Here is a 115343-nt window from a genome sequence, read left to right as displayed (position 1 = left end):
GTTTTGGTCCGTTTCCAACTTTTTCAGCCATTTTAAAGGCTTCAGCTATTTCTAAAACTGCAATTGTTCCCGAGCCATCATCATCTGCTCCATTGTTGATTTCGCCATTTTTTGAAATACCAATATGATCTAAATGTGCAGAAATTATAATAATTTCATCTGGTTTCTCTGAGCCTTTTATATAGGCTAAAACATTTTCAGAAGCATTTATATCTCCTTTAAAATATGAAGCAGGAATTTCTTGAAAATAATCACCTTCTGATATTGGAGACTGAATTCCTGTTGCCAAGTAATAATCTCTTAAATAATTGACCGCTTTTTTTTGTCCGGGCTCACCTGTTTTTCTGCCTTCAAATTCATCTGAGGCATAAGCATAAAGCATTTCTTTAAGCTCTTCTGCAGTTATGGTATTTGAATAAGTTTCAGGGTTGGATGGTATTTCAGACTTTTTCTCCTTTTGAAATGATTTACACGATGTTACTGAACATGTTATACAAAAAATAATTAATAATTTCTTCAAGTTTATAAGTTTTAGTGTTTAGTACGATATTACAAAATCTAATTATGTATAGTTGTTTTTCTTATTTTAAAAATTCATTATCTGCATCAGAAACTAAACGTTTTTCTTGATTTGCTATTTGCCAAGTGGTAGCGAAAATGAGTTTAGTACGTTTTTCTAATAATGGATAATCTATTTTATCTGGTGTATCTGAGGGTTTATGGTAATCATTATGTTCACCGTTAAAATAAAAAATAACAGGAACCCCTTTAAGCGCAAAATTATAGTGGTCTGAGCGCGTATAATAGCGGTTGCTATCGTTTTCAGAATTAAATTTGTAATCTAAATTTATATTGAAGTAAGCATTATTCACTTTTTCAGAAACATAATGAAGCTCTTTACTTAATCTATCAGAACCTATTAAGTAAATATAATCTTTATTGTTTTTATGGGCATCATCAACTCGTCCAATCATATCAATATTTAAATTGCAAACCGTATTTTTAAGAGGGAAAACAGGGTGTCTTGTATAGAAGTCTGATCCTTGTTTTCCGGTTTCTTCAGCAGTTAAGTGCAGAAACAAAATGCTTCTTCTTGGTCCATGCCCATTTTCTTTAGCTTTTTTAAATGCTTGAGCCATTTCCATTAAAGCTACAGTACCAGAGCCATCATCATCAGCACCTCTATTTATTTCACCTTTGTTATTAATTCCTAAATGATCTAAATGCGCAGAAATAATAATAATTTCATTCTTTTTATCCGAACCTTCTATATATGCTAATACATTTTCAGTACTTTTAATCCCATTTGAAAAAAAACTTTGTGGGATCTCTTGATAATAATTAACCCCTCCAAATGGCGATTTTATATTTTCATTTTGGTAGTATGATTTTAAAAAATTTGAAGCTAATTTTTGTCCTGGTTCTCCAACTTTTCGTCCTTCAAATTCCTCAGAAGCAAATTCGTATAAGTGTATTTTTAATTCTTGAGATGTAATAGTGTTTGCGTATTTAATTACTAATAAGCTGTCTTTTAGAGTGATACTATCTTTAATATTTTGAATTTTAGTAGTATATTTAGGTGTTGAGCAAGTACCAATTAGGATAAAGAGAGATAGAATTAAAAAACTTTTCATGAATATATTAAATAGGTAATGATCATTAGAAAAAATAAACACATTCTCTGAGGCTAGAATATTTTTATTTTATAAAATCAATAGTTAAATAAAAACAAATATAAACATAACGAAGAAAATACTTACTCTTCAAAAGTAATATTTTCAATATCACTATCATCAATCTCTATGTCAGCTTCATCAATTTCAATGTCTTCAATATCTAAATCTTCCAATTCTTCAATTGCTTCTTCTTCTAGTTTAATTTCAGTGGCATCCAAAGCTTCTGTACTAGCTACTTTTGTTTCTGTAAAAATAGCTTTGTATGTAGTTATTGACATTGCCATAATTGTTAAAAGAAAAATGAATTGAATAACTTTTTTAACCTCTCCTGTTTTTTTGGATAAGTAGTAAGCCACTGCACCAAAAATAATAGAAACAATTGCAGGAAAAAAGGCTAAATTAGATATTGGTAAAACTGATAAGATGATAGCTAATATTGCAGCTATTAATGCTAAAATGGTAAACAGTTTTTTCATAGTGAGACTTTTAATTTTTTAAACCTGAGGCTGATTTTATTTTTAATTCGCCATTTCCTACAGGAATTTTAAACTTTCCATAAACAGGTATTTTGTTTTCATCTGCAGAAAGCCATAAAAAGTTACTATTTTTCCCTTGTAAAACGTCAGTTTCACTGGAGGCAATTGCTAATTTGTAACATTCTTTTTTTCCAATTGCTGTAGTTATAGTTTCTTTTCCTAAATAAGTAATTTGTCCTTTAATTTCCTCTCGGTCAAAAATAATAGGAAGTGTTTTTTTTGTTCCAACTGGCATATTTGAAAAATCGTATAATCTAATTGAATACAAAGTAGCAACAATATCTATAGAATTCGAATTTATAGGAAGTGTTATGTTTTTAATTAAATTATTCTTTTTTTTCTCTACAGTTTTAACCGTTTTTGTTTTATGATTGTAGGTGTATTTCATGTTTTTGTAGTAACTACCCTCATTAATATCCCTATTGTAAAGATAGGGTGTTAAGCTTTTTGGATTTACATAACTTTCATACAAATCTCGTATTTTAAAAAAGTTATCCCATTTGCTATATGTTGTTGCTGTACATTTTAATCTTAAAAGTGTTGCTTTAGATGTTTTCACCTCGTTAGTTTCCATGGTAACCGCGGCTATATCTGTTAAAATACCAGACATATTGTAAGAGGCCGTATAAACAAGTTTTTCTGTGTTTGAAATCGCATTATTTTGCGAGTTTATTGTTATAGAAAATAAGAGTATTAATAATAATGAAATTCGTAACATATAAAATTTATTTTAGCTTATAACGTGCTAATCAGCATTTATTGTGCCGAAAATACAATGCTTTAAACAATTATGCTAATTTTTCCTTTACCTTAAAGATGAATATTTTTTTTAAATGACTTTTGTCATAGTTTAAGCTTTTAACCAAAAGTATCTTTACTAAAGATTCACTAATTCTTATCAAGATGAGAGCAATTCTATTACCGACAGATTTTTCGAAAAACTCAATAAATGCCATTCACTATGCAGTAAAATTATTTGAGTTAGATGAGTGTGATTTTTACATACTTAATGTGCAAAAGGCATCCCAGTTTATTTCTGATGATTTAATGTCTGTATCAACCTCTGCAACTATATATAATACTTTAGTTGATGCTGCTAAAAAATCAATAATTAATATTATTTCTCAAATTGAGAAAAGCTATAATAATGAAAATCATACATTTCATTCCCTAGTAGATTATGATAATTTTATAGATTCCATTAATCAAAATTCTAAGCTTTATGGGATTGACTTAATTGTTATGGGTACTAAGGGCGCAACCGGATTCGAGAAAGTACTTTTTGGAAGTAATACGGTCCATGTGATGCAACGTTGTGATTTACCAGTTTTAGCCATACCAGAAGGGTGTAAATTTAAAAAACTAGATGTTATTGCATTTACAACTAGTTTTTCTTCAACTTATGCTATGGAGAATTTGGAAACATTAAATTATTTGATAAATGTATATAAAGCAAAATTAAATTTGGTTCATGTTATAACCGAACCAGATTTTGAAGAAGAACTTTATAGTAATCTGGTGTTTTTTCAATCAAATTTTATAAATATGGCTTTTGATAGAATTATCTTAAAAGAAAATGATATTTATAAAACCATCCATAAATATATTATTAAGAATGATATAAAAATGATTTCTATGTTTAGAAAAAAACATTCTTTTGTAGAAAGACTATTTACAAGGCATACTTTAGAGACGTTTGGTTTTAACATAGATGTACCATTTTTGGTAATGTAGTGTTCGTAAAAATCCAAATTAATTAGGTATAACTCCAGAGGTAGATTAATTTTACTTTTTATCTAAATTACTACTTATTAAACTAATTATTTCTGTAATATCGTAGCATAATTATATTGATATGATGCCTCACACACAAAATCATAACCCTCTTACATTAAAAATTAGTAAAAGAATTATATCAAAATCTTTAATAATTCTCTGGGGAATCATTATTTTATTTTTAGCATTAGCTGATATTTTTATTAATCATTTTGAATGGATTTCTAGTGGAGCAATACAAAGATTGGTTAATATCACGCGGGATGATGGTTTACCAAATTGGTTTTCTAGTATTCAGTTACTTGCTGTAAGCATTGTTGTTTGGTGTATTTTTCTAGCTTTAAAATACGCAAAACCTAACTTAATGAAAAAGGGTATAAATAGTTGGGGTTGGTTTATAATCGCTTTATTTTTTACTTATTTAGCAGTAGATGATGGTTCTAAAATGCACGAACGAGTTGGTACTTATTTTAGCGATAAAATGGAGTTTTTACAAACGTACAACCCTGGGTTTTTATCTGGAATTTATGATGCATTTCCTAGTTACGGATGGCAATTTGTATTTATACCTATTTTTGGTGCTGTAGCTCTTTTTATACTATACTTTTTATTCAAAAATCTAGGGTCTAAAACTCAGATTATATATATAATTGTTGCTTTTGGATGCTATGTAGCTTCAGTTGTGTTAGATTTTTTTGAAGGTATGGATGAAAGTGTTTACGATCCTTTGGTGTCATTTTTTAATACAGACTTACATTCTATACAGCATTTTTCTAAATTAATTGAAGAGATATTTGAAATGGTAGGAAATACCTTTTTCATGTTTGTTTTTACTAAACATTTATTAAAAATTTCTGAAAGATGGGAGATTGAAATAGTTGATTAAGTTTTTTTAAATATTTAGAATTTATTTTTCATTCAGTTAAATATCTAAAACTCAAATATTACTTAGTTTCAATTATAATGGTCAGTTTCTGTAACTTTTTTTGATTTTATTCGTCTTATTAGTATCGATCAAAAAACATCATCATGAGACAAGACAATCAACTTTTAGTAATTACACATTTAAGCCAGTTATTAACTTTTATTACTGGATTTGGCGGTCTTATAGTCCCATTAATATTATGGGTAACAAAAAAGAATGATGTTTATAAAATGGATGAACAAGGTAAACGCATTATAAATTTTCAATTGAGTATTATTGTTTATAGTATCATTTGTATTCCGCTAATTTTTATCCTAATTGGTATCCCAGGGCTTATATTATTGGGTGTTATATCTTTTATTTTTCCCATTATTAATGCCATAAAAGCCAGTAATGGAGAAACACCAATATATCCTTTATCTCTTAATTTTATTAGTTAGTTTGTTAGTACGAGATAAACAAAAAGCTCACCATTATTGGTGAGCTTTTTTTATTATAGCTTAAGCATTAAATCTTAGTTTTGGTTTAGTTGGTATTTATTGGTAGTAAGATTTTGCTAAAGCCGAAAAAATTAATTGTTAAGCATAACTGGCATTACTAACATAGTAACTTGTTCACCTTCATCTAATCCATCCACCGGTGTTAAAATTCCAGCTCTATTTGGCATACTCATTTCTAGTTGTACTTCTTCTGAACTTAAGTTATTTAACATTTCAGTTAAAAAACGAGAATTAAATCCAATTTGAATGTCATCTCCTTGATAATCACAGGTTAAACGTTCTTCAGCTTTGTTTGAGTAATCAATATCCTCAGCTGAAATATTTAACTCGGCTCCAGCAATTTTTAAACGTATTTGATGAGTTGTTTTGTTTGAGAAAATACTAACTCGACGCACAGAATTTAAAAACTGGTTTCTTCCAATTACTAATTTGTTAGGGTTTTCTTTAGGAATAACCGCTTCGTAATTTGGGTATTTTCCATCAATTAAACGACAAATTAATTCAGAGTTTTCAAAAGTGAACTTAGCATTACTTTCATTGTATTCAATAATAACATTTTCATCACTTGCAACTAAAATACCTTTTAAAAGATTTAAAGGTTTTTTTGGCATGATAAATTCTGCCGACTGATTAGCTTTTACATCCTCACGAGTATATTTTACCAATTTGTGTGCATCAGTTGCTACAAATGTTAAACCTTCAGTTGAAAATTGAAAAAACACACCACTCATCACGGGTCTTAAATCATCATTTCCTGCTGCAAAAATGGTTTTACTAATCGCTGTAGCCAATATATCGCCAGAAACAATGGTTTTACTTGGATCTTCTAACGAAACTGCTTTAGGAAATTCGTTTCCATTTGCATATGCTAAGGCGTATTTACCATGGTTTGAGCTAATTTCTACCGTATTATTGTCCTCAACAACAAAAGTTAATGGTTGCTCAGGAAATGTTTTCAAGGTATCAAGTAAAAGTCTAGCAGGTAAAGCTATACTTCCTTTACTATCGCTCTCAACATCTAAAGTTGATGCCATAGTAGTCTCTAAATCACTTGCAGAAACTGTTAATTTATTTTTATCTAATTCAAATAAAAAATTATCTAAAATAGGTAAGGTGTTTGAGTTATTTATAACGCCACCTAAAACTTGTAATTGTTTTAATAAATAAGTACTTGATACAATAAATTTCATGTGTTAGAATATATTTTTTTTAAGTCAAATGCCCCATTTAATTTATAAATACAAGCAAAAAAATATGCTTAGGTATAAATGTTTCATCTGTAAACCTTTATTTTGGTTGTAGTTTTACTACTTACAAATATATTCCATAGAGTCTATATTTGGAAACAAACTTATTAACATTTAAGAGGCGTATTTTTTCTTTCTAAAGTAATTAAACACGATTCCAAAAACACCAAGTAATACTAATGGTAATGTAATGTTTATAAGTTGCCACTTGGTTTTTTCTGCTGCTATTTTTTGTTGATTTAAGAAGGTAACAGCTATTTCTTTTGAACGAATGTTTATAAGTCCGTTATCATCTAAAAGGTAATTAACCGTGTTTAGTAAAAATTCCTTGTTACCATAAGTTTGCCCAGTCCATCTATCAAAACCTAACTCTTCTGGTCCATTTCTACCCACTTCATTTTTTATAATATCGCCATCTGCGATAACCACCATTTTTGTTGATACACTTTTATTTTTTTCGTTAGAAAGTTTAAAGGGTTTAATTCTGTTGGTATATACCGAATTAAACTCACCTTCTAATAAAACAGCCAGAGCTTGTTTTCCTTTGTTAAAACTTACAGGATTTTGCTCTTGAGTTACTAAATTTAAACTAATTTCTCGTGGCGTGCCTTCCAGTTTTGTTAACTCGGCAGTTTCTAAAAGAATGGTTTTTTTAATACTATTTTTTAAGGTGTCAATTTGATTAGCAAAATCGAATTTCACCAAATTTAAATTATTAACAATAGGATGTTTGTTGTTGGATATTGCTAATGGCGAATATGGCCATCTAAGGTTTTGAAATTGTGATTCACTGCCACTTCCCATAGCTAAAGTAATGGGAGCAGAGTATAGTGTACTTGTTATAACAGGATTAATTCTAACACCGTATTTAAAGAAAAAATCTGTTAAATTTAATTCTCTAGCAATTGCAAAATTTTTCCCAGCATCGTTGTAAAGACTGTCCTTTTCAATCGCTACAGCATCTATAAGCCATAAGCTTTTTCCACCATTTATGGTAAATTGATCTAAAACCAACTTTTCTTCCTCTGTAAAGGCTTCAGTTGGTTTTGCAGATATAATTAAATCAAATTTCTCTAAATCGTTTAACGTTTTTTGTGGGGTGGCAGAAACACTATCTAATGTAAAAGGTGCTATAAGGTAATATTCGCCAATTTTCTTTAAAAAGTTTGCAATGTATTTATCTTCAAGTTGTTTATTACCTTTTAAAATGGCAATTTTTTTATTTTTAGGTTTTGTAAGTTTACTAAAACCATCAGCAAAAGCATACTCTAGGTGTTGTACAGAATTTGAAACTAATTCTTGCTGAGTCGCACCAATTTTGTTTTTAACTAAAGGGATAATAACCGTTTTCTCATTAAAACTGGCCAATGCCCAAGGAAAAATAATGGCTTGAGATGATTTGCCATTTTCTTGAACACTTAATTGCATCGGTGTTAATCCGCGTTGTGTTAATTGTTGTATGTTTCGATCTCGAGTTGTTTCATCCTGCAACGGATTAATAAAATTGAAACTGATTTGATTGTTTACCGCTGAAAATTCTTCTAATAATTGTTTAGTTTCATTTTGAAGACGTCTAAATTCAGAAGGAAAATCATCACCATCTAAAAAAATATCTATCACAACGGGCGATTCAATATCTTTTATAATATTGATAGCAGATTCGCTTAAAGTATAACGTTTATCTGTAGTTAAATCAAAACGTTTGTAGAGTTTACTGCTAATAAAATTTAAAGCTATTACCGCAATGATTATTAATGATATGTATTTTAAATTTTTACTCAAATTTTTGTTCTAATTGATATTGTTTAACGGTTTTAACTTTATTGTCATTAAATTCAAATTCAATACATTCCTGTAAATTATTTAGAGCACCTGGTTTAAAGCCTAAATTATAGTTCCATTTATCAGAAGAATTTGCTTTAATGGAATCATCCCAACCATACCATTCGCTTTTACCTAAAGCACTTTCAACATCCTTTTTTGTTTTCCCAATAAAAAGGCTGTCGCTTATTATATGTCCACTCATTTCATATCTAAAAGCTGGCTTTTTATTCCAAACTTTAGACTCAAAATATTTTTCATGGTGGTAACTACTAAAAATATTTAATAGCGGGTAAAATACAAAGTAATAAATTATGGGTGTTAACAAAACACTAATTAAAAAACTAAGCCATTTGCGTTTGTCAATAGTGTTGGTAAATAGCCAAACCAAAACAAAAACGATAACCAAAAAAACGGTAAATAGAGGCGTTAAAATCATCTTTTTTCTTTATTGATATTTAGTTTAGTTAGCATCAAAAATAAAACAGTAACACTTAAAAAGTATACAATATCTCGCGTATCCAATACCCCACGACTCATACTTTTATAGTGCAAACTCATACCCAATTGTTCTATGGTATTGCTTGATATAAAATCTGCAACACCTTCAAAACCAATATAAAATATAAAACAAATAAAAACAGCTGATATAAATCCAACAATTTGATTGTCTGAAAACGTAGAGGCATAAACACCAATAGCAGTATAAGCAAATATTAAAAATAATAAACCAAAATAGGAGCCAAGGGTGCTACCCATGTCTAAATTACCAGGGGGATTTCCTAATTTGTATACAGAATAAACATACAACAGAGTTGGCAATAAGGCAATAAGTATTAATATAATAGCACCAAAATATTTGCCTAAAACAATATTAAAATGCGAAATGGGTTTGGTAAGTAAAAGTTCTAAAGTTCCTTGTTTTTTTTCATCTGAAAAACTCCGCATGGTAACCGCTGGAATCAAGAAAATTAAAATCCATGGGGCTAATAAAAAGAAGGATGATAAATCGGCAAACCCGTAATCAAGAATATTAAATTCTCCTTTAAAAAGCCATAAAAACAAACCATTTAAAACTAAAAAAATAGCAATAACTAAATAGCCAATAGGAGAGGCAAAAAATGAGTTTATTTCTTTTTTTAAAATTGCTAACATATTTTTATTCTAACAACAAATGTATCAATTTGTTTGGCATTACCTAAATTATAATTATTTCAAGCTTTCTAGTTTTTCAACACTCCACGCCTTTGCAGGTTTGCTAAAAAGTGGTTTTGTTTTAGACCACACTTGGTTGAATAACTCAGATTTCCGGTAGCCTTCTAAAGCATCTTCATTTTCCCAATGGCTGTAAGTAAAAAAAACGCTGGTATCGTTTTTATCTCTATATAATTCTAAAAACTGGCAGCCTTCAAAATTTCTAATCTGCTGTTTGGTATCATTAAAATTAGTAAGAAATGCTTCTATATTTTGTTTATAAAAACCCATTTTAACTATTCTAACTATCATAAATTAGTTTTATTTTAATATTAAAAATCAGTTGCTTTTGAAATATTTTGCTGAATCTCCAATCCTTTAGGCACGATAGGAGACGCAATAAAATTAACACTTACAGCATCCATCAAACCTAAACCTAAAAGAGTAGAAGCACTTCCTACAGTTGCACTATTACTTTTATAAACAGCAATTTCTAAAAAATTACCAGAATTAAAAACCAACAACTTTCGGCCTTCATCATATCGTTTGTTCTCTGGTATATCAAAATTTACAATGTCGCTGTACTTTTGATGTATTTTTTTAAATGTATAATTTCTCGCTGAAATTTCAAAGGCCCTACCTTTTTGAATACTTTCAAAAAAACTACGTTTAATATTGGTTACCACATTGCCGTAATTATCAATATAAACAACACTACCTATTATTTGTGTTTTATCATCGTTTACAAATGGCACAATGTTTTTAATAGGCTTAATTTCATCAATAGTTTTTCCAATAACCTCCAAAGTACCACCTCTAGCAATGTGGCAAGCTACTTTTACAAATACATCTAAAACAGGAAAGCTAGTTTGTATTTTATCGTGGATGTTAATTTCAACAATTTTTTCTGGAGCAATTTCAGAGCAAATCATACTCATAATACCATTATTGGCACAAATAAAATAATGATCGTCTAGCTTAATAGCTATGTGTTTATTTTCAGGATTTATTTCAGAATCAATCCCAATGATGTGAATGGTTCCCTTGGGGAAACTGGTATACGCATTTTGAATAATATAAGCCGCTTCTGGAATATTAAAAGGCGATACAGAATGCGAGATATCAACAATTTTTATATCAGATAACTCACTATAAATAGCGCCTTTTGTTGCGCCAGCAAAGTAATCTTTTTCACCAAAATCGGTAGTTAATGTTATGATCGCCATTGGCAAAATTGTTGATATGTTTTTTTGAGAGTATCTCTCAAATTTATGTATTTTTGGTCTTGACGCAAAACTAATAAATCATTTTGTCTGATTATGCATAAATTTCAATTAATCAAACGAAAATTTTAAATTAAAATTACGCCTTTGAACGAAATCATTATCGAACTTGAAGAGATATCTCCAAAAGAATTTTTTGGAGCACAAAATGCCAACATTGAACTCCTTAAAAAATATTTTCCTAAACTTAAAATCGTAGCACGCGGTAATAAAGTTAAAGCCTTTGGCGACGAAGAGTTGCTTGAAGAGTTTGATAGACGCATCACTATGCTTTTAAAGCATTTTACAAAATACAACAAGTTAGATGAAAATGCCATTGAGCGTGTTTTAACAAGCCAAACCAGTGATGATTACAACACCTCTAAAGAGAGTGGCGAAGTTATCGTACACGGTGTAGGCGGTAAGCTCATAAAAGCGCAAACAGCAAACCAGCGTAAAATGGTAGAGTTAATGCGTAAAAACGATATGGTTTTTGCCATTGGTCCAGCAGGTACAGGTAAAACATACACAGGCGTTGCGTTGGCAGTACAAGCCCTAAAAAATAAAGAAGTAAAGCGTATTATCTTAACACGTCCGGCAGTAGAAGCAGGCGAGAATTTAGGGTTTTTACCAGGCGATTTAAAAGAAAAACTAGACCCCTACATGCAACCACTCTATGATGCCTTGCGCGATATGATTGCGCCCGAAAAGTTGGCCATGTACATAGAAAATGGTACCATACAAATAGCACCCTTAGCGTTTATGCGTGGTCGTACACTCGATAATGCTTTTGTGATTTTAGACGAAGGCCAAAACACAACCCACGCGCAAATGAAAATGTTTTTAACCCGTATGGGAAAAAATGCTAAGTTTTTATTAACCGGAGATCCGGGGCAAATAGATTTACCACGTCGTACCATTTCTGGTTTAAAAGAAGCCTTACTAATTTTAAAAAATGTAGAAGGCGTAGGGATGATATTTTTAGACGATAAAGACGTTATTCGCCACAAACTCGTTAAAAAAGTAATAGAAGCCTATAAAAGTATAGAAAACAGAGATTAATTTTTTTTGAAGCAATCTCCCGCTTTCCGCTATATCTTTTTGCTTTTAGCAGCAAAAAGGATGCCGCTTCAATCGGGGCTAAGGCTTTCAAACTAAAAAGAAACTCATAAAACAAATAAACAAACCAACTCATAAACAACATTTAAAATGAGTAAAACCATCATCGATACCAATTTTAATTTTCCGGGACAAAAAAATGTTTACAAAGGAAAAGTAAGAGAAGTTTATAATATTAACAATGAGCAATTAGTAATGATTGCTACCGATAGATTATCCGCTTTTGATGTAGTTATGCCAAAAGGTATCCCATACAAAGGGCAAATACTAAACCAAATAGCAACCAAAATGATGGCAGCTACCCAAGATTTAGTACCTAATTGGTTAACCGCCACACCAGACCCCAACGTAGCCATAGGGCATTTATGCGAACCCTTTAAGGTAGAAATGGTAATACGAGGGTACATGAGTGGCCATGCAGCACGCGAGTATAAAGCAGGCAAGCGTATGCTATGTGGGGTTACCATGCCAGAAGGCATGAAAGAAAACGACAAGTTTCCAGAGCCTATAATTACGCCAGCAACCAAAGCAGAAATGGGCAATCATGATGAAGATATCTCGAGAGCAGATATTTTAAAGCGTGGTATTGTTTCTGAGGCTGATTATGTAGTACTAGAAGATTATACCCATAAATTATTTAAACGTGGCTCTGAAATTGCTGCATCACGAGGTTTAATTTTAGTAGATACCAAATATGAGTTTGGTAAAACTAAAGACGGACAGATAGTTTTAATTGACGAGATACACACCCCAGACTCATCACGTTATTTTTATGCCGATGGGTACCAAGCGAGACAAGAAAGTGGTGAGGCACAAAAACAACTCTCTAAAGAGTTTGTACGCCAATGGCTTATTGCTAATAATTTTCAAGGTTTAGAAGGGCAAACCGTACCATTTATGAGCGACGCTTACATAGAAACCGTAAGCGAGCGTTACATCGAGCTTTACGAAAACATTACAGGCGAAACTTTTGTAAAAGGCGATGTAAGTAACATACAAGCACGTATTGAAGCCCATGTTTTAGCCTATTTAAAATAGCTAAAAAAAACAAATAACTCTAAAAAAAAGATCTTGTATTGAGGTTTTTTTTTTAGAGTTATTTTAGTTGCGCTTATCGTCAAGATTTGAAATCGTTTTAATGTTTTATATCTAGTGATAAGCTAAGTTAGAATTTTCGTACTAAAAAATCAATACGTAGTTATACGTATTTTTAATAAGTTATCAGTTCTAGTGTCCAGATTATTATGTTAGGATGTCTTGGAGAACTCATCTTATAAAAACTTCTCTAATTCAAGTTTATTTAGTTTCACTTAACAAATCCAATAGAAGTAACATAAACTGGAAGTAAATTAAAAAGGTATTTGCTGGCTTAAGCAATGTAGCGTGCCAAAACCCCAAATAAAATCAGTGGCACTCATGCCAATTATGTGTCTATCAGGAAAACAGTTCGCAATAATATTTAGTGCCTCTCTATCATTTACATCATTAAAAGTAGGTACTAACACGGTTTTGTTAATTATTAAAAAGTTAGCGTAACTTGCAGGTAGCCTAATACCATCAAAATCTAATCGTTTAGGCATTGGTAACGTGATGATTTTTGGTTTTTTACCGTTTTCTAAAATAGCATTTTGGAGGCGATTTAGGTTGTCTTGTAATGGTTTGTAATTACTGTCTTTTTTGTCAGTTTCAACTACTGTAATGATGGTGTCTTCATTTACAAAACGAGCTAAATCATCAATATGCCCATGGGTATCGTCGCCTTCAATACCATTACCTAACCAAATAACATTAGTTACGCCTAAGTATTTTTTAAAAACGGCTTCATAATCGGTTTTTGTAAAACCTATATTTCTAATTTGAACAGTCGGGTGAAGCAAACATTCCTCTGAAGTTATAAGCGTTCCTTTACCATTAACATCAATAGCACCACCTTCTAAAACAAAAGGGTTGTTATTATAAACAGCTTGCTCTAAGGGTATGTTTAAAAAGTGAGATATTTTTTCAGGAACGTGTTTGTCTAGCTTATAATTTGAGTATTTAGCCCAACCATTAAAATTAAAGTTGATGGCTTTTCGTTGTGTACCGTTTTTTACAATAATTGGACCCGAATCTCGCATCCAACTTCTGTTAGTTTTATGAATAATAAAAGACACCTGTTTTAAATTAACATGAGCCTTTTCAAGCATATTTTGAACTTTGTTTTTTAGTTTTTCGTTTGCTACTACTAAAAAAACAGTTTCAACGGACGCTACTTTTTTAATAAACTCTATAAAAGCCCATTGTACAGCTTCATATTTCCCTGGCCAATCGTTACCGTTATGAGGAAAGCATAATAACACACCTTGTTGTTGTTCCCACTCTGCTGGAAATATCCAATTTTTAGTATTCATTAATCAATAACTCTTTTAGTGATGTCACCATATTTATCAATACGTCTGTCACGTAAAAAAGGCCAGTTTTGACGAACGTTTTCTTGTAACTTTAAATCTACTTCAGCTATTAAAATTTCTTCTTTATCAACAGAAGCTTGCGCTAAAATTTCACCTAGTGGTCCTGCAATAAATGAAGAACCCCAAAATTCGATACCATGTGTATCTGGTAGGTATTTTTCTAAACCAATGCGATTAGCTGCGGCAACATAAATACCATTAGCTACGGCATGACCCCGCATAACATTCATCCAAGCACCTTGTTGGTTTTGGCCAAATTCAGCTTTTTCTTGAGGATGCCAACCAATAGCGGTTGGGTAAAATAAAACTTCAGCACCTTGTAAAGCTGTTAATCTGGCTGCTTCGGGGTACCACTGATCCCAACAAATTAAAGTACCAATATTTCCTTTTTTGGTAGGGAAAGATTTGAAACCAATATCGCCAGGTGTGAAATAGAATTTCTCGTAAAAATGTGGGTCATCCGGAATATGCATTTTTCTGTATAAACCGGCTTCAGAACCATCCGTATCAATAATATAAGCGCTGTTATGATAAACCCCAGCCATTCTTTTTTCAAAAAACGGGACAATAATAACAACTCCTAACTCTTTTGCTAAAGCACTAAAAGCATTAAAAGAAGTGCTGTATAAAGGTTCTGCAAAAGCGAAATTATCAACATCTTCACTCTGGCAAAAATAATGGCTACTATAGAGTTCCGGCAATGATATAACTTCAGCTCCTTTTTTAGCAGCATCTTTTACCCAATGTATACATTTTATAAGATTATTTTCAGGAGTATTATTTAGGTTTAGTTGAATAACGGCAATTTTGTAAGTGTTTTTTTGCATTACTAAAAATTGAATAATTATTGTAAAGATATTATTTTATACGAACTATTTTGTTTTCTGATACAAAGGGATTCTATATGATAGAAAATAACTGTAGCCTGTGCCGATGTTGCTGCTATCGTAGGTTTTACCAAAACCAGGAATATAAACGGTTTCAAAATTATTAGGTTCGCTCTCTGCAACTAGCATTTTTAATTGCACATTTACGCCCATATACAAATTATTAAATAGTTCTACTTTTAAACCCAATATGATTTCTGCCCAAAAAGCTGTTAAACCATTAAATTCTTGTGTGGTATTTGAAGATAATTGTGGTGCCCAGTATTGATTAGTGCTGTATATACTATAGCTATTTAAATCATGACTAAACGAACTGGCTCCAACACGGAAACCAAAATAAATCATATTATCCATATCAAGCCAATTTTGATACGAATTGTAATCGATACCACCTTTTATGTAGCTTCCTTTTGTAGTGATATCGAGATAATCGTTGATGGTATTTTTATTTTCAAAACCTATTTCACTGGCAATGTAAAGTTTCTTTTTTAAGCGAAAATCGGCCATAAGTTCGAAACCGCTATAATCATCATCAAAAAAGGAACGGGCCAATTTACTTAAATCGCCACCAATACGAAGTCCGTATTTTTCTTTTATGATTAAGGAGTCTTTTGGTGTGCTCATAATGCTGTCATTTTGTGCATTAACAAACACACAAAAAACTAACATTAAACCGCTAATGAAATATGTTAAAGTGGGCTGTTGTTTCATCTTCTACAGATTGGTTGGGATTTAATGGTTGTTGTGAAAGTATCCAATTATCACCATCATCTTCAATGGTTAAAGTAACGTTTTCAAAAATTGTTTTATAACCACATGCACGCGATACATAAACTTCTCTACGACTATAACTAAGTGTAATTACATCTGCATTGCCATTATAAAAATCGTCTGTTGTATCATCTGGTGTCCCGTTATCGTTTAAAGAAGCATCTTGAATAAGCACATATTGTGTAGAGTTTTCATCGGTTTTTAATGGTAAAACAAGCTCATTAGTAGTTACTATGTTATATCCAGTTAAAATGAAATCGTTATCAATTCCAGCAGCAAGTAATCCGAATACATTTTTACTGCTTTCTTGATTTTCAAAATCAAACATATCTATAATAACACGAGGTGTCGTAGGTGTGCTATCCGGACAAATATCATCACGTTCGCAACTGCTTGATATAACAGCTATTAATATTATTGGAATTATTAGAATTTTAAAGTATTTCATTTTTATTTTTAATATCAATTAACGACGCTCCAAAAGCACTACATTTTCTACATGAAACGTTTGAGGAAACATATCAACTGCTTGTGTTTTTATAACTTTATATTGCGCATCCATTAAGGCTAAATCTCTAGCCTGTGTTGCACTGTTACAACTTACATAAACCACTTTTCTTGGCGTGATATTTAATATTTGTTGTACCACATCTTTATGCATTCCATCGCGAGGTGGATCTGTGATAATGACATCTGGGTCTCCATGCGTTTTAATAAATTCTGCGTTGAAAATATTTTTCATGTCTCCTACAAAGAATTCAACGTTATTTATATGGTTTAATTGTGCGTTTTCTTTTGCAGCAGTTATAGCATCTGGAACCGCTTCAACACCAATAACCTTTTTAGCTTGTTTAGCAACAAATTGTGCAATAGTACCAGTACCTGTATATAAATCGTAAACCAACTCATTCCCTGTTAATTCTGCAAAATCTCGTGTTATTTTATACAATTCAAAAGCTTGTGCTGAATTGGTTTGATAAAAGGACTTGGCGTTTATTTTGAATTTCAAACCTTCCATTTCTTCAAAAATATGGTCATTTCCTTTATAACAAATCACTTCTTGGTCGTAAATCGTATCATTGGCTTTTCCATTAATAACATATTGTAAAGAGGTAATCTCTGGAAAAGTTTCAGAAAGAAAATCGAGTATTAATTCGCGTTTTGCTTTATCTTCTTTAAAAAATTGAATCATTACCATAATATCTCCAGTACTAGACGTGCGAATCATCATTGTACGCAATAAGCCAGTTTGGTTTCGGGTATTAAAAAACTCTAATTCATTTTCAATGGCAAATTGTTTTACACTATTTCTTATCGCATTTGATGGGGCTGCTTGAAGATGGCATGTGTTTAAGTCTAAAATTTTATCCCACATACCAGGGATATGAAACCCTAGAGCATTTTTGTCTCCTAAATCTCCTTCTGATTGAATTTCTTCCAAAGTTAACCAACGGCTATCACTAAATGAAAACTCCATTTTATTGCGATAATAATATTGGTTTTCACAACCTAAAATTGGCGTTACTTCGGGTAGTTTTAAATGTCCAATCCTAGTTAAGTTATTAGTTACTTCCTTTTGTTTATAGTACAATTGATGCTCATAGGCCATGTCTTGCCATTTGCAGCCGCCACAAACACCAAAATGCTCGCATAGGGGTTGTGTTCTTTTGTCAGAAAGTTTATGAAAAACGGTTGCTTTTCCTTCGTAATATGCCGTTCGTTTTTTAAAAGTTTGCACATCTACCACATCACCTGGTACTGCATTTGGTAGAAAAATAACTTTCCCATCAGGTGCTTTTGCTATAGTTTTTCCTTTAGCGCCAGCATCTAAAACCTCAATATTTTCAAAAACTTGTTTTTTTGCTCTTCTTTTAGACATGCTGCAAAAGTAATGAAAGGATTGACTATTATTGAAATATGATTTATGATTTTTTTTTGATGCTTTAATTTAAAACAATACACTTTTTTAATATTTTATATAGCAAAGAATATTTAGTAACTTGCAAGCCCTAGGGATGATTTCTCTCCCACGCTGCTTTTTCGGATACTTCGAAAGAATAAAGGTACAGTAGGAATGGTTATTTTATAAATTTAATTTAAATTAAAATGGCTGTTTTAGACCAATTAACTTCGCAACAAGCGATCGATTTAGAAAACAAGTATGGTGCGCACAATTATCACCCACTGCCAGTTGTGTTAAATAGAGGAGAAGGTGTGTATGTTTGGGATTTAGAAGGTAAAAAATATTATGATTTTTTATCTGCTTACTCCGCAGTAAATCAAGGGCATTCTCACCCAAAAATTGTTAATGCAATGGTGCATCAAGCACAAACATTAGCCTTAACATCTCGAGCGTTTCATAATGATATGCTTGGGAAATACGAAAAATTTGCCTGCGAGTTTTTTGGATTTGATAAATTGTTACCAATGAATACAGGTGCTGAAGCTGTTGAAACTGCTTTGAAACTTTGTAGAAAATGGGCTTATGAAGTAAAAGGTATTCATGAAAATGAAGCCGAAATTATTGTTTGCGATAATAATTTCCACGGGCGTACTACCACTATTATTTCATTCTCAAACGACCCAGTAGCACGAGAAAATTTTGGTCCATATACTAAAGGCTTTATAAAAATTGAATACGATAATATAATTGCTTTAGAAGATGCTTTAAAAAGCAACCCAAATGTAGCAGGTTTTTTAGTAGAACCTATACAAGGTGAAGCTGGTGTTTATGTTCCAAGTGATGATTATCTCATTAAAGCTAAGGCCTTATGCGAGCAATACAATGTATTATTGATAGCTGATGAAGTGCAAACTGGTATTGCGCGTACCGGACGCTTATTAGCAACCTGTGGTAATTGTTCTTGTGAAAATAAAAACTGTTCGAACTCTCCTGATGTAAAGCCAGATGTTTTAATTTTAGGTAAAGCCATTAGTGGAGGTGTTTATCCAGTATCAGCTGTTTTAGCAAATGATTCTGTTATGAAGGTTATTAAACCAGGAAATCACGGCAGTACTTTTGGTGGTAACCCAGTTGCTGCTGCAGTTGCTATGGCTGCTTTAGAGGTTGTTAGAGATGAAAAACTTGCTGAAAATGCGTTTATTTTAGGCAATTTATTTAGAAGTGAGTTGAATAAATATATAGCTACCAGTAAAATAGTTAAACTAGTAAGAGGAAAAGGTTTGTTAAATGCGATAGTTGTTAACGATGATGAAGCAAGTGATACAGCGTGGAAAATTTGTTTAGCATTGCGAGATAATGGCTTATTAGCTAAACCTACCCACGGTAATATTATTCGTTTTGCTCCACCTTTGGTTATGTCAGAAGATCAATTACTCGATTGTGTAAGCATTATAACTAAAACACTAAAAGCGTTTGAGAAATAATAATTAATAATAAAGAAGGCGACCATTTGTCGCCTTCTTTATTTGAAAAATATTAAAATTATTGATTTTGATATTGCTCCATTATTTGTCTAGATTGTTCCATCATTTCGTCCCAACCAACAGTTGAAATTGAATAGATTACTTTTGCTAAGTACAAAATATTAATTATTAAAATCACTAATGCTACAATTTTAGCAGTATTCATTGATTTGACACTTACAGGTTCATAATTTTCAGGGTTTTGTTTAACTACATTTAATTTGTTGTAAGCAATAATAAAAGCTATTCCTGCAAGTATAAAACCAAGGCCACCAAAGCAGCAGCATAAAAGACCTAAAATAGCTAAAACGTAGACAAGTGTTGGGTTGAGTTTTTGTTGTTCCATGTGTAATTTTTAAATGATTGTTTTAATAATATAACTAATAATGATTGTAGCCACTGAAATAATTGCCAGAGAGCTAATAACTAAATTTGATTTTTTAAACTTAAAGAAAAAATTTATTCCTATGAAAATAAATAGAGCAATCAAGCTATAAATAGCAGGATACATGTAAAAAGCTTCTGTAAATTCTCCTTGAAAAATTAAATGAATAGATCTCTGAATGCCACAACCCATACAATCAAAACCAAATAATTTTTTGGTTAAACAGGGTAGCATATAATTTTCCATAAAATATAACAATAGAAATCGTATTTGCTAAAATACTAAAAGCACCCTGAGAAATAAAAAAAAGGTTAATTATTTTTATTATTTACTACTATTTTTTTAGTGAAAATTTGGTTGTTTGAAGATTCAATTTTCACAATATAAACACCATCACTAAATTGCTGAGTAGAAAAAATATATTTCTTACTATCTGAATTGATATTTTGCGTTAATACTTGTTTTCCAGAAATATCAAATACCTCAATAGATTTAATACTGATTCTATTAGGGTTTGCTATTTTTAGTTTTGATAAGTTGTTGTTTTGAAATATTTTATATTCTAAAATAGATTTATTTTCAATATTTAAAATGTTTTTTTGGAAAGTGATTTCAAAACGATTATCATAAGTGCCTTTGTTTAATATCACTTCAAAACTACCATTTTTTAAATCTGTAAATGTGTTATTTTCATTATCAAAAAGATAAACGTTTACATTTTCAGGGATGTTAATAAGTTCACTTATTTTTATACTGAATTGTGTATTGTTATTTTCAGCCTTTAACCCTAAAGATAATCTTTCAGTCTCATCATAATTAATAGATTTAATAACTAGCTCTTTTTCTTCAGAAATAAAATAAGCGTCATCTTTTAAATTATTTATATTTCTCCCGTCGTAAAAGCGATTATAAGTGTTATTATTAGGAGTACTCTTTCTAAAAGCAATTACATTTACCTTGTAGAAGGTATTATTAATATGTGTATGCAATCTTATCTCGGGAATGATAGTTGGGTTTTCAAAAATAGCTTTATAGTTAACCCCATTGTGTGACATAACTTTAAAATCATTACTTTGAGTAACTGTTTTTGAAGTTTTATTTTTTGCAAAAACAGAACCATTTCCAATTGGGCTAGAATCTTCAGGTAAGTATAGCCTCATTGAATTATTAAATTCTGCGTTTCCTCCAGCACCATTACTTGTAATTACAAACCCTTGGCCTATAGCAGCATATCTTCTCTGGTTATTTGAGCTAAAATCTGTTGTATTTCCAGAAGTATTAGCGTTATTGCTACCATTATCATTATAATTTACAAAAGCTGCTGGTGCATAAGTTCCATTATCAAATAAATCGCCCAAAGGACCAGGAGTATAAACACCATATCCACCTTCGTAATCCTCCAGATAATGAGAGTTTTTTTGTTTTTGTTCCCAAAAATAAATTTCGCCATTCAATACTGTTTGATTATTAACTGAATTTGCGAAAAATAATTTCAAATCTAAAGCTGAAGGGTAAGGATTTCCTGTTAAAGTTTGGGCAGTATTGGGTATCCCAGATGGTTGATTATCTACACCATCAAAAATACAACTAACTGAAATATTGCCATTGTTTGGTCTGCCTCTAAAATCTAAAATATTATTAACGTTCGGACTTCCTTTAAGCGTAAAACCATAACCGGTTTCAATATTTCCTGTATCAAATTCTTGTTTCCAACTCCAATAACCTTCACCATTTTTATAACTATATATCCAGTAGTTGGAGAGTTCTGTAGCTGTGCCGTTATAGGCTGAGGTAAATAAATATGGAGATGAATTAACATTTGAAAAATCTGTTTCATCCTGTGGATCATGAATGTTAGAACCATCAAAGTCTACATTGGCTTGAGTAATCCCATTAATACTAACGCCTACCGGTGAGCACCAATAATTGTACTCGTAAACATTTGTTGTTTGATTTTGGTAGATTGATAATTCTCCAGCATCAGAATTTTTAGAGTCTATATTTTGCAAAAGCTGCGCATTATCTCTAAAATAAAGATTAGAAGTTGAAGTCTCAAGTCGAATATCATCATTAACAAAAACAACAACATTTTTGGCGTATAGATAACTATTGTCAGCAACATATAAGTCTTGACTAATAACAATATTCAATGAGAATAATAAAATTGTGAGAGCAATTTTCTTAAGCATGAGATTTGAGAGTGTTGGAACTTAGGTGCGAAAATATAAAATTTTCTTAATAAACCATGAAAAAAATACATTTAATCGTTATTTAATGTATTTTAACGATAAAATATTTAAATAAACTATTATTTTTAAGCAAAAAAAATAACGTAATTTCGTCTTTAAATAATAGTTTATGAATTATTTAAATTATGCTTTAATAATAGTAGGAGGATTTGTTGCTATGTTTGCTAAAACAGGAACTTCTCAAAACCAATACATTTTAATGAGTGGTATCGTTTTATTGATGATAGGTGTTTACAGAATTTCTAAAACCATACCTAGTAAAACTGAAAATGAAAAAGATGATTCTAATTCTATGGACTTTAAAAAGTAATAATTATGACTTTTAAGAAAGGTGATTATGTTTTGGTTTTGGATGATGATTTATCTGGTGTTGTAAAAAAATCGCTTAATAATACCATTACTATCGAAACTGATGATGGTTTTTTGATTGATTTTAAAAGTAACGAGTTGGTTTTAAGACAAGGGAAACAAACCTTAAAAACAGATATTTTTTCTCATGATAGTTTAAGTAGTGTTGTTTTAGAAAAAGAATCAAATCAAAAAAGAAAACAGCCAAAAACTAAAATTAAAGAGAGGTTTGAGGCTACTATGGAAGTAGACTTGCATATCAATCAGTTAGTTAAATCTTCAAAAGGCATGACTAATCATGACATGTTAACTCTCCAAATTGAAACGGCTAGAAAACAACTTGATTTTGCAATCAATAAACGAATTCCTAAAATAGTATTTATACACGGTGTGGGAGAAGGAGTTCTTAAACTAGAATTAGAGTATCTTTTTGGTCGTTATGGTAATGTGAAATTTTATGAAGCCAATTACCAAAAATATGGTTTAGGAGCTACTGAAGTTTATATTTATCAAAATGCCACTACAAGTTAGTTAAAAACTGGTGTTATTGATCTCGAACTGGACGTTAAACTATTTTGTAAAACACCAAATTCAAGTGGGTCTTGAGATAGAAAAGTAAGGCTTACTCCACTAAGTTGAATTACAACCGAGTATGTTTGTAATATTGTATGTTGTCTGTAAGAGGTTGCAGGTACTGTATTTGCTACATCTGGGTTTAAAAAATCAGCTCCAATTTCGGGGTTGGTGATATCATTAGCCGGATTATTGTCTTGTGATGCATTTTCTTCATCACGTGTTAAAATACCATCCCCATCATCATCACTATCAAGATAGTCTGGTATACCGTCCAAATCAGAATCTTGAGCATCACTATAATCACCGTCTCCATTAGGATCTGGGTTTTCATTAGCTGTAAAAATATTGTCACCATCGTCATCTACATCAATGTAATTTGGCAAACCATCACCATCCGTATCATCGTCTTCTAAATTACCATTCCCATTTATATCCTCAGAAATTGCTAAAACGCCATCATTATCATCCTCCATAAGTGTTGTTGTAATATTAGCAGTACAGGTATCACTTTCATCTAATGTAATATTTACTTGAGGTGGTATGGCACTACAAAATAAATCGTTTGGTAAAGAGGCATCACTATAGGTTCTATAGTAAAGTGTTGCAGATTTTTGATCTGTAAACGTTTTGTTATCTCCAACAGCAAACATCTCTTCTAAAGTATAGTCGCTTATTAAAATTGATAATGTTTCAGAAGGATCTTCTTTTATTTTATAAAGTACAAGATCTGATTCTCCACAAGCTAAAAAAGTTTCACCAAATTCTAAATCAATCGTAATAATATCACCATCATCACAAGAATTATTAGTTATTAGACTAATTGATAAAACGATAAATAAGAGCTTTCGCATAGTACTTGGGTTTTAGGCAAAAATAATGGAATTGTTAATTATAACGTACCTTATTGGTAATAATTTTATTTCAAGTATTTTTGTTTCTTAGATTATTTATATGCAAAACGTTTATTTTGATAATGCGGCAACAACACCAATGCGAGATAATGTGATTGAGGTTATTATTGAAGTTATGAAAAATAATTTCGGAAACCCTTCATCTTCACATAGTTTTGGTAGAACATCTAAGGCTTTAATTGAAAAATGTAGAAAAACCATTGCTAGCTATTTAAATGTTTCTGCAAGTGAAATTATATTTACTTCTGGTGGAACAGAAGCTGATAATTTAGTTTTAAAAAGTGCTGTAAATGATTTAGGTGTTAAACATATAATTACATCTAAAATTGAGCATCATGCTGTTTTACATACTGTTGAAGAGCTTCAAAAACAGCAAAATATATTGGTAAGTTTTGTGAATATAGATACTAATGGATCTATTGATTTTAATCACTTAGAAATCTTATTGCAAACCGAACATAAAACTTTGGTTAGTTTAATGCACATCAATAATGAAATTGGAAATATTTTAGATTTAAAACGTGTAGCGCTTTTGTGTAAAACTAATAAATCCTTGTTTCATAGTGATGCTGTTCAATCGATTGGTCACTATAAGATGGACTTACAAGATATTCCAATTGATTTTTTAGCAGCAGCAGCACATAAGTTTCATGGACCAAAAGGTGTAGGTTTTGTATTTATTAGAAAAAACTCTGGCTTAAAACCTTCAATCTTAGGAGGTGAGCAGGAGCGTGGTCTTAGGGCTGGGACTGAAAGCGTTCATAACATAGCTGGTATAGAAGTCGCTATAAAAAATGCTTATGATAATTTGGATGAGGAATCAAATTACGTAAAAGCTTTAAAACAATATTTTATTGAAAGACTATTAAAAGATATTCCTAACATAACGTTTAATGGTTGTTCAAACGATTTTGATAAAAGCACTTATACGCTTATAAATGTTTGCTTACCTGTTTCTCCTGAAAAAGCTAATATGTTATTGTTTCAATTAGATTTAAAAGGAATAGCTTGTTCTAAAGGAAGTGCTTGCCAAAGTGGAAGTTCCCAAAAATCGCATGTTTTAGCAGCAATATTAAGTGATGAAGATTTACAAAAACCATCCATTCGTTTTTCATTTAGTATTTACAATACAAGAGAAGAAGTAGATTATGTTGTGAGTGTTTTGAAGGAATTTATTTAAAACTTCATGGTAGTTCTCACATTAAATACACGCGGAGTTAAGTAATTAGGGATAGCATACTGACGCTTGCTATATACATCTCTTACCCATGTGTTTGTAATAGAGTTTTGCACATCAAAAATATTGAAGATTTCAAACCCAAAAGAAAGTTCTTTAAAAGGTTTTTTCCAACCATTTTTAAATTGTCTTTTACCATCAACCATAACAAATTGCAAACCTAAATCAGCTCTATTGTAAGCTGGTAATCTGTTTTGATATTCATATGGGTCTGCATAACTTGGAGATCCACCTGGTAAACCTGAATTATAAACTAAGTTTAAATAAATCTTAAGGTTGGGTACATTAGGAACATAATCTTGAAATAATGCCGCAAATTTTAAACGTTGGTCTGTTGGTCTAGCTATAAAGCCTCTATTATCAATATTTTCTTCTGTTTTTAGATATCCAAAACTAAACCAAGATTCGGTTCCGGGTACAAATTCGCCATTAAGTCGCATATCTAAACCATAAGCGTATGCCTCAGCGTTATTTGAAGCTCTATATCTAATTCTAACATTTTCTAAAGTGTACGGATTAACATCGCTCAAGTTTTTATAATAAACCTCAGAGGTAAGTTTAAATGGTCTGTCCCACATTTTAAAACTATAATCATTTCCTAGTACCACATGAAACGATTTTTGTGCTTTTACATTAGGTTGTACTGTTCCACTGGCATCCCGTAATTCTCTGTAAAAGGGTGGTTGATAATATAAACCTGTAGCCACTCTAAAAAGCATATCTTTTTTCCAATTAGGCTTAATAGCAAATTGCGTTCTTGGACTAAAAACAGTTTGATTTGAACGGGTAATATTGGTACCATTTACAGACCAATTATGAACTCTTAAACCCGCATTATACCAAACATCAGCAGAGCCTAACGAGCTTCTTTTGCTCCATTGCGCATAAGCTTGTAGTCTATTAATTTGTGTGTAATTTGTAGCTCTTACATTTTGAAAAGGTTCTAACGGACCCGTAAAAGGAATATATGGTTGCTCGTTAGTTGGTATAGTTCTTGGCGGCCTAATCGAAAAACCTGCCGAGTCTATAACTTCCCACTCAACTAATCGATCGCGAATATCTTCGTTGGTATATTTAACAGACCATTCAATTCTATTGTCATTAATTAAATAATCACCTTTGTGTTCAACATTAGTAATAAGCGCATCTAAATCATTTCTACCATGATTTAATTGGCTTCCAACGCCTTCACTAAATTCAACTTCACCTAAATTTTCATCTCCAATATTGGTGTTCACTTCACCTAATCTATATTGTGCTAAAATATCAAAATACTCTTCCTCTGTTGTGTGATAAGTTGATGCTATTAAATGCATTGTTAAGTTATCATTCGCAAAATAAGTACCTTTAAAAGCACCAAATAAAGTTTGGTATCTATCTTTTTCTTGGCCTTGATAAAACACTAAAAGTGCAATAGGCTCAGCGAGTGTTCCAAAATTAGTTTGACGAGTTAAGGGTTCGTAATCATAAGTATTTAAAGAAGCATTGCCTAAAAAACTTAAATTAAATTTATTGGAAAACTTATAAGTAAAGTACCCTTGAGCATCTCCAAAAGAGGGGTTAAAATTTGTTTCGGTTTCTTTGGCGTTAACTAATAAACTGTTATCGCGATAACGCACACCTATAATACCCGAGAACTTATTGTCTTTACTTACATTTTCAATTGATAAACTACCACCTAATAGGCTTAAATCAGCATTTACTTCAAAATCATAAGGGTTTTTATAAGTAATATCTAAAACAGAGGATAATTTATCGCCATACTTAGCTTGAAATCCACCTGCTGAAAAATCAACATTCTGAACCAAATCAGTATTTACAAAACTTAATCCTTCTTGCTGCCCGGACCTAACTAAAAATGGACGATACACCTCAATACCATTTACATAAACTAAATTTTCATCGTAATTACCACCTCTAACAGAATATTGTGTACTTAACTCATTATTATTACTAACACCAGGAAGTGTTAAAAGTAAGTTTTCTACGCCTGCATTAGCTCCGGGAATTTTTCTGATAGTTTCTGGCTTTAAGGTAATAATCCCTTCGACTTCTTTTCTTCTATTATTTGTAATAATTACTGTTGCAATTTGTTCAATAGCCTGACTCATAACAGGATTAAATTCGTAAGATTCACCATTTTTTAAATTGAAAGTGCTTACTATTTTCTTATGAGATATATGAGTAAACTCTAAAACAATTTCCTGATTTGCGGGAATAGTTAATAGGTAAAAACCGTTTGAGTTAGTTTGAGTTCCGCTATTTAAAAACTTGATATTAACATTTTCAATAGGTTTATTATTTTCATCTAGAATAATACCTTTAATCTCAGCAGTTTGAGAAAAACTGATATTGAAAATGGTTAATAACAGAAAAGTGATTAAGAGAAATTTTGTTTTCAAAAGGCTTTATGGTTTATTTACGATAAAACAACGCTTCAAAAGTAGAATTATTTCCAACATTATCTGTAACAATTACTTTTAAATTATTTTTAGTATCGGTTACAACGCCATCGTTAAAATCGTAAGTTAAAGTTTTTGTCTTATAATCATATTCCATTAAAATCCATTTCTCGTTTACAGTTGCTCTAAAATTTGAAATACCAGAATCTCTGTCATCAATTTTAACTTTTAAGAAACGGTAGTTACTTAACCATTGGTTGTTTTTAAAATTTATAGGAGAAATAGTTGGTTCTGAGTTATCAGTTGCAAGCGCATATTTACCTAATGTTTTGGTGCTTGCAACTAAGCTATTTTTATTTCTTTTTGTAAAAATATATAATGGATTATTTTTATAACCAACTAGTCTAGCTATATAAAGTTTGTTAATATCCTCATTGTTGTAATTACTAACATCATAACTAATATTAAAGCTTTTCATAGCAGGTATATTATCTTTATGAAGCAAAAGCGTGTCATTTTTAACATCAAAATCTATATAAAAATCTTCATAAAAAGTATCTCTGTAAAAATCAACCGTTACGGATTCTTTTTTTAAAGTAGTTGTTTGATCAGTTTTTACCAAATAAGGAGTTGTTTTAATTGGTTTAGGTTCAGCAATACTATTTTTTGAGCCTTTGATGTTTATTGTTACCCATGACTCATTGTTTTTGTAATCGGCAATTCTTATTTTATAAACAGAGTTGGTGCTGTCTTCAACAGATAAAAAACCATTATTAAAATCTGAATTTAAAATTGTTAGAGGATTATTTTTTTTGAATAATTTCTGGATACGCTCTTTTTTTTCTATGTAATGTTTGTAATCAATTAATTGGTTAATATGTTGTGTTTCATCAAATGAGAAGCTTTTAAGGTCTATTTCAAAAATTCTATTCCCATTTACAAAGCTCTCAATATTATAAACACCATTCGAATTTGCTGCTAAATCCTGTCTATCAAAAGTTTCAATACCAAATCCAATAGTACCTATGGCTTCAATACTTTCGGTAGTATAATCTCCATTTTTAAGAGGAATTAATCTTAGTTTTTGTTTTTTATTTGAATTATTAACAAATGAATTTTGATCTAAAGGGTATGCGTAAATAGCATCTACAATGGGGTTAGTAGTATCTTTTATATCAATTCCAAAAAGCATGGGGTTAATAGGACGCTCTTGTTTATCTCTTATTTCAAAATGCAGATGTGGTCCACCAGAACCACCCGTATTTCCACTATAAGCTATTAGACTTTCTTTTGTAACAGGAAGCACATCTGGAGTTGGAAATACTTCAATTTCATAAGATTCCTTTTCGTACTGAAGTTTTTTAACATAAGCTTCAATATTTGGAGCAAAATTTTGTAAATGTGCGTAAACCGTCGTGTATCCATTTGGATGCGAAATGTATAAAGCTTTGCCATAGCCAAAATGAGACACTTTAATTCTACTTACAAAACCATCAGCCGAAGCTAAAACCCTTAAGCCAGTGCGCTGTTGCGTTTTAATATCTAGTCCAGAATGAAAGTGATTAGAACGAATTTCTGCAAAAGTACCGGCTAATATAACGGGAATTTCAAGGGGGTTACCAAAATAATCTTGAGGGTAATTATTTTGAGCATTTGTAAATAAGGTTACTAAAAGAAATAGAGACAGTATAAATTTCATATAAGAATATTGAGCTAAAATATTAATTTGAAGTGAATATGCCAACAATAAAACAAAAATCAATCCATTGTATTGAGAATTCGTCTATCGAAATGATTTTAAAATTTTATGAAAAAACAATTGTAATTTAAAAGCAGGTATGTTAACTTTGTGAGATAAGTATTGAAAATCATAAATGAGTAATATTGAAGATATTGTAGATTCTTTAGAAAACAAGATTAGTAAAGTATTACACAAATTAGAGCTTTTAAAACTTGCTAATGTGAAATTGAATGAAGAATTAGAAGTTTCCAAGCAAGAAATTTTGTCTCAAAGAAAGCACATAGCAAATTGGGAAGAAAAATATGAAGCTTTAAAAATGGCAAATACAATACTTGGCAGTGACGATAATAAAAGAGAAACTAAGCTTAAAATAAACGCATTAATAAGAGATATAGATCATTGTATTGGTCAACTTTCAGATTAAAGCAAAAAAAAATCAATGTCAGAAAAGCTTAAAATAAAGCTATCAATAGCTAATAGAGTATATCCTTTAACAATTGAAGCACATCAAGAGGAAGGATTGCGGAAAGCAGCTAAAAACATTGAATTAATGATTAAACAGTTTGAGCAAAGTTATTCTGTTCGGGATAAACAAGATGTATTAGCTATGTGTGCTTTACAATTTGCATCTCAAGTGGAACAGAAATCTATAGATAAAGCGAATGTTAATGAGCATGTTCAAGATAAGCTAAAAGCTTTAAATGATTTATTGCATTCACATTTAATCTCTTAAAAAACGTTCTTTAAAATAAATTAAAAGTTACTGCCTGCATTGGTTATTTTTTTTGATAAACTCAACGTTAATTCTTTAAAAAGGGTGAGTTTAAGTTGTAAAAGCATGCTGCCTTGAGCAGATACTTGATCAGCTTGTTAGCCCTAAACTTGTTTTTAAGGAGTTTATACAAAAATGTTATACTGGTGCAGGCTTTTTTATATACATAAATCAACTAATTAAACGATGGATAACTCAATTATATTTGTACTAGGAGGTGTTGTTTTAGGGCTAATAATTGGCTTTATAATAGCAAAGACCTTAGAAAAAAATAATGCTTCAAAACTTGTAAAAGAAGCCAAAAAGAATGCGACTTTAATTTTGAAAGAAGCTAATAGTGAAGGAGAGAGCTTAAAAAAAGATAAAATACTTCAAGCTAAAGAAAAGTTTTTAGAACTTAAAGCGGAGCATGAAAAAGTTATTTTATCCCGAGATAAGAAAATGGCTGAAACGGAGAAGAGAATTCGCGATAAAGAGTCTCAAATATCAAGTGAACTTTCAAAAACCACCAAATTAAATCAAAGTTTAGAAGATAAAGTTAAAGACTATAATCATAGACTTGATGTTCTTGAAAAGAAACAAGAAGAAATAGATAAACTTCATAAGAATCAAGTACAGCAACTTGAAGTAATTTCTAGCTTATCTGCCGAAGAAGCTAAAGAGCAATTAGTAGAATCACTAAAAGGTGAAGCTAAAAACGATGCTATGGCCTTTATTCAAAGCTCTATGGAAGAGGCAAAATTAACTGCAGAACAAGATGCTAAAAAAATCATTATTAATACCATACAACGTATTGGCACAGAAGAAGCAGTAGACAACTGTGTATCTGTTTTTAATATAGAGTCTGATGATGTAAAAGGAAGAATCATTGGTAGAGAAGGTAGAAATATTCGCGCTATTGAAGCCGCAACTGGTGTGGAAATCATTGTAGATGATACGCCTGAAGCTATTATTCTTTCTTGTTTTGATTCTGTGAGAAGAGAGATAGCACGTTTGTCGTTACATAAATTAGTAACAGATGGTAGAATTCACCCTGCAAGAATTGAAGAGGTAGTAGAGAAAACTAAAAAACAAATAGAACAGGAAATTATTGAAGTTGGTAAGCGTACCGTAATAGATTTAGGAATTCATAACTTACATCCAGAACTTATTAAAATGGTAGGGAGAATGAAATACCGTTCTTCATATGGGCAAAATTTATTACAACACTCGCGTGAAGTTGCTAAACTTTGTGGCGTAATGGCAGCAGAATTAGGCTTAAATCCTAAAATGGCTAAACGTGCTGGATTATTACACGATATTGGTAAAGTCCCAGATGCAGAAGCAGATATGGAAACTCCACATGCCATTTTAGGGATGCAATGGGCTGAAAAATTTGGTGAAAAAGATGAAGTTTGTAATGCCATAGGTGCTCACCATGATGAAATCGAAATGAAATCTTTATTAGCACCAATTATTCAGGTTTGTGATGCTATATCGGGAGCTCGTCCTGGAGCACGCCGTCAAGTTTTAGATAGTTACATCCAAAGATTAAAGGATTTAGAAGATATTGCTTTTGGTTTTACAGGTGTTAAAAAAGCATATGCAATTCAAGCAGGTAGAGAGTTAAGAGTTATTGTTGAAAGCGAAAAAGTTGATGATCAAAAAGCTGCCGAGTTATCATTTAGTATTTCTCAAAAAGTACAAACAGATATGACTTATCCAGGTCAAGTTAAAGTAACAGTAATTAGAGAAACGAGAGCTGTTAATATAGCTAAATAGAACTTAATATGTTTTATAATAAAAAGCCTCAAATTTTTGAGGCTTTTCTATTTTCTGGGATGATATTTTTCTACAACTTTAGTTAAATGGCTTTTATCTAAATGCACATATACTTCTGTAGTTGTAATGCTTTCATGCCCTAACATAAGTTGAATAGAACGCAAATCTGCATCATTTTGCAAAAGATGAGTTGCAAATGAATGTCTAAATGTATGCGGAGAGATGCTTTTTTTTAATCCTATTTTTTCTGCTAATTGTTTTATGATTGTAAAAACCATAGCACGAGTTAATTGTTTTCCTCTTCGATTTAAAAAAAGGGTGTCTTCAAAACCCGATTGAATTTTCAAATGATTGCGAATTTTTGTTTTGTAAATGGTGATGTATTTTTGGGTTACCTCAACTATAGGAACAAAACGTTGTTTATCCCCCTTACCAGTTACTTTAAGAAAACCCTCTTCAAAAAATAAATCAGAAATTTTTAAAGTAATTAACTCACTTACACGTAAACCACATCCGTAAAGTGTTTCAAGCATCGCTCGATTACGTTCGCCTTCAGGAGTGCTTAAATCTATCGCATTTATAAGTTGATCAATTTCAATTTCAGATAGTGTGTCTGGTAATTTTCTCCCTATTTTGGGTGATTCAATTAATTCCAAAGGATTGTCTTTGCGGTAATCTTCAAAAACTAAATAATTAAAAAAACTGCGTAAACCAGATATTATTCGAGACTGTGAGCGTGCATTTACATGTTTTGCAATTTCGTAAACAAATTGTTGAATGGTATCTGAGGTAATTTCAACTGGAGATACACTTATCTTATTGTGCTCTAAATAATTTATAAGTTTTCTTATATCTAAAGCGTAATTATCTATCGAGTTTATAGATAATCCTCTCTCAATTTTTAAATATAGTTGATAATCTTTTAGAGCGTTTTCCCATTTCATAAGTGTAAAAATAGAAATTTAGTGTCATATGTCACATGTCTATTTTTTATATCTTTGAGATATGAAAAAACTAATTATTATAAACGGTCCAAATTTGAATTTATTAGGTAAGCGTGAGCCAGCTATTTATGGTAGTTTATCTTTCACTGATTTTTTAGAAGAAATAAAGCAAAAATATTCAAGTATCGAGATTGATTATTTTCAATCAAATATTGAAGGAGAACTTATAGATAAACTTCACGAAGTTGGTTTTAGCTTCGATGGTATTGTTTTAAATGCAGCGGCATATACGCATACATCGATTGGTATTGGTGATGCTGTTAAAGCAATTGAAACTCCAGTAGTGGAAGTTCATATATCTAATACCTTTAATAGAGAAGAGTTTAGACATCATTCTTACATTTCGCCAAATGCAAGAGGCGTAATATTAGGGTTTGGATTACAAAGTTATGAATTAGCTATTCAGAGCTTTTAGAGACTATAATAAGTTTATTAGAAGTTGATTATTTTAAAAACATTGAAAATGAAAAAGGTTCTTTTTATTTTATTGTTAAGCCTCTTTTGTAGTATAGTTTCTATAGCACAATCAAAAAGTTATTTTGGTGTAAAAGGAGGATTAAATTTTACTTTTTTCAAAGTTCAAGAATCTACTTTTGGCTTTACTCAAAATACAGAAACTGGTTTTTATGGCGGTTTTTTGTTGATTTTGAGGTAGATGAAACATTGTCTCTACAAACAGAAATTTTATATATAGGACTTAATGATTTTCAATTTTTAAATGCACCTATTTATGTAAAATATCAAATGGCTGATAATTTAGATGTCATGGTAGGGCCGAGTATAAATTATTTTTTCGATTTTTTACCAGTAAAATTAAGATAAGAGCAGATTTAAGTACTGCTTATAATATCAGTTCTAATTTAGATTTACATTTAAAATACACCATTGGATTTCAGGAAATCACACCAAATGGTTTATTTATCGGGCTTGGTTTAAAACTATAAAAAAAGGCGATTCAAAATTTGAATCGCCTTTTAGAAATTTCAACTTTTTACAAATGTATCACCTCACCATAAGCATCAGCTACCGCTTCCATAACCGCCTCACTCATAGTAGGGTGTGGATGTACCGCTTTTAAAACCTCATGCCCTGTAGTTTCTAATTTTCTTCCTAGAACAGCTTCTGCAATCATATCGGTCACTCCAGCACCAATCATATGGCAACCTAACCATTCTCCATATTTGGCATCAAAAATAACTTTAACAAAACCATCTTTATTTCCACCCGCACTCGCTTTACCAGATGCTGAAAAAGGAAATTTTCCAATTTTCACTTCGATACCTTTTTCTTTAGCTTGTTTTTCAGTTAAACCAACTGATGCAATTTCTGGTGAACAATACGTACAACCAGGAATATTTCCGTAATCTAAAGCTTCCACATGCATACCAGCTAGTTTCTCAACACATAATATACCTTCAGCTGAAGCTACGTGAGCTAAAGCTTGACCTGGAGTAACATCTCCAATTGCATAATATCCAGGAATATTTGTTTGGTAAAAATCATTTACTATAATTTTATCTCTATCTACAACAATACCAACATCTTCTAAACCGATATTTTCAATATTTGTTTTTATCCCAACAGCACTTAAAATAATATCAGCTTCTAAAACTTCTTCGCCTTTTGCTGTTTTTACTGTTGCTTTCACACCTTTTCCTGAAGCATCAACTTTAGTAACTTCTGCAGAAGTCATGATATTAATACCAGATTTTTTGAAAGAACGTTCTAATTGTTTTGATACATCTTCATCTTCGACAGGCACAATGTTTGGTAAATATTCCACTACAGTGACCTCAGTTCCCATAGAATTATAAAAATATGCAAATTCAACACCAATAGCTCCAGAACCAACAACAATCATCTTTTTTGGTTGTTCGGGTAAAGTCATGGCTTCCCTATAACCAATAACTTTTTTACCATCTTGAGGTAAACTTGGTAACTCACGAGAACGAGCTCCAGTTGCTATGATAATATTACTTGCGCTATATTCAACACCATCAACCTCTACTTTTTTACCAGGTTTTAGTTTCCCAAAACCATTAATAACGTCTATTTTGTTTTTTTTCAGTAAGAATTGAACACCTTTACTCATGCCATCTGCAACACCACGACTTCGTTTAACAACGGCATTAAAATCTTTATCATATTCTTTAACTGATAATCCATAATCACTTGCATGTTTTAGGTATTCAAATACTTGAGCAGATTTTAATAAGGCTTTTGTTGGTATACATCCCCAATTTAAACAAACACCACCAAGGCTTTCTTTTTCAACAATAGCAGTTTTAAACCCTAATTGAGATGCTCTAATAGCTGTAACATAACCTCCAGGACCACTTCCAAGAACTATAATATCATATTTACTCATGTGTTAAATTTTAGGTTACGAATTTACGAAATCGATTTTTAAAAAAGAATTAAGAAGTCTTTAAATTTTACTTCTTTACATTACCTTTGAAAAGTAAGTGTAAATTTATGAATATACCAAGAACAAGTTTTCCCAGAGTCGTTATTATTGGTGGTGGTTTTGCGGGCATCGCTTTGGCTAAAAAGTTATCAAAACAAGAAGTGCAAGTTGTGCTTTTAGATAAACATAATTATCATACATTTCAGCCTTTGTTGTATCAGGTTTCTACCGGCGGTTTAGAGCCAGATTCTATTGCATACCCCATACGTAAAATATTAAAAGACTTTCCTAATTTTTATTTTAGGTTAGCTAACGTTAATGAAATTGATTGTAAAATCAACAAAGTTATAACAGATATTGGAGATTTAAGTTTTGATTATTTAGTAGTTGCATCTGGTTCTGAAACTAACTTTTTTGGTAACTCTGAAATTGAAAAACATAGTATGGCTATGAAAACCATACCGCAATCATTAAACTTGAGAAGTCTTATTCTTGAAAATTTTGAAGAAGCTTTATTAACTTCAGATTTAAACGAGCGTAATGCATTAATGAATTTTGTAATAGTGGGCGGTGGACCAACGGGTGTAGAACTTGCAGGTGCTTTGGCTGAAATTAAAAAAGGAATTTTACCTAAAGATTATCCAGATTTAGATACCCGTTTAGCTCAGATACATATTATACAGTCTAGTGATTGTATTTTGAAAGGGATGAGCGAAAATGCCTCAAAAAAGGCTGAAGATTTTTTAGAAAAATTAGGTGTTAATATTTGGAAAAATGTTAGGGTAACAAATTATGATGGAAAAACGGTAACTACAAATACCGATTTAACTTTTGAAACTGCCACACTAGTATGGGCTGCAGGAGTAAAAGGCTCGACTATAAAAGGGTTAGAAGCTGATGAATTTATAACAAGAGGTAATCGTCTTTTGGTTAATGAGTTTAATCAAGTAATAGGGTTTGAAAATATTTTTGCAATTGGAGATATTGCTTGTTCAATTAGTGAAGAATTTCCAGATGGATTTCCTATGATGGCCCAACCTGCCATACAACAAGGTCAACAACTTGGAAATAATTTGTTAAAATTAATTGAAGATAAACCAATGAGTCCTTTTGTTTATAAAGATAAAGGTGCTATGGCTACCATAGGCAGGAATAAAGCTGTGGTAGATTTAAATAACTTTAAATTTCAAGGTGTTTTTGCCTGGTATGTTTGGATGTTTGTGCATCTATTTTTTTTAATTGGTTTTAGAAACCGCATGGTGGTTTTTATTAACTGGGTTTATAATTATATACGTTTTGATAGAGAAGCACGATTAATTATTAGGCCCTTTAAAAAGAAAAAAACTTAAAAGATTACAAATCATTTGTAAAATGTCGTTTGATTTTTTCTTTGCTAAATTTTTCTTGATTATGCTTTAGAGAATCTCCTACAGGAATAGAAAGAGAATGCCAGTTTTTACCTTTTATAAGTTTTCCAATAAAAACTATTTGTCCAACGTGATAAGGATAATGGGCTAATTGTCTATTAATCGCTTCTAAAATTGTATGTCCTTCATTTCTAATGTAGATAATGCTTTCTAAATCATTTTGATTCAGCGGTTTTATAGCTTTAAAAAAACAATGCCAACCACTTTCCCAAGTTGCAATTATTTCTTCTTTAGAATTAAAATTATTTAAAAATTCAATATCTCTATTTCTCCAATCTTTTTCACCATCTTCAATTAAAAAATTGGTCCATCTGCTCAGCATATTACCAGCCAAATGTTTAACAATTATGGAAATACTGTTAGATTCTGAATCACTTTGCCATTGCATTTCGTCAAAGCTAAGTTGCTCAAAAGTTTTATCACCTAAAATTTTATAGTATTCAAATTGTTTAAGCACACTTCTAATAAAACTTTCCATTAAAAAACTAATTTTTTGGAATAAAGGTTAAGGAAACACCATTTATGCAGTGTCTTTTCCCAGTAGTATCTCTTGGACCATCATTAAAAACATGTCCTAAATGGCCACCACATGTTGCACAGTGCTCTTCAGTTCTGGCATATCCTAAATCATAATCTGTAGAAAAAGCAACATTGCCTTTAATTTCTCTATCAAAACTTGGCCATCCAGTACCAGAATCAAATTTATGTTCACTTTTAAATAAAGGAGTTTCGCAAGCTTTACAAACGTAAGTTCCTTCTTTATATTTTTTATTTAAAGGACTTGTAAAAGCACGTTCTGTACCAGCTTTTCTTAATACATAGAATTCTGATTCGGTTAATTGTGCTTTCCATTCTGTTTCAGTTTTTGAAACTTTATAAATTTTCTTATCTTTTTTTTGAGCATTTCCTTCACAACTGCTTACTATAAAAAATAAACAAATTATTATTAAGTTTTTCATAATATATATTTTCTACTAAAATAAGTCGTAAATAATTAAAAACATAACACTTTAACTTCACTAAATTATTTTCAATTTATTAGTGACTAATAAAAATAATTTGAGTCTAATTTTAAGAAACGATTTTTGTAATTTTATAATCATAATAAAACATTAAAAATGAAATCAAAAAAAATAACCTTAGCATTTGTAATCACATTAATAATTTTTTCTTGTGCAACAAATCCTTTTACAGGAAAAAAAACGATGGCTTTTGTTTCTAACGATCAGTTGTTTCCATCTGCATTTGCTCAATATAACCAAGTACTTACTGATAATAAAGTAGTTAAAGGAACTGCTAATGCTGAAATGATTACAAGAGTAGGCCAAAGAATTGCTGTAGCCGCTGAGCGCTATTTAAACGCCAATGATTTTGCAGGTTACTTAAAAGATTATAAATGGGAATATACCCTTATAGAATCTGAACAAGTAAATGCTTGGTGTATGCCAGGTGGAAAAATTGCATTTTATACAGGTATTTTGCCAATTGCATTAAATGAAACTGGTATTGCTGCCATTATGGGACATGAGGTAGCACATGCTTTAGCAAATCACGGACAACAGCGTATGAGTGCAGCATACATACAACAAGGATTGGCTGTTGCAGGTAATGTTGCTTTGTCTAATGATCAACAAGCTTTAGGTATTTTTAATCAATCTTATGGAATAGTTTCTAATGTTGCAGGTATGTTGCCATTTAGTAGAAGTCATGAAACTGAAGCTGATAAAATTGGAATCTATTTAATGGCAATAGCAGGATACAACCCAGATGAAGCATCTGTATTGTGGGAACGCATGAAAGCTAATAGTGGAGGGCAGGCTCCACCAGAATTTTTAAGTACACATCCATCTAATGATTCTCGTATTGCTAACTTAAAGTCTTTAGCATCACAAGCAAAATCAGAAGCTAATAAATTTGGTGTTACAAGTTTTAGACCATTAGGAAAATTCTAGTAATAAAAAATATTTGTTTACTTTAGGAGCCGCCATTTATAGGCGGCTTTTTTTGAAATCAAATTAAATAAAATTAGTTTAAAGAATATTTGTAATTCACCTTTAAGTTTTTTAAATCAAAATAAATGGAGCAATTAGAAAAAGGAAGTAAAAAATTACTAAATGCTTGGGCATTTTACGATTGGGCTAATTCAGTTTATGTGTTAACGATAGTTTCCACAATTTTTCCTTTGTTTTATGGGACATTAAATTTTACTAATGAAAATCAAGTTCAGATTTTTGGAGGAGAAGTAAAAAATACAGCTTTAATTACTTTTCTTACTGCATTTGCTTTTTTGATAGTAGCATTCACTTCCCCAATTCTTTCTGGTATAGCAGATTATGTAGGTAATAAAAAGTCTTTTATGAGATTTTTTTGCTATTTAGGATCTTTTGGTAGCATAGGTTTATATTGGTTTAGTTTAGAAAATATATACATTAGTTTACTATTTTATTTATTTGGTTTGTTAGGTTTTTGGGGTAGTTTAGTTTTCTATAATTCTTATCTACCCGATATTGCTCATAAAGAACAACAAGACCAGTTAAGTGCCAAAGGATTTAGCCTTGGATATATTGGAAGTGTAACATTGTTACTATTTAATCTAGCTATGGTGATGTATCCAGAATGGTTTTGTTTTGATATTGGCGAAACTGAGGCTGATAAAAACGCAGCATCCATTGAAGCCATGCGAACAAGTTTTATTACCGTAGGAATTTGGTGGATAGTGTTTAGTCAATATTCATTTTATTACTTACCAAAAGGAGTCCCAACAGGGAATAAAGTTAAAAGACATATTATTTTTAATGGATTAAAAGAATTAAAAAAGGTATGGGGAAATTTAACGGCTAATTTAGCTTTAAAAAGATTTTTAAACGCCTTTTTCGTTTACAGTATGGCTGTTCAAACAATTATGTTGGTAGCGGCATTTTATGGTGAACAAGAAATTAATTGGGATAATGATGATCAAAAAACTCAAGGACTTATCGTAAGTATTTTATTGATTCAAATTGTTGCGGTTTTTGGAGCTATACTTACTTCAAAATCTTCTTCTAAATTTGGAAATATTAAAACATTAATAATTATTAATGTTATTTGGATGTTTATTTGTTTTTATGGCTATTTTGTTGAAACACCTACCGAATTTTATATTACTGCAGGTGTGGTTGGTTTTGTTATGGGAGGTATACAATCTTTATCTCGATCTACGTATTCAAAATATTTGCCTAAAACAAATGATACAACATCTTATTTTAGTTTTTATGATGTTACCGAAAAAGTAGGTATTGTTTTAGGAATGCTTATTTTTGGCACCATTGATCAAATTACCGGTAGCATGCGAAATTCTATATTATTTCTTTTTGTATTCTTTTTAGCTGGTGTTATTTTATTGTTTAGGGTGCCAAAACAAAAGATATAAAAAAAGAGCAGTACAACTAATATGCTGCTCTTTTTTTAGTTTTTTATTAGTTATTAGTAATACTTCCACTTCCTGCAACTTTAGTATCAGTTTTTGGATTACCTCTATAAACAATATCTCCAGATCCAGCTACTCTTGCTTTTAGATTATCTTTACTATTAACTTTAGCCTCTCCAGATCCGGCAAGTGAAATGTCAGTGTTATTTGATTTTAAATCAAACCCATGTAAATCTCCAGATCCAGCTACTTTAGCATCTAAATTAGTAGTGTTTCCCTTTAAAGTTAAATCACCAGAACCTGCAATTGAAGCTTTTAAATAGTTAGTGTTAATATCTAAAATCACATCTCCAGAACCAGATAGGGAAACTTCAAAATTTTCAGAGTTTATTCGGTCTATATTCCATAAATCACCAGAACCAGCTAACGACATTTCACTGATATCTTTAAATGGAATTGTTATTTTAATTCCTTTATTAAAACTTGTTTTTAAATCGATTCCTTTTTGAGTTTTTATTATGAGATTATTGTCCTTTACTTCGGTTATAATGTATTCTAATAAGTTTTCTTCTCCTTCAATAGATATTTTACCTTCTTCACTATATATTAAGATGAAATCAAAAGAACCAGCACATTTTATACCATCATATTCAGAGGTTGTTCTTGTAATTTTAGTTTTATTACCATTACCTTTTATTTTTTTCCATTGGGCATGAGAGGTTGTTACAAATAGCAGAGTAACTAAAAATAGGACTGTTTGTTTTTTGATTGATGTTTTCATAATTAATTGATTTTAGTTTTATTATTTAATTTTCAAAAAGAGTAACGCTACCATAATCTGATGTTAATGAAATCTTATTTCCTGATGATGAACTACCACGGTAACCAATGTAATGTTTATCAAAAGATTTTACAGTTTTTTTTGTAAACTCTAGGTCGCTATCATTATTCAAGGAAGCAAATTGAAGATTGATATCAAAATCAAATTGATATCTTGAAACATAACCTATTTTAATACCTACATAATTAGATTGTATGGTAATGTTTCCTGCATTTTCATTCATCCTATTTATTCTTATTGAACCATAATCTGCTTTTAATGATACGTTTTTATATACATCACCAATTTTAGTAGTTAAATAATCACCATTACCATTGATGTTATTAGCTTTCCCAATATTTAAACTTCCGTAATCACAGTTATAGTTTAGGTCTTCAACTATTTCAATTTCAGAATTAGAATAATCTGCATTAATATCTAAGTTTTTACTTTTTGAAACGGTAAACCCACTATAATCCGCATTAATTTTACCACTTTTTATGTATTCAAAATAGCAGCCTTTTGTGTAATCAAAATTTAAAATATTATTATCAGCCATAAGTTCTTTTGTAGTTATTTTTCCATAATCACAATTTATTTCGGCGCTTCCTTCTAGTTTAGCTAAATTAATATTGCCGTAATCATTGCTTAATTTTACTTTTCCTGTAATTGGCATTTTAACAACGTAATTAATTTTCATATTAACATTGTTTTTGTTGTTCCAATTCCACCATGATTTTGAACTATTTTTATTGAACTGCGTTTCAGCTGCAACTAAATCAACGGAATTAGAGAATTTAACATCAATATCGTTTAATTTATCTTCAACTTTTTCTTCGTCGTTGCCAGATGTTGTAATTATAATTTCAAATACAATTCTATTTTCATTCCAAGTAATAACGTCAATATTTCCGTAACTGTTATTTACTTTTAGAGTAGCATTTGAGTTTACTGAAAACTCTTTTTTAATAGTTTTGGTTTTTGTGTGTTTGTCTTTTATTTCTGTGGAAGCAGAAATAAATAAGGGCATCATTAATAATGCTAAAAAGATTCTAAATTGTAGTGCTCGTTTCATGATTTGATGAATTTTTTAATTGTTTTACTTTATTAATTTCATTTATAGTATTTTTTAAAATCTCAATTCTATTTTGAAAATTTGAAATCATTGCGTAGATAACTCTGTTGTCGTCTCCACTTTCAATCAAATCTATTTTTAAAGAATTATAATCTTCTTCTAGTTTTTTAATTTGAGATAAAGCATCTTTTATTAAACCTTGAACTTCGGGTAAAAATTCTTGGTTAATGTTATTTAATTCCTCGTTAATTGTTAGTGTGAAAAAATCTTGTGTTTCAGCCATTTTAGGAGAAACACTTGATAAATCTCCTGAGTTATCTTCTTGTTGCACGTAATTAAATATTGATAAAATTAAGGCTACAGATGCTGCTATGCCTATAAAAGGTTTCCATAAATTATATTTATTACTCAGAGTAATTACTTTGGCTTTATGGTTGTTTTGTAACTTGTTTAAAAACCTATTTTCATGGCCATTATCTGGCATTTCAAAATCAAAATCGTGTTTCAATTTTTTAAATAAATCATCAATTTGTTTACTCATAATCTAATTTTTATACAATGATGGATTGTAACTTTTGTTTTAAACTATCTTTTGCTCTCGAGATTGTAGTTCTGCAATTGGCGTAACTTATATTCATAATCTCGCTTATTTCTTCATAATCATAACCTTCAATGAGGTTTAATGTTAAAGCAATTCTATAATTATCTTTTAAGGTTTTTAAAGCGATTAAAGCTTGTTGCGCCTTTAAATTTGTAAATTCATAATCGCTTTCAATACCATCAGCACTATTATCAATTTTATATATCAACTCATCTATCGAAACCTCTTGATGTTTACTGTTTTTTTTATAATGATGAATACTGTTGTTTATAACAATTCGTTTTAACCAAGGACCAAACATGTTAGCCTCTTTTAATGTTTCTATTTTTGTAAAAGCCATTAAAAATGAATCTTGCATGATATCTTCCGCTTCAAAATTGTTTTTCACAATTCTAAATGACGTGTTATACATGGCTTTGTAATATCTGTTATAAATTTCCAATTGTGCAGATTGGTTACCAGACTTACAAAGCGGTATTAGTTGTTCATTATTTAATGTGGTTGGTGTCAAATAATCAAATTCTTATAATATAGATTAACGTTATTTTTATTTGTTACAGTTTTTTAAAAAAAAAATCCTACTAATAAATTTTTAGTAGGATTTTAAAATAATTAAGATTTATAAATAATTAAGATTCTGTGGGTTTCTCAGCCTTTTCAATTGAAATCTTTAATTCTTCACTTTTTTTATCAAGGTCAATTTTAATACTATCGCCTTCTTGTAAATGAGATGCTACAATTTCTTCAGCTAAGGCATCTTCAACATATTTCTGAATCGCTCTTTTTAAGGGTCTTGCTCCATATTGTTTGTCAAATCCTTTTTCAGCTATAAAATCTTTAGCTTCATTTGTTAGTGTTAAATTATAACCTAAATCTTTAATTCTAATAAGAAGTTTGTTTAGTTCAATATCAATAATTTTGTTGATATCTTCTTTTTCTAAGGCATTAAATACAACGACATCATCAATTCTATTTAAAAATTCAGGAGCAAATGATTTTTTAAGGGCATTTTCGATAACGCTTCTGGCGTTAGCATCTTCTTGTGCTTTTTGCGAAGCAGTACCAAAACCTATTCCTGTTCCAAAATCTTTAAGTTTACGAGCGCCAATATTAGAAGTCATGATGATAATAGTGTTTCTAAAATCTATTTTTCTTCCTAAACTATCAGTTAAGTAACCATCATCTAAAACTTGTAATAGCATGTTAAATACATCAGGATGCGCTTTTTCAATCTCATCCAAAAGAATTACTGCATAAGGTTTACGTCTCACTTTTTCAGTTAATTGACCGCCTTCTTCATAACCAACATATCCCGGAGGTGCTCCAACTAATCTAGAAATTGCAAATTTCTCCATGTATTCACTCATGTCAATACGAACAAGCGAATCTTCACTATCAAACAACTCTCTCGATAACACTTTGGCTAACTGAGTTTTACCTACGCCTGTTTGCCCTAAAAATATAAACGACCCAATGGGCTTGTTAGGATCTTTAAGTCCAGCACGGTTGCGCTGAATAGCTTTAACTACTTTAGAAACTGCTTCATCTTGCCCAATTACTTTACCTTTTATTAAATTTGGTAATTCTGCTAATTTATTGATTTCAGTTTGAGCTATTCGGTTTACGGGAACTCCTGTAATCATGGAAACGACATCTGCAACATTATCTTCTGTTACAATTTCACGATGCTGTTTGGTATCTTCTTCCCATTTTTCTTGAGCGATAGCTAATTCTTTTTCAATGCGTTTTTCATCATCTCTAAGTTTTGCTGCTTCTTCATATTTTTGTTTTCTAACAACAGCATTTTTAGTTTCTTTAATGGCTTCTAACTCTTTTTCAAGCTCAATTATTTGTTTTGGAACTTCAATATTGGTAATATGAACACGAGAACCAGCTTCATCTAAAGCATCAATAGCTTTATCTGGTAAAAAACGTTCAGTCATATACCTGTTAGTTAATTTCACACAAGCCTCAATAGCTTCAGGAGTATAATCAACGTTATGATGTTCTTCGTATTTACCTTTAATATTGTTAAGAATTTCAATAGTTTCCTCAACTGTTGTTGGTTCAACTATAACTTTTTGAAAACGACGTTCTAAGGCGCCATCTTTTTCAATATATTGTCTATATTCATCAAGCGTCGTAGCGCCAATACATTGGATTTCACCTCTAGCTAAAGCAGGTTTAAACATATTTGAAGCATCTAAACTTCCTGTAGCACCACCTGCACCAACTATGGTGTGAATTTCATCTATAAAAAGAATGACATCATCATTTTTTTCAAGTTCATTCATCACGGCTTTCATGCGCTCTTCAAACTGTCCTCTGTATTTAGTTCCTGCAACTAAACTTGCTAAATCTAAAGTTACTACACGTTTATTAAAAAGAATACGAGATACTTTTCTTTTAACAATTCTAAGCGCCAAACCTTCTGCTATGGCAGATTTACCAACCCCAGGTTCTCCTATCAAAAGTGGATTATTTTTCTTTCTTCTACTTAAAACTTGTGAAACGCGTTCTATTTCTTTTTCACGTCCAACAACAGGATCTAACTTGCCTTCTTCGGCCATGGCTGTTAAATCCCGCCCAAAATTATCTAAGACTGGAGTTTTAGATTTCTTATTAGTTTTTCCTGTAGGGGTATTAAAAATATTGTCTTTGGAAGCATCATCATCAGAGTTTGAATCGTCATCTTGAAATTCTGCTTTGGGTTCGATATAATTGTTGTCGTTTGTAATCATAAATTTAAATTGTTCTTTAACATTATCATAGTCAACTTTTAGCTTATTTAAAAGCTTAGTAGTGGGGTCGTTTTCATTTCTCAAAATACATAGTAATAAATGTGCTGTATTTATGGAAGAGCTCTGAAAGAGTTTAGCTTCTAGAAAAGTTGTTTTTAAAGCACGTTCTGCTTGCCTAGTAAGATGTAAGTTCTTTTTTTGATTAGAAGTTACAGATATATTTGGGTTAGCAGGACTTAATATTTCTACTTTTCGTCTTAAATGATTTAAATCAACATCTAAGGCATTTAATATGTTAATTGCTTTGCCATTACCATCACGTAAAAGCCCAAGCATTAGGTGCTCGGTACCAATAAAATCATGACCTAAGCGCAATGCTTCTTCTTTACTAAAAGCTATAACATCTTTTACTCTTGGGGAAAAATTATCATCCATAAATAGTGTCCTTTCTGCATTAAAAATAGTAAAACATTTTACCAACGGCAAAAACTATACCTAAAAAACGCGGCATGATGCTAATTGACGAAAAAAACTTTATTAAATCAAAACTTTTTAAATGATATTTATTAACTAAAAAAGACCTGTAAATTGTTAATAAAAAACAGGAAAAAAGCTTCATAAACTCATATCAAAACTATTGAAATACTTATATTAGCATGTTTTGAAATAGACATAAAACTAAATTAAATTTTATATGGCAGAAGGAGAAAAATTGATCCCTATTAACATTGAGGATGAGATGAAATCGGCTTACATTGATTATTCAATGTCAGTCATTGTGTCACGTGCTTTACCAGATGTAAGAGATGGTTTAAAACCGGTTCATAGACGTGTGCTTTATGGCATGCATGAACTAGGTGTTAGAGCAAATACTGCACATAAAAAATCCGCGAGAATAGTTGGAGAAGTTTTAGGAAAATATCACCCACATGGTGATACATCTGTTTATGATGCTATGGTGCGTATGGCTCAAGAATGGAGTTTACGTTATATGCTTGTAGATGGCCAAGGAAACTTTGGCTCTATTGATGGCGATAGTCCAGCAGCAATGCGTTATACTGAGGCGCGCATGCGAAAAATATCTGAAGACATGTTGGCAGATATTGAAAAAGAAACTGTAGATCATAAATTAAATTTTGATGACACCCTACAAGAACCAACAGTTTTACCAACAAGAGTTCCTGGTTTATTAGTAAATGGAGCTTCTGGTATTGCTGTAGGTATGGCTACCAATATGCCGCCTCACAATTTAACTGAAGTTGTAAATGGCACGATTGCTTATATCGAGAATACTGAAATCGAAATTGATGAGCTAATCAAGCATGTAAAAGCACCAGATTTCCCAACAGGAGGCACCATTTACGGTTATGATGGTGTTAAAGAGGCATTTCATACAGGTCGTGGACGTGTTATGATGCGTGGTAAAGCAAATATTGAAGAGGTTGCAGGTAGAGAATGTATCATAGTTACTGAGATACCTTACCAAGTGAATAAAGCAGATATGATTAAGAAAACTGCTGATTTGGTAAATGAAAAAAAATTAGAAGGTATTTCAACAATACGCGATGAATCTGATAGAAACGGTATGCGTATTGTTTACGTTTTAAAACGTGATGCTATACCAAATATAGTATTAAATAAATTGTTTAAGTACACCGCGTTACAGTCCTCATTTAGTGTTAATAATATCGCTTTAGTAAACGGTCGTCCACAGCTTTTAAATCTTAAAGAATTAATTCATTATTTCGTAGAACACAGACATGAAGTAGTTGTTAGACGAACTAAATATGAATTGCGTAAAGCTGAAGAACGTGCTCATATTTTAGAAGGTTTAATTATTGCATCGGATAATATTGATGAGGTTATTGCTTTAATTAGAGCATCGGCGAATGCTGATGAAGCACGCGAAAAATTAATTGAACGTTTTAAACTTACAGAAATTCAAGCCAAAGCTATTGTTGAAATGCGTTTACGCCAACTTACAGGCTTAGAGCAAGACAAACTTCGTGCTGAGTATGAAGAATTGATGAAAACTATTGAAGATTTAAAAGATATTCTAGACAAGAAAGAGCGAAGAATGGAAATTATTAAATCTGAATTAGAAGTAATCAGAGATAAATATGGTGATGAGCGTCGCTCAGTTATTGAATATGCAGGAGGTGATTTAAGTATAGAAGATATGATTCCAGATGAGCAAGTAGTCATTACTATTTCTCATGCGGGTTATATCAAACGAACGTCTTTAACTGAATATAAAACTCAAAACAGAGGAGGTGTAGGTCAAAAAGCTTCAACCACCAGAAATGAAGATTTCTTAGAGCATTTATTTGTTGGAACTAACCATCAATATATGTTGTTCTTTACTCTTAAAGGAAAATGTTTCTGGATGCGTGTTTATGAAATACCAGAAGGCAGTAAAACATCTAAAGGAAGAGCAATTCAAAATCTCATAAATATTGAACAAGATGATAAAGTTATGGCTTTCATTTGTACTCAAGATTTAAAAGATGAAGATTACATAAATAGTCATTATGTTATTATGGCTACTAAGAATGGTCAGGTTAAGAAGACTTCTTTAGAGCAATATTCACGTCCTAGAACCAATGGCATAAATGCTATAACTATTAAGGAAGATGATGAATTGTTAGAAGCTAAGTTAACAACAGGAAACAGTCAAGTAATGTTAGCCTTAAAATCTGGCAAAGCTATTCGTTTCGAAGAAGGAAAAACTAGACCTATGGGTAGAAGTGCTTCTGGGGTAAGAGGTATTACTTTGGCTAATAGTAAAGATGAAGTTATTGGTATGGTTACTATAGAGAATCCACAAGAAGAAACTGTTCTAGTAGTCTCTGAGAACGGTTATGGTAAACGAACTTTTATTGATGATCCAGAAGATGGTGAGGAAGTTTATAGGATAACTAACCGTGGAGGTAAAGGTGTGAAAACAATTTCTATTACTGAAAAAACAGGTGATTTAGTAGCCATAAAAAGTGTAACAGATAATGATGATTTAATGATAATTAATAAATCAGGTATTGCTATTAGACTTGCAGTTGAAAACTTACGTACTATGGGGAGAGCTACTCAGGGGGTGAAATTGATTAACTTAAAAGGCAATGATTCTATCGCAGCTGTTGCAAAAGTAATGCGAGAAGAGGAAGTTGAAGCTGATGAAATCTTAGATGAAAGTAACGATTTACAAGATGGCACAACTCTTGATAATTCCATAGAAGAAAATAACACAGAAGATTAAACTAAATTTTATTAAAAATGAAAAAACAAATTATCATTGCTTTAGCGTTTTCAATAAGTGCATTTTCATTTGCACAAAAAAAAGAATTGAAAGCCGCTGAAAAAGCAATTAAAAGTTCTAGTTTTTCAGAAGCTAAAGAATCATTAAAACTTGTACAACCAATGTTGTCATCACTTGATGATAAATTAAAATCTCAATACTATTATTTAAACGCTTTATCCCTTTTTGCAAATGGAACTGCAAACAACCAAGATATTGATAAAGCAATTGAAAGTATTGAAAACGTAAATTCTGGCTTCACAGCAGAGATTGAACAATTAAAAACAGATATGCTTAATAATTTCTTATCAAAAGGAAATGACGCATATGAGAAAAAAGATTACAAAATAGCATCCACTTATTTTGAGTCTGCTTATAATGTTAAAGTATCAGATACAGTTTTTTTATATTATGCAGCAGCAACATCTGTTAGTGTTCAAGACTATGATAGGGCTTTAATTTTGTATCAAAAACTTAAAGATTTAGGTTATACTGGTATTGAAAAAGAGTATTTTGCTACTGAAGTTGAATCTGGAAAAGAAGTAGTATTAGATAAAAATACTAGAGATTTATATGTGAAAGCGAAAAGTCACATAAATCCAGGAGCCCGTAACACAGAATCGAAAAAACCTGAAATAGTAAAAAATATTGCTCTAATTTATGTTAGTAAAGGTGATGATGAAAAAGCTTTAACAGCAATGAAAGATGCAAGAGTAGAATCTCCTAACGATATCAATTTATTGTTGTCTGAAGCTAATGTTTACTATAAAATGGGTAATACTGAGAAGTTTAAAGGTTTGCTTCAAGAGGCTACACGAATGGACCCTACTAATCCAGAATTACAATATAACTTAGGAGTAATTGCTTCTGAATCTGGTGAAGTTGATGAGTCTAGATCATACTATTTAAAAGCCATAGAATTAGATCCTACCTATGTAAATGCTTATATTAATTTATCAGCATTAGTATTAGGACAAGAAGAGCCAATTATTAAAGAGATGAATGGTTTGGGTAGTTCAAAAAAGGATGATTTACGCTATGATGAATTAAGAGAAAAAAGAAAAAATTTGTATAAAGAAGCAGTTCCTTATTTGACAAAAGCATTAGATTACGATGCTAAAAATTTAAGTGCAGCTAAAACTTTAATGAATATTTATAGTATCCTTGGTGAAACTGATAAATATAAAAAAATCAAAGAGTTAGTTGATTCTATTGAAGCGGAGTAAATTAATTATTATAATATAAAAAAGCCACTTTTTAAAAGTGGCTTTTTTATATTATTTTTTTAATAACCCGTAATTTATGGGTATGTATTTTTTTATCTACATTATAGATTCCTGAATGATCTAGACGATCAATTCTAACTTTGCCATGAGCGTGAATGATATAATTATCCTTCATAATAATACCAACATGGGTAATAATGCCTTCATTATTATCAAAAAAAGCTAAATCACCAGGCTCACTTTCTTCAATAAAACTTAAAGCATCTCCTTGGGTTGCTTGTTGAGAAGCATCTCTTAGTAATTTATAACCATTTAATTTATAAGCCATTTGTGTAAAACCAGAACAGTCAATTCCAAAAGATGTTTTTCCACCCCATAAATAAGGCGCATTTAAATACATAAAAGCTGTTTTTAGAATATGCTCTTTTGGTTCTTTTTTGGATGTTAAATTACCTTCGTATTTGTGATTTAAAATATGTAATCCGTTAAGAGTAGAGCCCAAAAGGATAGGATGTAATTGCGCGTTGCTATCTTCGATAAACTCAACTAAATCTAGAGAAAGTTTAAGATTTTCTTTATTTAAAATATGGTATTGTTCATCCGTTAATTCAAAATATTGCTTGTTATCAACCCAACCTTCATATTTATCAAATGTAAGTCTGATTTTACTCCAATTTTTACGTTGTTCTAATACTTTAAAAATTTCACCATACAGAACTTGTGAAACTAACTCACTAGTATCTGCAGGTTCATTTCTTAAAGGAACAATGCTTAAATTACAAATTCCGTATTGCATTAAAATAACTTAATTTCGTTCAATAATAACTGCAGAAGCACCACCACCGCCATTACAAATGGCTGCAGCTCCAATTTTAGCGTTATTTTGTTCTAAAACATTCATAAGGGTTATTAAAATTCTAACTCCCGAACATCCTAGAGGATGGCCTAATGATACAGCACCACCATTTACATTAACGTTTTTATCATCTAAACCTAAAATTTTCATATTGGCTAATCCTACAACAGAAAATGCTTCATTAAATTCAAAATAATCAACATCATTTAATTTAATTCCAGCTTTATCTAATGCTTTTGGCAAAGCTTTAGCAGGAGCAGTAGTGAACCATTCAGGTTCGTGAGCCGCATCGGCGTACCCTTTTATAATTGCAAGAACTTTTAAACCCAATTCATCGGCTTTAGCTTTACTCATTAAAATCATTGCACCTGCACCATCATTAATAGTTGAAGCATTAGCAGCAGTAACAGTGCCATCTTTTGAAAATGCAGGTCTTAATTGTGGTATTTTATCTAAAATTACATTTGTAAATTCTTCATCTTTGGATATTTTTAGAGGTTCTCCACGACGTTGAGGTACTTCAACAGGTACAATTTCGTTGTTGAATTTACCAGCCTCCCAAGCACTTGCAGATCTTTTGTAAGATTGAATAGCAAAAGCATCTTGATCTTCACGCGAAAATTTATATTCAGTTGCACAAGCATCAGCACAAACTCCCATGGCATTTTGGTCATAAGCATCAACTAATCCATCTTTTTGCATACCATCTATAAGAGTAGTTGGTCCAAATTTAGTTCCAGTTCGAGCATATAAATAGTGTGGTATCATACTCATATTTTCCATACCACCAGCAATAACAATCTGGGTGTCTCCAATTGCAATGGATTGCGCAGCCTGCATTACAGCTTTCATTCCTGAGGCACATACTTTATTTACAGTTGTGCAAGGCACGGTGTTAGGTATCCCTGCATAAATGGCAGCTTGTCTAGCAGGTGCCTGTCCTGTACCAGCTTGAACCACATTACCCATTATAACTTCTTCAACTAATTCTGGCTTTAAATTAATTTTATCTAAAGCACCTTTTATAGCTATGGCACCTAATTTTGGTGCAGGAATAGTTGATAATGATCCTAAAAAACTCCCTATTGGTGTTCTAACTGCTGAAACTATAACAACTTCGTTAAGCATTTAAATTATGATTTAGTTTAGTACTTGCGAAAATAACGATTTTAATAGAAATTTGAAGGATTCCAACCTTATAAAAAATGGTAATAGCTTATAATTTTATTACATTTGATTTCCTTAATTTTTTAAATGAAAGATTCTATAAATAAACTTTACAGAAACCATTCCTTGATTTATAAAGGCTTATTGTTTATTGCTACCACCTTTTTAATTGTGTATTTGTTTCCTAAAAGCGGAAAGTTTAAGTATAATTTTGAAAGAGGAAAGCCTTGGCAATCTGAAAACTTATATGCCCCTTTTGATTTTGCTATAAAAAAAACAGAATCAGAAATAGCTTCTAATAAAAAAGAAATAACGGATAATTCTCAGTTATATTTTACTATTGATACTAAAGTTAAAGGTAAAGTTGAACGCGACTTTGACTTGCAATTCAAAAATATTTTTTCAGATTCAATTACAAGAAAATTATCTGATAATTTATATGATGTTGGTAAAAATATCATTTCACAATTATATGAATTTGGGATTTTAAACGAAAATCATGACTTTGATGACGAAAGAAGCGTTTCTATTTTAGATGGTAGAGAAAAAATTAACACCTGTTTTTTTTCTAATTTAGTTCAGCAAGATGACATTTCACCATTAATCAATAAAGCACTTCTAGAAACTAGTTTTTCTAGATACAATACAGAATTTATTGCTTTGTTTTTTGATATAATACAGCCAAATATGCTGTTAAATAAATCTTTTACAGATAAAGCTTTAGAGGATGAAATTTCAAAAATTGCTTTTACTCGTGGTAGTATTGCAAGAGAAACTTTAATTATTTCAAAAGGAGAAGTGATTGATAATGAGAAATATCAAATTCTAAAATCATTACAATTCGAATATGAATCTCAAGTTTGGAATAAATCAAATTATTTATTAGTGCTATTTGCTTACACGGTATTGGTAGCTTTAGCTTTATTGATGCTACTATTGTTTTTGAGAAAATACCGTATGGAAGTTTTTGAAAATAATACCAAAGTAACTTTTATCTTTTTCAATATTTCTTTGATGATTTTTATTACAACTTTGGTAGTAAATTACGATTCAAAATATATTTATATAGTTCCTATTTCAATTTTACCACTGGTTTTTAAGGCATTTTTTGATGCTAGATTAGGTCTTTTTGCCCATGTACTAACAGTATTATTATTAGGATTTATTGTACCGAATAGTTATGAGTATATGTTTCTTCAAATTATTGCAGGTATTGTAACTATATTAACAGTTTCAGAATTGTACAAACGAGCTAATTTATTTATTTCCGTTGGTCAAATTACTGGTATTTACATATTAGCTTATTTTGCTTTTTTTGTTATTCATGAAGGTACCATAGAAACCCTCAAATGGGAAACTTTTATTTGGTTCATTTTATGTGGATTGGCTACTTTATTCGTTCAACCCTTAATTTACGCGTACGAAAAATTATTTGGTTTAGTATCCGACGTTTCTCTTTTAGAATTGTCTGATACAAATTCTAAGTTACTTAAAGAGCTTTCTAATAAAGCTCCAGGAACTTTTCATCATTCTCTTAATGTTGCCAATTTAGCTGAAGCAAGTGCTAATGAAATAGGCGCAAACGCTATGCTAGTTAGGGTAGGAGCTTTATACCACGATATTGGTAAAATGAAAAACCCTACTTATTTTACTGAAAATCAATCTACAGGTATAAATCCACATGATGAAATGTCTTACAAGGAAAGTGCAAGAATAATTATTGATCATGTGATTGCTGGTATTGAAATAGCTAGAAAAAATAATTTACCAGATAGAGTTATAGATTTTATTCGTACACATCATGGAACAAGCCTTGTTTATTATTTTTATGCACAAGAGGTAAAACAATTTTCAGAAGCTGAAAGAGAAGATTTTGCTTATCTGGGTCCGAAACCATTTAGTAAAGAAACAGCTATTTTAATGATGTGCGATAGTGTTGAAGCTGCATCTAAAAGTTTAAAAGAGCCAACAACTGCTAAAATTGAAGCTTTTGTTGAAAATATTATAAATAAACAAATTGAAGATAATCAATTTTTGAATGCCAATATAACTTTTAAAGAAATTGAGTCTATTAAAAAAGTGCTAAAGTACAAGCTAGCAAATATTTATCATTTAAGAATAGAATACCCGGAATAATATTTTAAAAAAACAAATAAAATAGTTGCGTTCTTGTTGTGGATGAATTACATTTGCAACCGCAATTTTATTGCAAGAGTTCTTATAAAAAATTAGGAGAGGTGCCAGAGTGGTAATGGAGCAGATTGCTAATCTGTCGACGGGTAACTGTCGCCAGGGTTCGAGTCCCTGTCTCTCCGCAAAACAGATAACCAAAAATCGGGGTGTAGCGTAGCCCGGTTATCGCGCCGCGTTTGGGACGCGGAGGTCGCAGGTTCGAATCCTGCCACCCCGACGAACCTAGAAATAGGAAGTATCAAAACACTGTTAATTGTATGATTATCAGTGTTTTTTGTTTTACATCATATTATTTGAATTCAAACGAATCTATAAAAGAGCTTTCCAATTTTGGAAACAAGTCCTAAATGTAAAAATAAAGTAACCAAATACATTGATTTAACTTTTGTTTTTAATGCAGTTCTAGAGCTTCTATACTTGTGTATTCTTTTCCTCTAATTTGTTCAAATTCGGTAATCATACTTTTTAGTTTATCTGGTTTTTTTGTTGCTAAATTATATTGTTGAGATGGATCTTCCTTTAAATTAAAAAGCATAAACTCACCTGAATTACCTAATTCAATATTTACTTGAGTCTCAATTTTTGGCCCATTGTAAGGTGGTATTAATACCCAATCACCTTTTATTAAGGCAGTTCTTGAAGTTGCTTCTATAATTATTCCATCTCAAACATTTCAACAACATTATCACCATTAGATTTTTTATAACCTCTAAACATTCCACTAGAATTGAAGTCCCAATAAACATTCCCACCTTTATCAAGCAAAATCATACCACCCTCGCCACCTAGTTTTCCTATTTGATTAAATAGTACCTCGTGTAAAGCTTCCTGAGGATTCAAGCCTTTATATTGAATTAAATTTGATACCTCGTGAGCAGCTACTGTTTTCATAAAATATTCTCCTGTACCAGTGGCTGAAATTCCACAAGTTAGGTTGTTGGCATAAGTTCCTGAACCTATAATAGGTGAATCTCCAATTCTTCCATATTTTTTATTGGTCATTCCACCTGTAGAAGTTCCAGCTGCTATATTGCCATTCTTATCTATAGCAACGGCTCCAACAGTTCCAAATTTATGATCATCAATCAGATGGTTATTTTCTAAATAAGCAGTACTATGTTCTAACTTTAATAGTTCTTTTCCTTGTATTTTTTTTAATTGATTGAATCGTTTTTCAGTAAAAAAGTATGTACTATCAACCATTTCTAAGCCATAATTCGCCATCAAAATTTCAGCACCTTTGCCTGTTAGTAAAACATGATTTGTGCTATCCATAACAAAACGAGCTGCTAAAATTGGATTTTTAATGTGGTTAACACCAGCAACCGCTCCACAATTTAAATTACTTCCATCCATAATAGCTGCATCCATTTCTTGATTACCTTCACTGTTATAAACAGCGCCTTTTCCAGCATTAAAAAGAGGAGAATCTTCCATGATATTTATGGCAGCTTGAATAGCATCTAGTGAAACTCCACCATTTTCTAAAACAGTATAACCTGCATCTAAAGCTTCTTGTAATTTTTTTGTGTAAGCTTCCTGTTGCTCTTGACTATGATTTTCTCTGGTTACACCACCTGCACCACCATGTATAACTATGGCTAAAGAGTTAGCTTCTCTTGTAATAAGTTTTTCAGTTTGTTTAGTATTTTCATTACATGATGATATCATGCTTACTAAAACAAATAACAATATTGTGTTTTTCATGATTCAAATATTTAGTTTACATTGTTTTGGAAAAAAATATAGCGTTCATTAATAATTTATTGGTACCATACCAAAACCCTCTAAAATTAGTATTGTCAGTAAATACAATAATTTTACCACTACCTGATCTTTTTACCTGAAATGGGACTGTACCTTCTAAATCTTCTAATTTTTCCTTAGAAATATATCCACTTAATAGCGGAGATTTTGAATATTTTATAGGGTTGTTATAGCTTAAGCTATCAGGTTTAATAAATATTTCAGTATCCCTAAATACTGCTAATTTGTCATTTTTGTATCCAAAGTTTATAGGGTGAGATCTATCAATATCTGTTTGAAAAATAGCACCACTTATGCTTTGAGCACCTCTAAAATCTTCTTTTTGCTCGAAACTTATATTTTTTGCTTTAACTTTAGTTTCAATAAAATCTAGTTTTAAAAACTCATTGGAAGTAAGCCATTTTACTGCGTTTTTGTACCCTATCAGTGTTCCGCCATCTTTTACCCAAGTTTTTAATTTAGTAATGGTTCCTTTATCTAAATTCATTCTATTGCTAGGTAAAATTATAGATGTATACTTTGACAAATCTAAGCTACCTAAATTAGTTACATCTAATTTGGTAATATGCATGTGGTATCTCTGATCAAATAAGTGCCAAATTTCTCCAGCATCAGTGGAAGTTACACCATCTCCAACCAATAATGCTACTTTTTGTTTTTCTATGGTTTTAAATGAAGTACTCCCTAGATCGATACCTATAGTTAATCCAGTTTTTACAGCAGTTATTTTAACATAACTTTCAGAAGCAATTTTATTTAAAATCTCAAATAATTCATTTTCATTTAAGTTTTGGTTTTTAACAGGAATTAAAATGGTCCCGTAATCAAAGGTTTCATTGTTTAAAGTAAACGGCTGTAAGCCTACTTTTGCTCTAATGCCATTCTCTAGTATTTTATTTAAGGCTTTAGGCGCATAATACTCATGCCATGGCATTAAATAAGCATAATCGCTTTTGTTGGTAGCTACACCATTTTTTAACTGTATATTTTCTGCTAAGTCTCCAAAGTTGGAAGTAGATTTTAATTCTGCATAATCTAAATTGAATGCCATAGGGTAGGTCCAGGCAGAAATATCATAAAAAAGACTATCTGTAAACGTTGTTCTTTTATCAAACATGGCTTTAATGACAGTACTTCTTTTTTGATTCAAAGAAACAATATAACTGCTTTCCTTCTTAAACAGTTTGCCATTTAAACTAATATCGCTATTGGGTTTATTCAATTTGATGTTATGCCTTTTTAATATTTCAGCGAAATGAAATGTTCTGGCTTCATCTTCATTATTACCAAAAACAAATCCCTTGGTTGTATTCTTTGAGTTTTCTTTATTTTCATTACTAAAAAATTCTCTTTGATAATCTAAAAGTTTTAGCCGCATTTGGTTTGCTGCTTCGAGAGTTGATAAAGCTGTTGTAAATTGATTTCTTATGGTAAATGGAAAGGTTAACAGTCCGTTATCACTTTCTTGTACATGACCTCTAGAACTCGCTTGCTCAAATAAAATACCAATAGCACCATTGATATCAGGGAAAGTTGACCCCTTACCATAATAAAAATCATCATATCGTTCTTCAGTAAAATAAAGAGAACCTATACTATTTAAGGCTTTTGCATGAAAATTTCCTATTTCTTTTGTTAATTCTTGATTAGCTTTAGGGGTTAAAGGATGGACTCTTGATTGAACACCAGGTTGAAAAAAAAATGTAGAATTAGTTCCCATTTCGTGATGATCTGTTAAAATATTAGGCATCCAATTATTATAAGTTAGAATTCTTGCTTGAGATTCTGGTAATTGAGCTGGTAACCAATCTCTATTTAAATCAAACCAATAATGATTACTTCTGCCTCTAGGCCAAACCTCGTTATATTCTCTATCGTTAGGGTCTGGATTCAACATCTCACTTTTATTTACATTTACCCATGATGCAAATCGTTGTAACCCGTCTGGATTAAATGATGGGTCTAATAAAATTATAGTATTTTTAAGTAATTTGTCTATTTCTGGGCCTTTAGCAGCAGCTAAATAATATGCTAATATTAGACTAGCGTTTGAGCCACTTGGCTCGTTTCCATGTATTGAAAAACCTTGGTAAACAACAATTGGCATAGACTCTAAACTCAAATCATTACTACCTGGTTCAGTTAATTTTAAATGATTTAACCTAATAGATTCTATATTTTTTTGATTTTCTGGTGAAGTAACGGTTAGTAAAATCATTGGTCTACCTTCAAAAGTTTTGCCTCTGTTTTCAATAGAAATTCTATCTGAAATAGTGGCTAGTGTTTTCATGTATTCGACTAATTTGTCATGGGTTACATGCCATTCTCCAACTTTAAAACCAAGGACACTTTCAGGAGTTGGTATTTTTTGATTATAGGTTACATTTTGAGGTAAATGATAAGATAATTCAAATTGGTTTTGAGATTGTAACCCTAGAGATAATAATAAGATTAGAACAAAATAATAGTTTTTCATAGTGCTTTAAATTTTGAAACTAAAAATACGATTATACTTTTATTTTTGATGTATTTATTTCTTAATTACTATCGTCATCTGTAGTATGACGATATTTTCATTGATCGCAATACTATGAATCAACTAAAATATATTCATAAAAAAAACCACTAAAAAGCTAAATATGTTTTTAGTAGTTTTCTCCTGTAAAATAATTAATCTTAATAATCTTTTGCAGATTGAACTAATTAATCTTGAATTTTTGAAGACAAATTAATGCGGTAATCTATCTTTTAATAAACCATAAACGTAAGTTCCTATAACAGCAAAAAGGATTACTATTAAAATTGGGAAAAATCCAGCACCTAGAAGTGTAAACATGGGTCCGGGACAAGCGCCTGCTAATGCCCAACCTAAGCCAAAAATAATACCTCCTATTAAATAGCGCGCAATACCTTTATCCTTTGGAGTAAAAATGATTTCTTCTTTATAAAACGATTTCAGTTTTTTACGTTTAATAATTTGTACAAAAATAATACCCACTGCTAAGGCAGAACCAATAATACCATACATATGGAATGATTCAAACTTAAACATTTCATAAATACGAAACCATGAAGAAGCTTCGGATTTAAACATGGTAATACCAAATACAATCCCTATTAATAAATAAATTAGTGTTCTTATCATAGCTTAAAAAATTAATGGAAATAAAAAATGAATCATAACCAATCCGCCTATAAAAAAACCAATCACAGCTATTAAAGAGGGGAGTTGTAAATTACTTAAACCAGATATTGCGTGCCCAGAAGTACAACCTCCAGCATATCTAGCACCAAAGCCAACAAGTAAACCGCCTAGAGCTAATAATGTAATTCCTTTTAAGTTGCTAAATACAGAATTATCAAAAAGTTCGGTAGGTAGATATGCTTTACCTGCGCTATTAAAACCTAGCACCTTTAAATCAGATATAGTTTCTGGATTTATATTAACGGCAAAATCATTTGTTAATAAATGAGATCCAATAAAACCACCAATAATAGCACCTAAAACAACTACTAAGTTCCATTTTTGAGATTTCCAATCGAATTTAAAAAAGTCTGTATTTTTTCCTGCACCACAAATAGTGCACATGGTTCGTAAATTTGAAGACATTCCAAAATTTTTACCAACCATAATTAATAAAAGCATTATAAATGCTATCATAGGGCCAGAAATATACCAAGGCCAAGGTTCAAAAATCCAATTCATTCGTTATAATTTTTTACAAAATAAGAGTTTTTTTTTAAGTTTCGTTGTAACATATGTTACTTAAAAATTCTTAAACATCTTTACCTTTCATCATTTTATTCCAATACAAAAACGGTAACATATATTTTTTAAGAATCCATAGTCTCCAATGCTCTTTCGAAGAATCAAAAATTAGCATTTTTTTTAATTGTGGATCTGGAGTAAAATTACTTTTATAATCAAATTCTGCTAACACCATTTTACCATAATCTGTAATTAACGGACAAGAAGAATAGCCATTATATGATTTGGTTCCTAGTTTATTCTGACTCATTAGAAGTGAAATATTATCAACTACAATAGGCACTTGCTTTCTAATAGCAGCACCAGTTTTTGCAGTAGGTAAAGCAGCCACATCACCTAAACCAAAGATATTTACATATTTATTATGTTGTAAAGTATGATGATCTACATCTAGCCATTTAGCATCGTTTACTAAAGGAGAATCTTGTATAAATTTTGGAGCTACTGATGGAGGAGCTGTGTGAAGCATATCGTAGTGTATACCTACTAAATCACCTTCTTCAGAAATTTTAATATCTTTATGATTTATTTCTGATTTATTATCACCCAGGGCATACCATGCAATTTGTTTTTCAGCATCTATTTTTTTCAAGAGGTACCCAAAACGAAGATTAATATCTTTTCTTGCATTAACTTTCAAGAGTGTTTCAGCAACTGATTTTACTCCAAATATGACACCGCCATTAGTTGCAAAAACAATATTGGTTTTATTTTTAACACCATTTTTTCTAAAATAATGTTCAGCTAAATACATTATTTTTTGAGGTGCACCACCACATTTTATAGGAGTTGTAGGTTGCGTGAATAATGCGGTCCCTCCTTTAAAGTTTTTAAGCACTTCCCAAGTATTTTTTGGATCAGTATAATTACTACAAACTACACCTTTATCCATGGCATCTCCTAAACCTGGTACTAATGAGAAATCATAAACCAAACCGGGAGCTACAACTAAATAATCATAGGTAATATCACCACCCGATTTTGTTGAAACCGAATTTTTTTCAGGATTAAATCCTGAAGCATAATCTTTAATCCAATCTGTACCTTTAGGAATAATATCACCCATGGGTCGTGCTGTTTTATCATAATCGTAGGTGCCTGCACCAACTAATGTCCATGCTGGTTGATAATAATGCGTATCAGCGGGTTCAATAATACCTATTTTGAGATTTCTATCTTTATGAAGTAGTTGAGCTGCTACCATAATACCAGCGGTTCCTCCTCCTATAATTAATACTTGATAATGCTTATCCATGATTTTAGTTTAGTTTTTGTTGAAATTAACTAGTTAAAGTTAATACATAAAATTTTTAACCGAAGTAACTTTTGTTACAAAGGGTTTAATTTTATTTATAATATTTTTAAAAGGTTTTACTTTTTTACTTTACAAGTATTTAAACCAACAAGTGTATAAAGCGGGCAAAAACTCACTAAACTTGTTATTACAAATATGGCTGATAATGCAAGTAAAACATAAGCTAAAGTGCCTTCAATAAATCCTTTCCAATATAAAATCACTACAATTAATGCTACAATTAATCTTATTAAGCGGTCTGAACCTCCCATGTTTTTTTTCATAATATTTAAATTATTTAATTAATAAAACTATCAATATGCAAATAATTATACACATAAAGCATACAATTACTAATTTCATAAACTTATTTATTCGGTTCATAAATTATTATACTTCAAACAAGTAATACTAATTTACTTATTATTCATCTATGTTTCTGAGTTTAATCTAAAGGATTTGAAATTATTTTAAAGATCTAAATAAGTTATTTTAATTTTTGTAACATTTGTTACAAAAATTATCTTTTAAAAATCATACCTTGTTTCTTATATTTTCCAACTAATTAAACTAAAGCATTTTGAAAAGAAGAAATTTTATAAAAAAAGCAACCTTAAGCAGTTTTGCAACCTTAATTGGCACTGAGATTGTTTTTGGTTCAAACTTATTTCAGGGTTATCAGCCATTAGCTTTACAAGACCCAGATCCTTTTAAAATGTTTAATAAAAATAAAGAAATGGTTGTGCTGAATGATAAACCATGGAATATTGAGGCACAAGCACATTTATTAGATGATAAAATTACTCCAAATCCATTCATGTTTATTAGAAATAATGGACTGATTCCAGAAACTATAGATGTGAAAACATGGACACTAACTATTGATGGAGAATCTGTTAAAAAACAAAAAACATATACTTTGCAAGAATTAAAATCAAAATTTAAACATCATACGTACCAATTAACTATTGAATGTGGAGGTAATGGAAGAAGTGAATTTAGTCCGCCCGCAAAAGGTAATCAATGGACTGTTGGCGCTGTTCATTGTGCTAATTGGACAGGAGTTAGATTACGTGATGTTTTGGAAGATGTTGGTATAAAAAATGATGCCGTTTACATTGGTTATCATGCCGCAGATGTTCATTTAAGTAGAGATCCTGAAAAAGAACCAATTTCAAGAGGAGCTCCAATGATAAAATCACTTCAAGATGAAACACTTTTGGCTTTTAAGATGAATGGTGAAGATATTCCTGTAGGACATGGTTATCCATTACGTCTGGTAGCTGGTGGATGGCCAGCTTCAGTTTCTGGCAAATGGTTACAGAGAATTAGTGTGAGAAATAAAATCCATGATGGAGAAAAAATGGAAGGATCTTCATACAGAGTACCTTGTGAACCTGTTGCTCCTGGAGAAAAGGTAAATGATGAGGCTATGTGTATTATCGAATCCATGCCTGTAAAGTCCTTAATTACATATCCTAAAACTGGCGCAACAATTAATGAGGGTAAATCTCTAAATATAAGAGGGCATGCTTGGGCTGGTGAATTGGAGGTCTCTAAAATGGAATATTCTATTGATTTTGGTGCTACATGGCAATTTTGTAAACTAGAATCTCCTATAAATCGATTAGCATGGCAACACTTTAGTGCGAATATTAATTTTCCTAAAAAAGGATACTATGAAGTTTGGGCTAGAGCAACTGACACCCAAGGAACTTCTCAACCTATGTTATTACCTGGTTGGAATCCTAAAGGATATTTAAATAATGCATGTCACCGAATTGCAATTAAAGTTAAATAGATGTCTCAAAATGAAGATTTTAGGAAAGGAATAAAAAAAGTTTATCATCAGTTGATGTTACTTTTTAGCCTTTTTATAATTGCAGGTGCCTTATTAGTTTTTTACATGATAGACCCTAGTTTCTCAACTTTTAGATTTACTGAAGGAGATACTTACATTGCAGCTCCAATAGAGGTATTAGACGATAATAGAATTGAAAATGGTATACATGTTAGAACTGGACTTATAGATGCCGAAGGTTTAATGGCGGTAGTAAATAATTGTACAAATTGCCATTCATCAAAATTAGTAACTCAAAACAGAATGAGTAAAGAACGATGGAATGCAACGATTAGATGGATGCAAGAAACTCAAAATTTATGGGATTTAGGTAAAAACCAAGAAATTATAGTAACGTATTTAGTTGATAACTATCCAGTTGAGGAAGTAGGAAGAAGAGCTAATTTAGAAAATTTTGATTGGTATGACCTTGAGGATTAACATATTAATTTTATTATTTTTCAATTTTGGATGTAAAAAGCAAGCCAATCAAAATCTTAATATAGAAAATGATGAAACTGTATTAGTAACTTCTGAATACTTAATTGAAGTTGAGGATTTTATAAACATAGCTAATAATCCAACCATCAAAATAGTAGACTTTAGAAAGCCTGAATTCTTTTTAAAAGAACATATAAAAGGAGCTGTCAATATTTGGAGAAATGACATTGAAAACAATTCGTATCCTTATAAAGGTATGATGGCTAATAAATTCCAAATTGAAGAATTATTTAGTAATTTAGGTATTAATAATGATGATACAATTATCATTTATGATGATAATGGATTGTGTGATTCTTCAAGATTATGGTGGATATTGCAGAATTATGATTTTACAAATGTAAAACTGTTTCATGGTGGTATAAATTCTTGGAAATTAAATAATGGTGATGTGTCATCACAAATTGGTGAAATTGAAAAATCAACATTTAAATTACCTAAAACAACATCAATGAAATATTATATTTCTAAAGAAGAAATGATGGAAGCTGTAAATAGAGGTAGAGTTATTTTGGATACCAGATCGCAAGAAGAGTTTTCTGGAAAACGACAGAAAAATGGTGCTTTTAGAGGTGGTCATATTCCTAACAGCCAATTAACTGATTGGTCTGGAGCTATCAATTTTCATGGTGATATGAAATTAAAATCTAAAGAAGAGCTTCTAGAAATTTATAAAAATTTTGCTTCTAATAATGATACTATAATTGCTTATTGTCATAGTGGTGTTCGTTCAGCACATACCACCTTTGTTTTAACTCAATTATTAGGTTATAAAAATGTAAAAAATTATGATGGTTCTTGGATAGAATGGAGTTATTTTAACGACTTACCAATAGAACAGGATACTATAACTACAATATTTAATTAATTATGAAAAAATATATAAATGCATTTGTAAGCGCTTTTAATGGGACTATTGATTGGACTTGGAAGTCTATAATTTTTGAAGTGCCTTGGTATACTAACTATTTTTGGGGATTAATTTTGATTTCTTTGTTTGTTTGGTTTTTAGAAATGGCTTTTCCATGGCGAAAAGAGCAATCAATATTCAGAAAAGATTTTTGGTTGGATGGATTTTATATGTTTTTTAATTTTTTCATTTTTTCAATAGCAATAAGTGGTTTTTATAAATTATTACAAGTAGCTTTTCTTGATATTGGTATAACAAACAAAACATTAGCCATTTTTGATCCCTCTGATTGGCCTATGTGGATACAGTTATTAATATTTTTTGTTGTCCTTGATTTTGTTCAGTGGTTTACTCATACGTTATTACATAAATATCCTGTTTTATGGCGTTTTCATAAAGTTCATCATAGCGTCAAAGAAATGGGCTTTGCAGCTCATTTGAGATATCATTGGATGGAGAATATACTTTATAAACCTTTAAAAACTTTTGGGGTAATGATATTGTTTGGTTTTGAGCCAGAACAAGCTTATATAGTACATTTTTTAGCAATTACTATTGGACATTTTAACCATTCTAATATTAAAATTACTTGGGGTCCACTCAAGTACATTATTAATAATCCAGTTATGCATTTATACCATCATGCCTACGATTTACCTGAAGGAAAATATGGAGTAAATTTTGGTATTAGTTTAAGTTTATGGGATTATATTTTTAATACAAATTATATTCCTGAAGATAGCGGAACTATTCAACTCGGTTTTCCTGGTGATGAAAAATTCCCTAAAGATTTTATAGGACAAAATACTTATGGTTTTTCTGAGAAAAAACCATAAGTGCTAAACAAATTTTAAATTATTTTTTGATTAGTTTTATAAATAACTCTTTGTCTTTTCTACTGGGTACAGAGTTGTAACAAGCATTCATAATTTCAATATCGAAATAAGGTTTAAAGTACCCAGTATAATCATCTTTATTACCACCAAAAGGTGGCTGGTTTGTGTTTAATTGTTTATTAAAAAGTAAACCAACTATTTTACCACTTCTATTTAAAATCTCATGCATTTTTCTTGAATAATTAACCCGTAAATTTGGATGTATAGCACAGAAAAAAGTTTGTTCAATAACCAAATCAAAAGAGGTATTTAAGTCAAAAAAATCTTGATGAATTAAATTTGGATTCGGAAAAGACGGAACACGCTTTTTAAGATTTGATAAAGCAGTTTTTGAAAGATCTATAACATAAACATTTTTAAAGCCTTGTTTATGCAAATATTCAGCTTCATATGAATTTCCGCAACCCGGAAACAGTATTTTGAGGTCTTTGTTTTTAAGTTGGTCAAAATAAGTTTTTAGAGGTGTTGAAATTTCTCCTAAATCCCAACCTACATCATTATTTAAATACCTATTGTCCCAAAATGCGTCGTTAAGTTCTAAATTCATAAAACTATTTATATTTTATAAGTTAAAGTTGTTTCCCAGATTTTATTGTTAACGAATAATTCATTTCTTTTAACATAAACATCTTGATATCCAGTTCGAATATTTACATGATTATTTGGTTGAATTACAAAACCAATAAACATCCAATTTTGATCTAATTTTTCTAGACTTAAACTATTCCCAAAATCTAAAAAGGCTTCATCATAAACAACAAAACTCAACGATTTTTCTTTTTCAATATTTATTACAGGTAAACTCACTTGAAATTTATATCTAAATCTATTTCTATATTTTGTTCCAGAAATTAAAAAAGTCTGATTTTCATTTTGAATAATATTATCTATGTAACGTTCTTCAAATCGTAATCTATGATTTAAGATAAAGTTAATAAACTTATGTTTTAATATTAATTGCTGAAAAATATTTTTTTCAATAGCATCAACAGGAATGCTAAATTCTGAATAACTATAATTTTGGATATAACTATAGCCAAAAGCTATATCTAAATCTTTTTCAAATTTATAGTGAATTGAGGGTCTGATAATAAATTGTTCCCAATCAGAAAAAAAAGAGGTGCGTCTAAAATGAAACTCTGTATTTACAGACCACTTTTTACTGAAATTTTTTAAAATAGTTAGAGAGTTCCAACTACTATAATGTGTGGCTTTATTTTCTTGTGAATGTGAAATATGAGTGATTAAAAGTATTGATAATAAAATAAAAGTATAGTTAATTATTTTGTTCATTGAAATATTTCATTTTCAATTATTTTCATTTTTTAAATGCGTTTTAAACCAATCTGGTTCATCAATTTTATAATCGTATAAATAATCTGAAATAAGATTTATATCTTTTTTTGAAAATTCTTGATAAGGCATTAAACCAAATCTTTTAACAGCACCATGCATTTTACTTTTATTTTCAGTTGGAAGCTTAACAAAATTCCAAATGTTTTTTTAAAATCTTCTTTAGTAATATTATTATTAAGGTAGTGTATTTTTACGGCTACCATTGGAGGTGCTAATCTATTTTTATGAGTCTCTGAAGGATTATCATACATAACAATTTTTTTCCAACAAAACTCTTCCTGGATGATTATACGTTGCCTCGTTTATTTTTAATTTAGTTTTATAGTTCTTATTTTTTGACTCTTTGCAACCTGAAAACAAAAGTGTTGATAAAAAAACGACTAGTAATGCAAGGTAATGGGATTTCATTTTCACGAATATTTGAATTAATTATTCAATTTTCCAGAAGCGCAACTAACGAAAGATTTTGCTTTTGAAATTATAGAGTTTTTAGTATCAATTTCAGGATAACCAAGTTCTATTAATTTGTTTTTAACTGAAACTAAATTTTCTTTGTTTTTTGAAATAAAGCTTACGCTTGACTCTGCTATATTGACTGTAATATTTGAAATATTTTCTAATAAAGATAATTTTGATAAAATGGTTTTAGCACAACCATCACATTTTAAATTTTGTATTTGGATTGTAGTTTTCATGATTTTAAATATTTTATAAATGTATGTATTGTAGTTTAGTTTAACAGTAACTTTGGTTACACTTACAAATAAAAAAAGACAACCAAACGGTTGTCTTTTTTTATTTGTAAATTTGTTATAATTATTTCTTAATCCAAGTACTCCACCCTCCAGAAAAATCATAAATTTCAGTAAATCCTAGACCCTCCATTATTTTACTAGCTTTATTACTTCTACCTCCAGCATGACAGTAAATATAGACTGGGTTGTGTTTATCTAATTCCTGTATTTTTTGTTTAAAATTATCTTCATTGGCTATATTGATATTTATAGCATCATCAATGTGACCCGAATTATATTCATTTTCAGTTCTAACATCAATTAACTGAACATCTTTACCTATCACTTCATTTTTTAAAGTAGGTAAATCAATAATATTTATTTTTTTACTTACTTGACTGTTACAAGAAGTGAAAATGATCAATAAAATTAAAATTAGAAGGTTTTTCATCATATTTATAAATTAAAAAAAGGAGTAATAAAATAATTATTACTCCCAAAGTTACTATTAATCAATTCTTAATTAAAATTTTAATTAATTTTTATAATGTTGAAGGGCAAACGTAATCAGAAACTTCAACACCAGCTTCTTTTATTTCTTTAAAACCACCCTGAATATCAATTAGATTATGAATTCCTCTGCTTTTTAAAATAGAAGTAGCTATCATACTTCTGTAGCCTCCAGCACAGTGTATATAAAAAGTTTCTGTTTCTGGATATTCAGCTAAATGTTCGTTAATATAATCAAGTGGGGTATTATTGGCATCAATCACATGTTCTGATAAATATTCGCCATTTTTTCTTACATCAAAAACAGGAACTAATTTGTTTTTCTTGATGTCATTAAATTTATTTGCAGTTATTGAACTAACAGAATCATATTCTTTAGCTGCCTTTTTCCAAGCTTCAAATCCGCCTTCCAAATAACCAATAGTAGCATCAAAACCAACTCTAGATAAACGAGTTATGGCCTCTTCTTCACGACCTTCAGGACAAACCAATAAAATTGGTTGTTTAACATCTGCAATTAAAGACCCTACCCAAGGTGCAAAACTTCCATCTAAACCTATGAAAATAGAGCGAGGAATATGACCTTTTGCAAAATCATCTTGATGGCGAACATCTAAAACAACAGCTTCAGTTTCGTTAGCAGCAGCTTCAAAAGCATCTGCACTTAAAACCTGTGCGCTTCTTTTTAAAACATCTTGAAAATCATCGTAACCCTCTTTATTCATTTTTACGTTTAAAGGGAAATATTGAGGTGGTGGTAATAAACCATGAGTTACTTCATCTATAAATTCTTTTTTAGTCATATCAGCACGTAGTGCGTAATTAGTTTTTTTTTGGTTGCCTAAAGTATCTACGGTTTCTTTACTTAAATTTTTACCACAAGAAGAACCTGCTCCATGCGCTGGATATACAATAACTTCGTCTGATAAAGGCATTATTTTGGTTCGTAGGCTATCATATAAAAAACCTGCTAAATCCCTCTCAGTAATTTCTCCCATTTTTTGTGCTAAATCAGGACGACCAACATCGCCTAAAAATAAAGTATCTCCACTAAAAATAGCATGATCTTTTCCGTTTTCGTCTTTTAATAAAAAGACAGAACTTTCCATAGTGTGACCTGGTGTATGTAATACGGTGATATTAACATCACCTAATTTAAATACTTCACCATCTTTAGCAATAATTGCATCAAAGCTAGTTTCAGCATTTGGACCGAAAATAATAGGTGCTCCTGTTTTTTTGGATAGCGTCACATGACCACTAACAAAATCAGCATGAAAATGAGTTTCAAAAATGTACTTTATTTTTGCTCCATCTGATTTTGCTCTGTTTATATATGGTTTAACTTCTCGTAATGGATCTATTATAGCAACTTCTCCTTTACTTTCAATATAATAAGCACCTTGTGCTAAACATCCTGTATATATTTGTTCAATTTTCATTTTTGTATTTTTTTCAAAGTGTAAAGTTAAGAATAGTGAATTAATTGTACAGTAACTTATGTTACAAAAACTTATATGTGTAAAAAAGCACCTATTTACATTACAAATAGGTGCTTTTTTAAAAATTCATATAATCACAAAAGTGTTGTAGGGCAAACGTATTCGGATTTTTTGATAGTTGTATTTTCTTTAATAGCGTCAAAACCTCCAATAACATCAACAAAATCTTTCCAACCGCGTTGTTTTAAAATAGAAGCTGCTATCATACTTCTATAACCACCAGCACAATGTAAAACAAAAGGTTTGTCTTTAGGGAACTGAGATAAATGTTGATTTATTTGATTTAAAGGCACATTTATAGCATCGATAATATGCTCAGATTGAAACTCACTATTTTTACGAACATCAATTATCAATGGTTTTTTAGAGGGTATTTGTTTTTCGAGTTCTTTTGATGTAATTCTGGTTACAGTTTCAAAATCTTTACCACTCTTTTTCCATGTTTTGAAACCATTTTTCAAATAACCAACCGTAAAATCATAACCAACACGAGATAATCTAGTGATAGCTTCTTCCTCTTTATCAGGATAAGTGATTAATAAAATTTCTTGTTTCACATCAGGAATCATTTCTCCTACCCATTGTGCAAAATTACCATTTAAAGCAATGTTAATACTGTTAGGTATAAAACCTTTTGCAAAGTCTTCAGCATCTCGAGTATCTAACATTAAAGCACCTGTTTCGTTTGCAACAAGCTCAAAAGCATCTGGAGTTAAGGCTTGAGTAGCTCTATCCATAATAGTATCTAAACTTTCATAACCTTTAATATTCATTAACACATTTTGAGGAAAATATCCTGGTGGTGCTGTTAATCCTGCTAAAAGCGTTTTAATAAATGCCTCTTTAGTCATATTCTGTAAAGCATAATTATATTTTTTTTGATTACCCAAAGTATCAGTAGTTTCTTTACTCATCATTTTACCGCAAGCAGAACCAGCGCCATGATTTGGATATACTATTAAATCATCACTTAATGGCATTATTTTATTCCGTAATGAATCGTATAAATATCCTGCTAATTTCTCCTCAGTTAAATCTGCTACTACATGTTGTGCTAAATCTGGGCGACCAACATCGCCTATAAATAAGGTGTCTCCAGTAATGATACCATGTTCGTTTCCATTTTCATCTATTAGTAAATAGGTAGTGCTTTCCATTGTGTGTCCTGGAGTATGAATAGTTTTTACTTTATAATCACCTACTTCAAAAATTTCACCGTCTTTAGCAATTGTTGCTTGATAAGCAGGTTTTGCGCCAGGACCAAATACTATTTCTGCACCAGCTTTTTTTCTTAAATCTAAATGTCCACTCACAAAATCAGCGTGAAAATGAGTTTCAAAAACATATTTAATTTCTGCATTATCAATTTGCGCCCTATCTATATAAGGTTGCACTTCCCTTAAAGGATCAAAAACTGCTGCAACACCATTACTTTCTATATAATAAGCTGCATGAGCAATACATCCTGTGTAAATTTGTTCTACTTTCATACAATAATATTTATTAGTTTAAGATATAAAAATAGGAATATAAAAGCGTTATTTATGTTACTTAAGTTACACTAAACTAAATAGTTAAAAAAAAATGACTTTTATCATAAAAGTCATTTTTTTTAAAAACCATAAAAAACCAACAATCATTGTTTTACAAAAAACTCCATGTAAAAAATAAACATTGCCATAACCAAAATAAAATAACCAAAACCTTTTTTTAATTTATTTCCATCAATAAAATTACTTAAATAGCTACCAATAAATATTCCTATAAAAGATAAACCTGTGAATAACCCTAGAAATTGCCAATCGATATCCATGGTTAATGCGTCCCCTAAAAAGAATCCTAATAACGATTTAAAGGCTATAATTATTAAAGAGGTTGCAACAGCTACCTTCATTTCTACATTTGCAAGTATTACTAATGCAGGAATGATTAAAAAACCACCACCAGCTCCAATCATACCTGTTATTCCGCCAACTATTAATCCTTCCAAAAGAATTAATGGATAGTTGTATTTTACCTCACCACTCACTTTCTTTTCTTTAGCTTCTTTAAGCATCGAATAAGCTGCAGGAATCATTAAAACAGCAAATAAGCCAAACATGGCCATACGTCTTGTAAAATGAAAACTACTAATACTAAATAAGACATCCGGTAATGCTGGTACTACATAATGTCTAACCAATGTTACACCAATTATTGCAGGAATACCAAACACTATAGAGGTTCTCCAATCTACCAATCCTTTAAAATGTTGCTTTATACCACCAACTAAGGCGCTTGCTCCAACGATAAATAATGAGTAAGCTGTAGCTACTTTTTCGTTTACAGAAAACAAATAGGCCAAGACAGGTACAGCTAAAATAGAACCGCCACCACCAATTAAACCTAAAGATATACCTATAATTAAGGCGCTTATGTAACCAAAAATTTCAATAATTTCCATAAATAGTAAGTTTCCTTTATTTATGACAAAATTATGTTAATGGGTATCTTTACACAGTAACATTGGTTACATACAAAAATTAAATATCTTTAATAAAAATATGATTTCTATAAAGTTCTATTTTACCTAGATTTTCTAGTTTTTTAAGAAGTCGAGAAATAACAACTCTAGATGTATGAAGTTCATAAGCTATTTCTTGGTGGGTGTTATAAATGGTGTGATCTTCGGATACTCTTGATTTTTCTTTTAAATATTTATAAAGCCTTTCATCCATTTTTAAAAAGGCAATACTATCAATAGTTTCAAGCATTTCATTTAATCGATTGTGATAACTTTCAAATACAAAATTCCTCCAGCTTTTATATTTTGCCGACCATTCTTCCATTTTTTGAATGGGTATCATGATAAGTTTGGTATCTTTTTCGGCTACCGCTCTTATTTCACTTTTAGTTTGCCCAAGACAACAAGTTAATGTCATAGCGCAAGTATCGCCCTTTTCTAAAAAGTAAAGTAGCAGTTCATCCCCATCTTGATCTTCTCGAATAATTTTTATAGCACCAGAAACTAATAAGGGCATGGATTTAACATAATCACCTATATCAATCATTTTAAAGCCTTCTGGAATTTCTTTAAAAGTTCCTACTTGATTTATCTCATTAATGAGTGCTTCTTCAAATAAGTGATTATAATTATCTTTTAATTCTTGTAACATGTTATAAAGTTAAAAATTTTCAGAAATATTTTAATTTTTAAATCAAGTTATTGATTAGAGATCATTCAAATTATATGAAATAAATCAAAATAAAATCTTGGTATAAATTAATGTTTAGATTTTTAAAAATTCAGTAACAAAAGTTACAGAGACGCTTAACTATAATTAGTGTATTGAAAATACTTGATATGAACAAGGTACATTAACTTCTTTATAATTCAGTCATATATCTGATATATATCATTTCAAAAATTGCTTTCAATAAATATATTAGTATAATTAAATATAAGTTCAACTAAAACAATAGATCATGTCAACATTAATGAAACGTACAAAAAGAAATGAGGCATCAATAAATAAAAACCGTTTAGTAACTCCATGGAGTAATAGTTTTTTACGACCATGGGGAGGAAGATTATTTACTTCAAATATGGATAATTTAAAAAATCTGATGCGGTTTGATGATATTTTTAGAAATGATTTTTTAGAAGATAATAGTTTGATTCCAGCTTTAAATGTAAAAGAGTATAAAACCAATTTTGAAATTGAATTTGCAGCTCCTGGATTTAATAAAAAAGACTTTAAAATTACTATTGAAGAAGATGTACTTCATGTTTCTGGTGAAAAAGAATTTGAGGAAGCAGAAAATGAAGATGCATTTTCTCGTAAAGAATTTTGCTATAAATCTTTTAAAAGATCTATGATATTGCCAACATCTATTGATTTAGATCAGGAAGTAAAGGCTAATTACAAAAATGGCATTTTAAAAGTTAAATTACTTAAAAAAGAAATAGCTATTGAACAAATACCTAAAAAAAAGGTAATTCAAGTTGATTAATTTATATGAAATAGAAAAAAATTGAATGTAAATACAATCTCTTTTTTAAAACTATTAAAACTAAAATATGAAAACAAAAGAAATAAAATATGAAGCCTGGTTAAGTTCAGAAACCATGCATAATAATTCACTTAATTGGATTTCGGAATTAAAATTTGCAAGAGATGAGCAATTGTTTTTTGATGATTTAGTAAAATCTTATACTCTTCAGTTGATTGATTCATCACATTTCGCAGAAAGCAAAACTATTAGAGATAAATTATGTGATTTACAAAAAGAAACAAACAACTTACTTAAAAAAGTAAATACACATGAAAATGGCCTTAAGGTCATGGTAGATGGAATAAATGACCTAGTAAAAGAAGATGCCTATAAAGACAAACATGAAAGGCTTATTTTAAGATTAAACAACTTTATTAAAAAAAACAGACTCTTTAAAAAAGACTTGTTTTCATTAATAACAGGAATCATTAAAACAGGTAAGCGAAAACGTTTGCTTCAATAATAAATCTATTTCTTATAAAATAAAAAGCCGATAAAATAATTTTATCGGCTTTTTTAATCATAATAAGCGGAGAAAGAGGGATTCGAACCCCCGGAGGTGTGACCCTCAACAGTTTTCAAGACTGCCGCATTCGACCGCTCTGCCATTTCTCCAGGAGCGCCTCACCAAGCTATTTGCCTGAATGCGGGTGCAAATATAGAACCCTTTTTTAATTCTTTCAAATAAAACATCAATTTTTTGAAATTATTTTTTAATCACTTCAATCTTTTAATTTTATAACTTTTTTGCGTTAAAAAGAGAATCAAGTGTTATTTTTGTAATGCTATAAAAAGTATATGGATATAATTAAACAATTAAAGTGGCGTTATGCTACAAAAAAATTCGATTCTGATAAAAATTTATCAGAAAATCAAATACTTACAATAAAAAACGCTTTCAACCTAACAGCAACCTCCTTTGGGTTACAAACAATTTCTTTAATCGTTATTAAAGATAAATTAAAACGAAAAGATCTAGTAGGTCATTCATACAATCAAAAACAGGTTTTAGAGGCTTCACATCTTTTAATAATTTGCATTCAAAATGATATTCATACACAGGATGTTAATGCTTACTACGATAACATAAAAAATATTAGAAACACTCCCGAAACAATCTTAGAACCATATAAACAAAATTTAATTAAAACTGTTAGTGCTATGTCTATTCCAGAGCGTCAGCAGTGGTCTAAAAATCAGGCATATATCGCTCTTGGTAATTTAATGACGGTTTGTGCCATAGAAGGTATAGATGCCTGCCCAATGGAAGGTTTTAATCCTGCTAAGTATGATGAATTATTAGAGTTGGAAAAAAAAGGATTAAAATCTGTGTTACTTTTACCGGTGGGTTTTAGAGCAGAAGATGATATATTTTCTCAATTCGAAAAAGTTAGAAAACCATTAGAAAGAACTATTTTAGAATTATAAAATAAACATTTGGGCGTTACCCTTCGGGTCGGGCTTTTCGCGCTACACGCTAGCTAGCTTAAATCCCTAACGCAAACAAAAAAAATAATTATGCCAGGATTTGAACTATTTGGTGAAGCAGAAAGAAAACAAGTAAACGACGTTTTAGATAATGGTGTATTAATGCGCTATGGCTTTGATGGAATGCGAAATGGCCAATGGAAAGCAAAAGAACTAGAATCTCAACTTCAAAAAACATTTCAATCTAAACATGTGCAATTGGTATCAAGTGGTACAGCTGCCGTTTCTTTAGCATTAGCCTCAGCAGGTGTAGGAGCAGGCGATGAGGTAATTATGCCAACATTTACATTTGTAGCTAGTTTTGAAGCTATTATAATGCTTGGTGCAATTCCTATTCTGGTAGATATTGATGATACATTAACATTAAGTCCTAAAGCAGTTAAAGATGCTATAACTCCAAAAACAAAAGCGATAATGGTGGTTCAAATGTGTGGTAGCATGGGAGATTTAGAAGCTTTAGAAGCTATTTGTAGCAAACATAATTTATTGTTTATTGAAGATGCATGTCAAGCTATTGGCGGCACCTACAAAGGAAAACCACTGGGAAGCATTGGCGATTTAGGATGTTTCTCATTCGATTTTGTAAAAACAATAACTTGTGGTGAAGGTGGCGCGGTTATAACTAATAATGAAACATATTATGTAAATGCCGACCATTATAGCGATCATGGTCACGATCATATTGGTAGCGATAGAGGTGCTGAAACACACCCATTTCTAGGATATAACTTCCGAATTTCAGAATTGCACGCCGCAGTAGGTTTGGCACAAGTAAAGCGTTTACCAGATTTTTTAGCGATTCAGAAAAAAAATTACACCATTATTCGTAATGCTTTAGCTAAAATTCCAGAAGTTATTTTTAGAACCGTTCCAGAAGGAGGCGTAGAAAGTTATGCTTTTTTAAATTTCTTTTTACCAAATTTAGAAATAGCTCGAAAAGTCTCGGCTGCTTTTAAAGAAAATGACTTAGATGCTTGTTTCCATTATTATGATAACAATTGGCACTATATTAGAAAGTGGGATCATTTAAAAGATTTAAAATCACTATTTCCAATTTCTAACGAAGTTAAAAAAGGGCTTGAATATCTGCAAACTAAAGACTATCCTAAATCAGATCATTTTATAGGTAGAAATATTTCTTGTTTAATAAAACTTTCATGGACAGAGGAGCAAGTAAAAGAACGCGCAAACAAAATGGCTGAAATTATTAAGTCTTCAATATAATATATATTTGGTTTTTCCATATGTATAGTTTTTGTTGGGGTTAATAATGAATAAATCCAACATCTATATTGTAATTTTATAACTTAATAAAAGACTATGAATTACAAGTACATTAAAATTTCTATTTTAGTATTACTAATAAGTCAGATAACAACTGCGCAACAAATGCCAATTGATTTTTCTGATGTATCACATGTTTTTAATGTTTGGGGTGGTAGTGTATTTTCAACTAGACCATCACCAACAGATTCTAATAATACCATAGGTCAATTCTTTCATGCTTCTTCAGCTGCTGAGCAAGGTTTTTATATAGATTTAACTAGACCAATAAATTTGGATTCTAATAATACAATCACATTAGCTTTTTATGCTGAAGATCCTCAACAACACACTGTTGGATTGAAGTTAGAACAAGGAGATAATGCTAATATTCAAATAGACTTGAATGTTACTTCTCAGAATAGTTGGACAACCTTATCATATGATTTTTCAACCATAGGAGGAAATGGAAATTACAGTAGATTAACTATTTTAATAGACATTGGTAGTGCCACACCTGGGGCTTATTTTATTGATGATATAACTGATGGTTCTACACCAACAGATCCTAATGCTATTGATGTTGTTTATAATGATTTAGTTTGGTCTGATGAATTTAATACACCAGGAGATGTTAACTCATCTAATTGGCATAAACAAACACAAGTTATAATTCCAGGAGTAGGTTGGGCTAATAATGAAGAACAGCATTATACTAATCGTTTAGATAATTCTTTTGTTGATAATTCAGGCGCTCTTAATATAGTAGCAAAAAGAGAAACATTTAATGATCAAGGTATTACGAAAAACTATACATCTGCACGTTTAAATTCAGATTTTGCATTTACATATGGAAGAGTAGATGTTAGAGCAAAATTACCAGCATGGGATGGAACTTGGCCAGCGATATGGACTTTAGGTAAAAATATAAATGAAAATGGTGGACTTTGGGATAATAGAGGTTTTGGAACAACGCCTTGGCCAACATGTGGAGAAATAGATATTATGGAACATGGTTTAGGACCAATAAATCATACATCAAGTGCATTGCATACAAATTCTAGTTCAGGAGCAACAATTAATTACCGTTCTCAAGAAATTAGTGATGTAGCAGCTAACTGGCATATTTACTCGGTAAATTGGTCGCCTAATCAAATCACTTTTTTAGTTGATGGTGTTGGGTTTTACACTTACAACCCTTCAGTAAAAAATATAAATACATGGCCATTTACAGAGGATCAATATATTTTGTTAAATGTTGCTATGGGAGGTATTTCTGGAGCTATAGACCCTAATGTTTCTAGCGGAACAATGCTGGTAGATTACGTTCGTATCTACCAAAATACGTCTTTAAGTTCCGATGAAATTAAAAATGATAATTTTAGAATTTATCCAAATCCAACACAAGAAGAAATTTATATAAAATCAAATATCAATATTGATTATGTAGAGCTTTTTGATGTTTTAGGTAATTCCATTTTAAAACAATCAAAATCTACAAACTTAATTAATGTGAGTAATTTGAATTCTGGTATTTATTTTTTAAATATTTATGCTAATAGTTCCAAATTGGTTAAAAAGGTAGTTATTAATTAATATTTCACATAATCAACAATTTCTAAACCATAACCAATTAATCCCACACGCTTGCTTTGTTCTGTGTTAGAAATTAAACGTAGTTTGTGTATGTTTAAATCGTGAAGTATTTGAGCGCCAATGCCAAAATCTCTATTATCCATATCTATTCTAGGAGCTTTTGATATTTTATTTGGTGATTGATTTTCTTTTACAATAGTTAATCTATTCAATAAGTTCATAGATTGTACTTCTTGATTAATAAAAATGATAGCACCTTTACCTTCATCATTAATAACCTGAAACATATTGTGTAATTGCTTATCTACATTATTTGTTAACGTTCCTAAAATATCGTTATTGATAAGTGTGGAATTAATTCTTGTAAGAACTTCTTCATTTTCTTTCCAAACTCCTTTTGTTAAAGCTATATGTATTTGATTATTAGTAGTTTGTTTGTAAGCTCTTAATCTAAAACTTCCAAATCTAGTTTCAATTTGAAAATCCTCTTTCTTTTCAATTAAAGAGTCATGTTGCATTCTATACGCAACTAAATCTTCAATAGATACTAGCTTTAAATCGAATTTCTTTGCTACCTCAATAAGTTCTGGTAAACGAGCCATTGTACCATCTTCATTCATAATCTCTACAATAACACCAGCAGGTTTTAAACCAGCTAATCTAGCAAAATCAATTGCTGCTTCGGTATGCCCAGTACGTCTTAAAACACCACCTTCTTTAGCCACTAAAGGAAAAACATGTCCAGGTCTTGCTAATTCAAAAGGTTTCGTGTTATTGTCTATTAAAGCTTTTATAGTTTTAGCTCTATCACTTGCAGAAATACCTGTAGTAACACCATGACCTCTTAAATCTACAGATACTGTAAATGCTGTTTCCATGGGGTCTGTATTATTTCTAACCATCATGTTAAGTTCAAGTTCTTTACATCTGTTCTCGGTTAAAGGAGCACAAATAAGACCTCTACCCTGTTTAGCCATAAAATTGATGATTTCTGGTGTTATTGTTTCAGCCGCAGCTAGAAAATCACCCTCATTTTCTCTATTTTCATCATCAACAACAATAATAACTTTACCTTTTCTTATGTCTTCAATAGCTTCTTGTATAGAATTCAATTTAAACTTAGAATCATTTTTATGTGTCATATTTTCTACAATCATTTTGTAAAGATATTGCTTATTTTAAGGATTCTAAATAATTTAGTTTTAAGTCTTCCTTTATTTTTTCATTTAAAAAGATATAAGTAATAAAGTAAAAAGGAAAACCTATGATTAATAGAAACAGTTTAGGTTTTTTATTTTTTTTATCAATATGATTGTAAAACCTGAAAGTATTTAATAAAGATTTTAAATAATAAAATACAAATAAAATTAATGATACGATACTAAGTTGAATAGATGGAGACACTAATGAAGGTAATTTATTGTTTTTAAAAACAAAATGAAGTACCAGAAGAATAATCCCAATTACATATAAAATAAAAGCAAACTTTGAATGTGGTTTGTAATCTGATTTTATAATCTTATCTGAAATATCAAAATTTTCATTAATAGTTAAACCCATTAATCGCAATTGTTGAATATCGTTTCCTCTTGAATTTAAAATTTTTAAGGCTTCATATCGACATGCTTTATCATGACCAAGTGATTCGTAATTTTTAATTACATCAATCAATTCCTCATTTTTAAAAGATGATAAAAACCTATAATCAATACTATCTTTTATTTTAATTTTTAATGCTTTTTTTAAGGGGTCTAAAATACTATCAAAATCAAATAAACCTTTATCTGTAGTAGCTCTTCTTGTTAAAAAGACACCAAGTGGAAGCATAATAAGTGTGGAAAACCAACTTGCCAAAATAGGATTGAAGCCCCCTTTTTTAGCGCTATTTGTAGCAAAAATACCAATAAAATGGTAGGTTAAAAAAAGTAATATGGCTATTACCATAGGTAAACCAATACCACCTTTTCTTATGAGTGCTCCTAATGGTGCACCAACAAAAAATAAAATGATACATGCAAAACCTAAAGCAAATTTTTCATGTAAAGATATAAGGTGTCTGTTAAGTTGTTCATTAGATATTTTTAAAGTCGTTTTTTTTGATATTATAATTTGTTTAGAGCCACTTATTGTTCTTAATGTTACATCAACTAATTCAACTTTCTTTTTTGTATTAAATATATCTAAAAGTTCTCCAGAATATTTTATAGAATCTTTGATAGCAATATTCATGGGATTGTTATTTGTAACATTTGATCTTTGATATAAGTTATCAGAAAAAATCTCATATTCTTCTTCACTTTTTTCAACAAGCGAGTCTATAGTTTTATTTAATCCTATAACATCTAACATGTTGTATTTATCTGTTTGAGATTTTTCGTCAAAATCAACATTGTTTAACTGAGATAAATCAATATTAATAATCTTTTTCTCAAATGCACTTTTAGCAAAGGGTTTTTTATTTCTGGTTTTTGGATTATTAGATGTAATATCACTATAATAATTGCCGTCTAATAAAATAAGTTTTAAGACGTTAGAGTTTTCATTACTAACAAATTCTCCAGTTTTTGATTTTATTACAGTTTGGTTAGTTACACCATTGCTACTTTTAAGGTGTATGGTAACATTTTCTAAATAACGATCTCCAATTTTCTTTTCAGCTTTAATGTTGTAATTACCAATTTCGTTAAACTGACCCTCTGCAATAACCATAGCTGGTTTTAATTTCGCTATGTTTTTTCTTAGATTATAAGAGTTAAGTTCGGCCCAAGGGATAACGTTATTTGAGAAGAAAAAGGTTATTACAGCTAAAATTACTATAAAAACACTTAGTCCAGACATGGCACGTTGTAAAGATATACCGGTAGATTTCATAGCAGCAAACTCGTAGTTCTCTGCAAAACTGCCAAATACCATAATAGAGGCTAATAGGATGGTTAACGGTAAAACAAGTGGTATAAGTTTTGGCATAAAATAAACCAAAAACTTAATAATAACTATTAAATCTAAATCTTTACCTGCCAGCTCTTTTATATAAAGCCATATAGTTTGTAAAATAAATATCAGCATGAGTATTACAAACACGCTGATGAAAGTTTTGAGGTACGATATTAGTATGTAACGGTCTAGTATTTTCAAAGGACCTAATCTAATTTGTTGATGTAATAATCATTGTATTTATTTGCATCAAATGTAAATAAGGTTTTTGATAATTGTGTGTTTGTTTTAAAAGAATTAACGGTTAAAGTTGTTTTTGTTCCGTTTTTTCCAGCTTGAATTAAATTATAAATATGTTTTGTTTGTGAATCAATTCCTAATAAAATGTTTTTAATCTCAGAATTAGAATCAATAGGTGTAAGTTTTACATATTGAATTTTCCTACCATTGATATTTTGTTCAATATCTAAAGTATAGGTGTAACCATCTTCATAAAATGATAACATTTTACTAGGCGTAATTACGTCATTGTCATCATCATTTTCTGATGAAATAGTAACTTCTTCATCTTCAGTACTAATACTGTATAGTTTTTTACCATCAAAAAGGCGTGTAACACCTAAAATATTCAGACGGTATTTGTCACCTTGCATTACCACATCACCTTTAGTTTCTTGTTTAATATTTTCTGAAAGATTCTCTAAAGTATACTTAAAATCTAGTGAAATATTTTCATAACTCTTAACTTTTTGAGAAACTTCATTTAATATGGCTCTTCCTTTGTTTTGAGAAAATGCATTTAATGAAATAACTATTAATGTAATACTTATATATGTTTTCATTTTATTTTTAAAATTATATTTCATCTTCTAAAAGTTTATCTAAGGCCGTTAAGTCGGTTACCAATACTTGTCTTGCTTTACTACCTTCAAAAGGGCCTACTATACCAGCAGCTTCTAATTGATCTATTAATCTACCAGCCCTGTTATAGCCTAGTTTTAGTTTTCTTTGCAATAAGGATGCGGAACCCTGTTGTGCTGTAACTATTACAATGGCTGCATCTTTAAACAATTTGTCTCGATCTGATATGTCTATATCAAGACTTGTGCCACTTTCTTCTCCAACATATTCAGGTAACATATAGGCTTCAGGATATGCTTTTTGTGATCCTATATACTCAGTTATTTTTTCAACTTCTGGTGTATCCACAAAGGCACACTGTACTCGAATCACATCATTACCTTGGGTAAATAACATATCACCTCTACCTATTAACTGATCAGCTCCTGAACTATCTAAAATAGTACGAGAGTCTATTTTTGATGTCACTCTAAAAGCTATTCGAGCTGGAAAATTTGCTTTAATAATACCTGTAATTACATTTACTGATGGACGCTGAGTAGCAATAATTAAATGAATACCAATAGCACGAGCTAATTGTGCTAATCTGGCAATAGGAGTTTCAACTTCTTTACCAGCAGTCATTATTAAATCAGCAAACTCATCAACAACTAAAACTATATAGGGTAAAAATTGGTGTCCTTCATTTGGGTTTAGTTTTCTTGCTTTAAATTTCACATTGTACTCGGCAATGTTTCGACACATAGCATTTTTTAGAAGCTCATAACGATTATCCATCTCAATACAAAGTGAGTTTAAGGTATTAATTACCTTTGTATTATCTGTAATAATAGCTTCTTCGCTATCGGGTAATTTTGCCAAATAATGACGTTCAATTTTATTAAAAAGAGTAAGTTCTACTTTTTTTGGATCAACTAAAATAAACTTAACTTCTGCAGGATGTTTTTTGTAAAGTAATGAGGTTAATACAGCATTTAGTCCAACTGATTTTCCTTGTCCGGTGGCTCCTGCCATTAGTAAGTGAGGCATTTTTGCTAAATCAACAACAAAGGTTTCATTACTGATAGTTTTCCCTAGTGCTATGGGAAGTTGCATATCTGAACTTTGAAATTTCTTTGAAGCAATAACCGATCGCATTGATACGATGGTAGCGTTTTTGTTTGGAACTTCAATTCCTATAGTTCCTTTACCAGGAATTGGTGCTATTATTCGAATACCCAATGCAGCTAGTGAAAGAGCTATGTCATCCTCTAAATTTTTGATTTTTGAAATTCTAATTCCTGCATCAGGTACAATTTCATATAAAGTTACTGTAGGTCCAATGGTAGCTTTAATACTAGCAATACCAATACTATAGTTTTTTAATGTTTCAACAATCTTATTTTTGTTTTCTTCTAATTCTTCTTGATTGATCTTGATCCCTTCTGTATCGTATTTTTTTAATAATTCTAGAGGAGGGAATTGATATTTTGCAAGTTCAAGAGTAGGATCAAATTGTCCAAAATCTTCGACTAATTTATTAGCAAGATTATCAGTTTCTGAAATTTCTTCAGCTACTTCTTTAATTTCCATTTCAATATCAAAATCTTCCTCTTCTTCCTCCACTTTATGGGGTGTAACTTTTACTTCTAGAGGTCTGTTTTCAGAAATTGGTTTAGAGGCTAAATCTTCATGATTCTTTTTTTCATCATTTGAAAGATCAAAAGCAGATTTAATTGCCTCTGCTTCAACTGATAAGTTATTATCAAAAGAAACAATATTTTCTTCATTTAATTCTGAAAAATCATTCTTTATATTACTTTTAGCCGATTTAAAAATGCTAACAATACTTTCAAAAGTAACTTTAAATCGTATGGCTAAATAGGTTATTAAACCAAATATTAATAAAAGTGAAGTTCCAATTTTACCTATGTAGTCTTGTAGAAATAAATTAACTTCAAATCCTACGGTACCACCTAAAATATCATTTTCATCTTTGAAAAAACCAAAAAATATAGATAACCATAAGATAATTAATAAACCCCAAAACCAATGTTTTTTTAGTTTAGTTCGATTAAGATTCATCAAAACATAAATCCCAGAAAGAAAAATTAATCCTGAAAAAATAAAAGAAGAAACTCCAAAACCGCGTTGAATAAAAAAATCACTTAACCAAGCTCCAGATTTACTTAACCAGTTTTTTGTTTTGATATCTCTAGAAGTAAAGTTAGATAAACTACTTTGATCGACTTCTCCAGTAAAAAAGAAAGAAATAAATGAAACAAAAAATACGATTCCTACAATTACCAAAAAGCTACCTAAAACCAATTTTTGTTGGTTAGAAAGCTTAAAATTTGGCATTTCAATTTTTTTTTTAGGTTGATTTTTAGTTTTACTTTTAGCCATCAATGCTTTTTAGTTTCCACAAAAATACAAATTACTTACGTTATTCCTAGAGGGATTAGTATTTTAAAAAATCTTTGGAAGATAAATTAATAACCCAATAATTGAAGCAAAAATAGATGCGATAAAAACTGCACCAGCAGCAATATCTTTAATCAAACCAATTTTATTATGATGCTCTGGGTGAATAAAATTTGCCATTTCTTCTACAGCTGTATTAATGCCTTCAATACTCATAACTAATCCAATAGCCAAAAGTTGGATAATCCATTCTGTTGATGAAATATTAAAAATGAATCCTGCAATCGTAACCAATAAGGCTATTAAAAACTGAATCTTTATACTAGCTTCAGTTTTTAATAGTAAAAAAGCGCCTTTGAAAGCGTATCCAACACTTTTTAGTCTATTGATTAAAAAAGGCTCTTTTCCAGTCATTGATTATTATGAATGAAGAGATTCTAATGCAGCTTTATAATTTGGTTCATCAGCTATTTCCGCTACTTGTTCAGTATATAAAATGTTGCCGTTTTCATCCAAAACAATAACACATCTAGAATGTAAAGTTTCTAAAGGACCTGTAACAAAGTTTAACCCGTAATCTTTTCCAAAACTTCCGTTTTTGAAATCAGATAAATTAACTACATTTTCTAAACCTTCTGCACCACAAAAACGTGCTTGAGCAAATGGTAAATCATGAGAAATGCATAATACTTTAGTGTTTTCTAATTCGCTAGCTTCTTTGTTAAATTGTCTTACAGATTTAGCGCAAGTTCCAGTGTCTATACTCGGGAAAACATTTAAAACTAATTTACTTCCTTTAAAATCTTCTAAAGTTTTTGATGATAAATCAGTAGCTGTTAATTTGAAGTTAGGTGCTTTTGAACCTATTTGCGGTAAGTTTCCAGAAGTTTCAACAGGATTTCCTCCCAAAGTTATTTTTGCCATTTTTATTGTTTTTAAATTTTTTATAAAAATAGTATAAATGAAATTAAGCAAACTATAGCTTTTTGAAAATTTTAACTATCACTTGAGTTTATTAAATTTATTTTTCCAATAAGTTTTATCAATCATAATATAATTTATTAGAATGTTAAAACATCATTTATGTATTAAGTATTCATTAATTTTATGGAAATTATTTAAATAAAAAAATATCATTTATAATGGATAACAAAATTTATAATCTCAACGATTCAGATGCAAGTCAATGTCCTTTTTTAAGCGGCACTCAAAAGAAAACTGCTGGAGGTGGAACTAACAACCGTGATTGGTGGCCAAATGAATTAAAATTGAATATTCTACGTCAAAATGGTCATAAATCAAATCCTTTAGGTGAAGATTTTAATTATACTGAAGCTTTTAAAAGTGTAAACTTTGCAGAACTAAAGCAAGATGTTATTGATTTAATGACAGATTCTCAAGATTGGTGGCCAGCAGATTACGGACATTATGGACCTTTTGTGATTCGTATGGCTTGGCATAGCGCAGGTACTTATCGTGTCGGTGATGGTAGAGGAGGAGCTGGTTCAGGAACACAGCGTTTTGCACCTTTAAATAGTTGGCCAGATAATGGTAATTTAGATAAAGCTCGTTTATTATTATGGCCTGTAAAAAAGAAATATGGCAACAAAATTTCTTGGGCAGATTTAATGATTCTTGCAGGAAACTGTGCTTTAGAATCTATGGGTTTTAAAACATTTGGTTTTGCAGGAGGTAGAGAAGATGTTTGGGAGCCAGAACAAGATATTTATTGGGGTTCTGAAACTGGTTGGTTAGATAATGATGATCGTTATGATACGAGTGATGGTGATTTAGAGGGGCATTTAGGCGCCGTTCATATGGGATTGATTTACGTGAATCCAGAAGGACCAAATGGTGTTCCAGATCCTTTAAAATCAGCTCATGATATAAAAATTACTTTTGGTAGAATGGCTATGAATGATGAGGAAACTGTAGCGCTAGTTGCTGGAGGGCACACATTTGGAAAAGCACATGGAGCCGCAGATCCAGAAAAATATGTTGGAGCAGAACCTCATGGTGCTTCTATTGAAGAAATGAGTACTGGATGGAAAAATTCTTTTGGAACAGGTGTTCTAGATGATACTATTACTAGTGGATTAGAAGGAGCATGGACACCAAACCCAACGCAATGGGATGCTGATTATTTTGATGTTTTATTAAATTATGATTGGGAATTGACTAAGAGTCCTGCCGGTGCACATCAATGGACACCAACAGCAGCGTCTCAAGCAAGAATGGCTCCTAAAGCTGGTGATGCTAATGGTACTCAAGCCTTAATGATGTCAACCGCTGATATGGCACTTAAAATGGATCCTGCGTATTTAGAAATTTCAAAACGATTCCATAAAGACCATAAAGCTTTTGAAGATGCATTTGCTCGTGCTTGGTATAAATTAACACATCGTGATATGGGACCAATACAAAGATACTTAGGTCCTGAAGTGCCAAAAGAACAATTATTATGGCAAGATCCAATTCCAACTGTAAATTATACTTTAACAGATTCAGATATTGAAAAGTTAAAAAATATGATTTTAGCTTCTGGTTTAACGGTTTCACAAATGATAACTACTGCTTGGGCATCAGCTTCAACTTTTAGAGGATCTGATAAACGTGGTGGTGCAAACGGAGGACGTTTAAGATTAGAGCCACAAAGAAGCTGGGAAGTTAACAACCCAGCTGAATTAGATAAAGTACTTAAAGTTTTAGAAGGTATTAAAAAAGATTTTGTTGGTACTGTTTCTATGGCTGATTTAATTGTATTAGCTGGAACAGCTGGTGTTGAAGAAGCATCAAGAAATGCTGGTTATAATATGAAAGTGTCTTTTACACAAGGTAGAGGTGATGCCTCTCAAGAACAAACAGATTTAGAGTCTTTTGGATATTTAGAGCCTTTAGCAGATGGATTTAGAAATTATATAAAATCTGATTTACAAGTAGCCGCTGAAGATTTATTAGTTGACCGTGCTAATTTATTAACACTTTCTATTCCTGAAATGACCGCTTTAGTTGGAGGTTTACGTGTATTAGGTGCTAATTATGATGGTTCAAATTATGGAGTTTTTACAGAGAAAATAGGTGTTTTAACTAACGATTTCTTTACAAATATTCTTGATTTTACATACACTTGGAGTGCTACTTCTAAAGATGATAGATACTTTGAAGGTCGTGACCGTAGAACAGGTGAAGTTAAATTTACTGGAACTCGAGCAGATTTAATTTTTGGTTCTAATACAGAGCTAAGAGCAGTTGCAGAAGTGTACGGTGCTAACGATGGTGAAGAGCGTTTTGTAAAGGATTTTATTGCAGCTTGGGTTAAAGTTATGAACTTAGATCGTTTTGATTTAAATTAAATAAATTTGATTAATTAATAGCAATTTTAAAAGGGATGTGTTTAAACACATTCCTTTTAATTCAAAAAATTTAAGATGAACGAGAACGAATTATTTTTTAATACTATACAATCTGGTAACGTTACAAATATTAAATTACAACTAAAAAGAAATCCAGATTTAGTGAATATAAAAGATTCAAGAGGTTTTACGCCTCTAATATTTGCTTCTTATTTTGATAAAGAAGAAGTAGTGAAAATTCTAATTGAAAACAATTCTTCAGTTGATGCTAAAGATGCTTCAGGTAATACAGCCTTAATAGGTGTTTGTTTCAAAGGCAACACGAATTTAGCTAATTATTTAATCGATAAAGGAGCCAACATTAATGCAATAAATAATAATGGTGCATCCGCTTTAATTTTTTCCGCTATTTACAATAAGAAAGAAAGTGTTGAACTTTTACTTCAAAATAAAGCAGATATATCTATAACAGATAACTCGGGAAAAACCGCATTCGATTACGCTACAGAAAAAGGCTTTACTTCTATAATTGATTTGCTTCAATAAGAGTTAAAATATCAAATTTTAATTTTCTTTTATCATTTTTATCTTGATTCTTAAAGCAGCAAAAAGTAACGTTGTGAATGGACTCAACCAATTAAAAATTGCATAAATAAAATACTCACCAACACTAACACCTAAAACACTAGATTGGTAAGCACCACAGGTATTCCAAGGGATTAAAACCGAAGTAACAGTGCCTGAATCCTCAAGTGTCCTACTTAAATTCTCTGGAGCTAAACCTTTGTCTTCAAATGCTTTTTTAAACATTTTACCAGGAATTACTATGGCTAAATATTGGTCTGAAGCTATAGCGTTTAATCCCAAACAACTAATAACTGTTGTAGCAAATAATCCAAAAATAGATGAAGCTATAGAAAGTAATACTCTAGTTATTCTAGCCAAGGCACCAATGCCATCCATAATTCCGCCAAAAATCATGGCACAAGTAATCAATAAAATAGTCCATATCATACCATTCATACCTCCTGAAGAGAATAACTCATTTAATTTTTCATTATCTGTAGCTATTTGAGTATCTGTTAAAATAGAAGTAACGATAGCATTAATTTTAGAATTCCCTAATCCAGTTAAAATATCTGGTTGAAAAACAAATGCAAAAATTGCAGCTCCAATAACGCCTGCTCCTAATGCAACTAATGGCTTAGTTTTTAATAGTATTAATACAATAACTGCAAGAGGTACTATAAAAAGCCACGGCGTGATATTGAATGTTGAATTTATTGATTTTAGCAAATCACTTATATCTGCAATTCCTGAAGTTTCAGAAGTCATACTTAAAATTCCAAATGCTAAAAGTGTAATAATTATAGTTGGTACTGTAGTAATAGTCATGTATCTTATATGGGTAAACAAATCTGTTCCAGCAATTGCAGGTGCAAGGTTTGTGGTATCACTTAAAGGCGACATTTTATCACCAAAATAAGCTCCAGAAATTACAGCACCTGCAATCATACCGGTGCTAATCCCTAAAGCACTCCCAATTCCAATTAAAGCTATACCAACTGTAGCAGAAGTGGTCCATGAGCTTCCTGTTGCTATTGATATGATAGCGCAAATAATAACACAAGCTGGCAAAAATATACTCGGACTTAATACTTGTAACCCATAATAAACCATTGCGGGAATCACGCCACTAACTAACCATGTTCCAGCTAAAGCACCAACTAAAAGTAAAATCATAACTGGAATTAAAATACTTTTTAAATTTTCTAAAATTTCTTTGAGCATTCTTTGAAAGGATACTTTATTGAAGAAACCAACAATTGCAGCTACAAAACCACCTATTAAAAGAATAATTTGGTTTGAATATCCACCAAATATTTCTCCATTGGCAAAAAAGATATTATAAGCCAATAAACACATCAAAACGATAACAGGAATCATGGCTTCCCAAATACTTAGTTCTTTATTTTCAATAATATTTTGGTTATCAATTTCTATTTTAGAGATGTTTTTGTTGTCTTGCATGTTATAAATTTTGTTCATGTAATGTTACGATTTTCATCGAAGTTATGCAAATGCTAAGAGTTACTTACATTTGTAATTCATTTTATAGATTTTTATGGATTCACTAACTCAAATTGTTTTAGGTGCTGCTTGTGGAGAAGCAGTTTTAGGAAAAAAAATAGGCAATAAGGCGTTATTTTTTGGTGCTATTGGTGGGACAATTCCAGATTTAGATGTGTTTATAGGTAATTTAATTTATAATAATGAAATTGATGCTATGTTATTTCATAGAGGGTTTATGCATTCTATTTTATTCTCAGTTTTCGCTTCACTTTTTTTAGGGTGGCTAAGTTTTAAAATTTATAATTCTGGTAAATATCTAAATACTACAAATCAAAAAAATTGGATTTGTTTATGGTTTTTAGCCTTGTTTACACATCCCATTCTAGATTGTTTTACGCCATACGGCACTCAGTTGTTTGCGCCTTTTTATAGTTATAGAGTAGCTTTTAATAACATAGCAGTTGTGGATCCTGCTTATACATTTCCATTTTTAGTTTGTATGATAGCTTTGATGTTTTTTAATAGAGCTTCAAAGCAACGGCAATTTTTATTAAAGTTAGGTATTGGAATTAGCTCAGTTTATATGTTATTTACTCTTGGAAATAAACTTTACATCGATTTAATTTTTAAAAAGTCCTTAAAAGAAAATAGTATTAGTTTCAGTCGTTTTAGTAGCCAGCCAGCTATTTTTAATAATATACTTTGGTATGGTATTGCAGAAACAGAGTCTGATTATTTTGTTGCAGACCACTCTTTATTCGACACAAAAAATAGATTTTTAAATTTCAGAAAAATACCAAAAAAACGAGATTTAAAGGCTATTCAATTTGATGATATTAAAAATTTAGCTTGGTTTAGTAATAACTATTACAGTGTCTATCAAATTAATGAAAATGAATATCAATACAACGATTTACGATACCCTCTTTTAGATACAAATAACCCCAATTCTTCTGTTTTTAGTTTTCTTCTTTTTAAAGACGAAAACCGATTAAATATGAAATCTTTTCAGCCTAAATTTGAAAGTTTAGGCGATATGATGTATTCTTTATGGTTGCGAATCAAAGGAATTTAATATTAGCTTAGTACTTTTAATTCTACCATACATGTTCGCATCATTTGATAGGTACGCTCAATATCTGCGTCCAAACCAATAGAAAAACGAATCAAACCATCACTTAAGCCCATTTTTTTCTGTTCTTCCAAAGGTATTTCTGAGGAGGTAGAACTCCCTGGAGCACTAAATAATGTTTTATAAAAACCTAAGCTAACAGCTAAATATCCTAAATTTCTGTTTTGCATCAACTCCATTAATTCATTTGCTTTATCAATCGATCCAACATCAATCGTTAACATGCCACCAAAACCATAAGCTTCATTCATCATGCTTTTAAACAACTCATGAGAAGGATGTGATTTCAGACCAGGATATACCGTTTTCAAGCCATCAGATTCAAATTTTTTAGCTAAAAATAATCCGTTTTTACTGTGTTGTTGCATTCTTATATGCAGCGTTCTTAAGTTTTTTAAAATAGAAGCAGCTCTTAAGCTATCCATTGTAGAACCTAATAGCATGGAAGCGCCATCGTTTACATTTCTTAACTCATTAATAAAATCTTGAGTGCCACAAATGACACCACCTAAAGTGTCACTAGAACCGTTTACGAATTTTGTTAAACTATGTATCACGACATCGGCACCTAAAACGGCTGGTGAAATAGATAATGGTGAAAATGTATTATCCACCACTAATTTTAGATTGTGCTTTTTCGCTATGTTGGCTAGTCCCTTAATATCTGCAACTTCGAGTAATGGATTACTAACAGATTCACAGTATAAAACTTTAGTGTTTTTAGTTATTGCAGCTTCAACTTTTTCTAAATCTGTAATATCTATAAATGAAGTTTCAATATTTAATCTAGGTGTAAAATTTTTTAAAAAGGCATAAGTGCCACCATAAATAGTTCTGCTAGATACAATATGATCTCCCGAACCACATAATTGCAACAGAACAGGAGTTATGGCACCCATTCCGGATGCTGAAACATTGGCAGTTTCTGTACCTTCCATAGCTGCTAATGCTTCACCTAAATACAAATTAGAAGGTGAAGAGTGGCGCGAGTACAAATAACACCCGTCTGCATTTCCTTCAAACGTATCAAACATGGTTTTTGCTGAAAGAAACGTATAGGTAGAAGAGTCTGATATAGAAGGATTTACACCTCCAAATTCTCCAAAGTATTGTAAATCTTGAATATTATTCGCGGGTTTAAAAGCCATGGTTGTATAATTTTTATTTAAACAAATTTCTTTTTATTTAGTTAAATAAACAATGATTAAATTAAAATATAGAAAATAAAACTATATTTATTAAATATTTTAGTTATTAAAACTATATTCATGAATAATATGATTATTTTTAAGAAAATTTTTCAATTATGATATTTGACGCCATTGATAAAAATCTTTTAGAATATTTACAAAAAGATAGTAAACAAACCAATAAAGAACTTTCCAATAAATTAGACTTATCAGTTACCGCTGTTTACGAACGAATAAAAAAACTTGAAAAAGAAGGATTTATTGATAAATATGTTGCCTTAGTAAATAAGGATAAAATCCATAGAGATTTTGTAGTTTTTTGCCATATTAAGTTGGTACAACATTCTCAAGATTTTGTAATAAAATTTGAAAAAGAAGTTGCTAATTTAAAAGAGGTTTTAGAATGTTACCATATTAGCGGAGATTATGATTATTTGTTAAAGGTTTTAGTTGAAGATATGGCAACTTTTAGAGAATTTATGGTAAAAAAACTTACTACAATCAATCATATTGGCAGTACGCACAGCATGTTTGTCATTAACGAAGTAAAGCATACAACCGCCATTAATTTTTAAAAATGAATACAATCAAATATAAAAGTTTAGAGTTTTTTATCATTTTTATACTTACTCCGATAAGTTTTGCAATTAATTATACACTTTGGTTAAAGTTATTAATCGGTATTACAGGTTTTTTCTATATTATCTATATTTTATTTAAAGTTGAAAAAGAAAAATTTAAGATGAAAATTAATTTAAATTGGATAAAATTCTGCAGAGAAACCTTATTTAAATTTATAATATTAGCCTTAATAACAACTTTATTTGTTTATTTAAATGATAATAAATCTTTATTTGAAGTTATTCTTAATAAACCCAAATTATGGATTTTCATTTTGTTTTTTTATACCTTATTTTCAGTTTATCCACAAGAATTGATTTATAGAACGTTCTTTTTTAAAAGATATTCTAATCTTTTTAAAGATGAAAAATTACTTATTTTTATAAATGCTTTAGTATTTTGTTTGGGACACATTTTTTTAGAAAACTTTCTAGTTATAGTTTTGACATTTTTTGGAGGTATTTTATTTGCTTTAACTTTTAAAAAAACACAATCAACTCTTTTGGTATCAATAGAACACGCTATTTATGGATCTTGGTTATTTACTGTAGGTATGGGTAGTATGTTAGGATTTCCTTCTTAAGTATTAAATAAAATCTCATTTCTATTAAATCTTTTTGTTAATTTAGGGCAGCTATTAACCAAATTAATAATTAAAAATGAAAAAATTATCTTACATTATTTTAGGATTTTTATTAGGTGCTGTTTTAACCTATTATTTTTGCCCAAGAGAAGACACTTCGTTTTCTGCAGTTAAGCTAAAAGTACCTAAAGACACCATCAGTGTAGAACAAGCAATTAAATTAAGTGACAATTGGGCAAAAAATAATCCAACTAAAATTGATTCCTTGATACTAGTTGAAGGTGCTAAAAAGGCAACTCGTTCTGTATGGTGGTCTTTAAAAGACATCAACGAGTATTTGCTTTATGCAAAGACAAAATCAGATTCTTTAGGATATAATATGACAGGTGTAAGAGTTTATTTAGGTAATTATGGTAAAGATGCTAAGCCCTCTAAAAAGAACAGAAACACGATGTTTATTGTTCCAACAGGTAAAAAAATGATTTCGGAAGCTAATAGTTTTAATTTGCTTTTTCAAGACCCTAGTGATGATGATATCCCAGCACCAGCTTTAAATGATGGAGTTGGTGGAAATAATGGTTACCAATAAAATTAAGTGGAAGAGTTTTTATTAAACAATTATATGATAATAACACACTCTGTTGAAGCCATGGCAGCTTTAACAGGGTTGTTTTTGTTGAAAAAATATAAAAACACAACAACAAGATATTTTATTTATTTCCTTTTATATATTAGTTTATGCGAATTTCTTGCCAGATATACAAAATTTGTTCATCCTGATAAATTTTTACATTTTTTAATAGGGACTGTTTTTGAAAAAAATCACTGGTTAGCAACCCTATATTGGAAAATAGGAGCGATTATTTTTTTCGCCTTTTTCTATAATAAAGTTTTAGAAAGTGAAATTTTTAAGAAAATATTGAAAAAAGTCAGTTTATTTTTTTTAATTATTTCTGTAATGTGCATTTTATTTAATTGGGATGCTTATTTTTATAGATTTTTCCCAATAATTAGTATTTCTGGTGCTGTAGTTATTTTCCTATGTACTGTGTTTTATTTTATAGAAACCTTAAATAGCAATAGAATATTAACTTTTTATAAAACAATAAATTTTTACATAAGTGCGGCCATTTTTATTTGGTGGTTAATTATTACACCTTTAGTTTTTTACGACGTTTATTTTACTTACGAAATTGGAAACCCAAATAGAGATTGGAGTTTCCTGTTTTTAAGATGGCAAATTTATATGTTTGCAAACATTGTAATGTATATAACTTTTACATTAGCTTTAATATGGTGCAAACCTCAGAAAAATTAGCAAGTACAGCTTCAGAGCGTTATTTATTAGTATACATGATAATAGTTTTAATTATCATTACTTCATTAGTTATTGTGTTTTTTATCGTTTTCCAAAAACGTAAGAACAAGTTATTATTAGAAAAAATTAAACAAAAACAAGTGTTTGAAGAAGAAATAGCGCAAGCACAAAGTGAAACTCAAGAGCAAACTCTAAAGAATATTGGCTGGGAGTTACACGATAATATTGGTCAATTACTGTCATTTGCCAATATGCAGTTAAGTATTTTAAAAATGCAAGTTACAGATGATATAAAAATCAAATTTAAAGATACCTCTGATGCATTAAAAGAAAGTCTTTCGGAAGTGAGAGCGCTTTCTAAAACTTTAAACAACGAAGTAGTTTTAAATGTAGGTTTTGAAAAATCAATTACTACCGAATTAAACCGATTGAAAAAGATGAAGTTCGATTCTGCCGAATTACAAATTATTGGTGATAAAGTTGATTTTAAAAATAGAAAACATGAAATCATTTTATTTAGAATTGTACAAGAATTTTTATCTAATTCAGTAAAATATTCTGAAGCAAAAAACTTAAATATTATTTTAAATTATCAAAATAATAATTTAGAAATTACCGCTATAGATGACGGAAAAGGTTTTGATATAAATACTATTGAAAAAGGTTCTGGTTTAATAAATATGGAGAGTAGGGCAAGTTTAATTAATGCGTATTTAGAATTAAACTCTGAGCCAGATAAAGGCGTTCAGCTTTCAATAAAATATCCAATTAGTTTATTAGCCTAAAAATTTAAATATTTTTTTTAATAGATTTATTTTACCTCTGTAAGGCGGATATCTAAATTTTGGATCTATCCAAGTTCCACGTTTCATTACAGATTTGTGGTGAGAGAATGAATCGAAACCATGCTTTCCATGATAGCTCCCAATACCACTTGCGCCAACGCCCCCAAACGGTAATTTGTGATTACCAAAATGCACTAATAAATCGTTTACAACACCACCTCCAAAACTAAAGGTGTTAAAAATATGTTTGATAAATTTTTTATTTTTTGAGAATAAATAAAGTGCTAAAGGTTTCTCAAAACTCGATATGATATTATAAATATCATCATTTGTTTCATATGATAAAATTGGTAAAATGGGTCCGAAAATTTCTTCAGACATGACAGCGCTATCAAGTTTAGGCTCATCAAGTAAAGTAGGAGCCAAGTAGTTATGGGATTCATCTAAAATACCACCAAATAAAACGGTTTCGTTTTTTAGAAGTTGATTAAGTCGTTTTGTATTTTGTTTATTTATAATTCTAGGAAAATCAGCAGATTTCTCAGGATTTTCACCGTACATTTTTATAATTTCCTTTTTTAAAACTTCAATAAGTTTTGGTTTTATTTCAGATTGTACAATCACATAGTCTGGTGCAATACAGGTTTGCCCACCATTAAAAAATTTTCCCCAAACTAATCTACGTGCAATTAAATATAAATTTATAGTTTCATCTATAATACAAGGCGATTTTCCACCAAGTTCAAGAGTAAAAGGAGTCAAGTGTTTAGCAGCTGCTTCAGCTACAATTTTGCCTACTTTGCTACTACCAGTAAAAAAGATGTAATCCCATTTTTGTCTTAACAATTCAGTTGAAGTTTGAATACCACCTTCAACTGAAGTAACCATAGATTCTGGAAATACATTTTTAATGATTTTCGAAAGAGTTAGAGATGTATTTTGGGTTAATTCACTTGGTTTCAATACGACAGTGTTTCCTGCGGCCACAGCCATTATTAAAGGTTCTAATGCTAATAAAAAAGGGTAATTCCATGGAGCAATTACTAAAACTGTTCCGAAAGGTTCTTTATAGATATAATCTCTAGAAGGAAACGTTAATAAAGATGATTTTACTCGTTGAGGCTTAGCCCATTTATGTAATTTTCTTATAGCTAAATTTAATTCAGAAATCACTAAACTAAATTCACTTAAGTAAGATTCAAATTCAGATTTTTTAAAATCATTATTTAAAGCTTCAATAATTTCTTTTTCTGAAGATAAAATTTCACTTTTTAATTTCTTTAATAAAACCAATCTGAAAGTGATATCTTTAGTTTTCTGAGTTTCAAAAAACAGTTTTTCATTTTCTAATATTTCAGTAATTGTATCCAATTTTTTTATTTAAATATACTAATTTAATAAGAACAGGCATCCCAAATAGGATCTTTTGGTAAAGGCGCAGTAATATTAACAAGTTCATTTTTAACAGGATGTATAAAAGAAATATGTCTGGCATGTAAATGGATACTTGCATCGTTATTACTTCTATCAAAGCCATATTTTAAATCGCCTTTAATAGGACATCCAATACTTGATAATTGAGATCTTATTTGATGATGCCTCCCTGTTTCCAAATTGACTTCTAATAAAAAATAATTATTCAATTCTTTTAATAGCTCATATTGAAGTATAGCCTTTTTACTGCCTTCTATTTCATTTGAAGATATATAAGATTTATTATTTTTTGGGTTTTTTTTGACCCAATGTAAAAGAGTATCGTTATTTTTCGAAGGTCTATTTTTTACAACAGCCCAATAGGTTTTTTTTATGTCTTTAGAAACAAATAATTTATTTAATCTTGGGAGTACTTTACTAGTTTTTGCGAAAATAACTAAACCTGTAGTAGGTCTGTCGAGCCTATGAACGGTACCTAGATAAACATTACCTGGCTTATTGTATTTTTCCTTAATATAGTTTTTTACAACATCACTTAAAGGTTTATCACCAGTTTTATCACCTTGAACAATATCACCAGCACGTTTGTTTACAATAATGATGTGATTATCTTCAAATAATATTTGTAGATTACCTTTGTCGGAAAGTGTTTTTTTAGCCACTAGTTCGCAAATATTTTTACTTGTTACTGATAATTTTCCTTTTTCTATAAATATCTTCAGAATAATTTAGATTTAATATTGCTCATTTTCATTAGGGAAATCAACACTTTTTACATCTTCAACATATTGAGAAATTGCTGATGTCATTTCTTCATATAAATTCATATAACGTCTTAAAAACCTTGGGTTAAACTCGTGAGTCATTCCAAGCATGTCGTGTAATACCAAAACTTGTCCGTCTACTTCATTTCCAGCTCCAATACCAATTACAGGTATGCTAATGCTTTCTGCTACTTGTTTTGCTAATTTTGCAGGAATTTTTTCAAGAACAACACCAAAGCATCCTATACGTTCTAACATTTTTGCATCTTCAATTAAATTGGCTGCTTCTTGTTCTTCTTTAGCTCTAACAGTGTAAGTTCCAAATTTATAAATAGATTGAGGTGTTAAACCTAAATGTCCCATAACAGGAATACCAGCGTTTAAAATTCGCTTAATAGATTCTTTAATTTCTCGACCACCTTCCATTTTTACAGCATGTGCACCACTTTCTTTCATGATTCTAATAGCAGAACGCAGCGCTTCTTTTGGGTCACTTTGGTAGCTTCCAAAAGGCAAATCAACAACAACTAATGATCTATCAATAGCTCTTATTACTGAAGATGCATGATAAATCATTTGGTCTAAAGTTATAGGCAAGGTGGTTTCATGTCCAGCCATAACATTACTTGCAGAATCTCCAACAAGAATTACATCTACACCCGCACCATCTACAATTTTAGCCATGGTATAATCATAAGCTGTAAGCATTGATATTTTTTCGCCATTGGCTTTCATGTCAATAAGTGTTTTTACAGTTATACGCTTATATTCTTTTTTTGCTACAGACATATATTTTTGTTTAAGTTGTGTTGTAAAAGTAGTAAATTTTATTAATGACTAATTAGCAATCGCTCATATTTACACCTATGGCTAAACCGCCTTCTGAGGTTTCTTTATATTTTGTACTCATATCTTTTGCAGTTTCCCACATAGTTGAAACCACTTTATCTAGCGGAACTTTTACGTTCTCAGGATTTGTATCCATAGCTAATTCTGCTGCATTGATAGCTTTTATAGCACCCATTGCATTTCTTTCAATACAAGGTATTTGCACCAATCCTCCAATGGGGTCGCAGGTTAATCCTAAGTGATGTTCCATGGCTATTTCTGCAGCTACTAAAACCTGTTCTGGTGTTCCACCCATCAACTCGCATAAAGCACCAGCAGCCATAGCAGAAGATACTCCAATTTCTGCTTGACATCCTCCCATTGCAGCACTTATGGTAGCCCCTTTTTTGAAAATGCTCCCTATCTCTCCTGAAGTTAGTAAAAAGCGTTTGATGTCATCATAATTACCATCATGATTTTCTATAACTAAATAGTACATTAAAACAGCAGGTATTACACCAGCACTACCATTAGTTGGTGCTGTAACTACACGACCTAAAGAAGCATTTACTTCGTTTACAGCTAATGCAAAACAACTTACCCATTTTAATATTTGCCTGAATTTAACTTCGGTATTTCTTATGGCATAAATCCATTCAATAGGATTACTATAAGGGGTTTCGCCTTTTAATGTTTCATGTATATCGAAAGCCCGACGCCTAACATTTAATCCACCTGGTAAATTTCCTTCTGTATGGCATCCAATATACATGCATTCTAACATGGTATCCCAAATTCGTTTTAACCCTGCATCAATTTCATCTGCTGATTTAATAGATTTTTCATTTTCAAATACAACTTCAGAAATTGATTTATTTAAATCTTTACAAAATTTAAGAAGTTCAGTTCCTTTTTCAATAGGATAGGGGAAGGAACACTTTATTTGAATATTTTTTTTATGTATTGTTCGTTCTTCTTTAACTACAAAACCACCACCAATAGAATAAAAAGTTGATTTTAATTTTTTACCCGAAATTATAGCAGTAAAAGTTAATCCGTTAGAATGAAAAGGTAAAAAATTTCGATTAAAAAGAATATGTGAATCTGGATGGAATTCTAGATTTTTTTCCCCATTAAGTAATATAGACTTTTTTTGTTTAATTACATTTATAATATCAATTATGGTATCGGTATCAATGGTTTCTGGATCTTTTCCACATAGACCTAACATGATGGCATAATCTGTAGCATGTCCTTTTCCTGTCAAGGATAAAGAACCATATAAATCTACAGTTACTGCTTCTACAATATCAAATTCTTTAGCATCCTTAAGTTCTTTAATCCAGCGTTCCGCAGCGCGCCATGGCCCTAAAGTATGAGAACTCGATGGGCCTACACCTATTTTTAGCATATCGAAAACTGAAATACTCTCCATGTACTACATCGTTTTAGTTGTACAAATATATAGTGTTTTTTCTAGTCGGTTAGTTAATATTTTGTTGAATTTTTTTAAATATTTTGCGCAAATTAAAGCAGTGTAAAGCCTACATATATTAATGAGTAAGGACTTGTAACCTATAGCCCGATCCCTCCAGTGTTGCACCATTATAATTCACTAAAAAACTAATTAAAAATTTTGAATATGACACTGTGTCAGCATTTTTGAGTTGGCATAAAGATTGAAATAAAGTAAACGACACAAAAAAATGAATATTTAAAAAAAAATAAATAAAAATATTATGAGTAAAATTATTGGAATCGATTTAGGAACAACCAACTCTTGCGTTTCTGTAATGGAAGGTAACGAGCCAGTAGTTATTCCTAATGCAGAAGGAAAAAGAACAACACCATCAGTAATTGCTTTTGTAGAAGGAGGCGAAATTAAAGTTGGTGATCCAGCAAAACGTCAAGCAGTAACAAACCCTACGAAAACGGTTTATTCTATTAAACGTTTTATGGGTAATAAATATTCTGAATCTAAAAAAGAAGCAGAACGAGTACCTTACAAAGTTGTCAAAGGAGATAATGATACGCCACGTGTAGATATTGATGGACGTTTATATACGCCTCAAGAATTATCGGCTATGATTCTTCAAAAAATGAAGAAAACTGCTGAAGATTATTTAGGAACTACAGTATCTGAGGCTGTTATTACCGTGCCAGCTTATTTTAACGATTCACAACGTCAAGCTACTAAAGAAGCTGGAGAAATTGCTGGATTAAAAGTAAGACGTATTATAAACGAACCAACTGCTGCAGCTTTAGCTTATGGTTTAGACAAAAAAGGTAAAGACCAGAAAATTGTTGTATTTGACTTTGGTGGAGGAACCCATGATGTATCTATTCTAGAATTAGGAGATGGTGTATTTGAAGTACTTTCTACAGACGGAGATACACACTTAGGTGGTGATGATGTTGATCAAAAAATTATTGATTGGTTAGCTGATGAGTTTAATGCAGAAGAAGGTTTGGATTTAAGAAAAGATCCTATGTCTTTACAGCGTATTAAAGAAGCTGCTGAAAAAGCAAAAATTGAGTTATCATCTTCTGCACAAACAGAAATTAATTTACCATATGTTACGGCAACTGCTAGTGGACCAAAACACTTAGTACGTACATTAACACGTTCTAAATTTGAACAATTAATTGACGATTTAGTAAAACGTACTATTGAGCCTTGTCAGTCTGCTTTAAAAGCTGCTGGATTAAGTAAAAGTGATATTGACGAAGTTATTTTAGTAGGAGGTTCTACACGTATACCTGCTGTACAAGAAGCAGTTGAGAAATTTTTTGGAAAAGCTCCAAGTAAAGGTGTAAATCCAGATGAAGTAGTATCATTAGGTGCTGGTATCCAAGGTGGGGTATTATCTGGAGATGTTAAAGATGTATTGTTATTAGACGTAACTCCTTTATCATTGGGGATTGAAACTATGGGTAACGTTATGACGAAACTTATTGAAGCAAATACCACGATTCCTACAAAAAAATCGCAAGTATTCTCTACAGCTGCTGATAATCAACCTTCTGTAGAAATACACGTTTTGCAAGGTGAAAGAGCTATGGCTGCCGATAATAAAACAATTGGACGTTTTCACTTAGATGGTATTCCACCAGCTAGAAGAGGTACACCACAGATTGAAGTAACTTTTGATATTGATGCTAATGGTATTATTAAAGTTTCTGCAACTGATAAAGCGACAAATAAAACACAAGATATTCGTATTGAAGCATCTTCTGGATTAACTGAAGAAGAAATCCAAAAAATGAAAGCCGATGCTGAAGCTAATGCTGAAGCTGATAAAAAAGCTGTTGAAAATGCTCAAAAATTAAATGAAGCGGATTCTATGATCTTTCAAACAGAAAAACAATTAGAGGAGTTTGGGGATAAATTATCAGAAGATAAAAAACAACCTATAGTTACTGCTTTAGAAGAATTGAAAAAAGCTTATGAAACAAAAGATTTAGAACTTATTACACCAGCTTTAGATAAAATAAACGAAGCATGGAAAGTTGCTTCTGAAGAAATGTACAAAGCACAAGCTGAATCACAACAAGGTAGTAGTGAAACTCCAGGACCAGATGCTAACCAAAACGGACAAGCTGAAAGTAGTGATGTCGAAGACGTTGACTTTGAAGAAGTTAAATAAATATAAAATCACCTAAATTAAAAAAAGCGCTATCATTTATTTGATAGTGCTTTTTTTATGCAAAAACATTTTATTTATAACTAAAGCATGGGGAAAAGTAACCGCTGCAATGAAAGAGAAAAAAATACCGTAAAACATTTTATCATCTTTAAAAAAATAATAAACAATACTAATACCAGCTAGAGATATTATCCAGTAGGGAAATGCATTCATGCAATATTTTATAATTGTTTTTTTATTAAAATCTTCATAAATAAAAGAAACTTGTTCAAATAAAGAGGGAATACTATGCCAAAAAATAAAATATATAGTAAAGCCCCAAATAAGAGTAGATACCTTAAAAATAACAGCAAAAACAACGAAATAAAATAATTCTGTAAAAAAAACAACCAGTAAAGATTTAAAATTATTAATTATTAAGTAAACGTTGAAAATCAAATAAGTTATTAAAGTGATAATAAAGGAATAATTAATTAAGGTATCGGTAATATTATAATTTGCTATAGAGTTAACAATTTCTATAACTTCTTTAGTATTTAGAATGAATAAAGTTTGCAAAACTAATAGCCCATAAATAAAGTAGAAAATATTATAAACAGATTTAGGGAGATTAAGATTTTTATTTTCCCAATGTTGTTCACCAAAATGGAATGCACTAAAAATTATAAAAAGTATTAATGCGATTAGTGGTAAATAATAAAAAATCACAACTGCTGAAAAAACAGTTAATAGATATATAGATAAAATTTTTATTAAAGCACTTTTATGTTGTGTTTTTGATATCGTATTTATTAGCAAGACATCATTCGAACCATGCAACATACCAAACGAAAAAATCAAAATAAATCCTAAAATTATTTCAGTAGTTCCAGATAGGTAGGATGTAATCCATAAACCTACAAAACTTAAAAGAATTGAGATATTATATATTTTTTGCATTGATTTTGTTTATTTTATAAAAATAATTATAAAATTTTATAAAAATAATATTTTTTTTGTTTGATTTTTTTTATATTTGATTGAACAATTAACCATTTAAACAATTTTTTATGACAAATTTATTTTTATTAGGAGACATTACGTCTAAAATGGATCCTACAGATTATGTAGGCTTCACTTTCTTTGTTGGATGTATGGCTATGATGGCCGCTTCAGCTTTTTTCTTTTTATCATTAAGTCAATTTGATAAAAAGTGGCGTACTTCTGTATTAGTTTCTGGACTAATCACATTTATTGCAGCAGTACATTATTTTTACATGAGAGATTATTGGGCTGCTAACATGGAATCTCCTACATTTTTCAGATATGTAGATTGGATTTTAACAGTGCCATTAATGTGTGTTGAGTTTTATTTAATACTTAAAGTTGCTGGAGCTAAATCATCTTTAATGTGGAAAATGATTGGATTATCTGTTATTATGTTAGTTACAGGTTATTTTGGAGAAGCTGTCTTCACAGATCAAGCTGCATTGTGGGGTGCTATATCTGGTGCTGCTTATTTTGTAATTGTATATGAAATCTGGTTAGGAAGCGCTAAAAAATTAGCAGTTGCAGCAGGTGGAGAAGTATTAAAAGCACACAAAATTTTATGTTGGTTTGTGCTAGTAGGTTGGGCCATCTATCCATTAGGTTATATGATGGGTACAGATGGTTGGTATAATAGTATGATACCTGCTGGTAATATTGATGTTGCATATAACATAGCTGATGCTATTAACAAAATAGGATTTGGTTTGGTTATTTATTCTTTAGCAGTAAAAAAGCAAGAAGCATAATTTAGTTAGTATAAAATTTGCTTTTATACAAAACGTCATCAGGCATCTGATGACGTTTTTTTATTTATATAATATAGAGCGTAATGTTTTATTTTGCTCTTTATCAATTTAATAAAAATATTAAATCGATTTACTATCTAAACCAATTTTCAAAATTTTATTATGGCTATTATTTTTTAAACTTATTTGAGAATTTTCTCTATTTGTTTTTAGTAGAGTACGGTAAAATATATCTATCATGATAAATTGTATACCCTTAATAGTATAAAAGATGCATTTTCTAATAAAAGGAGACAACTTTACATTTTTAAAAACTTAGTATTTTTAATATTATAATCATAACTTGTTACAATTTCCCCATTATCTCTGTCTGATGAATCATTTTCAAAAACTTTTATACTAGCGTTGTCGAGTTTTTTAGATTAAATATTATCTGTATAAGTTAAACTATTTAATATCGCTTCTTGCGAATAGTTCAGATTTACAATAATAATGCTAAGAGCACACTAATCATTTAAAATCACACTTCAATCTAGTTATATTTATACTATAAAATAATTTATTTTTTGATATTTAATTTTATTTTCATTTAATATACCATTAAATATTTTGTTTTTATGATCAGGCCCACTTGTTATGCATGCATAATAATTTATTATATTTGTTAAATATAAATTATTACAATGGAAACGAAACTCACAAAACTCTTAAATATAAAATACCCAATAATACAGGCTCCTATGTTTTTGGTTTCTAATACAGCTATGGTAATTGAAGCTATGAAAGGCGGTATTGCAGGTTGTATTCCTGCGTTAAATTATAGGACTTTAGAAGAATTAAAAACTGCTATCCACGAATTAAAAGTAGCTAAAATATCAGGGGGGTCATTTGGCTTTAATTTAATCGTTAACAAATCGAATATTAAATATAAGGAGCAATTAAGAGTTATTTGTGAGGAAGGATGTGATTTTATAATAACCTCTTTAGGGAGTCCTGAAGAAACCATAAAACAAGCTCATAAAGTAGGTATTAAAGTGTTTTGTGATGTAGTTGATTTAAAATTTGCTAAAAAAGTTGAAGATTTAGGTGCAGATGCTGCTATTGCAGTAAATAATCAAGCTGGTGGACACCGAGGTAACTTATCACCTCAGGAATTAACAAGCTTATTAAGTAATGAATTAACAATACCCGTAATATCTGCTGGAGGTGTTGGTTGTAAAGCTGATATTGATAATATGTTAAGTTACGGAGCCGATGGTGTTTCAGTAGGAAGTCCGTTTATAGCATCTATTGAAGCTGGTGTTACTGAGGAATATAAACAAGCTTGTGTGACCTATGGAGCTGATGACATTGTTGTAACGGAGCGTATTTCTGGTACGCCATGTACGGTGATAAATACACCATATGTACAAAAAATAGGTACCAAACAAACATGGTTAGAATCTGTGTTAAATAGAAATAAAAAGCTAAAAAAGTGGGTAAAAATGATTCGGTTTTCTATAGGTATGAATGCTACTAAAAATGCAGCTACAAAGGCTACATATAAAACAGTTTGGGTTGCAGGACCAAGTATCGCCTATACTTCTGAAATTTTACCTATCAGAGAAATTATCAAACGTTTGGTTAGTTAACTAAAGCTACATTTTTAGTTTTGCTTTTTTTTTATTTTTACAAACAAATAAGGCAAAACAAGTACTCATATTTAATCCACCTAAAGAAGCCGCAATAGCTTCACCAGTATCTAAACCTCAATTAAATCTTTCGCTATCATAAATTTCTTTAGCAAATCTGGCAATTGTAGCAGTACCAAAACTATACCAAAAAGCTTTTTTCTTATTCTAAGTTTTTGAGTAAATAATACCGTATGTAGCACCAGAAATTAAAGCGCCAGCTGTAAATTCTTTCTTTTGATCTTCAGTTGATAGTTTTGCATTGGCATTAATAAATCCTAAAAAGAAGATATAGAGAATAGGAATGATATTTTTTAATTTAATTATTTTAGATTTATTCTTTGAAAATCTAAGTTAAAATAGTAATTGTAAAATACCATAATTATTGATTGATGAAAAATTATAAACAAAACTTTGAACTTATAATTGGTGATTCTGCTGATTTAAACAATAAGTTGAAGTTATATTTTAATTTTTATAGTTTTATTGAAATAAAAGATGAAAATAATCACTTAATTTTTCTCAAAAATTATTCATTATTTGATGGTTGGAAAATAAATCCTTTAAAATGGGAAACCAAAATTAATGTTAATCTTATTGAAGAAAATTAGATTAACATTAGTTATAATGTTTTTACTCTAGGGTTTGGATTTTTAACACCAATTGTATTTTCAGAACTGTATGTAAAATTCATAACTAACCTAGGACAATATATAAATTACAATAAAAATTATAAAGAAAGTAATTTAAGGCATGTTAAATTAGCTAAAAAGCGTATGTTAAAGTTTATTGGGTTAGCTTTATTAGGAATATCAATTGGTGGTTATTTAGGATTTGTTTTTTCTGATTATACAGGGTTAAATTTAATTAAGATTCTAGGCCCTATAATAGGAGCAAAAACAACTGAAAAAATGATTAATTACTATTTATTAAAAGATGTATCACAAAAAAATTCAATAAAATTAATTTAGTTAATAACCTTAATATCCCTTAAAAACCTTCATTTTACCAAGTCCCATTCCTCTTTTAAAATCCCATAACAGCAGGTACTTCTTTTAAAACCATCAAGCATTAATATATTTTTACGCAAAAGCCCTTCAAAGGTGCCTCCAATTTTATAAACAGTTTTTCTATAGGTTATGTTACGCTCATCTATTCTAAATTCAACTTTATAAAACCCAAAGTTTCAAAAGCATATTGTACCTTTAAAAACTTCATATTTTTATTTAATCCAGTTCCGTAAAATTGTTTCCAAATCCATGTAGAACCAATTTCTAAAACTTTATTTTTCCAATTTATATTCATAAACCTTGTACTTCCTTCATAGGTGTTTTTTTCTTTATCATAAAAAATAAAAGGCATAGCATTGTTAAGATTTTAATTATCAATAGCTGTTTGCACATAAATTTTTAAATCTTCTATTGTATCAATTTTAGATAGGGAATATTGAATAAGTTTTTCTCATTGAGAAATTTCAGTTAGATGTTTAAAATTCACTAAACCTAAAGGTATTAGTTTTACACGATTATTTTCTAAAGTTGGTGCCTTCATTTTATGGGTTTGCTAATAGTTAAATTTGTCTAAATGAAATAGAAATTTAATACCTATTACCTATGCATTTTGTATTTTTACAAACGCGATTTAAAATACATTTATTATATGCAATTATCTAAAAAAGAGGTGTTGGAAAAGTCTACTAAAGCTTTTAAAAACACCCTAATGGAAACTCTAAATATTGAAATGGTTGATTTTGGTGATGATTTTTTAATTGCCAGAATGCCTGTTAATTCTAAAGTTTATCAACCAGATGGTATTTTACACGGAGGCGCAACAGTGGCACTGGCGGAGAGTGTAGGTAGTTTTGCAGCTCATATTTTTGTGGATACAGATAATTTTTTTGTCAGGGGTATTGAGATTTCTGCAAACCATTTAAAAAGTGTTAAAGAAGGTTTTGTTTATGCTAAAGCTACTTTTTTACATAAAGGTAGAACCACACAATTATTGGATATAAGAATTACAGATGATCATGATAATTTAATTTCTATTTGTAAGCTTTCAACGATTTCTTTACCTAAAAAAAATTAATGACCTCGGAAGCATTTTATTCAAGTGTTGAAATGCAGCACGAAAAACATTTACCATTTGTTGTTTATAGAAAGCCTAATGAAGAAAAGGTTTTTGGTTTACTGCAAAAGGATGATTCACTATTTTGTATTGAAGATTATACGGAAAAAGGCTTTGTTTTTTCTCCGTTTGATGAATTAGAAAAATCGGTTTTAATTCCCGTTGATGCCTCTGAATCTATTAGTTTATCAGTACCAATTGTTATGTCTTCAAAAACAGGAATCTCATCTACAAACGAAAGTCATTCAATAGTATTTAAAGATTTTCATATAAATCTAGTAAACAAGGGTATTGAGGCTATTAACAATGGCGCTTTTAAAAAAGTAGTGTTGTCGAGGCAGGAAATAGTTCAGCTTTCAGATAACAACCCAATCAATATTTTCAAAAGGCTTTTAAATACTTATAAATCAGCATTTGTATATTGTTGGTATCATCCAAAAGTAGGTTTGTGGTTAGGAGCAACACCAGAAACATTACTTAAAATTGATGGTAAACAATTCTCTATTATGGCATTAGCTGGTACACAAGATTATAAGGGTACTTTAGATGTTGTGTGGCAAAATAAGGAAAGACAAGAGCAACAATTTGTAACAGATTTTATTATTGATAACTTAAAACCATCAATTGAAAACTTTAAAGTATCAAAAACAGAAACAGTTAAGGCCGGTAATTTATTACACTTAAAAACCATTATTTGTGCAGAATTAAAGGATAATATGCCATTACTTCACATTATAAGAGCGCTACATCCTACACCTGCAGTTTGTGGTTTGCCAAAATTAGCTGCAAAACAATTTATTACAGAAAACGAGGGTTACTATAGGACATTTTATACTGGATTTTTAGGTGAATTAAATTTTGAAACATTCAAAGCTCCAAGATCTGGAAGACGGAATATTGAGAATAGAGCTTATGCCATTACAAAAAAAATTACGCAGCTCTATGTAAACTTAAGGTGTATGCAAATACAAAATAATCAAGCCGTTATTTATGTTGGCGGCGGCATAACTGAAAGCTCAATTGCAGAGAATGAATGGCAAGAAACCATTTCAAAATCTTTAGTGATTAAAAACGTTTTGTAATTCGCTTAATCACTTCCTATTTATTATTTTTGCAGTAAGATTTAAGTTTACATGACTTACCCGAAAATTCCTCTTGCTCAAACTGTTATTCAGCTTTGTAAAGAAAAAAATATTAAGCACATAATTATATCTCCTGGTAGTAGGAATGCTCCTTTAACTATTGGTTTTATTAATGATACTTTTTTTAGTTGTTACAGCATTGTTGATGAGCGTTGTGCTGCTTTTTTTGCATTAGGAATTGCTCAACAATTGCGAGAACCTACAGCAGTTGTTTGTACCTCCGGTAGTGCACTTTTAAATTATTATCCAGCTATAGCTGAAGCGTTCTATAGTGATATTCCTTTAATTGTTTTATCAGCTGATAGACCCAAACATTTAATTGGGATAGGTGACGGACAAACTATAAATCAGAAAAATGTCTTTGATAATCATATTTTATATTCTGCTAATTTAAAATTGGATTTAAAAGATGAAAAGAACATTCCTGAAAATGAGGAATTACCCATATTAAAAAATTTAGAAGATAAGTTTGAAAGGTTTTTAGGCTTACAAAAAGATATTCAAACTTTTAATGAAGAAGAAATTAACAATGCTATTAATTTTGCAATTGTTAAAAAAGGCCCTATTCACATTAATATACCTTTAGATGAGCCGCTTTATGAAACTGTTGATAAGTTAAGTGTATCTCCTAAAATTTTTGATTCCACTTCAAAACCTAATGAAATTGAAGATTATGTTTTGAAATCTTGTTTTGAAGACTGGAATAATGCTACAAAAAAAATGATTTTAGTAGGTGTTAATTATCCTAACGAAATTGATACAAAGTGGTTTGAAGAATTGGCAGAAGATGATAGTGTTATAGTTTTTACCGAAACCACATCTAATCTGCATCACCCTTGTTTTTTTAATTGTATCGATCAAATTATAGCACCACTAACACCAGACGAACAAAAGCAATTACAACCAGATATTTTAGTAACCTTTGGAGGACTTATTGTTTCAAAAAAAATAAAACAGTTTTTGAGGAAATTTAAACCTCAACAACACTGGCATATAGATAATAAAACTGCTAACGATACTTTTTTCTCATTAAGCAATCATTTAGAAACAACACCGAATGAATTCTTTGAAGCTTTTTTGCCAAAAGTAACTCACTATGTAAAAAGTGATTACAGGGAGATTTTTGATACCATAAAACAAAAAAGATTAAAAAAACATAAAGAATATATAAATAATATTCCTTTTTCAGATTTCAGCGTTTTTGATAAAGTTTTGAAGTCTATACCAAGTAATTATTCACTTCAGGTTAGTAACAGTTCAGCAATTCGATATACACAATTATTCAATTTGAATAAAAATATTGAGGTTTTTTGCAACAGAGGAACTAGCGGAATTGATGGAAGCACATCTACCGCAATTGGTAGTGCTGTTGCAAATAAAAAATCAACGCTTTTTATTACGGGTGATTTGAGTTTTCTTTATGACAGTAATGCTTTGTGGAATAATTATATCCCTAAAAACTTCCGGATTATTGTAATTAATAATAGAGGAGGAGGTATTTTTAGAATTTTACCAGGTCATAAAAACACCGAAAACTTTGATACTTACTTTGAAACAAATCATAAATTTACTGCTGAACATTTATGTAAAATGTTTGGTTTTAAGTACAATAGTGTTATTGATGATGCTTCTTTAAAATCAGCTTTAAAATCATTTTACAGCTCAACCAATCAGCCTAAACTTTTAGAAATTTTCACTCCTAAACATCTAAATGACGAAGTGCTTTTAAATTATTTTGAGTTTATTAAGTAAATATGTGACTTATAAATAATTAATGTTTCTAAAAAATAGTTATATTTATTATAGTTAACTATTAAATAGTTTTTATTAATACATTAAAATGAAATCATTATGAGTAAAAGAGATGAACTTATTGCAAATTATGCTGCTGATTTAAAAGAAAAATGTGGCGTTATTGCAGACATGGATTTATTAACAAAAGTAACAATTGGTTGCGGACCTTCAATTTACAATGCAGATTCTTCAACAGTTTCTGGTTCAGACGAAAAAGAATTAGCTACAGTTAAAAACAATTTCTTGATTAAAAAATTAGGATTAAAAGATAGTCCTGATTTAGATAAAGCTATTGATGCAGTTATTGAACAATATGGAAAATCTAACCGCAATAAGTACAGAGCAGTAGTTTATTATTTATTGACTAAACATTTCAAAAAAGAATCTGTTTATTAATATTAACAGAATAAAATATTTAAAAAGCGTTACAATATTGTAGCGCTTTTTTATTTTAAAAAACTAATATGATTACCTTTGTTGTATGATAAAATTAGGAGAAGTTAATACACTAGAAATACTTCGTGAAACAGATCATGGAGTCTATTTAATTGATAATGAAGATAACGAAGTATTGCTTCCGAATAGATATGTACCCGAAACTTTTAAAATATGGGATAAGTTAGACGTTTTTGTTTATTTAGATAATGAAGAACGCCCTGTAGCTACTACAGATATACCTTATATTATGAAAGGTGATTTTGCTTTACTTCGTTGTAATCAAGTAACTGATTATGGTGCTTTTTTAGATTGGGGATTGGTTAAAGAATTATTTTGCCCATTTAAAGAACAAGCTTTTAAAATGAAACCAGGAGGTTGGTATTTTGTGCATTGTTATTTAGATGAAAAAACGGAAAGGTTAGTAGCCTCAAGTAAAACTAATGGATTTTTAGAAAATAAAAATTTAACCGTTAAGGAATTTGATGAAGTTGATTTAATTGCGTCGCATCCTTCAGATATTGGAATGAACGTGATTGTAAATAAAATCCACACAGGATTAATTTACAAAGACAGTATTTTTAGAGATATTAGTGTAGGCGATAAGTTAAAAGGAATAGTTAAAAAAATACGTACTGGTAATAAATTAGATATTTCATTAGGTCAAATTGGTTATAGAAATATAGAACCAAATGCTAAAAGGATTTTAGAAGAGTTAGAAGATAATAGTGGTTTTTTAAACTTAACAGATAAATCAGATCCTGAAGCTATTAAAAATGTATTACAAATGAGTAAAAAGAACTTTAAAAAAGCCGTTGGAACACTTTATAAAGAAAAAAAAATTGAAATTAAAAACGATGGTATTTATTTATTAAGTAATAACAATTAGAGGCTTTTTAATTTACCAATTTTAAAAAATAATATCAATCCATGATATATAATGATACTATTGTAGCTTTAGCTACGCCCTCTGGCGCAGGTGCTATTGCAGTTATTCGATTATCTGGAAAAGATGCCGTTATATTAGCTGAAAAACAATTTAAATCAGTTTCAGGAAAAAAATTAGCAAATCAAAAAACCCACACTATACATTTAGGACATGTATTAGATGAAAACCGCATAATTGATGAAGTTTTAATATCTGTTTTCAAAAACCCAAATTCTTACACAGGTGAAGATGTTGTTGAAATTTCTTGTCATGGTTCAAACTTTATACAACAAGAAATTATTCAATTATTTTTAAGGAATGGTTGTCGAATGGCAAAAGCTGGAGAATTTACTCTACGTGCATTTTTAAACGGTAAGTTAGATTTAAGTCAGGCAGAAGCTGTAGCAGATTTAATTTCAAGTGATAACGAAGCATCGCATCAAATAGCGATGCAACAAATGCGTGGTGGTTTTTCATCTGAAATAGCAAAACTTCGTCAAGAGTTATTAAATTTTGCATCACTTATAGAATTAGAGTTAGATTTCTCAGAGGAAGATGTGGAATTTGCAGATAGGAAACAATTTAATGATTTAATAGAAAGAATTACCTTTGTCTTAAAACGATTGATAGATTCTTTTGCAGTTGGGAATGTTATTAAAAACGGCATTCCAGTTGCCATAGTGGGAGAGCCTAATGTTGGTAAATCTACCTTATTAAATACGTTGTTAAATGAAGAAAGGGCTATTGTTTCTGAAATAGCAGGAACTACAAGAGATACTATTGAAGATGAAATTTCTATAGGTGGAATTGGTTTTAGATTTATTGACACTGCAGGAATTAGAGAAACTAACGATGTAGTAGAAAGTATTGGAATAAAGAAAACATTTGAAAAAATTCAGCAATCTCAAGTTGTTATTTATTTATTTGATAGCTCTCAATTTGATATACATAGTAAAGAGTTTAAAGTAGAGCTTGAAAAAATTAAAAATAAATATCCTTTAAAACCTCTCATTATAATTGCTAATAAAGTAGATAGTATCGAAGCAACTCAAGTTGAAAATATTAAAAATGAGATACCAGAAATATTGATGTTAAGTGCAAAAACAGGTTTAGGTGTTGAAGAATTAACTAAAAAGCTTTTAAATTTAATTAATACGGGCGCTTTAAGAAATAATGAAACCATTATAACAAACTCCCGGCATTATGATGCTTTGTTAAAAGCCTTTGAGGAAATTCAAAAAGTAAAATATGGTTTAGATACTAATTTATCAGGGGATTTATTAGCTATAGATATTCGTCAAGCTTTATATCATTTTGGAGAAATCACAGGACAAGTGACTAATGATGAATTACTGGGTAATATTTTTGCTAATTTTTGTATTGGGAAGTAACTTACCTTCTTTTGCTTGTTAACTTATTGTTTTTCTTCACTTTATATTCTTTTACTTGTTGCTTATTTGCTCTTTTTTCATTAAATTTGTTGTGTATCTGTTGCCTTAAATACGGATTTGTTGCCCAAATCTGTTGGCAGTAGGATTGGCGAAATGATGCACCATATTGCCCCACGTTGCACCATAACGCTACATAAAGCACCATTTATGAGCAGTAATTTATTCATTCCAAAATCCTGTAAACATTGCGGTAAGGCCTTTACTGCTCGTACTACTGTCACTAATTATTGCGGCGATACCTGTGCGAAGAAAGCTTATAAAGCACGTAAGCGCAATGAGAAAATACAAACTACACTTGATAAGGCTGTGCAACAGCCAAGAGAAATCGTTAATCACTACAATCAAGATGCTGTAAACAACAAGGATTTTTTAAGCGTTACAGAAGCTTCTCAACTCATTGGTGTAAGTAGATGGACCATTCAAAGAATGATTCAACAAGGACGTTTAAAAGCGGTTCCCTTTGGTAGAAAACATATAGTTGCTCGTTGGCAAATTGAAAACCTTTTTAATTGATTTACTATGAAAGTTACATTAAGACAGCGCAAAAAGAATGACAGTATTAGTTTGTATTTGGACTACTACCATAAGGGCAAAAGAAAAACAGAGTATTTGAGATTATATCTTACGCCTAATCCTCAAACCAAAACAGAAAGAGAAGTCAACAAGAAAACCAAGCAATTGGCTGAAACCATTTGTGCACAACGCCAAATTGAAATCCAAAACGGCATTTATGGCTTTCGAGATATTGAGAAGTTAAAAGGAAGCTTTATTACCTATGTTTCAACATTGGTAGAAAAGAAGAATACAAGTGCTGGAAATTATGGCAATTGGAATAGCATGTTAAAACATCTGAAGGCTTTCTGTCCACATGATGTCAGTTTTCAGGATATTGACAAAATATTTGTTGAAAGGTTCAGAGATTATTTGGACAAGGATGCCATTGCAAGAGCAGGAAAAAAGCTTTCTCAAAACTCCAAATATTCCTATTATGGGAAATTCGCAGCTGCTTTAAAACATGCAGTAAAAGATGGAATTTTAAAAATGAATCCTGCCACTGGTGTTGAGTATTTTAAACAAGGGGAACCTCAACGAGAATTCTTAACGCTTGATGAATTACAACGAGCTGCCAATACAGAATGTGAGTTGCCTCTACTAAAGAAAGCTTTTATATTTTCAGCAATAACCGGATTAAGATGGTCAGACATTGAAAAGTTAATATGGTCAGAGGTACAGCATTCTAAAGAAATGGGATACTATATACGATTCAGACAAAAGAAAACAAAAGGAGCGGAAACATTACCTATTTCTGAACAAGCTAGGGAATTACTAGGAGAAGAAGGAGAGCCAAAAGATAAAATCTTCAAAGATTTACATTATAGTGCCTGGTCTAATTTAAAGTTACAACAATGGATGATGAAAGCAGGAATCACAAAAAGTATTACCTTTCATTGCGCGCGTCATACGTATGCAACTTTGCAATTAACTTTGGGTACTGATATTTATACAGTATCAAAATTATTAGGCCATAAAGAATTGAGAACAACCCAGATTTATGCAAAGGTAATCGACGACAAAAAGAAAGATGCCGCCAACCGTATTCAATTGGATTTATAATGAATAACATATTTTCAAATTTAGTTTCCATTACTAAAGGTTTACATCGGGACCATAGGTCAGAAAGAGAATACCAAATCTTACTTCCAGATATAAAGCTAGATTCTATTGCTACAAATGGCATTTTCAAATTAAATTTTAAAAGACCCTTAAGCAGCAAAAAGCAATATTATCAGAAATTGATTTTTAATCAAACTGAAACGGAAATTCTTTCATTTGTCACTGACTTTCCCCAAAATGCAACGATATATGAAAATAAATATACCTACACAGTACTATCGAATAAATTTGATAAGTATCTAAATGATATTGCAAAATACGTTGGTGACAGGGCTATAACGGACGATTTAGGAAATGATGACAATTATATCATCCATTACCTTAAAGTGTCAGCCATAAGGCTATATGTTGAATTGCAAGAGCAATACGGCCAATATTCAGAACACGATTTGTTTACCATTCCAGAAATTGCGGAAAAGTATTTCAATGATGAGGAATTGGATGAATAATTAATTAAAAAAATTAATGTTCCCAAAAAAGAAGTGGTTCAAAAACCTTTGAAACCAGTTAGAAAACCAAAGACGTCATTTGGATTTAAAAGTAATGATACAGCGAAATTATTGACTGTGTTGCGATTAATTAATTTAAAAATTGATTTCTTACAAAAACAAACATCTGTAGAGCAACTTCACAAACTGTTAATCTCGGAAGATTTCATTCAATTAAATTTCAAAATTTATTAAACTAATTTTCAATTGTCACAGTTGTAAATGGATGTAATTATATATCCTTTTTGTTAAAAGTTAAACTTCATAAGACACGTCGGAATACCTAGA

At 30.4% G+C, this 115343-nt stretch carries 113 protein-coding genes, 3 tRNA genes, 1 other RNA gene and 1 pseudogene (1 of these 118 running past the window's edge); 55 read left to right on the top strand and 63 right to left on the bottom strand.

What is annotated here, in order from left to right; all coding sequences use genetic code 11:
• The 4 genes from AC1XJX_RS05315 to AC1XJX_RS05300 form a co-directional block, all read right to left on the bottom strand.
• Positions 1 to 520, bottom strand: partial view of a M28 family metallopeptidase gene (locus AC1XJX_RS05315; RefSeq protein ID WP_482002929.1) — the 5' portion only. It extends 491 nt beyond the left edge of the window; 520 of the gene's 1011 nt are visible here — the first part of the coding sequence; it begins with the start codon at positions 518 to 520; its stop codon lies off the left edge, out of view.
• A gap of 61 nt (positions 521 to 581) precedes the next feature.
• On the bottom strand, positions 582 to 1634 hold the full coding sequence (locus AC1XJX_RS05310; RefSeq protein ID WP_482002928.1) for a M28 family metallopeptidase: 1053 nt from the start codon (positions 1632 to 1634) through the stop codon (positions 582 to 584).
• Between the two features lie 122 nt (positions 1635 to 1756).
• Entirely contained in the window at positions 1757 to 2152 is a 396-nt protein-coding gene (locus AC1XJX_RS05305; RefSeq protein ID WP_482002927.1) for an FUSC family protein, read from the bottom strand.
• 10 nt (positions 2153 to 2162) lie between these two features.
• Positions 2163 to 2930, bottom strand: coding sequence for a DUF3108 domain-containing protein (locus AC1XJX_RS05300; RefSeq protein WP_482002926.1), 768 nt, complete (start codon positions 2928 to 2930; stop codon positions 2163 to 2165).
• Between the two features lie 185 nt (positions 2931 to 3115).
• Here AC1XJX_RS05300 and AC1XJX_RS05295 point away from each other — a divergent pair, with 185 nt between their 5' ends.
• The 3 genes from AC1XJX_RS05295 (at position 3116) to AC1XJX_RS05285 (ending at position 5353) form a co-directional block, all read left to right on the top strand.
• A complete protein-coding gene (locus AC1XJX_RS05295; protein WP_482002925.1) occupies positions 3116 to 3946 on the top strand; it encodes a universal stress protein in 831 nt (276 codons plus the stop codon).
• Positions 3947 to 4067: 121 nt separating this feature from the next.
• On the top strand, positions 4068 to 4874 hold the full coding sequence (locus AC1XJX_RS05290; protein ID WP_482002924.1) for a hypothetical protein: 807 nt from the start codon (positions 4068 to 4070) through the stop codon (positions 4872 to 4874).
• A gap of 143 nt (positions 4875 to 5017) precedes the next feature.
• A complete protein-coding gene (locus AC1XJX_RS05285; RefSeq protein ID WP_482002923.1) occupies positions 5018 to 5353 on the top strand; it encodes a DUF4870 domain-containing protein in 336 nt (111 codons plus the stop codon).
• 131 nt (positions 5354 to 5484) lie between these two features.
• On the opposite strand, the gene dnaN is transcribed toward AC1XJX_RS05285, so the two are convergent.
• From dnaN to AC1XJX_RS05255, 6 genes are all read right to left on the bottom strand, one after another.
• The gene (gene dnaN, locus AC1XJX_RS05280; protein ID WP_482002922.1) at positions 5485 to 6603 is read right to left on the bottom strand and encodes a DNA polymerase III subunit beta; all 1119 of its coding nucleotides are present in this window, start codon (positions 6601 to 6603) and stop codon (positions 5485 to 5487) included.
• A gap of 171 nt (positions 6604 to 6774) precedes the next feature.
• Positions 6775 to 8442, bottom strand: a complete 1668-nt coding sequence (gene gldG, locus AC1XJX_RS05275) for a gliding motility-associated ABC transporter substrate-binding protein GldG (RefSeq protein WP_482002921.1) — start codon at positions 8440 to 8442, stop codon at positions 6775 to 6777.
• Complete coding sequence (locus tag AC1XJX_RS05270) at positions 8435 to 8686, bottom strand: hypothetical protein (protein ID WP_482002920.1); 252 nt, start codon at positions 8684 to 8686, stop codon at positions 8435 to 8437. The genes gldG and AC1XJX_RS05270 overlap by 8 nt, the downstream gene beginning before the upstream one ends.
• 230 nt (positions 8687 to 8916) lie before the next feature.
• Positions 8917 to 9636: a gliding motility-associated ABC transporter permease subunit GldF gene (gldF, locus tag AC1XJX_RS05265; protein WP_482002919.1), complete on the bottom strand. Its 720-nt coding sequence runs from the start codon at positions 9634 to 9636 to the stop codon at positions 8917 to 8919.
• 54 nt (positions 9637 to 9690) lie between these two features.
• Positions 9691 to 9987, bottom strand: coding sequence for a putative quinol monooxygenase (locus AC1XJX_RS05260; protein WP_482002918.1), 297 nt, complete (start codon positions 9985 to 9987; stop codon positions 9691 to 9693).
• Positions 9988 to 10007: 20 nt separating this feature from the next.
• Positions 10008 to 10901, bottom strand: coding sequence for an SAM hydrolase/SAM-dependent halogenase family protein (locus AC1XJX_RS05255; RefSeq protein WP_482002917.1), 894 nt, complete (start codon positions 10899 to 10901; stop codon positions 10008 to 10010).
• A 144-nt stretch (positions 10902 to 11045) separates the two neighbouring features.
• On the opposite strand from AC1XJX_RS05255, the gene AC1XJX_RS05250 reads away from it, so the two are divergent.
• Together AC1XJX_RS05250 and AC1XJX_RS05245 are read left to right on the top strand one after the other, a co-directional pair.
• Positions 11046 to 11999: a PhoH family protein gene (locus AC1XJX_RS05250; protein ID WP_482002916.1), complete on the top strand. Its 954-nt coding sequence runs from the start codon at positions 11046 to 11048 to the stop codon at positions 11997 to 11999.
• Between the two features lie 147 nt (positions 12000 to 12146).
• Positions 12147 to 13094, top strand: a complete 948-nt coding sequence (locus AC1XJX_RS05245) for a phosphoribosylaminoimidazolesuccinocarboxamide synthase (RefSeq protein WP_482002915.1) — start codon at positions 12147 to 12149, stop codon at positions 13092 to 13094.
• 311 nt (positions 13095 to 13405) lie between these two features.
• Here the strand turns inward: AC1XJX_RS05245 and AC1XJX_RS05240 are convergent, their stop codons facing one another.
• The 5 genes from AC1XJX_RS05240 to rlmD are packed head-to-tail and all read right to left on the bottom strand — an operon-like array spanning position 13406 to position 18043.
• On the bottom strand, positions 13406 to 14446 hold the full coding sequence (locus AC1XJX_RS05240; RefSeq protein ID WP_482002914.1) for an agmatine deiminase family protein: 1041 nt from the start codon (positions 14444 to 14446) through the stop codon (positions 13406 to 13408).
• Complete coding sequence (locus tag AC1XJX_RS05235) at positions 14446 to 15333, bottom strand: carbon-nitrogen hydrolase (protein ID WP_482002913.1); 888 nt, start codon at positions 15331 to 15333, stop codon at positions 14446 to 14448. The genes AC1XJX_RS05240 and AC1XJX_RS05235 overlap by 1 nt, the downstream gene beginning before the upstream one ends.
• Positions 15334 to 15378: 45 nt before the next feature.
• A complete protein-coding gene (locus tag AC1XJX_RS05230; protein ID WP_482002988.1) occupies positions 15379 to 16062 on the bottom strand; it encodes a DUF6048 family protein in 684 nt (227 codons plus the stop codon).
• A gap of 7 nt (positions 16063 to 16069) precedes the next feature.
• Positions 16070 to 16612 (bottom strand): DUF6452 family protein, encoded by a 543-nt coding sequence (locus AC1XJX_RS05225; RefSeq protein ID WP_482002912.1) that lies wholly within the window; start codon positions 16610 to 16612, stop codon positions 16070 to 16072.
• An 18-nt stretch (positions 16613 to 16630) separates the two neighbouring features.
• The gene (gene rlmD, locus AC1XJX_RS05220) at positions 16631 to 18043 is read right to left on the bottom strand and encodes a 23S rRNA (uracil(1939)-C(5))-methyltransferase RlmD (protein ID WP_482002911.1); all 1413 of its coding nucleotides are present in this window, start codon (positions 18041 to 18043) and stop codon (positions 16631 to 16633) included.
• Positions 18044 to 18270: 227 nt separating this feature from the next.
• Here rlmD and rocD point away from each other — a divergent pair, with 227 nt between their 5' ends.
• Positions 18271 to 19551 (top strand): ornithine--oxo-acid transaminase, encoded by a 1281-nt coding sequence (gene rocD, locus AC1XJX_RS05215; RefSeq protein WP_482002910.1) that lies wholly within the window; start codon positions 18271 to 18273, stop codon positions 19549 to 19551.
• Positions 19552 to 19609: 58 nt separating this feature from the next.
• Here rocD and AC1XJX_RS05210 read toward each other — a convergent pair whose 3' ends face one another.
• From AC1XJX_RS05210 to AC1XJX_RS05200, 3 genes are all read right to left on the bottom strand, one after another.
• Positions 19610 to 19936 (bottom strand): CCC motif membrane protein, encoded by a 327-nt coding sequence (locus AC1XJX_RS05210; RefSeq protein WP_482002909.1) that lies wholly within the window; start codon positions 19934 to 19936, stop codon positions 19610 to 19612.
• Positions 19937 to 19945: 9 nt separating this feature from the next.
• Positions 19946 to 20167: a DUF2752 domain-containing protein gene (locus tag AC1XJX_RS05205; RefSeq protein ID WP_482002987.1), complete on the bottom strand. Its 222-nt coding sequence runs from the start codon at positions 20165 to 20167 to the stop codon at positions 19946 to 19948.
• Positions 20168 to 20286: 119 nt separating this feature from the next.
• Positions 20287 to 22164: a T9SS type A sorting domain-containing protein gene (locus tag AC1XJX_RS05200; RefSeq protein ID WP_482002908.1), complete on the bottom strand. Its 1878-nt coding sequence runs from the start codon at positions 22162 to 22164 to the stop codon at positions 20287 to 20289.
• A gap of 169 nt (positions 22165 to 22333) precedes the next feature.
• Here AC1XJX_RS05200 and AC1XJX_RS05195 point away from each other — a divergent pair, with 169 nt between their 5' ends.
• A complete protein-coding gene (locus AC1XJX_RS05195) occupies positions 22334 to 22534 on the top strand; it encodes an LPXTG cell wall anchor domain-containing protein (protein WP_482002907.1) in 201 nt (66 codons plus the stop codon).
• Positions 22535 to 22539: 5 nt separating this feature from the next.
• Positions 22540 to 23103: a Smr/MutS family protein gene (locus AC1XJX_RS05190; protein ID WP_482002906.1), complete on the top strand. Its 564-nt coding sequence runs from the start codon at positions 22540 to 22542 to the stop codon at positions 23101 to 23103.
• Here the strand turns inward: AC1XJX_RS05190 and AC1XJX_RS05185 are convergent.
• Entirely contained in the window at positions 23100 to 23999 is a 900-nt protein-coding gene (locus tag AC1XJX_RS05185) for a hypothetical protein (protein ID WP_482002905.1), read from the bottom strand. The two genes, AC1XJX_RS05190 and AC1XJX_RS05185, sit on opposite strands and share 4 nt — an antisense overlap.
• 100 nt (positions 24000 to 24099) lie before the next feature.
• On the opposite strand from AC1XJX_RS05185, the gene AC1XJX_RS05180 reads away from it, so the two are divergent.
• Positions 24100 to 25239, top strand: coding sequence for a cysteine desulfurase family protein (locus tag AC1XJX_RS05180; protein WP_482002904.1), 1140 nt, complete (start codon positions 24100 to 24102; stop codon positions 25237 to 25239).
• On the opposite strand, the gene AC1XJX_RS05175 is transcribed toward AC1XJX_RS05180, so the two are convergent.
• Positions 25236 to 27698 carry a TonB-dependent receptor gene (locus AC1XJX_RS05175; RefSeq protein WP_482002903.1) on the bottom strand — a complete coding sequence of 821 codons (2463 nt, stop codon included), beginning with the start codon at positions 27696 to 27698 and terminating at the stop codon, positions 25236 to 25238. The two genes, AC1XJX_RS05180 and AC1XJX_RS05175, sit on opposite strands and share 4 nt — an antisense overlap.
• A 13-nt stretch (positions 27699 to 27711) precedes the next feature.
• Complete coding sequence (locus AC1XJX_RS05170; protein WP_482002902.1) at positions 27712 to 29397, bottom strand: M23 family metallopeptidase; 1686 nt, start codon at positions 29395 to 29397, stop codon at positions 27712 to 27714.
• 175 nt (positions 29398 to 29572) lie between these two features.
• Between AC1XJX_RS05170 and AC1XJX_RS05165 the strand changes: the two genes are divergently transcribed.
• The 4 genes from AC1XJX_RS05165 (at position 29573) to rny (ending at position 31972) form a co-directional block, all read left to right on the top strand.
• Positions 29573 to 29863, top strand: coding sequence for a hypothetical protein (locus AC1XJX_RS05165; protein ID WP_482002901.1), 291 nt, complete (start codon positions 29573 to 29575; stop codon positions 29861 to 29863).
• Positions 29864 to 29878: 15 nt separating this feature from the next.
• A complete protein-coding gene (locus tag AC1XJX_RS05160; RefSeq protein WP_482002900.1) occupies positions 29879 to 30172 on the top strand; it encodes a cell division protein ZapA in 294 nt (97 codons plus the stop codon).
• Positions 30173 to 30231: 59 nt separating this feature from the next.
• Positions 30232 to 30338, top strand: a non-coding RNA gene (gene ssrS, locus AC1XJX_RS05155) — 6S RNA.
• A 59-nt stretch (positions 30339 to 30397) separates the two neighbouring features.
• Complete coding sequence (rny, locus tag AC1XJX_RS05150) at positions 30398 to 31972, top strand: ribonuclease Y (RefSeq protein ID WP_482002899.1); 1575 nt, start codon at positions 30398 to 30400, stop codon at positions 31970 to 31972.
• Positions 31973 to 32019: 47 nt separating this feature from the next.
• Here the strand turns inward: rny and xerD are convergent, their stop codons facing one another.
• Positions 32020 to 32916: a site-specific tyrosine recombinase XerD gene (gene xerD, locus AC1XJX_RS05145; protein ID WP_482002898.1), complete on the bottom strand. Its 897-nt coding sequence runs from the start codon at positions 32914 to 32916 to the stop codon at positions 32020 to 32022.
• A gap of 61 nt (positions 32917 to 32977) precedes the next feature.
• Here xerD and aroQ point away from each other — a divergent pair, with 61 nt between their 5' ends.
• From aroQ to AC1XJX_RS05130, 3 genes are read left to right on the top strand one after another with little or no spacing between them, the layout of a single operon-like run.
• The gene (gene aroQ / locus AC1XJX_RS05140) at positions 32978 to 33391 is read left to right on the top strand and encodes a type II 3-dehydroquinate dehydratase (protein WP_482002897.1); all 414 of its coding nucleotides are present in this window, start codon (positions 32978 to 32980) and stop codon (positions 33389 to 33391) included.
• Positions 33392 to 33439: 48 nt separating this feature from the next.
• The gene (locus AC1XJX_RS05135) at positions 33440 to 33631 is read left to right on the top strand and encodes a hypothetical protein (protein WP_482002896.1); all 192 of its coding nucleotides are present in this window, start codon (positions 33440 to 33442) and stop codon (positions 33629 to 33631) included.
• Between the two features lie 8 nt (positions 33632 to 33639).
• On the top strand, positions 33640 to 33798 hold the full coding sequence (locus AC1XJX_RS05130; protein WP_482002895.1) for a hypothetical protein: 159 nt from the start codon (positions 33640 to 33642) through the stop codon (positions 33796 to 33798).
• Between the two features lie 169 nt (positions 33799 to 33967).
• Here AC1XJX_RS05130 and lpdA read toward each other — a convergent pair whose 3' ends face one another.
• Positions 33968 to 35344: a dihydrolipoyl dehydrogenase gene (gene lpdA / locus AC1XJX_RS05125; RefSeq protein ID WP_482002894.1), complete on the bottom strand. Its 1377-nt coding sequence runs from the start codon at positions 35342 to 35344 to the stop codon at positions 33968 to 33970.
• Positions 35345 to 35451: 107 nt separating this feature from the next.
• Between lpdA and AC1XJX_RS05120 the strand changes: the two genes are divergently transcribed.
• On the top strand, positions 35452 to 36732 hold the full coding sequence (locus AC1XJX_RS05120) for an NAD(P)/FAD-dependent oxidoreductase (RefSeq protein WP_482002893.1): 1281 nt from the start codon (positions 35452 to 35454) through the stop codon (positions 36730 to 36732).
• Positions 36733 to 36736: 4 nt separating this feature from the next.
• On the opposite strand, the gene AC1XJX_RS05115 is transcribed toward AC1XJX_RS05120, so the two are convergent.
• Both AC1XJX_RS05115 and msrB read right to left on the bottom strand, forming a co-directional pair.
• On the bottom strand, positions 36737 to 37288 hold the full coding sequence (locus tag AC1XJX_RS05115; RefSeq protein ID WP_482002892.1) for a DUF1572 family protein: 552 nt from the start codon (positions 37286 to 37288) through the stop codon (positions 36737 to 36739).
• 7 nt (positions 37289 to 37295) lie between these two features.
• Positions 37296 to 37769: a peptide-methionine (R)-S-oxide reductase MsrB gene (gene msrB, locus AC1XJX_RS05110; RefSeq protein ID WP_482002891.1), complete on the bottom strand. Its 474-nt coding sequence runs from the start codon at positions 37767 to 37769 to the stop codon at positions 37296 to 37298.
• 159 nt (positions 37770 to 37928) lie between these two features.
• On the opposite strand from msrB, the gene AC1XJX_RS05105 reads away from it, so the two are divergent.
• Entirely contained in the window at positions 37929 to 38762 is an 834-nt protein-coding gene (locus AC1XJX_RS05105) for a M48 family metallopeptidase (protein WP_482002890.1), read from the top strand.
• 125 nt (positions 38763 to 38887) lie between these two features.
• Entirely contained in the window at positions 38888 to 40219 is a 1332-nt protein-coding gene (locus tag AC1XJX_RS05100; protein WP_482002889.1) for an MFS transporter, read from the top strand.
• Positions 40220 to 40265: 46 nt separating this feature from the next.
• Here the strand turns inward: AC1XJX_RS05100 and AC1XJX_RS05095 are convergent, their stop codons facing one another.
• The 5 genes from AC1XJX_RS05095 to AC1XJX_RS05075 all read right to left on the bottom strand — a co-directional run bounded on the left by AC1XJX_RS05095 (position 40266) and on the right by AC1XJX_RS05075 (position 45888).
• Positions 40266 to 40997 (bottom strand): head GIN domain-containing protein, encoded by a 732-nt coding sequence (locus AC1XJX_RS05095; protein WP_482002888.1) that lies wholly within the window; start codon positions 40995 to 40997, stop codon positions 40266 to 40268.
• Between the two features lie 25 nt (positions 40998 to 41022).
• Complete coding sequence (locus AC1XJX_RS05090) at positions 41023 to 42111, bottom strand: hypothetical protein (RefSeq protein ID WP_482002887.1); 1089 nt, start codon at positions 42109 to 42111, stop codon at positions 41023 to 41025.
• Positions 42089 to 42652, bottom strand: a complete 564-nt coding sequence (locus tag AC1XJX_RS05085) for a hypothetical protein (protein ID WP_482002886.1) — start codon at positions 42650 to 42652, stop codon at positions 42089 to 42091. Before AC1XJX_RS05085 ends, AC1XJX_RS05090 begins: the two co-directional genes overlap by 23 nt.
• Positions 42653 to 42662: 10 nt before the next feature.
• Complete coding sequence (locus tag AC1XJX_RS05080; protein WP_482002885.1) at positions 42663 to 43223, bottom strand: RNA polymerase sigma factor; 561 nt, start codon at positions 43221 to 43223, stop codon at positions 42663 to 42665.
• A gap of 118 nt (positions 43224 to 43341) precedes the next feature.
• Positions 43342 to 45888 (bottom strand): ATP-dependent Clp protease ATP-binding subunit, encoded by a 2547-nt coding sequence (locus AC1XJX_RS05075; RefSeq protein WP_482002884.1) that lies wholly within the window; start codon positions 45886 to 45888, stop codon positions 43342 to 43344.
• Positions 45889 to 46147: 259 nt separating this feature from the next.
• Here AC1XJX_RS05075 and gyrA point away from each other — a divergent pair, with 259 nt between their 5' ends.
• Together gyrA and AC1XJX_RS05065 are read left to right on the top strand one after the other, a co-directional pair.
• On the top strand, positions 46148 to 48706 hold the full coding sequence (gyrA, locus tag AC1XJX_RS05070) for a DNA gyrase subunit A (RefSeq protein WP_482002883.1): 2559 nt from the start codon (positions 46148 to 46150) through the stop codon (positions 48704 to 48706).
• A 17-nt stretch (positions 48707 to 48723) separates the two neighbouring features.
• A complete protein-coding gene (locus AC1XJX_RS05065; RefSeq protein ID WP_482002882.1) occupies positions 48724 to 49971 on the top strand; it encodes a tetratricopeptide repeat protein in 1248 nt (415 codons plus the stop codon).
• Positions 49972 to 50017: 46 nt separating this feature from the next.
• Here AC1XJX_RS05065 and AC1XJX_RS05060 read toward each other — a convergent pair whose 3' ends face one another.
• Positions 50018 to 50767, bottom strand: a complete 750-nt coding sequence (locus tag AC1XJX_RS05060) for a C40 family peptidase (protein ID WP_482002881.1) — start codon at positions 50765 to 50767, stop codon at positions 50018 to 50020.
• A gap of 9 nt (positions 50768 to 50776) precedes the next feature.
• Entirely contained in the window at positions 50777 to 51955 is a 1179-nt protein-coding gene (locus AC1XJX_RS05055; RefSeq protein ID WP_482002880.1) for an acetyl-CoA C-acyltransferase, read from the bottom strand.
• 126 nt (positions 51956 to 52081) lie between these two features.
• Here AC1XJX_RS05055 and AC1XJX_RS05050 point away from each other — a divergent pair, with 126 nt between their 5' ends.
• From AC1XJX_RS05050 to AC1XJX_RS05040, 3 genes are all read left to right on the top strand, one after another.
• Positions 52082 to 54130: an HD family phosphohydrolase gene (locus AC1XJX_RS05050; protein WP_482002879.1), complete on the top strand. Its 2049-nt coding sequence runs from the start codon at positions 52082 to 52084 to the stop codon at positions 54128 to 54130.
• 95 nt (positions 54131 to 54225) lie between these two features.
• Positions 54226 to 54309, top strand: a tRNA-Ser gene (locus AC1XJX_RS05045).
• A gap of 20 nt (positions 54310 to 54329) precedes the next feature.
• A tRNA-Pro gene (locus tag AC1XJX_RS05040) sits at positions 54330 to 54404 on the top strand.
• 174 nt (positions 54405 to 54578) lie between these two features.
• Here the strand turns inward: AC1XJX_RS05040 and AC1XJX_RS05035 are convergent.
• The 7 genes from AC1XJX_RS05035 to AC1XJX_RS05005 all read right to left on the bottom strand — a co-directional run bounded on the left by AC1XJX_RS05035 (position 54579) and on the right by AC1XJX_RS05005 (position 61301).
• The gene (locus AC1XJX_RS05035; protein WP_482002878.1) at positions 54579 to 54722 is read right to left on the bottom strand and encodes a hypothetical protein; all 144 of its coding nucleotides are present in this window, start codon (positions 54720 to 54722) and stop codon (positions 54579 to 54581) included.
• 119 nt (positions 54723 to 54841) lie between these two features.
• On the bottom strand, positions 54842 to 55894 hold the full coding sequence (locus AC1XJX_RS05030; protein ID WP_482002877.1) for an isoaspartyl peptidase/L-asparaginase family protein: 1053 nt from the start codon (positions 55892 to 55894) through the stop codon (positions 54842 to 54844).
• A gap of 16 nt (positions 55895 to 55910) precedes the next feature.
• A complete protein-coding gene (locus tag AC1XJX_RS05025) occupies positions 55911 to 58430 on the bottom strand; it encodes a M14 family metallopeptidase (RefSeq protein WP_482002876.1) in 2520 nt (839 codons plus the stop codon).
• A 252-nt stretch (positions 58431 to 58682) separates the two neighbouring features.
• Positions 58683 to 59096, bottom strand: coding sequence for a YeeE/YedE family protein (locus AC1XJX_RS05020; RefSeq protein ID WP_482002986.1), 414 nt, complete (start codon positions 59094 to 59096; stop codon positions 58683 to 58685).
• 6 nt (positions 59097 to 59102) lie between these two features.
• Positions 59103 to 59660 (bottom strand): YeeE/YedE family protein, encoded by a 558-nt coding sequence (locus tag AC1XJX_RS05015; protein ID WP_482002875.1) that lies wholly within the window; start codon positions 59658 to 59660, stop codon positions 59103 to 59105.
• Positions 59661 to 59730: 70 nt separating this feature from the next.
• Positions 59731 to 60978 (bottom strand): NAD(P)/FAD-dependent oxidoreductase, encoded by a 1248-nt coding sequence (locus AC1XJX_RS05010; RefSeq protein WP_482002874.1) that lies wholly within the window; start codon positions 60976 to 60978, stop codon positions 59731 to 59733.
• Between the two features lie 116 nt (positions 60979 to 61094).
• Positions 61095 to 61301: a YgaP family membrane protein gene (locus tag AC1XJX_RS05005; protein ID WP_482002873.1), complete on the bottom strand. Its 207-nt coding sequence runs from the start codon at positions 61299 to 61301 to the stop codon at positions 61095 to 61097.
• Between the two features lie 296 nt (positions 61302 to 61597).
• Here AC1XJX_RS05005 and AC1XJX_RS05000 point away from each other — a divergent pair, with 296 nt between their 5' ends.
• Genes AC1XJX_RS05000 through AC1XJX_RS04985 form a run of 4 tightly spaced genes read left to right on the top strand, consistent with a single transcriptional unit; the run spans position 61598 to position 65104 of the window.
• Positions 61598 to 62818, top strand: coding sequence for a sulfite oxidase (locus AC1XJX_RS05000; protein ID WP_482002872.1), 1221 nt, complete (start codon positions 61598 to 61600; stop codon positions 62816 to 62818).
• A complete protein-coding gene (locus AC1XJX_RS04995; protein WP_482002871.1) occupies positions 62819 to 63298 on the top strand; it encodes a monoheme cytochrome C in 480 nt (159 codons plus the stop codon).
• Positions 63282 to 64226: a sulfurtransferase gene (locus AC1XJX_RS04990; protein ID WP_482002870.1), complete on the top strand. Its 945-nt coding sequence runs from the start codon at positions 63282 to 63284 to the stop codon at positions 64224 to 64226. Before AC1XJX_RS04995 ends, AC1XJX_RS04990 begins: the two co-directional genes overlap by 17 nt.
• Before the next feature lie 2 nt (positions 64227 to 64228).
• Positions 64229 to 65104: a sterol desaturase family protein gene (locus AC1XJX_RS04985; RefSeq protein ID WP_482002869.1), complete on the top strand. Its 876-nt coding sequence runs from the start codon at positions 64229 to 64231 to the stop codon at positions 65102 to 65104.
• A 19-nt stretch (positions 65105 to 65123) separates the two neighbouring features.
• On the opposite strand, the gene AC1XJX_RS04980 is transcribed toward AC1XJX_RS04985, so the two are convergent.
• From AC1XJX_RS04980 to AC1XJX_RS04940, 9 genes are all read right to left on the bottom strand, one after another.
• On the bottom strand, positions 65124 to 65711 hold the full coding sequence (locus tag AC1XJX_RS04980; protein WP_482002868.1) for a methyltransferase domain-containing protein: 588 nt from the start codon (positions 65709 to 65711) through the stop codon (positions 65124 to 65126).
• Positions 65712 to 65719: 8 nt separating this feature from the next.
• Positions 65720 to 66457: a DUF2490 domain-containing protein gene (locus tag AC1XJX_RS04975; RefSeq protein WP_482002867.1), complete on the bottom strand. Its 738-nt coding sequence runs from the start codon at positions 66455 to 66457 to the stop codon at positions 65720 to 65722.
• A gap of 15 nt (positions 66458 to 66472) precedes the next feature.
• Complete coding sequence (locus AC1XJX_RS04970) at positions 66473 to 66619, bottom strand: hypothetical protein (protein ID WP_482002866.1); 147 nt, start codon at positions 66617 to 66619, stop codon at positions 66473 to 66475.
• 326 nt (positions 66620 to 66945) lie between these two features.
• Positions 66946 to 67215, bottom strand: coding sequence for a heavy-metal-associated domain-containing protein (locus tag AC1XJX_RS04965; protein ID WP_482002865.1), 270 nt, complete (start codon positions 67213 to 67215; stop codon positions 66946 to 66948).
• A gap of 121 nt (positions 67216 to 67336) precedes the next feature.
• Positions 67337 to 67705 (bottom strand): rhodanese-like domain-containing protein, encoded by a 369-nt coding sequence (locus AC1XJX_RS04960; protein ID WP_482002864.1) that lies wholly within the window; start codon positions 67703 to 67705, stop codon positions 67337 to 67339.
• A 91-nt stretch (positions 67706 to 67796) separates the two neighbouring features.
• Complete coding sequence (locus tag AC1XJX_RS04955) at positions 67797 to 69206, bottom strand: MBL fold metallo-hydrolase (protein WP_482002863.1); 1410 nt, start codon at positions 69204 to 69206, stop codon at positions 67797 to 67799.
• A gap of 134 nt (positions 69207 to 69340) precedes the next feature.
• Positions 69341 to 70756, bottom strand: a complete 1416-nt coding sequence (locus AC1XJX_RS04950) for an MBL fold metallo-hydrolase (protein WP_482002862.1) — start codon at positions 70754 to 70756, stop codon at positions 69341 to 69343.
• 146 nt (positions 70757 to 70902) lie between these two features.
• Positions 70903 to 71709 (bottom strand): sulfite exporter TauE/SafE family protein, encoded by an 807-nt coding sequence (locus tag AC1XJX_RS04945; protein WP_482002861.1) that lies wholly within the window; start codon positions 71707 to 71709, stop codon positions 70903 to 70905.
• A gap of 79 nt (positions 71710 to 71788) precedes the next feature.
• Positions 71789 to 72421 carry a Crp/Fnr family transcriptional regulator gene (locus AC1XJX_RS04940; protein ID WP_482002860.1) on the bottom strand — a complete coding sequence of 211 codons (633 nt, stop codon included), beginning with the start codon at positions 72419 to 72421 and terminating at the stop codon, positions 71789 to 71791.
• Positions 72422 to 72731: 310 nt separating this feature from the next.
• Between AC1XJX_RS04940 and AC1XJX_RS04935 the strand changes: the two genes are divergently transcribed.
• Positions 72732 to 73259, top strand: a complete 528-nt coding sequence (locus tag AC1XJX_RS04935) for an Hsp20/alpha crystallin family protein (protein WP_482002859.1) — start codon at positions 72732 to 72734, stop codon at positions 73257 to 73259.
• Positions 73260 to 73326: 67 nt separating this feature from the next.
• Positions 73327 to 73764: a hypothetical protein gene (locus tag AC1XJX_RS04930; RefSeq protein WP_482002858.1), complete on the top strand. Its 438-nt coding sequence runs from the start codon at positions 73327 to 73329 to the stop codon at positions 73762 to 73764.
• A gap of 67 nt (positions 73765 to 73831) precedes the next feature.
• On the opposite strand, the gene AC1XJX_RS04925 is transcribed toward AC1XJX_RS04930, so the two are convergent.
• Positions 73832 to 73916: transfer RNA gene (locus AC1XJX_RS04925), tRNA-Ser, on the bottom strand.
• A 183-nt stretch (positions 73917 to 74099) separates the two neighbouring features.
• Here AC1XJX_RS04925 and AC1XJX_RS04920 point away from each other — a divergent pair.
• The 3 genes from AC1XJX_RS04920 (at position 74100) to AC1XJX_RS04910 (ending at position 77648) form a co-directional block, all read left to right on the top strand.
• Positions 74100 to 74729: an NAD(P)H-dependent oxidoreductase gene (locus AC1XJX_RS04920; RefSeq protein ID WP_482002857.1), complete on the top strand. Its 630-nt coding sequence runs from the start codon at positions 74100 to 74102 to the stop codon at positions 74727 to 74729.
• A gap of 90 nt (positions 74730 to 74819) precedes the next feature.
• Complete coding sequence (locus AC1XJX_RS04915) at positions 74820 to 76013, top strand: DegT/DnrJ/EryC1/StrS family aminotransferase (RefSeq protein ID WP_482002856.1); 1194 nt, start codon at positions 74820 to 74822, stop codon at positions 76011 to 76013.
• A 96-nt stretch (positions 76014 to 76109) separates the two neighbouring features.
• Positions 76110 to 77648 carry a glycoside hydrolase family 16 protein gene (locus AC1XJX_RS04910; RefSeq protein WP_482002855.1) on the top strand — a complete coding sequence of 513 codons (1539 nt, stop codon included), beginning with the start codon at positions 76110 to 76112 and terminating at the stop codon, positions 77646 to 77648.
• Here AC1XJX_RS04910 and ribB read toward each other — a convergent pair.
• The 6 genes from ribB to tpx all read right to left on the bottom strand — a co-directional run bounded on the left by ribB (position 77645) and on the right by tpx (position 84770).
• Complete coding sequence (gene ribB / locus AC1XJX_RS04905) at positions 77645 to 78805, bottom strand: 3,4-dihydroxy-2-butanone-4-phosphate synthase (protein WP_482002854.1); 1161 nt, start codon at positions 78803 to 78805, stop codon at positions 77645 to 77647. The genes AC1XJX_RS04910 and ribB overlap by 4 nt on opposite strands.
• A 16-nt stretch (positions 78806 to 78821) precedes the next feature.
• Positions 78822 to 80783, bottom strand: a complete 1962-nt coding sequence (locus AC1XJX_RS04900; RefSeq protein ID WP_482002853.1) for an LptF/LptG family permease — start codon at positions 80781 to 80783, stop codon at positions 78822 to 78824.
• A 5-nt stretch (positions 80784 to 80788) separates the two neighbouring features.
• The gene (lolA1, locus tag AC1XJX_RS04895) at positions 80789 to 81424 is read right to left on the bottom strand and encodes an outer membrane lipoprotein periplasmic chaperone LolA1 (protein WP_482002852.1); all 636 of its coding nucleotides are present in this window, start codon (positions 81422 to 81424) and stop codon (positions 80789 to 80791) included.
• 13 nt (positions 81425 to 81437) lie between these two features.
• The gene (locus AC1XJX_RS04890) at positions 81438 to 83828 is read right to left on the bottom strand and encodes an FtsK/SpoIIIE family DNA translocase (RefSeq protein WP_482002851.1); all 2391 of its coding nucleotides are present in this window, start codon (positions 83826 to 83828) and stop codon (positions 81438 to 81440) included.
• 63 nt (positions 83829 to 83891) lie between these two features.
• Complete coding sequence (locus tag AC1XJX_RS04885) at positions 83892 to 84260, bottom strand: diacylglycerol kinase family protein (protein WP_482002850.1); 369 nt, start codon at positions 84258 to 84260, stop codon at positions 83892 to 83894.
• A gap of 6 nt (positions 84261 to 84266) precedes the next feature.
• Positions 84267 to 84770, bottom strand: coding sequence for a thiol peroxidase (tpx, locus tag AC1XJX_RS04880; RefSeq protein WP_482002849.1), 504 nt, complete (start codon positions 84768 to 84770; stop codon positions 84267 to 84269).
• Positions 84771 to 84988: 218 nt separating this feature from the next.
• Here tpx and katG point away from each other — a divergent pair, with 218 nt between their 5' ends.
• Positions 84989 to 87199, top strand: a complete 2211-nt coding sequence (gene katG / locus AC1XJX_RS04875; RefSeq protein WP_482002848.1) for a catalase/peroxidase HPI — start codon at positions 84989 to 84991, stop codon at positions 87197 to 87199.
• Between the two features lie 75 nt (positions 87200 to 87274).
• A complete protein-coding gene (locus tag AC1XJX_RS04870) occupies positions 87275 to 87745 on the top strand; it encodes an ankyrin repeat domain-containing protein (RefSeq protein ID WP_482002847.1) in 471 nt (156 codons plus the stop codon).
• Between the two features lie 18 nt (positions 87746 to 87763).
• Here AC1XJX_RS04870 and nhaC read toward each other — a convergent pair whose 3' ends face one another.
• Entirely contained in the window at positions 87764 to 89230 is a 1467-nt protein-coding gene (gene nhaC, locus AC1XJX_RS04865) for a Na+/H+ antiporter NhaC (RefSeq protein WP_482002846.1), read from the bottom strand.
• A gap of 94 nt (positions 89231 to 89324) precedes the next feature.
• Here nhaC and AC1XJX_RS04860 point away from each other — a divergent pair, with 94 nt between their 5' ends.
• Entirely contained in the window at positions 89325 to 90347 is a 1023-nt protein-coding gene (locus AC1XJX_RS04860) for a metal-dependent hydrolase (protein ID WP_482002845.1), read from the top strand.
• A gap of 2 nt (positions 90348 to 90349) precedes the next feature.
• Here AC1XJX_RS04860 and AC1XJX_RS04855 read toward each other — a convergent pair whose 3' ends face one another.
• Complete coding sequence (locus AC1XJX_RS04855) at positions 90350 to 91552, bottom strand: aminotransferase class I/II-fold pyridoxal phosphate-dependent enzyme (protein ID WP_482002844.1); 1203 nt, start codon at positions 91550 to 91552, stop codon at positions 90350 to 90352.
• A gap of 158 nt (positions 91553 to 91710) precedes the next feature.
• On the opposite strand from AC1XJX_RS04855, the gene AC1XJX_RS04850 reads away from it, so the two are divergent.
• From AC1XJX_RS04850 to AC1XJX_RS04830, 5 genes are all read left to right on the top strand, one after another.
• Positions 91711 to 92169 carry an Lrp/AsnC family transcriptional regulator gene (locus AC1XJX_RS04850; RefSeq protein WP_482002843.1) on the top strand — a complete coding sequence of 153 codons (459 nt, stop codon included), beginning with the start codon at positions 91711 to 91713 and terminating at the stop codon, positions 92167 to 92169.
• A gap of 2 nt (positions 92170 to 92171) precedes the next feature.
• Positions 92172 to 92798 carry a CPBP family intramembrane glutamic endopeptidase gene (locus tag AC1XJX_RS04845; RefSeq protein ID WP_482002842.1) on the top strand — a complete coding sequence of 209 codons (627 nt, stop codon included), beginning with the start codon at positions 92172 to 92174 and terminating at the stop codon, positions 92796 to 92798.
• A 76-nt stretch (positions 92799 to 92874) separates the two neighbouring features.
• Positions 92875 to 93387, top strand: a complete 513-nt coding sequence (locus AC1XJX_RS04840) for a hypothetical protein (RefSeq protein WP_482002841.1) — start codon at positions 92875 to 92877, stop codon at positions 93385 to 93387.
• A 33-nt stretch (positions 93388 to 93420) separates the two neighbouring features.
• Positions 93421 to 94116, top strand: a complete 696-nt coding sequence (locus tag AC1XJX_RS04835) for a hypothetical protein (RefSeq protein WP_482002840.1) — start codon at positions 93421 to 93423, stop codon at positions 94114 to 94116.
• Positions 94092 to 94901 carry a sensor histidine kinase gene (locus AC1XJX_RS04830; protein ID WP_482002839.1) on the top strand — a complete coding sequence of 270 codons (810 nt, stop codon included), beginning with the start codon at positions 94092 to 94094 and terminating at the stop codon, positions 94899 to 94901. The genes AC1XJX_RS04835 and AC1XJX_RS04830 overlap by 25 nt, the downstream gene beginning before the upstream one ends.
• On the opposite strand, the gene AC1XJX_RS04825 is transcribed toward AC1XJX_RS04830, so the two are convergent.
• From AC1XJX_RS04825 to AC1XJX_RS04810, 4 genes are all read right to left on the bottom strand, one after another.
• Positions 94893 to 96272 (bottom strand): aldehyde dehydrogenase, encoded by a 1380-nt coding sequence (locus AC1XJX_RS04825; protein ID WP_482002838.1) that lies wholly within the window; start codon positions 96270 to 96272, stop codon positions 94893 to 94895. The genes AC1XJX_RS04830 and AC1XJX_RS04825 overlap by 9 nt on opposite strands.
• A 23-nt stretch (positions 96273 to 96295) precedes the next feature.
• Positions 96296 to 96997, bottom strand: coding sequence for an RluA family pseudouridine synthase (locus AC1XJX_RS04820; protein ID WP_482002837.1), 702 nt, complete (start codon positions 96995 to 96997; stop codon positions 96296 to 96298).
• Positions 96998 to 97069: 72 nt separating this feature from the next.
• Complete coding sequence (gene panB, locus AC1XJX_RS04815) at positions 97070 to 97888, bottom strand: 3-methyl-2-oxobutanoate hydroxymethyltransferase (RefSeq protein WP_482002836.1); 819 nt, start codon at positions 97886 to 97888, stop codon at positions 97070 to 97072.
• Positions 97889 to 97940: 52 nt separating this feature from the next.
• Positions 97941 to 99362 carry an L-serine ammonia-lyase gene (locus AC1XJX_RS04810; RefSeq protein WP_482002835.1) on the bottom strand — a complete coding sequence of 474 codons (1422 nt, stop codon included), beginning with the start codon at positions 99360 to 99362 and terminating at the stop codon, positions 97941 to 97943.
• A 304-nt stretch (positions 99363 to 99666) separates the two neighbouring features.
• On the opposite strand from AC1XJX_RS04810, the gene dnaK reads away from it, so the two are divergent.
• Positions 99667 to 101574: a molecular chaperone DnaK gene (gene dnaK / locus AC1XJX_RS04805; RefSeq protein WP_482002834.1), complete on the top strand. Its 1908-nt coding sequence runs from the start codon at positions 99667 to 99669 to the stop codon at positions 101572 to 101574.
• A 36-nt stretch (positions 101575 to 101610) separates the two neighbouring features.
• On the opposite strand, the gene AC1XJX_RS04800 is transcribed toward dnaK, so the two are convergent.
• Positions 101611 to 102513, bottom strand: a complete 903-nt coding sequence (locus tag AC1XJX_RS04800) for a Brp/Blh family beta-carotene 15,15'-dioxygenase (RefSeq protein ID WP_482002833.1) — start codon at positions 102511 to 102513, stop codon at positions 101611 to 101613.
• Between the two features lie 110 nt (positions 102514 to 102623).
• On the opposite strand from AC1XJX_RS04800, the gene AC1XJX_RS04795 reads away from it, so the two are divergent.
• From AC1XJX_RS04795 to AC1XJX_RS04780, 4 genes are all read left to right on the top strand, one after another.
• Positions 102624 to 103349, top strand: a complete 726-nt coding sequence (locus tag AC1XJX_RS04795; RefSeq protein WP_482002832.1) for a bacteriorhodopsin-like — start codon at positions 102624 to 102626, stop codon at positions 103347 to 103349.
• 683 nt (positions 103350 to 104032) lie between these two features.
• Positions 104033 to 104980, top strand: a complete 948-nt coding sequence (locus tag AC1XJX_RS04790) for an NAD(P)H-dependent flavin oxidoreductase (RefSeq protein WP_482002831.1) — start codon at positions 104033 to 104035, stop codon at positions 104978 to 104980.
• Between the two features lie 431 nt (positions 104981 to 105411).
• A complete protein-coding gene (locus AC1XJX_RS04785; RefSeq protein WP_482002830.1) occupies positions 105412 to 105630 on the top strand; it encodes a hypothetical protein in 219 nt (72 codons plus the stop codon).
• A gap of 165 nt (positions 105631 to 105795) precedes the next feature.
• Positions 105796 to 105990 (top strand): hypothetical protein, encoded by a 195-nt coding sequence (locus AC1XJX_RS04780; protein ID WP_482002829.1) that lies wholly within the window; start codon positions 105796 to 105798, stop codon positions 105988 to 105990.
• Positions 105991 to 106171: 181 nt separating this feature from the next.
• On the opposite strand, the gene AC1XJX_RS04775 is transcribed toward AC1XJX_RS04780, so the two are convergent.
• Entirely contained in the window at positions 106172 to 106381 is a 210-nt protein-coding gene (locus tag AC1XJX_RS04775) for a GNAT family N-acetyltransferase (protein WP_482002828.1), read from the bottom strand.
• A gap of 297 nt (positions 106382 to 106678) precedes the next feature.
• Here AC1XJX_RS04775 and AC1XJX_RS04770 point away from each other — a divergent pair, with 297 nt between their 5' ends.
• The 9 genes and pseudogenes from AC1XJX_RS04770 (at position 106679) to AC1XJX_RS04730 (ending at position 115250) form a co-directional block, all read left to right on the top strand.
• Positions 106679 to 107104, top strand: coding sequence for a PaaI family thioesterase (locus AC1XJX_RS04770; protein WP_482002827.1), 426 nt, complete (start codon positions 106679 to 106681; stop codon positions 107102 to 107104).
• On the top strand, positions 107104 to 108225 hold the full coding sequence (locus tag AC1XJX_RS04765; protein WP_482002826.1) for a chorismate-binding protein: 1122 nt from the start codon (positions 107104 to 107106) through the stop codon (positions 108223 to 108225). Before AC1XJX_RS04770 ends, AC1XJX_RS04765 begins: the two co-directional genes overlap by 1 nt.
• 51 nt (positions 108226 to 108276) lie before the next feature.
• Complete coding sequence (menD, locus tag AC1XJX_RS04760) at positions 108277 to 110037, top strand: 2-succinyl-5-enolpyruvyl-6-hydroxy-3-cyclohexene-1-carboxylate synthase (protein WP_482002825.1); 1761 nt, start codon at positions 108277 to 108279, stop codon at positions 110035 to 110037.
• 99 nt (positions 110038 to 110136) lie between these two features.
• A complete protein-coding gene (locus tag AC1XJX_RS04755) occupies positions 110137 to 110475 on the top strand; it encodes a DUF2853 family protein (protein ID WP_482002824.1) in 339 nt (112 codons plus the stop codon).
• Between the two features lie 85 nt (positions 110476 to 110560).
• Positions 110561 to 111403, top strand: coding sequence for a CvfB family protein (locus tag AC1XJX_RS04750; RefSeq protein WP_482002823.1), 843 nt, complete (start codon positions 110561 to 110563; stop codon positions 111401 to 111403).
• A gap of 41 nt (positions 111404 to 111444) precedes the next feature.
• The gene (gene mnmE / locus AC1XJX_RS04745) at positions 111445 to 112833 is read left to right on the top strand and encodes a tRNA uridine-5-carboxymethylaminomethyl(34) synthesis GTPase MnmE (RefSeq protein ID WP_482002822.1); all 1389 of its coding nucleotides are present in this window, start codon (positions 111445 to 111447) and stop codon (positions 112831 to 112833) included.
• Between the two features lie 156 nt (positions 112834 to 112989).
• Positions 112990 to 113406 carry a helix-turn-helix domain-containing protein gene (locus tag AC1XJX_RS04740; protein ID WP_482002821.1) on the top strand — a complete coding sequence of 139 codons (417 nt, stop codon included), beginning with the start codon at positions 112990 to 112992 and terminating at the stop codon, positions 113404 to 113406.
• Between the two features lie 6 nt (positions 113407 to 113412).
• Positions 113413 to 114507 carry a site-specific integrase gene (locus AC1XJX_RS04735; RefSeq protein WP_482002820.1) on the top strand — a complete coding sequence of 365 codons (1095 nt, stop codon included), beginning with the start codon at positions 113413 to 113415 and terminating at the stop codon, positions 114505 to 114507.
• Positions 114507 to 115250: pseudogene (locus tag AC1XJX_RS04730) on the top strand (DUF6617 family protein). The gene AC1XJX_RS04735 and the pseudogene AC1XJX_RS04730 overlap by 1 nt, the downstream one beginning before the upstream one ends.
• Positions 115251 to 115343 lie beyond the last annotated feature (93 nt).

It is taken from the genome of Flaviramulus sp. (assembly GCF_982512915.1).
The sequence above is the reverse complement of the archived record's forward strand: the minus strand, read 5'-3'. Positions and strand labels throughout refer to the sequence as shown.

Coding starts and splice junctions, on each gene's coding strand:
- AC1XJX_RS05310 (WP_482002928.1), bottom strand. CDS start 1,634: ATGAAAAGTTTTTTAATTCTATCTCTCTTTATCCTAATTGGTACTTGC.
- AC1XJX_RS05305 (WP_482002927.1), bottom strand. CDS start 2,152: ATGAAAAAACTGTTTACCATTTTAGCATTAATAGCTGCAATATTAGCT.
- AC1XJX_RS05300 (WP_482002926.1), bottom strand. CDS start 2,930: ATGTTACGAATTTCATTATTATTAATACTCTTATTTTCTATAACAATA.
- AC1XJX_RS05295 (WP_482002925.1), top strand. CDS start 3,116: ATGAGAGCAATTCTATTACCGACAGATTTTTCGAAAAACTCAATAAAT.
- AC1XJX_RS05290 (WP_482002924.1), top strand. CDS start 4,068: ATGATGCCTCACACACAAAATCATAACCCTCTTACATTAAAAATTAGT.
- AC1XJX_RS05285 (WP_482002923.1), top strand. CDS start 5,018: ATGAGACAAGACAATCAACTTTTAGTAATTACACATTTAAGCCAGTTA.
- dnaN (WP_482002922.1), bottom strand. CDS start 6,603: ATGAAATTTATTGTATCAAGTACTTATTTATTAAAACAATTACAAGTT.
- AC1XJX_RS05270 (WP_482002920.1), bottom strand. CDS start 8,686: ATGAGTGGACATATAATAAGCGACAGCCTTTTTATTGGGAAAACAAAA.
- gldF (WP_482002919.1), bottom strand. CDS start 9,636: ATGTTAGCAATTTTAAAAAAAGAAATAAACTCATTTTTTGCCTCTCCT.
- AC1XJX_RS05260 (WP_482002918.1), bottom strand. CDS start 9,987: ATGATAGTTAGAATAGTTAAAATGGGTTTTTATAAACAAAATATAGAA.
- AC1XJX_RS05255 (WP_482002917.1), bottom strand. CDS start 10,901: ATGGCGATCATAACATTAACTACCGATTTTGGTGAAAAAGATTACTTT.
- AC1XJX_RS05245 (WP_482002915.1), top strand. CDS start 12,147: ATGAGTAAAACCATCATCGATACCAATTTTAATTTTCCGGGACAAAAA.
- AC1XJX_RS05240 (WP_482002914.1), bottom strand. CDS start 14,446: ATGAATACTAAAAATTGGATATTTCCAGCAGAGTGGGAACAACAACAA.
- AC1XJX_RS05235 (WP_482002913.1), bottom strand. CDS start 15,333: ATGCAAAAAAACACTTACAAAATTGCCGTTATTCAACTAAACCTAAAT.
- AC1XJX_RS05230 (WP_482002988.1), bottom strand. CDS start 16,062: ATGTTAGTTTTTTGTGTGTTTGTTAATGCACAAAATGACAGCATTATG.
- AC1XJX_RS05225 (WP_482002912.1), bottom strand. CDS start 16,612: ATGAAATACTTTAAAATTCTAATAATTCCAATAATATTAATAGCTGTT.
- rlmD (WP_482002911.1), bottom strand. CDS start 18,043: ATGTCTAAAAGAAGAGCAAAAAAACAAGTTTTTGAAAATATTGAGGTT.
- rocD (WP_482002910.1), top strand. CDS start 18,271: ATGGCTGTTTTAGACCAATTAACTTCGCAACAAGCGATCGATTTAGAA.
- AC1XJX_RS05210 (WP_482002909.1), bottom strand. CDS start 19,936: ATGGAACAACAAAAACTCAACCCAACACTTGTCTACGTTTTAGCTATT.
- AC1XJX_RS05205 (WP_482002987.1), bottom strand. CDS start 20,167: ATGGGTTGTGGCATTCAGAGATCTATTCATTTAATTTTTCAAGGAGAA.
- AC1XJX_RS05200 (WP_482002908.1), bottom strand. CDS start 22,164: ATGCTTAAGAAAATTGCTCTCACAATTTTATTATTCTCATTGAATATT.
- AC1XJX_RS05195 (WP_482002907.1), top strand. CDS start 22,334: ATGAATTATTTAAATTATGCTTTAATAATAGTAGGAGGATTTGTTGCT.
- AC1XJX_RS05190 (WP_482002906.1), top strand. CDS start 22,540: ATGACTTTTAAGAAAGGTGATTATGTTTTGGTTTTGGATGATGATTTA.
- AC1XJX_RS05185 (WP_482002905.1), bottom strand. CDS start 23,999: ATGCGAAAGCTCTTATTTATCGTTTTATCAATTAGTCTAATAACTAAT.
- AC1XJX_RS05180 (WP_482002904.1), top strand. CDS start 24,100: ATGCAAAACGTTTATTTTGATAATGCGGCAACAACACCAATGCGAGAT.
- AC1XJX_RS05170 (WP_482002902.1), bottom strand. CDS start 29,397: ATGAAATTTATACTGTCTCTATTTCTTTTAGTAACCTTATTTACAAAT.
- AC1XJX_RS05165 (WP_482002901.1), top strand. CDS start 29,573: ATGAGTAATATTGAAGATATTGTAGATTCTTTAGAAAACAAGATTAGT.
- AC1XJX_RS05160 (WP_482002900.1), top strand. CDS start 29,879: ATGTCAGAAAAGCTTAAAATAAAGCTATCAATAGCTAATAGAGTATAT.
- rny (WP_482002899.1), top strand. CDS start 30,398: ATGGATAACTCAATTATATTTGTACTAGGAGGTGTTGTTTTAGGGCTA.
- xerD (WP_482002898.1), bottom strand. CDS start 32,916: ATGAAATGGGAAAACGCTCTAAAAGATTATCAACTATATTTAAAAATT.
- aroQ (WP_482002897.1), top strand. CDS start 32,978: ATGAAAAAACTAATTATTATAAACGGTCCAAATTTGAATTTATTAGGT.
- AC1XJX_RS05135 (WP_482002896.1), top strand. CDS start 33,440: ATGAAAAAGGTTCTTTTTATTTTATTGTTAAGCCTCTTTTGTAGTATA.
- lpdA (WP_482002894.1), bottom strand. CDS start 35,344: ATGAGTAAATATGATATTATAGTTCTTGGAAGTGGTCCTGGAGGTTAT.
- AC1XJX_RS05120 (WP_482002893.1), top strand. CDS start 35,452: ATGAATATACCAAGAACAAGTTTTCCCAGAGTCGTTATTATTGGTGGT.
- AC1XJX_RS05115 (WP_482002892.1), bottom strand. CDS start 37,288: ATGGAAAGTTTTATTAGAAGTGTGCTTAAACAATTTGAATACTATAAA.
- msrB (WP_482002891.1), bottom strand. CDS start 37,769: ATGAAAAACTTAATAATAATTTGTTTATTTTTTATAGTAAGCAGTTGT.
- AC1XJX_RS05105 (WP_482002890.1), top strand. CDS start 37,929: ATGAAATCAAAAAAAATAACCTTAGCATTTGTAATCACATTAATAATT.
- AC1XJX_RS05100 (WP_482002889.1), top strand. CDS start 38,888: ATGGAGCAATTAGAAAAAGGAAGTAAAAAATTACTAAATGCTTGGGCA.
- AC1XJX_RS05095 (WP_482002888.1), bottom strand. CDS start 40,997: ATGAAAACATCAATCAAAAAACAAACAGTCCTATTTTTAGTTACTCTG.
- AC1XJX_RS05090 (WP_482002887.1), bottom strand. CDS start 42,111: ATGAAACGAGCACTACAATTTAGAATCTTTTTAGCATTATTAATGATG.
- AC1XJX_RS05085 (WP_482002886.1), bottom strand. CDS start 42,652: ATGAGTAAACAAATTGATGATTTATTTAAAAAATTGAAACACGATTTT.
- AC1XJX_RS05075 (WP_482002884.1), bottom strand. CDS start 45,888: ATGGATGATAATTTTTCCCCAAGAGTAAAAGATGTTATAGCTTTTAGT.
- gyrA (WP_482002883.1), top strand. CDS start 46,148: ATGGCAGAAGGAGAAAAATTGATCCCTATTAACATTGAGGATGAGATG.
- AC1XJX_RS05065 (WP_482002882.1), top strand. CDS start 48,724: ATGAAAAAACAAATTATCATTGCTTTAGCGTTTTCAATAAGTGCATTT.
- AC1XJX_RS05060 (WP_482002881.1), bottom strand. CDS start 50,767: ATGCAATACGGAATTTGTAATTTAAGCATTGTTCCTTTAAGAAATGAA.
- AC1XJX_RS05055 (WP_482002880.1), bottom strand. CDS start 51,955: ATGCTTAACGAAGTTGTTATAGTTTCAGCAGTTAGAACACCAATAGGG.
- AC1XJX_RS05050 (WP_482002879.1), top strand. CDS start 52,082: ATGAAAGATTCTATAAATAAACTTTACAGAAACCATTCCTTGATTTAT.
- AC1XJX_RS05035 (WP_482002878.1), bottom strand. CDS start 54,722: ATGCTTTTTAATTTAAAGGAAGATCCATCTCAACAATATAATTTAGCA.
- AC1XJX_RS05030 (WP_482002877.1), bottom strand. CDS start 55,894: ATGAAAAACACAATATTGTTATTTGTTTTAGTAAGCATGATATCATCA.
- AC1XJX_RS05025 (WP_482002876.1), bottom strand. CDS start 58,430: ATGAAAAACTATTATTTTGTTCTAATCTTATTATTATCTCTAGGGTTA.
- AC1XJX_RS05015 (WP_482002875.1), bottom strand. CDS start 59,660: ATGAATTGGATTTTTGAACCTTGGCCTTGGTATATTTCTGGCCCTATG.
- AC1XJX_RS05010 (WP_482002874.1), bottom strand. CDS start 60,978: ATGGATAAGCATTATCAAGTATTAATTATAGGAGGAGGAACCGCTGGT.
- AC1XJX_RS05005 (WP_482002873.1), bottom strand. CDS start 61,301: ATGAAAAAAAACATGGGAGGTTCAGACCGCTTAATAAGATTAATTGTA.
- AC1XJX_RS04995 (WP_482002871.1), top strand. CDS start 62,819: ATGTCTCAAAATGAAGATTTTAGGAAAGGAATAAAAAAAGTTTATCAT.
- AC1XJX_RS04990 (WP_482002870.1), top strand. CDS start 63,282: ATGACCTTGAGGATTAACATATTAATTTTATTATTTTTCAATTTTGGA.
- AC1XJX_RS04985 (WP_482002869.1), top strand. CDS start 64,229: ATGAAAAAATATATAAATGCATTTGTAAGCGCTTTTAATGGGACTATT.
- AC1XJX_RS04980 (WP_482002868.1), bottom strand. CDS start 65,711: ATGAATTTAGAACTTAACGACGCATTTTGGGACAATAGGTATTTAAAT.
- AC1XJX_RS04975 (WP_482002867.1), bottom strand. CDS start 66,457: ATGAACAAAATAATTAACTATACTTTTATTTTATTATCAATACTTTTA.
- AC1XJX_RS04970 (WP_482002866.1), bottom strand. CDS start 66,619: ATGCATGGTGCTGTTAAAAGATTTGGTTTAATGCCTTATCAAGAATTT.
- AC1XJX_RS04965 (WP_482002865.1), bottom strand. CDS start 67,215: ATGAAAACTACAATCCAAATACAAAATTTAAAATGTGATGGTTGTGCT.
- AC1XJX_RS04960 (WP_482002864.1), bottom strand. CDS start 67,705: ATGAAAAACCTTCTAATTTTAATTTTATTGATCATTTTCACTTCTTGT.
- AC1XJX_RS04955 (WP_482002863.1), bottom strand. CDS start 69,206: ATGAAAATTGAACAAATATATACAGGATGTTTAGCACAAGGTGCTTAT.
- AC1XJX_RS04950 (WP_482002862.1), bottom strand. CDS start 70,756: ATGAAAGTAGAACAAATTTACACAGGATGTATTGCTCATGCAGCTTAT.
- AC1XJX_RS04945 (WP_482002861.1), bottom strand. CDS start 71,709: ATGGAAATTATTGAAATTTTTGGTTACATAAGCGCCTTAATTATAGGT.
- AC1XJX_RS04940 (WP_482002860.1), bottom strand. CDS start 72,421: ATGTTACAAGAATTAAAAGATAATTATAATCACTTATTTGAAGAAGCA.
- AC1XJX_RS04935 (WP_482002859.1), top strand. CDS start 72,732: ATGTCAACATTAATGAAACGTACAAAAAGAAATGAGGCATCAATAAAT.
- AC1XJX_RS04930 (WP_482002858.1), top strand. CDS start 73,327: ATGAAAACAAAAGAAATAAAATATGAAGCCTGGTTAAGTTCAGAAACC.
- AC1XJX_RS04920 (WP_482002857.1), top strand. CDS start 74,100: ATGGATATAATTAAACAATTAAAGTGGCGTTATGCTACAAAAAAATTC.
- AC1XJX_RS04915 (WP_482002856.1), top strand. CDS start 74,820: ATGCCAGGATTTGAACTATTTGGTGAAGCAGAAAGAAAACAAGTAAAC.
- AC1XJX_RS04910 (WP_482002855.1), top strand. CDS start 76,110: ATGAATTACAAGTACATTAAAATTTCTATTTTAGTATTACTAATAAGT.
- ribB (WP_482002854.1), bottom strand. CDS start 78,805: ATGATTGTAGAAAATATGACACATAAAAATGATTCTAAGTTTAAATTG.
- lolA1 (WP_482002852.1), bottom strand. CDS start 81,424: ATGAAAACATATATAAGTATTACATTAATAGTTATTTCATTAAATGCA.
- AC1XJX_RS04890 (WP_482002851.1), bottom strand. CDS start 83,828: ATGGCTAAAAGTAAAACTAAAAATCAACCTAAAAAAAAAATTGAAATG.
- AC1XJX_RS04885 (WP_482002850.1), bottom strand. CDS start 84,260: ATGACTGGAAAAGAGCCTTTTTTAATCAATAGACTAAAAAGTGTTGGA.
- tpx (WP_482002849.1), bottom strand. CDS start 84,770: ATGGCAAAAATAACTTTGGGAGGAAATCCTGTTGAAACTTCTGGAAAC.
- katG (WP_482002848.1), top strand. CDS start 84,989: ATGGATAACAAAATTTATAATCTCAACGATTCAGATGCAAGTCAATGT.
- AC1XJX_RS04870 (WP_482002847.1), top strand. CDS start 87,275: ATGAACGAGAACGAATTATTTTTTAATACTATACAATCTGGTAACGTT.
- nhaC (WP_482002846.1), bottom strand. CDS start 89,230: ATGCAAGACAACAAAAACATCTCTAAAATAGAAATTGATAACCAAAAT.
- AC1XJX_RS04860 (WP_482002845.1), top strand. CDS start 89,325: ATGGATTCACTAACTCAAATTGTTTTAGGTGCTGCTTGTGGAGAAGCA.
- AC1XJX_RS04855 (WP_482002844.1), bottom strand. CDS start 91,552: ATGGCTTTTAAACCCGCGAATAATATTCAAGATTTACAATACTTTGGA.
- AC1XJX_RS04850 (WP_482002843.1), top strand. CDS start 91,711: ATGATATTTGACGCCATTGATAAAAATCTTTTAGAATATTTACAAAAA.
- AC1XJX_RS04845 (WP_482002842.1), top strand. CDS start 92,172: ATGAATACAATCAAATATAAAAGTTTAGAGTTTTTTATCATTTTTATA.
- AC1XJX_RS04840 (WP_482002841.1), top strand. CDS start 92,875: ATGAAAAAATTATCTTACATTATTTTAGGATTTTTATTAGGTGCTGTT.
- AC1XJX_RS04835 (WP_482002840.1), top strand. CDS start 93,421: ATGATAATAACACACTCTGTTGAAGCCATGGCAGCTTTAACAGGGTTG.
- AC1XJX_RS04830 (WP_482002839.1), top strand. CDS start 94,092: ATGGTGCAAACCTCAGAAAAATTAGCAAGTACAGCTTCAGAGCGTTAT.
- panB (WP_482002836.1), bottom strand. CDS start 97,888: ATGTCTGTAGCAAAAAAAGAATATAAGCGTATAACTGTAAAAACACTT.
- AC1XJX_RS04810 (WP_482002835.1), bottom strand. CDS start 99,362: ATGGAGAGTATTTCAGTTTTCGATATGCTAAAAATAGGTGTAGGCCCA.
- dnaK (WP_482002834.1), top strand. CDS start 99,667: ATGAGTAAAATTATTGGAATCGATTTAGGAACAACCAACTCTTGCGTT.
- AC1XJX_RS04800 (WP_482002833.1), bottom strand. CDS start 102,513: ATGCAAAAAATATATAATATCTCAATTCTTTTAAGTTTTGTAGGTTTA.
- AC1XJX_RS04795 (WP_482002832.1), top strand. CDS start 102,624: ATGACAAATTTATTTTTATTAGGAGACATTACGTCTAAAATGGATCCT.
- AC1XJX_RS04790 (WP_482002831.1), top strand. CDS start 104,033: ATGGAAACGAAACTCACAAAACTCTTAAATATAAAATACCCAATAATA.
- AC1XJX_RS04785 (WP_482002830.1), top strand. CDS start 105,412: ATGAAAAATTATAAACAAAACTTTGAACTTATAATTGGTGATTCTGCT.
- AC1XJX_RS04780 (WP_482002829.1), top strand. CDS start 105,796: ATGTTAAAGTTTATTGGGTTAGCTTTATTAGGAATATCAATTGGTGGT.
- AC1XJX_RS04775 (WP_482002828.1), bottom strand. CDS start 106,381: ATGCCTTTTATTTTTTATGATAAAGAAAAAAACACCTATGAAGGAAGT.
- AC1XJX_RS04770 (WP_482002827.1), top strand. CDS start 106,679: ATGCAATTATCTAAAAAAGAGGTGTTGGAAAAGTCTACTAAAGCTTTT.
- AC1XJX_RS04765 (WP_482002826.1), top strand. CDS start 107,104: ATGACCTCGGAAGCATTTTATTCAAGTGTTGAAATGCAGCACGAAAAA.
- menD (WP_482002825.1), top strand. CDS start 108,277: ATGACTTACCCGAAAATTCCTCTTGCTCAAACTGTTATTCAGCTTTGT.
- AC1XJX_RS04755 (WP_482002824.1), top strand. CDS start 110,137: ATGAGTAAAAGAGATGAACTTATTGCAAATTATGCTGCTGATTTAAAA.
- AC1XJX_RS04750 (WP_482002823.1), top strand. CDS start 110,561: ATGATAAAATTAGGAGAAGTTAATACACTAGAAATACTTCGTGAAACA.
- mnmE (WP_482002822.1), top strand. CDS start 111,445: ATGATATATAATGATACTATTGTAGCTTTAGCTACGCCCTCTGGCGCA.
- AC1XJX_RS04740 (WP_482002821.1), top strand. CDS start 112,990: ATGCACCATATTGCCCCACGTTGCACCATAACGCTACATAAAGCACCA.
- AC1XJX_RS04735 (WP_482002820.1), top strand. CDS start 113,413: ATGAAAGTTACATTAAGACAGCGCAAAAAGAATGACAGTATTAGTTTG.